This window comes from Brevibacillus nitrificans, assembly GCF_003710965.1.
GTDB lineage: Bacteria > Bacillota > Bacilli > Brevibacillales > Brevibacillaceae > Brevibacillus > Brevibacillus centrosporus.
In genome coordinates this window covers 113678-229020 of record NZ_RHHU01000012.1, presented here as the reverse complement: position 1 = coordinate 229020, position 115343 = coordinate 113678, and the positions used below count along the sequence as shown (strand labels likewise).

The following is a 115343-nucleotide window of genomic DNA, read 5'->3' as shown; positions in this document are numbered from 1 at the left end:
CGCCTGCTGACAGATTCACGTTTCAACGCAACTTGGGAAGCTGTCACTTGCTGCACGCAGGCGATTTCTTCCAGCTGGGCGACGATATCCCTATTTTTCTGGAAGTTCTCTCCTTGAAAACGCGTGAAGTGTCTTCTGATATCTTGCGCGGAAAAATCCTCGTACCGCTTGATAGACCCTGTTAAAAAGCCTTTTCCCAGTGGACTGTAGGCGACGATCCCTACCCCCAGCTCCCGCAAAGTGGGAAATGCTCGCTCGATCTCACGTCCCCACAAGGACACGATGCGTTCGTGTTCTGATAGAAAAGAAAACCGTCCATCAAGGTCTTTTTCATCCCTGATGGACGGTTTTTTTATGATTGCGTTGCCCGATAGGCGTCTCTTACACGCTCGATTTGAGCGAGGTGACCGCGAACATGCTGGACGCGGTATTCCAGCAGCTGTTTAAACGTAAATCGCAGTCCATCGGGATACACGCCTACCCGCTCGGCTTGCTCCTCAGTCAGATGATCCAAAATCGGCTGCATCGAGAGACGAAGCGATTCGAATAGCTGAAGATGCTGTTCGCGATCCAGCACGTCATACCTGAGCTCGTCTACCCATTGATCTTGATCAAAGGAATACAAGAGAGGTTCGTTTTCTGCCAATACCTTTCTCATCCGATGCGTAGACAAGATTTCCGAATCCGTCACATGGATGATGATCTGATGAATGCTCCAATGATCTGGCGCGGGCTTAAACCGGAGCTCTGCCTCGCTTATCCCCTCGATTGCCTCTCTAAGCATCTTGTGTCCGCGGCCGTATTCTTCCATCCATCCTTTCATGCATACCCCTCCTAGTTTTCGAGCTTTGCTGCTTCCCCTTCCCTAGCGGAACAAGCTCTCTCTTGTCCTCCATTTTACCAAAAGATGGTTTTTTCGAGCAGACCTTTTACACGCAAAAAAACTGCCAGCAGCAGGTGCACGGCAGTTTTTTTCATGAAAAGACATTTCACCCTTACAGGCTAGCGAAGGTGTCAGTCAGTACAGGTACGATTTGTTTTTTGCGGGAAACGACGCCTTTGAGAACGGCTTTGTTGTCCACCAGAGTCACATTGTACGCCTTCTCTACAGCATGTGCTGCTTTACCGATCGCAACGCCTACGGAATCGTTGTTCAAAATGTCGGTTACCGCGAACAGGAACAGGTCCAGACCTTTTTCCGCTACGATCGCAGAAATAGCTGCTTCCAGCTCAGCTTGACGTCCCAGTACATCGTTGACGTCTACCGCGTTCACCTGCGCGATTTCTACTTTTGCGCTGCCCATCTGGAATTCTTTTGCATCCAGAGACAACAGCTGTGCGATGGTTTTGTCGCTCAGGTCAGCACCAGCCTTGAGCATTTCCAGACCGTACTCCTCCAGGTTCACACCGGCGATTTCAGCCAGCTCGTGCGCTGCTGCCACGTCTTGCTCTGTGCAGGTCGGAGATTTCAGGAGCAGTGTGTCGGAGATGATCGCCGACAGCATCAGACCCGCGATGGCTTGCGGAATCTCTACGCCGTTTTCTTTGTACATTTTTTTCAGGATGGTGGTCGTGCAGCCAACTGGTTCTGCGCGGAAGTAGAGTGGATTGCTCGTCTCAAAGTTCGCAATACGATGGTGGTCAATGACTTCTACCACTTGCACCTGCTCAATATCGTTTGCGCTCTGTTGGCGCTCGTTGTGGTCGACCAGGATGACTTCGTTTACTTCATTCGCTACGGTTTCCACTTGGCGAGGAGCCGCTACTTTAAAATAGTCCAGTACGAACTGCGTTTCGCTGCTTACCACACCGAGGCGAACCGGCTCTACGTTTGCCCCCAGCTTTGTTTTCAAGTCTGCGTATACCAATGCAGAGCAGATGGAATCCGTGTCAGGATTTTTATGACCGAAAATGAGCTTTTTTTCCATGCTTCATACTCCCTTAGTCTTGTTTTGGCGTCAAAATTATACCATAGGCTTTAGGATATTCCCAAGTAACATTATAGGTTCAAACGCCTTGATTGGAAATAAAGAATAGCAGCCCAAACAAAGAATTTGTCCAGACTGCCTTTGTCTTCTTACTGTGACGCATTCAGCTTTTCGTATATTTTTAACAGCTGCTGTCGTTCTTCATCCGTCAGCTTTTCAAACAGATTTCTGCGCAGAGCCTGTCCTTCCTGATTGGCCCGATTCACCATTTCCACGCCTTTATCGGTAATTCCCAAATAAATAATGCGACGGTCGGACTCATCGATGATCCGGATTGCTAATTTTTTTCGTACAAGCTTCTCCGATAAATGAGTGAGCGTTGGAGGAGTCAATCCTAGCGCCCTCGCAATATCGGACGGGCGGCTTCTTCCGCTCTGCTTCAGATGCCCGAGAACAAGTATATGAGAGACACCGAGATCTTCATTGAACATTTTATTCCACTGGATGATCAGATTGTTCGTGACTTTGTCCATGTTATGGATGATCTCAAAAATCGTCTGTTCCTTCATAAGAGTCGATCCCCGCTTTCTACTAGAAAACCTCTCTCGCTGCCGACTCCCGGACAGCTTCCTATACGTTAGGAAAAAGCCCCTAATCAACATTAGGGGCTTTTCTATCATACATGCTATTGAGCGGAGAATCCACCGTCAATCACCAATTCAGCACCTGTGATGTACGCTGAGTCATCGGATGCGAGGAACAAAGCCGCTTTGGCAATATCCGCAGGCTGACCCAAACGCTGCAGCGGAGTCGCCTGAATCAAGCGTCCAAGAAGCTCCTTGGATGTACTCAGCGCTTGTGTCATCGGTGTTTCAATAATTCCGGGGAAAAGGGCATTTACGCGTATCCCGTCACGCCCAAACGCAGTTGCTGCTGCTTTCGATATCGCACGAACAGCGCCCTTGGATGCAGAGTAATGGTTAAAGCCTTGTCCGATCTGCGCCGTATAAGAGGAAATATTGATGATGGATCCTTGCTTTTGGGCTGCCATATAAGGCGCAACATGCTTCATGCCGGCAAATGGCCCAAAGCCGTTGATCGCAAGCATTTTCTGCCAATCATCCAGATTGATGTCCTGATACGGCTTCTCTGATGAGATCCCTGCATTGTTGACCAGAATATCAATCTTGCCAAAACGCTCGTTCACTTCTTTTGCCAGGGATGCCCAGTCTTCATCCGATGAGACATTTAGCTTCATCCCATAGACATTTTCCTTTTTGCTTGCCGCTTCCAGTGCGGTTTCATTGATATCTGCGGCAATGACGATGGCGCCTTCCTGACTGAATAGATCGACCATGCACTCCCCAATACCCGATGCTCCACCTGTGATGATGGCTACTTTATTCGCTACTCTTCCCATGTCCAATACCTCCTAGCGTAATTTAATGGAGCCGCCGTCCACCATAATCGTTTGACCGGTAATATAATCAGATTCACGGCTTGCCAAGAATACAGCGACTTGTCCAATATCCTGTTCCGGATCACCCAGTCGACGCAGCGGGATTTTCTGAATCATGGCATCATACAGCTGCGGTGCGCTCTCCCGCCACTGCTCTACACCCGGGGTCAGTGCAATGGGAGAAATGAGATTGACAGTAATGCCATCCGGCCCCCATTCGTTTGCTGCGACACGGGAGATCGCCCGAATCGCTTCCTTTGCGGCAGCATAGGAGGTTTGGGTCACTTGACCATCCAAGCCGGCACCCGATGCAAAGTTGATGACCTTGCCCTGCGTTTTCTTCAGCTCGGGATAGGCTGCCTGCATAAAGTGGAAGGTAGGATAGAAGCCCGTCCCAAACGACAGGTTAAACATCTCCTGCGTGGTTTCCATAAAAGGTGCTTGCCTGGAGACGTGTGCATTGTTCACCAGAATATCGAGCTTGCCAAATTTCTTGACGACAGCCGCCACAATCTCATCGACATTCTCCTTCACGGAGATATCTTTTATAAAAAGCATTCCTTCTGTATATGGATTTACCTGTGCAAGGGTGTCCTTCCCTTTTTCTTCATTCACATCGACGATGGCGATATGGGCGCCTTCTTTCGCCATGGCCAGAGCAATCCCTCGGCCAATTCCTGATGCGCTTCCAGTTACAATTCCAACTTTTCCTTGCAATCTCATAATTGTAACCTCTTTTCATTCCAATATATTTAGATATCTAATTGTTTTACATCTAAATAATAACAAAGCTTCTGTTTTCGTGCAACCCCAATCAAAAATGCACAGACAATCTGTTTGAAACAAATCATCCGTACATGTCCGTTGATGCTTTTTACTTCCACAATCCTTGCTGCTCCAGATTCTGCTTGCCTCTGAAGGCTGCGAATACACATACAATATTGATCAATAGCATGCCAACAATCGCATAAAGTACTAACGTATAGCTTCCCGTAAAGTCGAAAACATAACCGTAGGCGGGCAGGGCGACGACCGAGGAGATTGCCAGCCCCAAAGACGCATTGGAATAGATTTGACTATACTCTTTGTTTCCAAACAAGCTGGATGTAAGAGCCGGCCCCAAAGTCCCAATGGAGGAAGAGATAAAGCCAAACAGCCCAACCGCGAAAGAAATAACGAACGTGCTGGAGGCAGAGAATATCAGAAGGAGAATGGCCATCAATCCGGCAATCATGGTAAAAAGAGCGGTGTTTTTCGTACCGATTTTGTCACTCAAGTATCCGATCACCAAGGACCCGATTAATACCCCAACCATATAGGTTCCCATCACATTCCCTGCAAACGTTACGTCAAATCCTTTGTTCATCAAATAGGTCGGAATGTGCATGGAAAAGCTTGCAATCGAGGTTACCAAGAAGAAGAAGATCACCAGTGCGTAGAAAGCGGACGACTTCCTCGCTGCAGCCAGTGTGACCCCTTTGTTGTTCGCTTCCCCCAGAGACCGGCTCCCCTTCCCTTTCTCCTCTCCCATGCCATATGGAAGCAGCCCTTTATCCGCTGGCTTTTTTCTGATCAACAGCAGTACGATGGGAACCACAATCAGAATGACCGCGATCCCAACGCTCAAATAGGACGCTCTCCAGCCATCCGTCGCAATCATCTTTCCGACGACCGGCTGGGATATGGCGCCAAGCGCTCCCCCTGCTGCGCTCATGATTCCCAGTGCCAGTCCGTTGTTCTTCTGAAACCACTGGTTAATCAAAACCGGTCCCGCCATCACCGTAATAAACACCCCTCCGACTGCCAGCGGAATCGCAAGGACATACCAGCCCCAGACAGCATCCATCAACCCAAACAAGGCAAATGCGCCCGCTTGCAAAATGATGGCTGCGATCAGAAGCATCCGCGTATCGTATTTCGCCATCAGCTTGCCGCCTATCGGTAAAAAGATCATGGTAACGATGGCAGATACGCTAAAATACAAGGATAGACTGCCCATCCCGATCCCGAGGTCCTTCGTGATCGGCGTCAAAAACAGGCCCGCCGAATTGTTCAAGCCGCCTTTCCCCAAACCGACGATCAGGCAAAGTCCGACTAAAATCCACCAGGCGTAGTGAATCTTTTTACTATTTTGGCTCATGCAGTTTTCCTACTCCTTCTTCTTGTATGTCTGCCTCATCTTCTTTCCAAAAAGCTGCTCTTCCCACAATGGCGTTAGCCTTGTGCCTTTTTCATCCACTCGTTAAAATCCGCAATGCTCGGATTGGCGATATAATGTCCACCTTCTACCTGAATGGTCTGTCCTGTAATAAACTTGGATTCATCTGATGCCAGGAACACTACCGTATAGCCGATATCCTCCGGCTGTCCGTGATAAGGCAAAGCGTTGTATTTCGCGAAAATGTCCAATACTTCAGGCGCCATATTGTTTTTCGCTGCCGGTGTCAAAATCAGTCCAGGTGCAACCGCATTGCAGCGAATGTTGTCTTTTCCATACTGGGTGGCAATATACTTCGTCAAGTTGACTACGGCTGCTTTTGACGCGCCGTATGCTGCACGAATCGAATCGCCGGTAAATCCCGCCATGGACGCTGTATTAATGATGGAGCCGCCACCCGCCCGGATCATATGAGGAATGGCATACCGGCTGCCCAATAACACGCTCTTCAGATTCACGTTCATGAGCCGATCCCATTCATCCAGATCGATGTTCACGACATCCAAATCCTTTTTCAGATTTGTCAGTCCTACATTGTTGAACAGAACCGTGATTTTTCCATATTGCTCCACGGTGTTTTCAACGGCCGCACGGATCGAGTTGTCATCTCCCGCATCCAGGAAAATGCCGACAGCTTCTCCACCTTGGGCTTTGATGCTCTCAGCTGCCTGCTTTGCCCCATCCACATGAAAATCAGCAATGACTACTTTTGCACCCTCTTTTGCCAAAAGCGTCGCAGCGGATAAACCGATGCCTGAAGCGCCTCCTGTAATCAGCGCCACTTTATCCTGTACTCTTCCCATTGTTTCAAGTCCCCTTTCTGTTTCATCAAGCTTCCTGTCGCCACCGCTATGTAAACGCTTTCTCTTTTGATGGCAATCGCTGCCGAAATGTTCACATGATTGCCGGCATTTTCTAATAGCAATCGTGGCAGGACCACTCCTTTAATTATTAGATATCTAAATATTCGGCGTCTAAATAGTAGCATATACGAATTTCGTATGCAATCAGAACATTTGCAACCTAGGTGGCAAACGTAAAAAAACCTCTTTCGAGGACTTTTCAAAGAGGAGCGATCGCGTTTTAGCGGTAGGTTTTTATGCGCTCCGGAATTCATAAGCCTATCGCTTATAAATTCCTATACGTTTAGAAAGCTTGGCTCCGCCAAGCTTTGCGGTGGAGCCATAGCTGCATTTATACTGGCTAAAAATCTTATAAATTTTACTGTATGAAAAAAGCTTCCACCAGAAATAGGGTGAAAGCTTTGTATGCTTGGTCATCCTCAATGCTTCCAGGTCAAAACTTCATCTGGATTCGCTACTTCCCTGCCATAAAAACGGTGCGAACGGAAATTATGAATCTCTCGGCAAGCCTTGGCCATATTCTCCAGGATCTCCTTTTGCGGAACTCCATCCGGACTCCAGTAGTACACGATCATCTCATACGGCTCCCCGTTTTGATCCTCCCGCTCGTATTTGATCCGATCGGCCTCCACAAATCCGTTCTTATCGTAAAATCGTGCTCTGCGCACAGTGTCCTCATCCTGTTCATCGACCGGCTCCACTTCCAGGAGAATCGTTTTTCCTTTTTCCTTCAGCTTGTTTAAGACCTTTGTGCCCATCCCCTTGCCTCTCGTATTCGGATGAATCAGCAAGTAGTCGATAAAGAGAAAGTTCTCAAACTCCGCGTACAACAAGAGGTAGTCTTCCGTCTCTTCTTTATGGTACGCATCTTTATCCTCGATCAAAGCACGAAATTGGCCGGGATCCTTCATTTCATGCTCGGGAAAATACTCATTCAGGCGCTCATACCACTGCATGCCGCTCCCCCTTTTGGCAAACGCTTCAATCCAAGATTAGCATCTCCGAATGCCAGACGTTCCACTCATCGGTCATTCGTGGGCGACCTTCACCAAATTTGGAGCAGCGAATTCACAAGCAAAAGCAAAATACCCAAAATGAGATTGAACCACCCGAGGAACTGCGATGCCTTCTTTTCTTTTTGCATGCCAGGCATGGCATACCTTTTGACATCCACTTTTAAAATGAGCAAGCCTGAAAGCAATAGCATCGGGATCACATAAACAGAAAAACTGATGCTGCCCCCCGTAATCATTCGGCTGTTCCTCCAAACGGCAAAAGACTTCTTCCCTATCTCGCTTTCATGCCCACGCGTCGAATCTCGATATTCACCTGTATATCCACGGTAATGTCTTTATACATCTCTTGCCAGCGCTCTTTCGTTTTTATTTTCTGGTTCCAATACTGCGGCTCCATCGCCCGTACGTATTCACCGAACCCAAAGATATCGGCGTTTTTTGCTTGGGTTTGCTTGATGAGATCCTCATAAAACTTCACAGCCCCCTGCTCATCCTGACGCTCAATTTGTTCGAGCAGAGCGGAGGTGATCGCCAGGCCTTTTTCATTGCTTTTTTCTTCCAAATTGACTTCAATGAAGGTTTGGACCAGGAAATGAGGAAGACCATTCTTGATTTGTACACGAATCTTAGACTTTCGGTAGGTCGCGTAGAGATTGACGACATAAGGCGTATTTCCCACCCGCACAAAGCTTCGGTACCCGGCAGGATTCAATCCCTTAATCCCCATGTAGGCTGCGATTTCAAACGGCTTGGTCGTCCCCACCATTTTGTCATTTTGAAAGTAAGCCATTCCCAATAGCTCGACATTCTGTTCTTTCTTCAATTGCATGTAAGGGAGAAAGCCTTCCTTCCCTTTCTTGGAGGAATCGCTCCAAAACAAACCGATATAATCGGACGGAAACTTCCCCAGTCGAACAGCCTCATCCAGCGTGGACATGAGATACATCGTCGGCACTCGCTCCAGCTTGGGAGCTGCTTTCATTAATTCGGCTGCTCTTCCTTTGGAGATTACCAGCCACGCCATTCGCCGTACCTCCGAATTTCTGCGGAAGTAGTCGCTTAGGTTTTCCAGCCCTTTTTTCGCCACGGCCTCTGAGACAACTATGACACGCAGATGACCAAAGAAGAGCCTTCCTGAAATCTGCTGCTGGAGATTCATGAGGGCATCATCGATCGAGTGACCGACTACTTCTATGACCCAGACCGTATTTTGTCCGCCACCATCCGTTTGCCCGCCGCCTTCACCTGGTCCCAGCGGAATGCGCCCTGGCAGTCCGATTTGTGCCGCGACACGAATCAATTCCTTTTTCGGTGCAGGAAATTTCCCCCGTATGTGAGAAATTTCTTGCTCCTCTTTTTCTGCTTCTGGCTCTGCTGTATCCACCGAGATTCCCAGTACGACAGCCCGTTCCTCAATTTCCAAGCGATCCCAGCACCCCGCCAGGAAAGGAACCAGAAGCGAGATGACCACAATGAGCTTAGCTTGGTTTATCCATGGCTGTATCTTCATTGCGATCCTCTCTTTTCCCGCGAATGATGGCCACAATCAGCAGAACACTCGGGTACAGAATGGTGATCATGAGGCCACACCGGCTTACGAATTCAATAATGTCATACATCTGCATAATGTTTTGTGGGACCATCGCCAATACAAACACAAATGGCAAGAGAGAGAAAGAAAACATCCCGTGATCGCGCAGGCGCAACAGCTTGCTTACGGAATGGATGGTCAAATAATAGCTGGACAGCAGCGATGTGAAAACCGCCGTCACCCAAACTGCCAAAAAAGCTGCGTCCAAACGCTCCAAAATATTCGCAGGCAGAGATGTCGCCTTTGCCAATTCCAGCGTGGGCCAGAGCAGTTTCTTGATTTCCTCTGCGCCAAATAAACCGACTGTCGCCACGACGATCGTAATGTACAGCCCTCCCGAAATCACCATGGCCCAAACACTTGCCTTCATGACTCGATGAGGATTGCGCATCGCAGGAATGATCATGGTCAAAATAAAGGACCCCTGAAAGAGCGCCGCCACGGTCAAAACACCTTTCATCAGATCGTTCTGTTCATTTCCCCACAGTGGCAAAAGATTGATCATCTCTGCGTTTTTTAGGGAGAGCGATGCGATGACCAAGACGGGTACAAGCAGGAATGGAAAGTAAAACTGATGGATGTAGGTAAAGGTAAAGATATCGCTTCTCGTTGAAATGGCAGCGAGGAGCAGCATGACAATCACGGTGATTTCCACAGGCGTTGACTTTAATACGGAAGTGACGACGACCTCTCCAAACTCCCGTGCTGTAAGCGAGGTCAAAACCGCAAAAAAGCCGATCACCAGCAAACTGCCAATCCGTGCAAGCCACTTGCCGATAATATCTTCGCTGTAGATGATAATCGTCTTGCTGGGAAATCGCTTCCCTAAAATCGTAATAATGATCACTCCGAAGAAAGCGAGACAGGTACCGAGGAAAGTGACAAACGGCGCCCCCGAATCGGCTGTCCGCACGGCAAAAAGCGGCAGGGCAAGTACCCCTACGCCAATGATGGTGCTAACCAGTATTGTCACCACTTGAATCACTGTTATTTGTTGAGGAACCTTCACCGGTAATATCCTCCCTTCCCATTTGAGCGCGCGAGGAGGTATCCATGTGATCGCCAGGGGTTTTCAGTTTTTCTACGACGGATTCATCCAGCCTACGTAGATCCTTTGGCTGCAAAAAAGTGGGTCTGCTCTTCAATGACCACAATGGCCCACGCGTGAACAAATCTTTCATCCCCTGAAAACTGCCTGGTACGAGCGGACTCAAATACGGCACTCCAAACGATTTTAACGACAGCAGGTGATTCACAATCAAAATCAAACCGACTACAATCCCGTAAAGCCCGAAGACACCCGCCATCACGATCAAAGGAAAGCGGAGAAAGCGAAGCGCCAGTGCTGCATTGTAAGCAGGTGTGGCAAACGATCCGATAGTGGTCAGTGCGATGATTACCACGGTAATCGGGCTTGCAAACCCTGCGGCAACGGCTGCTTGACCGATGACGAGCACGCCTACAATCGACAAGGCTCCCCCCACTTGCTGCGGCAATCGGATCGTCGCCTCGCGCAAGACTTCCATGGAAATCTCGATGACGAGCACCTCGATCACCGCTGGAAAAGGAACTCCCGCCCGTCCACCTGCTACAGCCACCGCAAACTCGGTAGGGATGAGCTCGGGATTATACGAGATGATCCCGACGTAAAGAGAGGGAAAAACAAGTGAAAACATCAGCGCTACGAGCCGCGCCAAACGAATCGCACTCATCAGGAGAAAACGCTCCGTATAATCTTCCACCGTTTGATAGAACTGGTTGAAGGTCGTGGGCACGACAAGGGCCAGAGGCGAACCATCGACGAAGATGGCCACTCTGCCCTCCAGCAAATTGGCAGCTACTTTATCCGGGCGCTCCGTATACTGAACCTGGGGAAACGGAGACAGATGGTTGTCCTCGATGAACTGCTCCAAATAACCGGAATCCAGTATCGCATCAATATCGATTAGGGACAGCCGCTGCCTGACCTCTTCCACGAGTTCAGGATTGGCGATCCCTTGCATATGGCAGATCGCGACCTTTGATTTTGTCCTTTGCCCGATTTCGAGCGTGCGAACATGTAGATCCGGTGTCTGCAAACGATATCGAATCAAAGCAATGTTTGTCCCCAACAGTTCAATAAATCCTTCGCGAGGGCCGCGGATAACCTGCTCGGTGGCTGGCTGATCCACATTTCTTTTTTCAATATTGCGTGTCCCGATCAGAAACGCGTCATCCAATCCCTCGACAACGACCACCGTCTGACCGCGCAGAATACCCTCGACAAGCATGGAGAGCCGACATTCCAGCACGGCTTCGCTATGGTAGAGAGTTTCGTTAATCAGCATATCCTTCAACCGGTTGGGATCAACATTTCCCTTCTTCATACGAGGGTTGACCAGCATCAGCGGTTTTAAAATGTCGGTATTCAGGTTGCCCTGATCAATCATGTTGGAGTAATAGAACATAACTGCCGAAAATCGTCCAAACACATGAAAACGACGCATCGAAAAATCAGAGTTCTCTCCGAAAATATGTAGGATGTACGAAATGGTATCTTCCACATTTCCATTTATTCTTTCGTCGTTGGAATCGTTCTTGTTTTGATCGGACGTTGTGACCTGGGGCTGTTTCATCTTCTGGCTGAACCATTTGGAAAATGGCATTCTTCCACCGCCGATTCCTCTAGCAAATTGGCCCGAAACGCATCATCGCTCGGTTGTTTTTCATCATCATTGACATTTCAGCCCCAGTTTAAACGAAAGCCCACTGGGTTCAGCCGCTTTGGACGCTTACATGGACGCATCCTGAGTCTTCCCCCTGCTTCATCCCATCTTGCAATCTTTATAATTGGAATAATTATCTATTTACTCCTTTACTTAATTTACTATGATATGGTAATTTTTAATTATTTCTAAATATCTTTTCGCTCTTAACATACGGACGACTTGCCTTACCTTGTAAAGGAAGATAACCCCTTCCATACTTACACAGACAAAGATCAGGATAGGATCAGGAGGATACCAGGATGGAATACAAAGTATATACGTACGCACAACGTACAGATCTAGATGATCAAATCGGGGAGGTACTCGAAGCAAGCTGGTCTGCTTTTATGCTGAATGATGAGGTAGCCAACCAGCATTACGATCACCTGAATGAGTGGTTCGCTGCCTATCAATACGTCTTGACCAATGACAGCGACAGGGTTATGGCAGTAGGAAACGCAATCCCCTTTCATTGGGACGGCACAAAAGAGGATCTCCCCAAAGGCTGGGATGACGTATTCCTGCGAGGGATTGAGGGGTACCGCCAAGAGCAGAAGCCTAATACGCTGTCCGCTCTATCGATTTCAATCAATCCTGCCTACCGCGGACTTGGTCTCAGCAGGCAGATGGTAACCGCTATGAAAGAGATCGCCATCCAAAATGGCCTGACGTATATGCTCGCTCCTGTGCGCCCGTCCTTCAAGCACAAGTATCCCCTCACGCCGATGGACACGTACATTCGATGGCAAACACCAGAGGGAGCTCCGTTCGATCCATGGGTGCGCACGCATTGGAAGCTGGGGGCAAAGGTCATGCAAATCGCCCCTGAATCGATGTACATCAAAGGGAATGTCGCCCAGTGGGAAAGCTGGACAGGCATGAGGTTTCCCGAGTCGGGAACGTACATGATTCCGGATGCGTTGACTCCCGTGCAGATTGATGTGGAAAAAGACGAAGTGTTGTACATCGAACCGAATATCTGGATGCAGCACTTTTTGTGAGGTTCTTGTTCCTGCCTGTGCGCTCTTCGAGGACGGAAAAAGGGTGAATCGTGTCGATTATTCTGGAAATCATCCGCCTAGTATCGTATAATTTTCCTGTAATAGTCCTTTGGTCCCCGTACTATTTACCCTTTAAATTCAACAGGCAACGGAGAATAGAACGATGAAAAAAGCGGCAGGAATCACGATCATGGTAGCGTTGCTAGGTTTCAATGCATACCTGTGGCCAACGTTGATAAAAGAAGTGAAAGCCGATCAGAAAAACGAAAAAGGCGTCCAAACCGCCACGATTTTACCAGATTCGACTCCCGTCATGGATTTGTCCAATCAAGGGCCTCGTCCAGCCCATGTATCAGCCTATCCGGTCGAACAGCCGGCGGGTCAGCCGAGCTCATCTGCGGTAGCAGCAAGCAAACCCGGCACGGATTCGAAAAAGCAATCGTCAGCAAAGGCCGTACAGACGGCTTCCAGCAAACAGCCAAAGAAAACGGCTCAAAAGCCTTCTACCCCATCGAGACAGTCGGATGGTCCAGACGTTCAAATCACCTATACATACGAGCCATCCACGATTCATTATGAAGAGACGACCTATACAACGACGAGCAGCTACGGCGGCGGTTCGTTCAATATGCCGCTCGAATATAACCCGTATACGGGCAAAGTCCAGGAATCCGTCAAAATTTATCGGGGCATGGAAGTTCCTGCTACCCCGACGTTGAACAAACAAAACTTCGGCATCCCGCAGACCGTAAAACCATATGCCCCCCCTGAGAAACAGGATCAACAGCAACTCGCCCCGCAGTCTTACCCAGGCAGATAAGAGAATATGGATGGTCCGTTCATTTGTTCCTCCGTGCAGGAACATTTTTTTTGCAGAAAATAGGTAGAGCTTGAATCGGCATGTGGAACTGGAACATACCGCTATGCCTTTTTCTTTTCCTGATGAACCAAATACAAAAAATAAGGAACACCGATCATCGCCGTCAATATCCCGGCAGGTATCTCTGTCGGCGGACGCAGCCCTCTGCCCAATGCATCTGCCAAGACGAGGATGAGCCCTCCGAGTATCGCGGCTCCCGGTAACAAATATCGATGCTGGCTGCCAAAAATTTTGCGAGCGATATGCGGCGCGATCAAACCGATAAAGCCGATCGACCCGATCGCTGCCACGCAGGCCCCGGCCAAAGCGACCGCGAGCACCAGCAGAACGTAACGGGTGCGCTCTACATGCAGTCCAAGCCCTGTAGAGCTGACCTCGTCCAGATTGATAATATCCAGCTTGCGATGCAGGGACAGGCTCAGCGGCAGAAGCACACAGAGCCACGGCAGCAGCCCGTAAATTTCGTCCCAGCCTTTTCCCCACAGACTCCCCGCCAACCAGACGAGCGAATCGTTCGCTTGCAGCGGATATTTCACCAGGATGAATTCGGTCAGCGCCTGACAGATTGCACCTACTGCCAGCCCCACCAAGGCAAAAGTACCTGGCTGTGCCCCGCTTCTATTCGCGAACAGGATTAGGACAACGGCGACAGCGAGCGCCCCCAGAAACGCGACGACCGGGAGTACCAGCGGGGAGGCAGCCGGAAACAGAATGATGACCACTACCGCAAACAGACCGGCACCTTTGGTCACGCCGACGACATCGGGAGACGCCAACGGATTGCGGATCATCCCTTGCAGAATCACGCCCGAAACGGCAAAGCCTGCTCCTGACAAAATAGCCAACACGGTTCTCGGCAGCCGATAATTTTCGATGACAAATGCGTACGAGGACGACTCCCCCGCCAGTACCCCGATGATTTGCCCGGGCCAGATGTAGATTGACCCGATTCCCATGCAGAGGAACGCCGCAAGCAGCGTAACCGCGGATAGCACCAGCAACAGGAATTTGGCGTTCTTCCTCCTATTGTCTCGCACAGCTTCTCCACGCATCATCACACCATCTCCTTCCCCTTTTTGCTCGCCAAATACAGGAAAAACGGCGTACCGAGGAGCGCAGTCACGATCCCTACCGGCGACTCGAACGGATAGCTGATCAGCCGGGCGAGAACGTCTGAGAAGGTGACCAGCACGGCCCCGCACCATGCGGATACGGGCACCACCACACGGTAATCCGTGCCTACCAGCTTTCTTACGATGTGCGGTATCATCAGCCCAACGAATCCGATCGAGCCGGCGACAGAAACAGACGAGCCGCCGAGAATGACGATGGAAAGGCAGGTCAAAAACCGGACGACCTTGATGTTCTGACCGAGACCGATCGCGACCTCCTCGCCCAACCGAAAGACGGACAGCGGGCCGGACAAGCCAAGCGCCAGCAGCATGCCTCCGATCGACCAAGGCAGGATCATGCGTACATCCGTCCAAGCCGCTCCACTGATGGAGCCGGACATCCAGTACATGACGTCTGAAATTTGTTCATTAAAAATAATCGCTCCCTTCGTGATGGATGTCAGCAGCAGATGCACAGCCATCCCTACAAGGGCGATCTTGAGATTCGTCATTCCGCTCGAGGCAGCGAAGGCAAAGACCGTGAAGCCTCCCAGGATCGCTCCTGCGAACGCGAAATAGACCAGATTGGACTTCCCGATATCCGGCAAGCTCATGATCGCGAGTACGACGGCCAATGCCGCTCCAGCATTCACACCAAATACTTGCGGAGAAGCGAGCGGATTGCGCGTCACGGCTTGCATCAATGCCCCTGCAACGGCGAGATTAGCCCCAACGACCGCCCCCAGCACCGCGCGGGGAAAGCGGATCGTTTGGAAGATCAATAGCTCCTTGGACTTCTCCCCTAAAATCCATTGCTCCAAGACAGAGCGAATCTGCAGCGGCGCGACCCCGGTAAACAAACTCAGCAAGATTCCTGCGGCTAGCAAAACGACCAGCCAAATGCCGATACGCACGAGTCTCCAGCCAAGCGGTCTTGTCGTTGACAGTTGCACGCCAGACCACCTCCCTCCAAATTTGCGCACATAAACGAGAAAAGACCAGATCGCGGTCTGGTCTTTCCAGAGCATGGCTAGACGGTCTATTCCTGTTTCTTGCCGTACAGCACCTCGCTGGCCTCTTCAACGATTCGCTCAGCCGATTTCAATCCACGGTATCTCGTCCACAAATCGCGATTTACGTTGTACACCTGCTTGTTTTTGACCGCTTTGATGTTGTTCCACAACGGATTTTGTTTCCACTCGCTCAGGAGCGCATCGTCTGCCTCCACGAGGAAAATGACGTCCGGGTCCCACTGTACCATTTGCTCCAGGCTGATTTTGACCGTTGGCTCTGGCGCATCCTGAATCGCATTCTTGATTCCGACCATCTCGAGCAGCTCGCCGTCAAAGGACTTGGCACCATGAGCAGACAGTGAATCTGCCCGAAAAACGCCCAGCATGACTTTGCGGGAGTCTCCCGCTGGAATCTTCTTCTTCTGCTCGTCGATGAATTCTTTGTGTTTGGCGAGGCGCTGCTCCGCTTCCTTCGTCTTGTTCAGCGCTTCCCCGATCTTGGCAAAGGAGCTCAAATTCTCCTGATAGGTCGAGTTGCGGCTCTTCAAAATGATTGTCGGCGCGATCTTTTGCAAGTCTTGGTAGATGTCCTTGTGGCGGTTCAAATCCCCGATGATCAAATCCGGATGCAGAGAGCTGATCACTTCCAGATTCGGCTGCTGCCGCGTCCCGACGGGCGTGTACTCGATCTTTTGCCCGAGCAAACCCTCTACGTCTGTCTCCTTTTCCTGCGCGATGCCCACCGGTGTCACTCCCAGCTCCCATAGAGCATCTACAAAGGAAAACTCCAACGCCACAATACGCTTTGGCTCTCCCTTGATGACCGTTTCTCCCAGCTCGTGCTTGATCGTTCGGGTCTGTGTTTGTGCAGCCTGACTACTTTCCGGATTCGCAGTAGGCGCAGCCGTCTCGCTGCTGCCACATCCCGTCAGCATAACGGAGCACGCCAGCGCAAGTGCCCATCCTGCCTGTCCCAGACGTTTCCAGCCATTGTTTTTCTTCATGTTTGATTCCCTGCCCATCTTTAGTGATAATGATAATCGATATCGTTAAATTGCTTTTTTATTGTAGCAATCCCTATTTTCAAAATAAATATTGCGGCGATTAAATCCTTTATCTCGATTAAGACAATAATCGTCATTTTGTTCACAGAGACGGTCTACAAGAAAGGACGCATCCCGTGGTTTGCGGAGGATCTACAAAACGAGCTGATGAGACAAACGCACGCCTCTTCCTCTCCACCCCAAATGAAGTCCAAAACGAGCGATTTTGACCTTTGCTGCATACTGTCGGGACATCCTATAATTAGCTCATACGCACTCGAAAAGCAGGCGTAACAAATAGAAGGAGAAACGATTTTCGTTGGAATCAACGCTTTGGAGAAACGTCTTTTTTTGAATCTATTTTATGGTGACCATGCAAACCGTCATCACCTCGATGGTGACATTGGAGGTCCAAAACCCTACGCGTATCGTGACAGTGGCAGCTGCGGCTGCTGCAGCGCAATCAGCCACCAGTGAGGCAGCTGTGAAAAAGTAAACCGTGTAACCCTATGAAAAATATAGATACGTACACAAGCTAGGCTCTCTACCCAAAGGTAGAGAGCCTAGCCCAAAGTAGAGAGCTTTTTTTGACGATTGGAGTTAGAGCAGTTCCAGCATCGTAGCCATTCCTTGTCCGCCGCCTACACACAAGGTAGCGATTCCGTAGCGTTCGCCTCGTCTCCTCATCTCATACAGCAGCGTGACGAGAATACGCGCACCCGTCGCGCCCAGAGGATGTCCCAATGCGATGGCTCCCCCATTTACATTCACGCGGTCCAAATCCAATGACAGCTCACGGATGACTGCCAGAGCCTGCGCTGCAAAGGCTTCATTGCACTCGATCAGTCCAATGTCTGAAACCTTTATTCCTGTTCGTGCAAGCAGCTTCTGGACGGCACGCACAGGACCTATCCCCATCAGCTCAGGTGGTACCCCTGCCGTATCCCAGCCAACGATGCGTGCCATTGGAGTAAGACCGAGCGAGTGCGCCTTGTCCTCCTTCATCAAAACAAGTGCGGCGGCTCCATCATTTCTTCCGCAGGCGTTTCCCGCTGTCACGGTTCCGTCATTTTGAAAAGCAGGCTTGAGTCGGGCAAGATCTTCTCGGGTCGTATTCGGACGAGGAAACTCGTCTTCCGCAAATATAGTAGTGTTCTTACGCTGCTTCACTTCGACCGATACGATCTCCTCCTGAAAGCGGCCGCCCAAAAGCGCATCTCGCGCTTTTTGCTGGCTGGATAAGGCAAACGCATCCTGATCCTCGCGACGAATCCCATAGCGTGCGGCTACGTTTTCTGCCGTGACCCCCATTCCCATGTCTGCTCCGTACATCTCCATCGGCTGCTGCCCTGCCTCCAGATTGGAATCCACGACGACAGGATTGCCTTCCCCAAACCGCGCATTTCGCAGATAGAGCGGGGCACGACTCATATTTTCCGTGCCGCCTGCCACTACAATCTGCGCTTGACCAAAGGCGATCTGCTGCATCCCAGAAGCGACGGCCTGCATCCCGGAGGCGCATAGTCGATTCACGGTAAAGGCAGGAGATTCGACCGGAATGCCTGCACGCAAGGCAGCGATCCTCGCCACATTTGACGATTCCGAGGATTGGCGCACCTCTCCCAGGATGACTTCATCTATTTGCTCTGGCGCAAGGCCCGCCCTGCGAACTGCTTCTTCGATGACCCAAGCTCCCAAGTGCCCGGAGCTCACTTCTTTCAGGGTACCTCCAAAACGACCAATCGCGGTTCGTACCGCACTGACGATGACGTAGCTGTTTTCCATTTTGTCCACCTATCCTCAGCCTTTGCTCAGATCCATGAAAAATTTGGTTTCCCATCGGCTCAAGCCTTCCTGTGCGGTCCATACCTTTGGCTTTTGCGGCTGATCACCATGCCACGGACGCGGCTCGAAGTATCCCAGCTCGGGTACAAACACATCCATGTCGCAGAACAGCTCGATCATGAAATGCTCGGGATCGTAGTGATAGGAGGCAACATTGTGCCCAGCCGTATGACGAGTCGGTCCCCAAACGATATCGATTTTCTCTGCGGTCAGCAGATCGTGGGCGTTTTTCATATGGATCATGTCGCGGAGCTCGAAAGCAATGTGGTGCATGTACGTGCGATCGGAAACCTTGAAGTTCAGGACGTGGTGATCCTGATTGCAGGTCATAAAGGTCACGCGCTCTTCCATCCGGTCTGTGATCGCAAATTTCAAATATTGCGTATAAAAACCGACCGTCTTGTCTTTGTCTTTCGCAAAAATCGTAATGTGCCCCAGCTTGGTAGGCAGAATGCCCGCACGCTGAAAGCCAGGACCTGACAATGCCATGTCTGTGTAAAGCTCAACCGTTGTACCCGAAGGATCGACCACGTCGATTTGCTCGGAGACGCCTGGCTGCGCATCTGTCTTGTACTCGGCAGCAAAGCCTTCCCGACGCAGGTATTCTGCGATCTTGTCCAAAGAATCCTCTGCTTTCACTTGAAGACCGACGCTGTGCAAGGCACTGTCCTGCGCTGGTGTCAGTACGATATGATGGTGATCGATGTGGTTGGAAAGATACACACGCCCGTCCTCTCCACGCTCCACCACTGCATAGCCCATCACGTGCGTATAGTACTGGACCATGACGTCCACATTTTTTACAGAAAAGTTGGCGTATCCCAGTTTGAAAGCTTTCATCATTACTCATCCATCTCCTCGCTTGTATATCGATAAATCAGGAACTAGACTCTTTGCGGCTCACGCAATGCGCCCACAAGGCTAATCATCAGCTCATTCAATTCACCAGCACGGCAAGCCCCAAACACATATCGGTCTGGTCGAAGCAGTACGTAGTCCACTTCATGCTCCTGGCACCAAGCCGCAATCTTTCCTTCCCGGTCGACGATGACTCCTGTCTCTGGATGAGCTTTGAACTCACCAGATGCAGCCTCGTCCGACGCTACAACCATGATCGACTTCACAGACAGCCTCGCCAGTTCTGTACAATCAACTGACTCCGCTGCAGCCAATGGATCTCTTTTTATGCCGAGCAGGATAAAACGGGAACAAGCTACCTCGTCGAATAAAACCATTTCCCCATCTTTCTTCTCTACTTGCGGTTGAATGAACAGCATGCCCGTGGAAACAGAAGCTTTTGCGTCGTGCACGCCTTTTCCAATCGGAAAGGAAGAACGCTCGAGTCCGTGCAAGGCTTCACTGACATTCGGAAAATCATGGAGGTTGCGGAGGAGCTCATCACGTAAATCGGCAAGCTTTTGATCGCTGATCTGAATGATCTTCCCCAGCTTCACGGCTTTTTCGATGATTCCTGCTACATGTGGATAACGCTCCGTTTGATACGTATCCAATATTTTTTCATCTGCCTGCCCTTTCAGCACCATACTCAGCTTCCAGACTAGATTGTGGGCATCCCGCATTCCCGACGACAGCCCCTGGCCTAGAAATGGCGGCATTTGGTGAGCGGTATCTCCCAGCAAAAACACGCGTCCTTTGCGCCATTCTTTCGCCAGCAGCGCATGGAACTTGTACACCGCCGTTCGCTCAATTTCCACTTTCGCTGGATCAACCCACGGGGAGATGAGCTTCTTGATGACTTCTTCGCGATTGACTGTTTCTGCTGTCTCGCCCGGTTTCAGCATGATCTCCCAACGGTACTGTCCCTTCCCGTGATAGATGTAGGTGGTCGGTCTATCGGGATTGCAGTATTGCAGGTTCATCTCGGGCAAATCAAGCTCCTCTTTTGCCAGCACGTCCACGATGAGCCAGAGATGATCGTACTGGTAATCGTGCAGCTCGATACCCAGCTGCTTGCGGATGATACTGCGAGCCCCTTCTGCCGCCAGCAAATATTTGCCTTCGACTTCCTTCAGCGTGTTGCTTTGCACATCTCTTACCGTGACCGTGACCCCTTTCTCATCCTGTACGACACCTTCCACTTGATGCTCTGTATGCAGACTTACATGGGGAAAACGGTCCAGGCCTTGACGCAGGCTCGCCTCGATTTCGGGCTGGCGGATGGAAAGCGTGGCTGTATAGCCATTTTTGGTGCATCCTCCGCTGCGCTTGAATCCGAACATCGGATTGCCGGACTGATCCAAAAATTTATAGCCTTTTGAGGACGGCGACACGGCCAGCACTTTGTCGATCAGCCCAGCAGACTGGATGATCCGGGCAATATCGTCATCAATCACGACGGCACGGGGAAGTGGGAAGATGTCCTTTTCCCGGTCGAAAACGACAGTGGATATTCCCTGCATGCCCAGCAGATTCGCTGCAATGACACCTGCCGGGCCGCATCCGGAAATGATTACGTCTACCATATTGTTAGCCTCCACATTCTCTAAATATCGTTATTGACGTTGGTGAACAAGGAACTGGAATTTTTCTTTGGTCGTACTCCGAACCAGAACAAGAGCCCAAGGACGATCATGATGACAGAGCCGACATGAAATGCAGTATGAAAGCCTTCCGCAGGACTTGCCGCGTTCTGTACGATGAGACCTGTCACGAACGGCGCAATGATCCCTGCCAAGTAATAGATAGCCGTAAAGCTGCCTTGCGCTTTTCCATAGTGCTTGGGCGCAAATGTGTCCGTGAGAATAGCTGGACCGAGCACGAGAATGATGCTGCGAAATGCCGTAGCCAGACAAAGCAGTGCCACTGCAGCCGTATTCGAGCTAACGATTGTCGTCAAATAGTAGCTGATCGCCGCGATGACCACCATTGGTCCCACGATGAGCACACGAGATTTCACCACGTTTCTCGTCTTTTGATAAAGTCGGTCCGAAATATTCGAAAAGAACAGCTGTGAAATCGTCGTCGTAATCCAAGGCAGCATGATGGCGATCTTCAGCATGTTGCCGTCCATTCCCCTGACCTTCTCAAAGTAGTTCGGGAACCAAGACAGCTCGAGAGAAAAGAACCAGTACGATGCAAATGCACATAGCGAGATGAGCAAAAAGTTTTTGGAGAGAAGCAGCGGCAAAAACTCGGACCATGGTACCGATATAGCTTTTTCAGGCTTTGGAGCTGCTACTTCCGCTTCAGCCTCTGACGGTCGATCTTTGGCAAAAAAGATCCAAAGCAGTGTCCATACGACGCCGATCGCTCCCATGAAGATAAAGGCGACGTGCCAGCTGTACGAGGTGATAAAGAACAGCAGCACAGGAGCAGCCACCGCCGCACCTACGGTATTCCCTACTGACACCAGCGTCAGGCCCGTACCGATTTTGTCTTTTGGCAAGCATTTGGAAGCCATCGCCATCGACAAGCCGTACGTTGGTCCCTCACCAGCCCCCAGTATGATCCGGGTCACGAGCAGGAAGGGAAAGCTCGCGACAAATACGGTTGCAAACTGCACCACAGCCCAAATGGAGGAAATGACGGCGATCACTTTTTTGGTGCCTACATAGTCAGACAATGCTCCCACCAAAACCGCCGAGAGAGAGAAAAACCAGAAAAATGCGCTGCCTACCAACCCCCATTGCGCAGGAGTCAAACCCAGCTCTTTCATTATCGGTACGGAAGCAAGACCAATGATCGATTTATCCGCAACATTAATAATGGCGAGGAAAAACAAGAAACCAATCGTTGCCCATCCGGATTTCGTTATTTTTGATGAAGTATGCGCTTTCATTTCTTCCATGGTTATCATTCCTTTTTTGGAATAAGGTAACGGGCGCAACCAGCTGTCTACGAATGTATTCCCATGCCCAATTGAAACGGTGCCTCCGTCAAACGCTGTACTTCGGCAAGCGTCGTGCCTTCTGCTATTTCTTCCAGGACCAACCCCTCTTCCTGAACGGAAAAGACGGCGTATTCCGTTACGATCAAGTCTACTTTTCTCGTTCCCGACAAAGGGTACGTACAGTCGGAAACAATCTTCGGCTTTCCGTCCTTGGTCACATGAGTTGTAGCCACGACGATTTTTCTGGCTCCGACTAAAAGATCCATCGCGCCGCCTACGCCTAGAATGGTCTTGCCAGGTACCGCATAGTTCGCAATCCGTCCAAATCGATCGATCTGCAGGACTCCCAGCACCGCGATATCCACGTGACCGCCACGGATCATGGCAAAAGAATCCGCACTACTGAAATAAGATGCCCCTACCTCCTCCGTGACGGGAAACTTCCCTGCATTGACCAGATTCGGATCTACTTGACCCGGCTCAGGTGTTGGCCCCACTCCCAGCAAACCGTTTTCTGTCTGAAAGTACACCTGGATGCCTCGTGGGACGTGATCCGCTACCAAAGTCGGAATACCGATTCCCAAGTTCACCACATCACCTGTGCGCAGCTCCTGCGCTACCCGTTTTGCGATTTGATTGTTCACATCTACTTTGTTCACCACGCCACTACCCCCCGATTTTAACTTCTGCACGAACGATGTAATCGACAAACAGATGAGGCGTGATAATCTGCTCGGGATCGAGCTCTCCTGCTTCTACGATTTCATCTACCTCCGCAATGACGAGCTTGGCTGCCGTCGCCATCATCGGATTAAAGTTGCGTGCCGTTTTGTAGTAGGTGAGATTGCCTAGCGTATCAGCCTTATGCGCGCGAATAATCGCTACATCTGCGTGCAAGGCTTTCTGCAGCAAATACTCCTCTCCATCTATTTCGATGATGGGCTTGCCCTCGGCCAGCGCGGTACCGACAGCTGTCTTCGTCAAAAACCCTCCGATGCCGGCACCTCCTGCTCGGATCGCTTCAGATAAAGAGCCTTGCGGGATGAGTTCTACCTGTAAGCGCTGTGCATGATAGAAAGCGCCCACATCTGGATTACCCGTAAAGTAAGAGCCAATCGCTTTTTTGACTTTTCCATCCGCGAGCAGCTTGCCAAGCCCTTTATTCTGGTCGCCGAGGTTATTGCTAATAATCGTGAGGTCGTGTACATCTGTTGATTCCAACTCCTGGATCATGGTCAGGGGCGTCCCCACCAACCCGAATCCTCCCACCATTACCGTGTCGCCCGTACGAATCATGGATGCTGCTCGACTGGGCGAAATCCACTTTTCCATCGTGTGTCCTCCTCCTAGAAGCCAATCAAATCCAGCAGTCGGGAAAGCGATTGCAAATTGTCGTGCCATTTTTCTGACTGACTGAAAATTTATACTCCTAATTATTCGGCCATCACATCGAGTTGTCAACATAATTATCAAAATAAGATAATTTTAATTAAAATATCGCATTGACCAAGAGTTTTAGTTGTACTATTATCAAAATACGATAATAAAATAAAAAGCACATCTTTCAGGCTTACGCTTTCGTGCTCGTTAGAAAGGAGGACCCTACCTTTTCGCACCTTCATTCATCGCGCCTGTGAACGTTGAGATACGATCTTTCATGACACTCGACTGTTTGCGATAATAGAGAGAAATTACATTGGATAGGAAGAAGCCGACGAATGAGTAGTTTTGCGAAGATGCTATCAATTATCGACTTATTTTCTGAGGAAAAGCCCGTGTGGACGGCAGAAGAGATTGCGGAGAACTTAGGCGTCTCGATCCCTACTGCCTACCGGTATTTAAAAGAGCTTTGCCAGTCTGGACTTCTGGCACGCAGCACTGGCGGACTGTACTTTCTCGGCTCGAAAATTATCGAGCTGGATTATCAGATTCGCACTTCAGACCCGATCATGCTCGCAGGGAAACCGATCATGCAAGCCTTGCGCGACAAAGCTGGCAGCGAGATCATGCTGAGCCACATCTACAATGACCGCATCCTGATCATCCACGAAGAACGCACTTCTGAGAATCTCATGATCAGCTTTTCTCGTGGACGGATGCACCCGCTCTTTCAGAGTGCAACCTCGAAAATCATTTTGGCTTATTTGCCAAAGAACCAGCTGGATAAGTTCGCAGCCAAATACGAGGCTCTGTACGCCTCCAAAGCTGTCGAGAGCTGGGATGAATTTAAAGCCAAGCTGGGCATCCTGCGCCGCGAAGGGTTCAGTATCTCTCACGGCGAGATTGATACGAATCTCACTGCCATCGCAGCCCCGGTCTTTACGAATCAACAAATTCGGGGGAGCCTGTCGATGGTCATGCCAACCCGGCGATACGAGCTCTTTAACAAAGAGAAAATTACAGAAGCGGTCATAGAAGCAGCCCAACAACTATCCGATGCGCTATCTCGCAACGAAGTACCCGAGCCCGAATAGCGCATCGCTATGAGGAGAGATCGACGATGAAACTGGCAAGCTATTCCTATCAAAATAAACCGAGCTTTGGTCTCGTAACCGATCATGGGATCATCGACATCCCAAAACGTTTGGGAGACAGCTATTTGGATTTGCGTTCTTATCTAGCAAGCAGCAATTATGCTGAGGCGGACAAATGGCTTGCCCAAGGCACGGTCGATTACAGCCTCGAGGAGATTACCTTTTTGCCGGTCATCCCGAATCCGGACAAAATCTTCTGTATCGGTCTCAATTACGATGAACACCGGATTGAAGCAAACCGTGATAAGTCAGCCAACCCTACGGTCTTTTTCCGTGTAGCAAACTCCCAAATCGGGCATCTGGCCCCGATGCTTTTGCCAAAGGAATCTAAAAATCTGGATTTTGAAGGGGAAATCGCCGTCATCATCGGGCGAAAAGGACGGAGAATTGCAGAGGAAGATGCGTACAACTACGTAGCCGGATACGCCTGCTACAACGACGGCTCGATCCGCGACTGGCAAAATCATACCCATCAATGGGGGCCCGGCAAAAACTTCGAGGGAACCGGAGCATTCGGACCTTGGATGGTCACACGGGATGAAATCAGCGACGGAGAGATTTTGACTCTCGAAACGCGGTTGAATGGTGAGGTCATGCAGCACGCTACGACCGACATGCTGCTCTTCCCTATCCCTACCTTGATCAGCTACGTGTCCAGCTTCACTACACTCGAGCCAGGGGATATCATCGTGACGGGTACGCCAGGCGGGATTGGTATGAAACGGAACCCACCCGTTTACATGAAGGCAGGCGATGTGGTGGAAATCGAAGTAAGCCGCGTGGGAGTTTTGAGAAATACGATTGTAGCTGAATAGGTGAGAAATGAAAAAAGATAGCTTCGATTGGAGGCTATCTTTTTTCGTTCAGTGGCAGCAGGCATCAAACGAGCCAGAAGCCACACATATGCTTTTACTTCATTCGTTTCGAAATCGGATGATCTTCTTTAAGCTGCAGCAGATCCCAGAGGTTCCCGTACAAATCCTTGAACACGGCAACTGTTCCGTAGGGCCTCTCTTGCGGCTCCCTCACAAATTCGATCCCTCTTGCAACCATTTCCTCATAATCTCTCCAAAAATCATCTGTATTGAGGAAAAGAAAGACTCTGCCGCCGGTCTGATTGCCTATAAAGCTCTCTTGCTCAGGGTTAGATGCTCTCGCTAGCAAGATCGTAGTCCCCACTGAGCCCGGAGGAGACACGACCACCCAGCGTTTATCCTGTTCGGGCTGATAGGTGTCTTCTACCAGGTTGAAGTTCAGCTTTTTGGTATAAAACGCGATGGCCTCATCGTAATCTTTGACGACGAGAGCAATGTGTACGATGGACTGGATCCAAACCGATGACCGTGATCCGCAAACCCCAAACTCGCGTACAAATGTTGTGCCTCTAAGTTGTCAGGATGATAACCAACTTCGCTTTCAGGGACGCTAACGGCTATTGCTGCGTTCCCCCACATCTATAAGCTTTTTCATTCATTCTTTTATTTGTCATCATGAAGGCCCCCCCTTAATAGATGCTCCGATTGTACCATAAGTGGTAAAAAATAGTTTTGCTCAAACGAGGGTTCTCCCCAGCTGAACCCGTCTCCCTTAAATCGAGGGATGACATGCATATGATAATGCCCTAGATCGTTGAATATTCCCCCATTTTGACAAACACTTACCCCTTCTACACGAAATACTTTTTTCAGGGCAGTGGTAATTTTCTGAGAGGCTTTCATGATTTCCGTCGCCGTCCCGATATCCAAATCAACCAAATCGGTGAAATGCTTTTTTGGTAAGATCAATGCCGATATACTCTCTAAATTTCCGCTATATATCTTTCTCTTCCAGAAACAAAGCAACCTTTATCCGGCTGAATCCCGAACAAAGGTTGCTTTCGCTGCCTATCTATTCACGGTCTCCTTGGCAAGGAGGATCATTTCACTACGACTTCATTGGAATGATCATAGACGATCTTCCCATCGACAATCGTGACTTGCACTTTGACTTCAGGAATTTCTTCGGCTGGCACTTCAAAGAGATTTCGCTCCAAGACGACGATATCGGCCAGTTTGCCTACCTCCAATGTCCCGAGCTCTTGCTCCCGGAAGGAACCGTAAGCAGAGCCTGCCGTATACGCCTTCAAGGCATCGGCAAGCGAGATTCGCTCATGTGGATGCCAAACCTTTTCCCCGCTGCTGTCGATCCTGGTAACAGCTCGATAGATCTGAAGGAGCGGACTTAGGACATCGATCGGAAAATCAGTTCCGAAGGCAAGCTTCGCACCAGCTTTTTGCAAGGTATGGATCGGGAATACGAACTTTTCTCGCTCGGCACCGATCCGATCGGTGTACACTCCTCTCTCGGACATAGCGAAATGATCAGGCTGCATCGAGGCCGTGACACCCAGCTCGTTGAAACGAGGGATATCGGCTGGATGGATCACTTCCACATGTTCAATGGAGTGGCGAGAATCCCGCTTCCCGTTCGAACGCTGTGCTTCTTCATAGGCATCGAACGCAAGGCGAATCGCCCCGTCTCCAATCGCGTGGAAGCGTATGCTGAAGCCTTCCTTATCCGCATCTACGACCCATTTTTTGATCGTCTCAGGAGGGAATGTCGTTTCTCCGCGCGTATTAGGAGCATCTGCATAAGGCTCGAGCAAATAAGCAGTGCGCGCGGTAATGACCCCATCGATAAATTGCTTCAGCCCTGACATGCACAGCTTATCCGATTGATATTTCGCCCTCAGCCGCTTCGCACGCTCCAGATCGCCATCCAGAGCCGGCCACAGATGAATGCGCGTCGTTAGCTTTCCTTCGTCTTCAAACTCCTTGAATAGATCATAGTCCGTCAGAACAGCCAGCGATTCCGTTGCAAACAAATCGTGGACAGCCGTGATTCCAAGACTGGCTGCATGACCGAGGAAATTCGCAAAAAGCTCTCTCTTTTTTTCTCTCGTAAAACGATAGGCGTGCTCGATGACTGCACCCATAGCTTTTTCGTACAAGAGGCCGTCCGGCTCGCCGTTCTCGTCTTTTCCAATGCTGCCGAAATCAGGGTTTTCCGTATCGCGATGGATGCCCGCGATCTCTAAAGCTTTTGAATTCACCCACGCGTAATGACCTTCGGCGTGAAACATGAGTGCAGGACGATCGGGAAGAATGCGGTCCAATGAATGGCGATCGGGTAATTGCTGCGTATCCCAATAGCCGCAATCCCAAGCAGAGCCGATTACCCACGGTTCGTCAGGCTTGGATTCCGCAAATTCCCGAATGATATCCAGCGCTTCCTTTTCAGAACGAGCGGTGAACAAATAGGCACTATCCATCGTGACAGCCCCATCCATTACGTGAAGGTGAAAATCGTGAAAGCCGGGCATGATGAATTGATCCGCAAAGGAATATACCTTCGTTTGCTCTCCTGCAAAAATGCTCATCTCCTCTGCAGTGCCGACCCCAATGATCTTGCCCTCTGCGATCGCGATACTGGCAGGCTCCGGCCGATCGGACAGACCGGTAAATACGGCGTTACTGGAAATAATCATATCTGCGATTTGTTTTTGCTTGGTCACAACACATCTTCCTCTCATTTTGTAATGATGACTCCCCTCGTGATCAGGCTTCCTCTATCGCGAGCTCGGGAGGTGGTTGTCTAAACATTTTCGTTAGGTTCAACAGGTAGATAAAACCGAGAGCGAGCCACACGCTGCCTAAAATCAGCGAATGAATGTCCAGCTTTAGCCAAAATAACCCCGTGAGGCACGCCCCAATGAATGGAATCAACAAGTAGCGAATGGTCCCCACCCAGCTCCTCTGCTTCTCGCGGATAAAATAATGAGAGATCACGGAAAGATTCACAAACGTAAAGGCGAAAAAGGCGCCGAAGCTGATGAGGGATACAGCCATCGTCAGATCCAGAAACAGGGCGCAAAGGGCTATACACCCGATCAAAAGCAGGTTGAAGACAGGCGTCCGGTAAGCAGGCGAGAGATACCCAAAAACTTTGGAGGGAAGCACGCGCTCACGGCCCATCGCGTATAAAATACGGGAAGCGCTTGTCCCTGACGCTACAGCCGACGAAAAACTGGACATGAGTCCTTCAGCCAGAACATAGCTGGTCAGGAAATTGCCACCGATATGAAAGGCGATCTCCATGTAGGCAGCCTCCGGGTCTTGAAACGACTGGTAGTCTGGCCAAACAAGCTGTAAGAAATAGGAGCCAATCACATAGTAGACGCCACCGATGATCGTAATGAGATAAATAGCGCGAGGAAGGGCTTTCTGAGGGTTTTTCGTCTCCTCCGACAGCGTCGTCACTGCATCAAATCCCAAAAAGGAAAAGCATAAGATCGGGATGACAGTCATGAAGTCCGACATGTTTACATGCGAATCCACAAACGGCAGGCTCGAAAACAGCGTCCCTGCTCCTTTGCCATTAAGAAGTCCCTGAACCGAAAAGGCAACAAATAGAGCGAGTGTTCCGAATTGAAAGAACAATAAGCCCGTATTAAATTTCGCAGCGACTGAAATGCCGAGTATATTGACAGTCGTCACCGTCACGATAAAGCCGATGATCCAAATGTACATGGGGATGGAAGGAAAGTATGCGCCCATGGAAATTCCTAACAGCAGGGCACTGATCATAGGACTAAGCACATAATCCAGCAGAATGGTCCAACCGACGAGGAAGCCAATATGGGGACTCAACGATTTCTGCGTAAAGGTATAGGCAGCACCTGCATTTGGCAGAGCTTTAACCATTTGGGCATAGCTGTAGGCTGTAAATAACATGACGATCAAAGCAACGATATACGCGGTTGGTATCATTCCGTTGGTGCTGTGCACGGCTACTCCGTATGTGGAGAACATCGTGGTTGGAGCCATAAAAGCCAATCCGAAAAACACAACGTACTTCAGTGATAGCGAACGTTTTAGCTGCGGTGTGCCTGTCATATTCATCTACCCATCCCCCTCATTCGTCACGCAAGGATACGATCTTCAAAGACCACTTTCCCATCCACCATCGTCAGTTGGACCTTTGTCTCGGGTATCTCGCTGCTTGGCACAGCAAAGAGATTTCGTTCCAACACAACGAGATCAGCAAGCTTGCCAGCCTCCAACGTCCCTAGCTCGTGCTCCCGGAAGGCACCGTAAGCCGCTCCAGCTGTGTACGCCTTCAAGGCATCCGCAAGCGAAATTTGCTCATGTGGGTGCCATACGCTTTTTCCGCTGCTGTCTATTCGCGTGACTGCCCGATAAATCTGGAGGAGCGGATTGAGGACATCAATGGGAAAATCCGTTCCAAACGCCAGCTTCGCTCCTGCCCTCTGCAAACTACAAATCGGGAAAACAAGCTTTTCTCGTTCGGCGCCAATACGATCGGTGTACACCCCCCTTTCGGACAGGGCGAGATGGTCTGGCTGCATGGAGGCCGTGACGCCCAGCTCTTTGAATCGCTGGATATCTGCTGGATGAATCACTTCCACATGCTCAATGGAATGACGTGAATCTCGCTTACCATTTGACCTTTGCGCTGCTTCATAGGCGTCTAGCGCAAGGCGAATCGCTCCATCTCCAATCGCGTGAAAACGTATGCTGAAGCCCTCTTTGTCCGCCTCCTCCACCCATTTTTTGATTGTCTCCGCAGGGAAAGACGTGTCTCCGCGCGTCTCTGGAGCATCTGCGTAAGGGTCGAGCAAATAAGCAGTGCCTGCAGTAATGACCCCATCGATAAATTGCTTCAGCCCTGACACACGAAGCATGTCCGATCGATACTTCTCTCGCAATCGCTTGGCATGCGCCAGATTGCCATCTAAAGCGGGCCATAAATGAATGCGCGTGGTCAATTCTTGGCGGTCTTCAAAGCCTTTGTAAACATCGTAGGCATCAATCGTTTTCAATGCATGCAAATCATGGACAGCCGTTACCCCTAGCTCTCTTGCATGGGCTAGGAATGAAGAGAAGATTTCCTGCTTTTCGACAGAAGAAAAATCAAAAGCATGACGGGTTACCGGTCCCATCGCTTTTTCAAATAAAATGCCGTCCGGCTCTCCGCTTTTCTCTCTTCCAATCACTCCGTATTCGGGGTCCTGAGTCATTCTTGTAATGCCTGCGATCTCCAAGGCTTTTGAATTCACCCACGCATGGTGACCTTCGGCGTGGTACGCAATGACCGGACGATCAGGGAGAATACGATCCAAAGAATGACGTGTCGGCAGCTGCTGATTCTCCCAATAACTCGAATCCCACATAAAGCCGATGACCCACGGAATATCCGGCTTTGCTTCCGCATATTCGCGTATCATCTCTGCCGCTTCTTCTTCTGACCGAGCTGCGAACAGATTGGCACTCCCCAGTGCGACAGCGCCATGCATGATGTGAAGATGAAAATCATGAAAGCCTGGCAAGATCAATTGGTCTTGAAAGGAATAAAATTTTGTCTGCTCCCCTGCGTAGCAGCGGAGTTCTTCCTCCGAACCAACCGCGATGATCCGATTGCCTTTTATCGCGATACACGCCGCTATCGGGCTGTCAGAAAGCCCTGTAAAGACAGCATTGCTTGAAATCATGACATCAGCTGACTGGTCAATCATTTCTCCACCCTTCCCTTCCTTTTTCATGGCTTTTGCCGGCTGCTTAGAAAACGCTTTCAACAATAAAAAAACATTCCTGCTCCGTATTCCTCCAATCTTGCGCAGCATCCCTTGACCTGACACCCTTGAATAGGTATCACCAGTATAAAGTCTCGTCTAACTCCAGAGTAAAGGGGGAATTTGCGTACAAAAAAACAGCCCTGAAATGAGCGAACTGTCATTTCGAAGGCTGCTGTCAGTCGAATTTTTCTAGGATGGGAATCTGGATCTCATAGTAAGCTTCCTCATATTGATCCGTCAAAGAGATGTCAACCTGCATGATTCGGACAGCATCCCCCGTAATCACATAGCCATGCGCATCACAATACTCGAGGAGCTTTTTCAGCTGTGTCAGCATATTCTCCCGGGTCAGCCCTCCGTGATAGGAGCACACAAATGATCCCTTTTTGATCGTTTGCGTAGGCTGCTCCAATGCTTCATCCTGTACCAGCAGGAATAATTGCGCCTCCAACTCATCAAAACAGCACGAAGAATCTGTCGATTGACGAATCAGATCAAAATACTCTCTACGGACAAAATCTCCAAATTTATTGCTTGCCAGTACCGGGATCGTACCGCCGATCCTGTTTTCCAGCTCGAGGAAACCAAAATAGGCCTGCTCGGTATCCGACCATTTCACTGGCCTGGCTAGCTGAATGTATTCCCGTTCCTCAAAGTGCTTTATGACGATGTCTGACTCCTTGTAGCTTTCGAGGAACTTTTCAACATGGGCCAATCGGTTCATCATGGTGGTATGGATCACTTGCAGCTCCCTTATTTTTTCCTGGATCTTGTCCATCGATTGCTGGAGGAAGTGAACCGATTTTTTGACGTTGCGATTGGTTAGAAAATCCTTGATTTCCTCCAAGGAAAACCCGATTCTCCGCAGCTCCTTTATCGTTCCGAGAACCTCATACTGGGAGATAGAGTAATAGCGATAGCCGGTGACGGAATCAATCTCGTACGGCTTGAGCAATCCGATTTTGTCATAATGACGCAGCGTGTCCACACTGACACCCCGCAGCTTTGCCATTTCTCCAATTGTAAGCTTGTTTTGCATGTCTTTTCTCCTGCTTGCCAGAGTGGAAATGAAACAGAATCACGATGCTATTCTATAAAGTACGTGTACGTCCAGCAGTTCGTCAATGGATGATTTCTAGTTCTTGTACCTTGCAGCTTTTATGCCATTATCTGTTCCATAGCTGATCGGGCAGAGCCAAAGAACCGTATCCATTCTTGCATGATTATCTATTTTTGCATAAATAACGGTAAGCTGCGAGGGCTACATTCCCAAGAATCTCCCTATATTTTTTCAACATAGGAAACGAATGTTCTCTCACACTCTTCCATTTCCTTCCCAACTCAAGTATTATGTATTTTATATTGAATGAAAGGGTGTTACTCATGAACAAAACAGAACTGATTGCAAAAGTAGCAGAAGCTACCGAACTCACGAAAAAGGATTCTACCAAAGCTGTAGACGCGATTTTCGAAGCGATTGCTGGTGCACTCCAAAACGGAGAAAAAGTATCCCTCATCGGTTTCGGTAACTTCGAAGTGCGCGAACGTGCAGCTCGCAAAGGACGCAATCCTCAAACAGGTGAAGAAATCGAAATCGCTTCTGCAAAACTCCCTGCATTCAAGCCAGGAAAAGAACTGAAAGAAATCGTAAAATAGATTTCGGTTACATAAAAAGACGCCCGCTTTGGGCGTTTTTTTGTTTGGCAACGGTTTAGTCCCCGCTTACAACTGGTATTTTTTCATTTTCTGCAGGACAGCTGTATGGCTAATGCCTAAATAGGCCGCGGCTTGCCTGATGGAAGGATGCTCTTTTAACGCACGAATCAATATCGTTTTTTCATAGAAATCCATTTGTTCTTTGAGAAGCTTTGGAGCGGAGTGTGAAAAGTCTTGCTCGCTATCGGCGCGATCCTGCTGTGTATCAAAAAACAAATGCGCCGCCCCAATTTCCTGTCCAGGACAAAGGTATACGGTTCGCTCCATCACATTTTGCAGCTCACGTACGTTGCCCGGCCAATTGTGACCCTGCAAGGCGCGAATAGCTGAGTGAGCGAGCGGAATCATCGGCTGATTCGTTGCTCGGCATACCTTTTGAATAAAATACTGGGCCAGCATCGGGATATCACTTTTGCGCTCCCGAAGCGGCGGGATCACGATCGGGATGACGTGCAAGCGGTAATATAAATCTTCGCGAAACAATCCTTTGCTCGTCATGTCTGCAAGATTTCGATTCGTAGCTGCGATAATGCGGACATCGATGGGAAGCGATTGGCTCCCGCCGACTCTCCGTACTTTTCGCTCTTCCAAAACGCGCAGGAGCTTCGCTTGCAGATGCAACGGAATATCCCCGATTTCATCCAGAAAAAGTGTGCCACCCTGCGCAATCTCAAACAGCCCAAGCTTGCCTCCCTTGAGCGCCCCCGTAAACGCTCCTTGCTCGTACCCAAACAGCTCGCTTTCCAGCAAAGCATCTGGAATGGCGGCACAGTTAATGGGCACAAAAGGCCCGGCAGAACGATTGCTCTCAAAGTGAATCGCTTTGGCAAACAGCTCTTTTCCCGTACCGCTCTCCCCTTGTAGGAAGACAGTGGCTTCGCTTTTCGCCACGCGCTTTGCCGTCTCAATACACTGCCGCATATTCGCACTCTGCTGAACGATTTCGTCGAAGGAAAACCGTTCACTTCGTTGTACAGTGGACAGCAATTCTTGAATTTGTTTATTGTCGCGCAGTACAATCACGACACCTTGCCGCTCGCTCTTCTCGGCAGGAATAATGGGATGATAGCTGCAAATGTAAGTCATGCGCTTTTTTTGCCCGGTATGCAGGCTTACCTGAACGCTCGGCACCTCAATCGCTTCCTCCAGGCATCGCCTCACCTCGACCGCTGCTTCTCCCCACAGCTTTTCGATCGAGTCATGCAGCAGCTGTTCCGGCTCCATTTTCAGCATCGCTTGGGCCGCACGATTGATGGTAGTGATCCTCAGCTGATCATCCAGCAGGAGAATTCCTTCCGAAACCGTTGTAAGAATCGTATGAATGCGGTTTTCACGCTCTTCTGCAGGTAGGTAAGGGATCATTTTTACCTGCTCGATGCCTTTCACTTGCCTAATCCATTGCATGATCGTCTCGACCTTGCTCGGAGCCACGGAAGGAATTTTCAAATAAATATAGTGAGGCCGAACCTCCATCCCGATAATATCGATCTGGTTCGCTGCAAAGCAGGCAATGACCTCATGCGTGATGCCAACCCGGTTTACGCCATTGATTTGAAAGGTAATACCCATGAGCGCAATCCCACCTCACCCGTCAAACGGTCTAGTTCTCTTTTTCCATCATAATGAGAAAAAATGGCTACGCCAAGCTTTTTGGTGGAGCCCTAGCTGCACTTTTCCTGGCTTAGAATCTTATAAATTCTTACTGTACATAAAAAAGCCCGGTGCGATCTGCACACGGGCCATCGGGGATGTCAGGCAAAGGCAAGCGCTGCTTCCAAATCGTCGAGGATGTCCTCAATGTCCTCGATCCCTACGGACAAACGGATCAGTCCATCTGTAATTCCCATTTTTTCTCTTTCTTGCGGCGGAACGATCGAATGGGTCATCGAGGCGGGATGCTGAATAAGTGAATCCACATCGCCCAAACTGACGGCTCTTTTGCACAGCTGTACGTTGTTCATCATGCGGATCCCTGCTTCCATCCCGCCTTTCAGCTCAAAGGCGAGAAGACCGCCGAAGCCATCCATTTGCCTGCAGGCCAATTCATATTGAGGAAACTGCGCAAAGCCGGGGTAATGCACCTTCGCCACTTTCGGATGCTGATGTAAAAACTCCGCAACCCTTTGGCCATTTTCACAGTGGCGATCCATCCGCACGCCCAGCGTCTTTAGCCCTCGGATCAATAAGTAAGCATCAAACGGACCTATAATACCGCCTATATCCTTTAAAGAGGTCATGCGAATCGTATCCATAATCGATTGAGGACCTGCCGCAACCCCTGCAATGACATCGCCATGTCCGCCAATGAATTTCGTAGCGCTATGAATGACGATATCACAGCCATGCTCGATGGGCCGCTGCAAGTAAGGCGACATAAACGTATTATCCACGACGACGTAGGCACCTATCTCCTTGGCAATTTTTGCGACCAGCTTCAGATCGACCAGCTCCATCGTAGGGTTGATCGGTGTTTCGATGTATATCACGCGGGTAGCGGGCGACAGCTCTTGACGAATAGACGCCTCGTCTTTCATGTCACAGAGCGAATACGTGACTCCAAAACGGTCTTGCATCAAATTCAGTAAACCATACGTGCAGCCGTACAATCCTTTGGTGCCGAGGATATGGTCCCCGCTTTTCACGAGGGCCATGAGAACCGCCGAAACCGCGGCCATCCCGGATGCAAAGGCAAGACCAGCCTCCGCCTTCTCCAAAGCGGCAATCTTCTCTTCCAAGACAGTGACCGTCGGGTTGCCTAAACGAGAATAGACGTAGCCCGCTTCTTCCCCAGCAAAGCGCCGAGCCCCTTCCTCCGTTGAGGTAAAGACAAACGTCGAGGTTTGGTAAATGGGTGTCGCCAATGCGCCTGTCTGTGGATCAGCATGGTAACCAGCATGGATGGCAGTCGTAGATCTCCCTTGCTTTTTCTTTGCCTGAACGGTTTGGTTGTTGTTCATCCAGGAATCACCTCATCGATTCATTTTGAAAGCGTATACTTGCACGATGTATGCCAGCGTGAAAACCTGAAAGGGACTACGTTTTTCAGAAAGAAGCAGCAGATAATGGAAAGAATTCTTGCCATTCGGAAAGATAACTTACCATAATGAGAGACAAGTGCTGGAAGGAGGCATATGAAATGAAATTAACCAACATTCCCTTTACCGTAACAGACTGGAGTGCCATCGAGCCTACTGAGCATAAGGGCCTCGAAGGAGCCGCCTATTGGAGAACGCAGCATTTTCAAGACATGCGGGTTCGACTTGTCGAATACACCCCGGGTTACATTGCCGATCATTGGTGCAACAAAGGACATATTTTATTTGTGCTGGAAGGCGTTTTGGAAACGGAACTTATGGACGGCCGTTCATTTACTCTGACTCCAGGCATGAGCTATCAGGTAGCTGATGATACCTCTCCACATCGCTCTGCTACCCAGGTTGGAGCAAAATTGTTTATTGTCGATTAACAGGCAGCTTGAAACCATTTTCATCCTAAAACGTATCCTTTAGAAAATTTTAGGATGTGATCATGTATGAAATATTCGGCACTTGGCGTATCCAGCATTACCTGTCCCTGCTGTCAAAATGACACCTTTGATAAAGACTACCGCCAGTTAAACTCGCGAGGAGCTACATTCTTCGGCTTGGACTGGGCGAACAAGGAAGCGTCCATCTTAATTTGCAAGCGCTGTTCCTATATTTTATGGTTCATGGATGAGCCCGCTAAGAAATAGATTCAAAATTTTGGGTAGAAGGTGTGTGACGGCGTGGAGAATGGGTATGCGATCGGGTGGGGGACCTTAGCCCTCATAAATGCCGGATTAGCTCAAAGTAAAAATGAAAGTGGCCTACTTTTTTAATCGTCGTCTGGGTCAAGTTTCCGAAAGAGCAAAAGTAAGCTCCCGTCTCCCTATACTCCCTGCAGACGAATAACAGAGCAACATTCCAAACATCTCCTCATGGTATAACTAACATGAATTTCAAACAAGGAGATGAGAACATGAGCAAGCTGAAGGGCAAGATTGCGGTTGTGACGGGGGCAAGCCGAGGAATTGGTCGAGCGATTGCACGGCGTCTGGCACAGGATGGGGCGTTGGTAGCCGTACACTATGGGACGAGAAGAAAAGATGCCGAAGAGGTTGTCCAAGAGATTGAGAGAAACGGCGGTTCGGCCTTCTCGATCGGCACTGATTTGCGTGTCCAAACTGGAATTGGCGATTTCTATACGCAGCTGGACGAGGAGCTTCTGAAACGTACGGGAGAGACGCGGTTTGATATACTCGTAAACAACGCGGGGATCGGACAAATAGCAAGCTTCGAGGAGACTACGGAAGAATCTTTTGACGAGGTCATGAACATGAATGTCAAAGCGCCTTTTTTTATGATCCAGCAAGCTTTGCCTCGTATAAAGGAAGAAGGCCGGATGATTAACCTCTCCTCGTTCGTTACACGGGCAGCCTCTCCCAGTGTTTTCGCCTACAGCATGTCAAAGAGCACGATCAACACGCTAACCCTTATGTTGGCCAAACAGCTTGGGAGCCGCCAAATTACGGTGAACGCGATCCTCCCCGGTATCATCAACACGGATATGAATGCAGGCACCTTGCAAAGCCCTGACGGACAAAAGTATGCGGCTTCGCTTTCCACCTTCAACAGATGGGGAGAGCCCCAAGATGTAGCGGATATAGCCGCTTTTCTTGCCTCCTCAGACAGCCGCTGGATAACCGGTCAGTTGATCGATGCGAGCGGCGGGTCCCATTTGTAAGTGTGATCGTTCAGAAGTCTGGTACGAGTGCTAGGCTTCTGAACGTCTTCAAAACGTTTGAATCGTATGCGGGCTCAACAAAACAGCGGCTAGCCTCGTCAAAGGCAGCCGCTGTTTCTCTACGTATCAGGATATTCTGCTATTTACTTCACTACGGATTTCAAAACGTCATCGATCATCTGACTGTTGGCAATAGCTCCGGTGTACAGCCAGCTCGAGCTATCATCAAATACGTACACATGTCCGTTCTTTACAGCCGGCATTTGCGACCAGATCGGATCCTTTTTCATTTCATCCATGTTTACGCCTTTGCCCTGTACAACAAACAAATGATCAGCGTTTAACTCCGCCAGCTTTTCTGTCGAAAGGGGCTTCCAGTTGGCATCATTTTGCTTGGATGCTTCCTTCACGACTTCTGGGATCGTCAGCCCTAGGTCTTTGTAGAGCAAATCGCCGCTGGATAAATGCTCATCTACGACGAATACGGCTTTCCCTGTGACCCAGAGTGCTGCAGCTGATTGTGTGCCTATTGCTTTTTTCAATTGCTCTCGCGCGTCCTTTGCTTTTGCTTCGTAGTCAGCCAATACTTTTTCCGCTTCCTTTTTCTTGTTCAGGACGTCTCCGACTGTCAGCAGTTCTTGACGCCAGTCGTTGTTTTTCTCTGTCCCTACGGTAAAGGTGGGCGTGATTTTCGCATATTGGTTGTAACGGTCCCCTGCGACCATTTCAGCACTGTCGACGATAAGCAAATCCGGATTGTAGCTCATGACGACTTCCGGCGGCAGATCATGAGGAATCAAAGGTACTCCCGCCAGATCTTTTTGCAGGTACTGCTGCACGACGTTTCCTTTTACCGACCATTGCGCAACAGGCTTTACTCCCAGCGCGATGAGATGATCCTCCAGATACGACGCGATCACTCGCTGTGGCTGCGATGGCACCTTCAGTTCATGCCCCAATGCATCCGTGACTGTTCGCTCGGTTGTCACGGGTGTCTCTGCCTGTACATTGCCATTCGGTACAGCTGTACTTGGTGTACCCGCACAAGCGCTCACCAGCAAGCTAAGCGCTACGATCAGTGCAGAAGCCATCGACTGTGTTGTCTTTCTATCCACTTGCATAATCCCTCCGAAGACTTGTTGAGAATTGTTTTCATCAATATACCTTTGGATTTCCTGTGCGGCAATGGACAATTCGGTCTTGTCATAGGGACGATATGGACCTTTTCGCTGCGTGCTTGCCCGCTTCTGATATTGATTCGGAGTCATTCCCGTATGCTTTTTGAACAGTCTTGTGAAATAGAACGGATCGGCGTAGCCCACACTGGCCGCGATCTCCTGGAGTGTAGCGTCCGTGCTTTGCAGCCTTTCTGCTGCCTTTTGAATTCTCACCTTGATCAAGTAATCGATGGGACTATATCCGGTCTGCATTTTAAAGATGCGGGTCAAATAGCGCACACTGTAGTGAAACTGCTTGGCTAACGAGTCGAGAGTGATCTGCTCTGCGTGATGCTTATCCAAATAAGCCATGACTTGCTCCACCAAGCTTGGTTTTTCTGTTTCCGGCTGAGCCTCCTGCTGCTGCTTTTGGAGCAAATGAGCGTGCACAAATTGATAGAATAGCGCTTTGACATGCAGCCGTCCCAATGCTTCTGGCTGCTGCCATTTTTGCTCCATTTGGTTTGCCCACTCGAACAGCGGTACCGGCTCTTCCGGGGAAAAGCCGTATACTTCCTGAAACGGGGTTCCTGCTATGGCATCCGCTTTGGACAAGGGAATCGTCGCTTTATAGAAAATGAGGTAGAATTCAAATTCATCCTCTACCTCGGAGATAGCCAGAGCATTGCCCCTTCCGCCGTGTAAAAGGAAAAAGCGTTGAGCGACATACTCTCTGCCTGCCAGTGACAGACGTGCGTACCCTCTACACGCATAGAGAAAGCAGCTCGTCGGAAGTCGATAGGACTGCCACTCTTCCGTTTTCTGCAGGACATACCGGCGTACATCCTCTACATGGATCGTCGCCTCGTTCCACAGGCTTGTTGGATCTTTCGCTTGCATGACGCCTCCGTCTTATAATGAGAATGATTATCAAAACTCATTATATCGGATCGGAGCCATCCTGACAAACCTGCTACTTTTCTTGTGCGTGACCAATCTTTTCCTGCTGTTTCCGCGGAAGGATGATTGGCAAAAGCAACAGCGCACCGATGAGAAACAGGAACCCACTGAACGTGTAAACGGCCCCGAGGGAAAGCAGGTCCTTCACGATTCCTGCGGCAGACATACCGACGACCATCATCCCCATGAAAATCGGAGTCATGGCTCCTCCTACCCGCCCGATGAACTCGACCTGCGTATTTTGCATGATCATCGTATTAATCCCCACTTGAATGCATGGATAGATCAAGCCGCTCACAGCTTGCAAAAGCAGCGTAATCCACACGCTATGTGACAAGCCTACCCAGATAGTCGTCACGGTGCTCACTGCCAAACCGAGTGCGAGCAAGCTCTGCGGCTTCACTTTCTTCGCCACTCCCATAATGAGGGCGCCGCCAACCAACATCGCAGCCCCATTGATCATGAGGGGCCATCGTATAAACTCTTTATCCATCCCCAGATTCTCAATCGCTACGAAGATCATGAGCGGCTGAATAATGCCGACAGCCAACCCCGCTGCTGCAAACGTGCCTCCCAGCGTCCTCAACGTCCGATTGTTCCATACGTATTGCAAGCCTTCCAGCAGCTCTTGCTTGAAATTTGCCCGTTTCCCCGCTGCTTCCTGATCGGATGCGTCCTTCGGAAGAGAGATGAGGGTAATACCTGATGCGAAAAAAAGAAGCCCTGTCAAAATGAGCGAGACATGTATTCCGTATTTTTGATACAGGTACGTGCCTACAACCGGCCCAATCACCATGAAAATCGCCATCAAGGACTGAAACATAGCCATCACACTTTGAAGCTGCGCATGCGGGACATGCTGCTTGAATATTTTCATCGCAGACGGCTGGGAAAATTGCGACATGATCGATGAAAACAAGGTAGCGAGCAGCAAAGCGTGCCAAGAACCGTAAACGAGGGCAACCAATACAGCGAACAAGGAAAGACTCGACAACAGATCACAGAGAACCATGGTGCGCTTCGGCCTCCATCGATCGGCAAATGTCCCCCCGATTATGGCGAACAGAAAGATCGGGGCATACTCAACTACGGAAATCAGCGATACATACAGCGGGTCATTGTGTGTCAAATCGCTTACGTACAAAAGGATAGCGAAATTGCGAATCCATACGCCAAGCTGCAAAAACGTGCGGGAAAAAATAATGGTGCGGACGTAACGATTGTGTAACAAAAGAACAAGCTCCTCTCCATAAAGTAAACAACCAAACAAATCATCTGATTATTTATAGACAATTTAATTCATTGTCTATTCATTTGTCAACGAATTTTAATTTCATCTACGTCCTTTTGATGCTCCCGGAATGCAAAAAGCAAAAAAAGCCTTGCCGTTTTATCGGCAGGCTTTTCTCACGAGGACGCGTCCCCACACGCACGATTCGATTCTTCTACTGACCGCTATTTGGACGTCAAACCGCCATCCACAAGCACAGCACTTCCAGTCATCGCCGAGGATTCATCCGATGCTAAAAATACGGCCACATTGGCGATTTCAACCGGTTGGATGGTTCGACCGATGGGTTGGAACTCACTGATGCTTTTCAGTACGTTGTCACGGCCGCCAAACAAGTCGGCATGTGCATCGTTGAAAGTCGTATCTACCCACCCTGGGCAAATGCAGTTCACACGTACTTTTTCTGCCGCAAAATCCAGCGCCATCTGTTTCGTCAGCATATGGATGGCTCCTTTGGAGGTGACATACGCAGACAAGCGCGGTTCTGCTGCGAAACTATTCGCGGAGGCCATGTTCACTACAGAGCCGCCACCTGCCTCGATCATTTCAGGCACAATGTATTTGCCAGTCAAAAACATCGATTTTACATTGACCTCCATCGTACGGTCCCATACCTCTTCTTCCAGCTCGATCACAGACCCTGGCACGTTGATGGCGGCGTTGTTGCACAGGACAGTAGGAACACCATACGTTTCCTTGGCAAATGCGAGGAGTGCTTGCACGTCTGCTGCTTTGGACACGTCCGCCTGGAAAAACACAGCCTTTTGGCCTTTCGCGGTAATTTCTTCTACGACCTCTTCTCCTGCTGCAGCAATATCCGTCGCCACGACCCAGGCTCCCTCTTCAGCAAAACGCTGGGCAATAGCAGCACCGATTCCTCTGGCTGCTCCTGTGACGATGGCGACTTTGTTCTGTAAGCGCATATTTGTATCCTCCTTTGAATTTACATATCTTTGAGTACGGGGGCTACTTTTCGATAGCCATTGGACTTCACATAGCCGACTACGACGCCGATCAATACCCATCCAAAACCAACGGAAAAGGTCGTCCAGTCAAATCCAGACCAGACATAGCCTGTGATCAGAAGTCCAATGAACGGAGTGAGCGCGTAGGTAAGGAAGCCTTTGACTCCTCGCCTGCGTTGTTTTCCGTAAAAATAGACGATGATGGTGGCATTCAGCATCATGAAAGCCGTGATGGCACCGAACGTGACGAACTTGTAAAGCGTCTCGATCGACAGGGACAAAGTGACGACGACAGATAGCAGCGCGCAAAAGATCGTCGCGTTGACCGGCGTTTGATATTTCGGATGGATCTTGGATAAGGCCTGTGCAAAAGGCAGCAGGTTCTCCCGGCTCATCGAGTACAGCACGCGGGCAGTTGCCGACTGCACATTCAGCGTAACCGCTATCCCTACTGCGACGACGTTGATCAGAATCAAGATCGTATAAAAGATTGGTCCACCCGCTTCTCGCGCAATTTCAAAAAAGCCCATGTCCGGGTTGAGCGTCTCAAACTGCGGATGAATCAATGCCGCCATGTACACCTGAATGATAAACAGCAATCCGCTGAACAGGATAGACAGGACTGTTGCCTTCCCGACCGTTTTCACGGGGTCCTTTGCTTCTTCTGCCAAGGTACTGATGCCATCGAAGCCGAGAAATCCGAGCACGGCGATGGATGTCGCTGTCGCGATAAAACCAAAATCCACATGATCTGCCTGATACAATGGCGCCAGACTAAAGCCACCCAAGCCATGTCCGTCGATGAAGACAAACTTGAAAGCGATTCCTAAAAACACGACAAGCGTGATGATCTGCATCCAAAACATGATCAGATTCGCTCGAGCCGTCATCGTGATTCCACGGACGTTGATCAGTGTGTTGCAAATTACGAAAAAGAGCGTCCATACAAAGGCGGGAACCTCCGGCAGAATCCCTGCCATCCATACCCCTGCAAAGGCATATAACAAGGCCGGACATAGAATATAATCCGCCAAGATCAACCAGCCTGCGATGAAGCCCACATGTGGATTTGCTCCCCTGCTCACATACGAATAGACTGAGCCCGCGTAGGGAAACTCTTTGCTCATGTGGCTGTAGCTAAACGCTGTAAACATCAGAGCAATGACCCCGATACAGTAGACCAGCGGCACCATGCCAAAGCTTTGTTGGGCAACAGCGCCGTAGACTTGCATCGGTGCGAGCGGTGCCATAAAGACCATCCCGTAAATGACCAAATCCCGAAACGTAAGCGTCCTTCGCAGCTCTTGCTTGTATTGCGTACCCTCCATATCGAACTCCCCCTTTACCAATTAGTAAGAATAAGAAAATAGTCCTGCTTTCATCTTAGCTTTTTATCAAAAAATTCCGAAATACATTCCGTCCCAACAAAAGCGCTTTCGTCTGAACCGATTTTTTTTGACAGAAAAAAGCCATTCCTCCTGTGCACGTGAGGAATGGCCCGGTTATTTGCTTACAGCCATTTTTTCAAATTGTTCCAGAAGGAGGCGATCTCCTGTATTTTATCTTCCGCGATCAGCGCCTGCTTGCCTTCCCGTGCCTGATGAAAATAAATCGTACTCCCCTCGATGTGACTGATCTTTTTCATATTCACGAGAAAGGAGCGGTGTGTCAGGTAAAAATAGCTGTCCTGCAAATAGGACTCGTAGACCTTGATCGGGATTTTGCTTTCGTAGGCATCGCTGGCGGTATGGACGAGTATGGTTCGGTTGATCGATTCGATGTACAAAATGTCATCAGGTGTCTTTTGCAGGATTTCCTCCGCAAAGATCGGGACGTAGAGCCCCCCAGATTTCACGAATGATTGATAGTCGATATGGCTCTGCAGCTTTTCGATCGCCTGCCGGAGGCGCTTTGCCGTATACGGCTTTTCCACGATATCGACAATTCCCAGGTCGTACGTAACGCTCGCGTGTGGCGCCATTCCCGTGACGAGAATGGTAGGGAGATGAACCCCTCTCATCTTCAGAATTGAATAGCTTTCCAGCCCACTTCTTCCCTCCCCCAGATGGATATCGAGGATCATCGCCGACAAATCCGTCCGGAGTGTCGCCTGGGCAATCAACTCATCGCCGGTCTGCGCTCTTGCTGCAATTCGTATATGTTCGTGGGTGGCCAGATACCCCTCCAGCACCTCTAGCTGTAGCTCATCATCTTCGGCAATCAATACGTTGATTGGCTCCTTCCCCATGGTACTCCCGCTCCCTCCTCGAATCGTTTGCAAAATAACTAGCCTGCCACTCTTTTGTCCACGACTAACAAAATCGAGAAGCATGTCCTTCCACGAGCAGAAGTAACAGACAGCTCGCCCTCATACTTTTTCACGGTCTCCTGCACGATGCTAAGGCCGTAACCACGCGCCCCACCCGCTTCCGACATTTTGGTTGTGAACCCTTCCTGCGTCAGCCTTTTCACGTCTTCTGCCGGAATAGTCGCACCCGTATTTTCGACCGTAAACTGATAGGTGTTGCCCACTTTTTTCAAATGAAGCGAAATGCTTCTCTCCCCGGTTGGATCTGCCTCCGCTGCATCGATAGCGTTATCCAGCAGATTGGAGAGAATCTTGATCAAATCGGAAGAAAGGACACCCTCGAAGTTTTCCTCGGGAGAAACGTGAAAGTCCATCTCGATTTGAGAAGCACGCGCCTTTTCCACTTTGGAATGAAGCAGCACCAGCAAGGCGGGATTGGCAACTTGCTGCGTAAGGGTCACGACCTGCAGATCGGTTTGCAGTCCGCGCAAATACTCCTGGGCACGCTCTACCTTACGCAATTCCAGCAGCCCAAAGATCACCTGGAGATGATTGGCGAAGTCATGCTTGATCGACTGAATCGAGGTAAGGATGGAGCGAAATTCCTTTTGAAAGGTTTGCTCCGAATCCCCTACCACACGCAGCGTCTCTTTTTGATACCAACGGCGGATGAGCGTGTAGCTCACCACGATGAGTACGAGGACCACTAGATTTGCGAAAAAGTAGAAAAGACTATTTTTCAGAGCGTTGTTTTCGATCTGTTCCAACACTTCCACGCCGGTATCGATCCCCACAATCCCGACCAGCTTCCCTGATGCGTTGATCAAAGGCGCGCCAGTCGTGATGTAGACTCCGTATTTCGGATCGTGAATGATTCCGGTATGAAAGGTGTCACCATGATACGCTGGCTGGACCTCTTCCATCGTCAGCGTGCATAGCTCGCCGATATACGTGTGGGCGGTATCGCCTGGAGGAAGCCCGTTAATCATGACATGACTGTTTCCTTCTGCATCCATGACGACGATATACACATGCTTCGCCCCGATTTTTAGCCGATAGTCGTTGAGAAAACGGTTGAGCCTGATATAATCCGCACTATCCTCCGTAGGCTTTTGCAGAAATCGCTCGAAGCCCTCGACATCTACCTCGCGGGCAATATCCGCGGCTGTCTTCATGCTTTGCGTCGAAATCGAAATCTCCACCGTTCGAACCGTACTGTCATACGTGAGGAAAATATTCGCAAGCATGAAGCACAAGCTCAGAAAGATTGCGACCATGATGATCATTCCGACCTTTTTGTTGGTTCGCGCAGCGATTATTTTCATCGTTCTCTCCTGACCTTTCCGTCCAGACATGGCGTGTGCAACCATTTCCCCTCATTTTAACACGAATTTTGTCGGATGGGTTTGGGGAAGCGTTTTGGTTCACCTTTGACTACGATGTCAGAGCACATGTTAAAAAAGGCAAAACCCTGTCGCCGCATTCGGACGAGGGTCTTGCCCTACTCATCATAAGCACAATTTCAAACTCTAGTTACCCCCTGATAGCTCGTGCCGCCACAGGAAAAAGCTCCCCAACCGCCTTCGCTCTCATCCGCACGGCGTTCCCGCTGAGATACGCCAGCGGTACTTCTTCGATATCGACGATTTTTACCGTCTCAGGAAGGGCGCCTGCACGCACTGCCTCGGCAATCGCCAGCTGCTGGCAATCTTCCAGAATCTCTTCGCGCGTTCGCGTTTCATTGGCATAGATCCGATCGATTTGTCCGCTGACCTGTGCGATGGTCACACCGATGGCATTTGCGACCTCATAGTTTTCCGGTCGGATGACCTCGGAGACTCCTTGCAGCTGATCGGGGAGAAGGATGCTTCCTCCACCGACGAGAATGGCGGGAACCGGCTCTGCCGAAGTTTTCATCCGGTCGATTGCTTCTTCTACCATGACCGTCATTTTTTGATAGACACGCTGGACATCGTCCGCAGGCAGATGCGCGACTTTTTGTGCATCCCCGATCTGTGCTTGTCCCACTGCAACGGCGACATCTGATGCCGTCAGCACCTCACCGCCAAAGATCAAGCCTTCTTTGGATAGTCGATACCCGACGCTATCCGGGCCGACTTGCGGTTCTGCTCCCAGCCCGCGAATTCGCGTACCGCCGCCCAGTCCAAACGACAAGAGATCCGGCATCCGGAAATTCGTGCGAACACCGCCGATCTGAGCCACGAGGGAAGACTCGCGAGGAAAGCCTTTGGTCAGGACGCCAATATCGGTTGTGGTTCCGCCAACGTCTACGACGAGTGCATCTTCAATCCCGCACAAAAAGGAAGCGCCGCGCACACTGTTTGTTGGTCCTGATGCGATGGTCAGGACAGGGAACCTGCGTGCGTACTCAGCCGTCATTAACGTCCCATCGTTCTGACTCAAGTAAATGTGGGCATTTTCAATTCCATTCGCGCTCAGGGACTGTTGAAAGCCGCTTACCATTTGCTGGGCTGCTTCTGTCAGAGAAGCATTCAATATCGTCGCATTTTCCCGCTCCAAGAGGCCGATATTGCCAATTTCATGCGATAAAGAGATCGCCACCTCTGCGCCTAGCTCTTCCTGCAGCAGCTGCTTGGCACGCAGCTCGTCCGACGCATCCACCGGCGAGAAAACGGAGGTCACCGCTACGGCTTTCACTTTTCCGCGCCATTGTGCGCCCATGCGGCGAATTTCTTCTTCGTCCAGCCGGGACAAACGTTGGCCGGTATACTCGTGCCCACCGTGAACTATCGTCGATCCGGCAAAGACCGCTTCCAGCAAATCCTGTGGCCAATCCGCGTACGGAGGAATAGCGTCTGTAGCCGGTGCGCCAATGCGAATCACGCCAATTTTGGACAAGCGCGTCCGCTCCACGATCGCATTGGTGCAGTGTGTCGTTCCCAGCATAGCCGATGCAATCTGTGCGGGCTGGATGCCACTCTCCGCAAGCAAGACACGAATGGCTTCCTGAATCCCGCCGCCGACATCCTCGGTCGTTGCCACTTTTGTTTTCGCATGCAGCATGTTTTGCCCATCCAAAATGACAGCATCCGTATGGGTTCCACCTACGTCAATTCCAATGCGGTATGTCATGCCCCAGTCTCTCCCTTCAACGGACGATAATCCAAGTCATAGCCGAAGTAACGCGGCCCTACCGTCTCGATTCCTTTTTCGGTTCTCCACTTTTCATTGCAGGAAAGACCGATGACCGCGATCCGGTTCCCATAGCGCAAGCCTTCTGTCGTAATCGGGAGACCCGTTTCAAAATCCAGCACGGAAATGAGATCAGGTGTAGTCGCTACCACTTCCTCGCCCACCGTTGCGATCAGGAACTCATTTTTGAAGTCCAGCCTTGCAGTTTGACCGAGGTATTGATCGATGCCGTCCAGCTTCACTTCCCCTTTGGCAACCCCCTCTGTCGTGCGTCTCTCCAAATGCGTTACCTTGCCACTGAACAGATGCACGCCCCCGAGCTTCTTCACGAGTGCTTGGACGGGGTTTTCACCTACATGGCGTACTTCATGAATCGTCTTCCCGATATTTTCAGCCAATGTCAGTGTTCCATGGATGCCTGCCCGCTTCAGGTCACGCCCCTGCATCATGAAATCGCACACAGTCACGGAACCCCCCATGACATCCAACGCCTGTCTGCCAATCCTTTCGTTCCAGACGCTATCAATCCCATTGAGAATCAAGCTGTTTCCTTTGTCGTCGGACATCGCCATTGGAGCAGATTGCAGCCCGTCCAGGCAGAATGTAACCATTTGGACTTCCGGAAAAGCTCGTCCCATCCCATCCACGTCGACGACCGGAATTCCTTTTAATGCACCGAGTACGATTGGAATCAGTGAATTCAAGCCGCCTACTTCATAGGGATAGACCGCTGCAAAATCTTTCCCTGCGTATTTTTGAATCGCTTCAAAGGTGCCTGTTATTTCATTCGTACTCGGTACCTTTTCCACGGTCACAGACGGCGCACCCATTCCGGAGATGGAGACGACCCATGCGTCATCGTCTACTTCCTCAGGAGAAAGCAGGGTGACAGGACCATATTTTTCCACGGCCAGCTGTGCCATCAGCTTTCCAACGTACGGATCTCCACCGCCGCCCGTACCTAATACAGCGGCGCCCAATGCGATATTTTCGATTTCGTCTTTGCCAATTTTCCGCATCTCTATTTGACCCCTCTCCGAATCGCTCTAGCTATCCTTGCTACAGCTCTTTTTGCTCCACCAGAGCATCCCGCGACCTGTACACGCTTTTCCATAGAATGTAGATCAGAAAGGATACGACGATCCCGTTCAATGGTGGTATTCCTGCTTGTACGACCAGGGATATGGCAACTCCACTTGCCCAGGACACCATTCCTGCATAGTGCAAGCCTGCACGTGGCCGCCAGTTCTCCGGCTTGCCTTTGCCCATCACCCAGTAGTCGGCAATCATGACGCCAGCAACTGGCATAATCACAATCCCGAAATAGGTCACAATCGTCTGGAAGTACGAAACGATTTCAAAAGAGCCAATGAGCGTCCCGATGATTCCACACGCCATCGTCGCATGAATGCGTTTGGGGTCACTGAGCTTGAACATTTTGACCGTATCCAGACCAGCCGAGTAGGCATTCCCGGTATTCACCGGCCAACTGGAAAAAATCAGAGCCACCAAACCGAGAATCGGAATACCCAGACTGACGAAAATAGCAATCAAGTCATCTGTCCCCGCCACAATCGCAAGCACGGCACCCGCTGCCAAGAGAGCGATCCCTGCCGGCAGTACACCAATCACCGATGAAACCACGACATCCGGTCGATTTTTCTGGTATCTCGTGAAATCTGCCGCTGCGGCTGCACTGACCGCATAGCCACCCAGGAGCATCGAGATGCCTTCACTGATCGTCATGACAGAGCCTGGAACATAAGTGCCCAAAGCACTCAATCCGTGCTGGGAGATTCCTAAATAAATACCGTACGCACAGATCACACACATGAGCGGCAAGCCGATCATATTCAAGTATTTCAGACCGTTAAAGCCCCACACGGCAGTCGCTGACATGATCAGTCCCCATAACACGATCGATACCTTTACGGGCAATGCAATCCCAAACTGGCCATTCAACAGCTCGGCGAATGTACTTCCACATATGCTGGCCATGATGGCAAAATAGCCTATCGTCGTTGCGGCAAACAAACCGGACAAAAGCCACTGGCTTCCTTTGTCTCCAAAAGCGGACGTCGCCGCAACGACAGACGGAACGCCGAGATCGGCACCCTGCATGCCTTGTAAAACCATGAGCAATACAACAAGTAAAAATCCGATGATTCCCACGAGAATGCTTTGAGACAGAGGCATCCCGCTTACCATAAGACTTCCAATCAACAAGCTGTTCACCGACACCATGCCGCCTGCCAAGATAATGGTAACGGAACTCCAATGCTGTCTTTCCTCTTTTGGCACTTGACCTAGCGCGAGCATCTCTACGCCATACGACTTTTTCTCAGACATATGTCCCCCCCGTTCTCTTTTTCTACTTACGCATCAAAGTATAGCTCGATCCTTTCTCGTTTACTTTAGAGGGATCATCATATTTCCGCTGAATATTTTGTGATTTCTACAACCCTCTCGAGCGCAGGGAGATTGGACGCAGAGAAACGATGTATAGTACACTTCTTCTATGTAAAAATTGCATCATCGTGAGGGGAAAAGGCATGGCTGTTACCATCAACGATCTATTGAAACTGACTCCTTTTCGTGGTGCCAGAATTCTCGCTGGCGCTGATCATTTGCATAAAGTCATTAAAGGCGTTTCTACTGCGGACAATCCTGCCTCCGACGAAGACCAGTATTTTTCCAATACAAACTACTTTATTCTCTCGAGCTTCTACTTTGTTGGGAAAAGCGTTCCTGACATGCAGCAATACCTGCAGACCTACTTTGACACAGGGGTTGCCTGCCTGTGTCTCATCGATGAATACATCAGCGAGCTGCCGGACGAGATTGTGAATTTGTGCAATGAAAATCACTTTCCCGTCATCATGGTAGACAAGCATGTCCCTTATGCCGACATGATTTTTGGGATCATGCAAGCGATTATTTTCGACCAGCAAAACTACGTTCTGGAAAATAAGCTGTCCGCTCTGATCAGCGGTCATCTCGACGAGCTGCAGCGCTCCAAGATCTTGCACGAGATCAACCCTCAGTTGAAAAGTCACATTACGGCTATTTACTGTTTGCCCGATACACCGCCTCAAACGCATTCGGCGCTATTTGGCACCATCAATCGGGATATCACGATGTCCGCGCTCGAGTACAAAGAAGGGTTCCTGTTTCTGGTTAGCTACAAGGACGGTTCAGCGGGCGCTGTGCAAAAGAAAATCGACTATGTGATCGAGACGATTAATCGCTATATGCAAGATTGTGTGATTGGCGTCAGCAGCAGCAACAGCCTCCTCGACTGCGGCAATGCGATCAGCCAAGCCATTACGGCCGTCAACTCCCATAGCATCAAAAACTCCAGCGTCATATACTACAACAACCTTGGAATCGTCCGCTTGCTGAAGCTATTCAGCGGGCACAAGGAACTGGATCAGTTCTACAGCGATATCCTTGGCCCCATCTTGGAGTTTGACCAAAAAACAAACCAGTCCAACCTGTTTGAAACGATGGACTGCTTTATTCAAAATGGACGCGATTTCCGTAAAACAGCGAAAGCTCTGTTTCTTCACGAAAATACGATCCGCTATCGGGTAGCCAAAGTACAGGAGCTGGTTGCGCCGAAGTGCTCCAGTGATGATTTTCTGGAGGATCTCTCGATTGCGATCAAGATTTACAAGCTGCGGAAGGCGGAGAAAATGGTGTGATCGATCCATAGCCAACCAGCTATCAACTAACAATATTTGACAGTTACTAGGCATGGATCTTATAGTTAGGAGGAAAAAACACAGAGGATCGAGGGAAAATAAGTTGGGGAAATTTTTCTTGTTTTCGATTTTATGGTGGCTTACAGGGAGTCCTTTCGCCGCACTGATCATCATTTTGCTAGTGCTCTACTTTTTGGATCTTCGCTTTGTCCGCCTGCTTCCGGACATCACCAAGCCTTATCGGCGATGGAGACAGCTATCCGCTCTTACGAACCTGCTTCGTCTCAATCCGCATGATACCACCGCTAAACTCGAGGCTGCCCGATTGCTTATGGAAAAAAGGCAGTTCAGTGCGGCATTGTCTTATTTGGAAGAAGTCGCATCCGTCATGGAGGATTCTCCAGAATATTTGTGCGACAAGGGTGCCTGCCTTCTGAAGGTGGGGCGTGTAGAAGAGGGCTTGCGGCTCATCGAGCAGGCATTAAAGGTCAATCCGCGGGTCAAATATGGAGAACCCTATCTTCGCGCAGCCGAAGCGTATGCGAAGCTCGCACAGATGAAAAAAGCGCTAGCGAGTCTGGAAGAATTGGCGAAGATGAACATGTCATCGTGCGAGGTGTACTACAAACAAGGAGAGCTGTACGCCGAGTTAAACCAAAAGGAAAAAGCCAAGCAATCGTACCGGGAAGCCGTTGAGGTTTATCGCGTTTTGCCTCCCTACAAGCGCCGCTTGGAAAGGCGCTGGGCCTTGCTCGCATGGCTGAAAAAGTAACGCAGACCAAATAAGGCAGCAGCAGTCCAAGACGATCGTACTTGTCTTGATTCTGCTGCTGCCTTTTCTTGATTCACTGCCGATCAGCCTGTTACCATCCGATTGACTTGCCCTGTAAGCATCAGCATCGCTTGCAGAACAGGCATCATGCTGACCACATCAGCGGATTGGTAACGAACCGTACGTCCTTCCACCAGCTCGACTCCCGGCATCCAGCTAACCGCCGTGGCGAACTGCGATTTGGTGAATTCCACTTCGAGCGTATTTTCCGATTGCTGAGCGAGTGGCTGTACCGCGCTGCGGTTGATCAAAGCCTGTTTCGCCTGCTGACGGATCATCTCCCGTGCGCGGACAGGGTGAATCGCCTGGGAGGAAAGTCCGGTTATACCCGTTTTCACCGCTACCGTAAAGACCCCTGGTATATCCTGCTCCACTTCCTGTGCCGTTTGGGAGTCTCCAGTCACCAGTACGACAGGTACGCCAAAAGCGCCCGCTACCGCAGCGTTTAATCCGGCTTCGCCCACTTCTTTTCCGTTCAGCACGAGGCGGTGGATTGCCACACCGGATAGCGTATGATTGAGCACGGCATCGCCAACGCCCGCTTTTCCGTGATACCCGACAAAAAAGGCGGCATCGTACGTGCTGTCGATGCCTTGCATCATGCACAGCGGCTTGAAGAAACCACGGATGACGTCTGCCTGTGGATGCAAGTCCTCGAGAATCAGATTGTTCATCGGTCCATGCGACTCATTTACCACGATCTGTGTCGCTCCTGCTTCCAGAGCGCCCTCGATGGCGGCGTTTACATCCTGGGTCAGCAGCCGTCGCCCCGCCTCATAATGCCGCCGCCCCGGGATCGTATCTTCCCACTCCGTAATCCCAGAAATCCCTTCCATGTCCAAAGAAATAAATACCTTCATCCGTGGATTCCTCCCGCCCTAAAATTACGCGTTTACGACCTCTACTTTTGGCAGCTGTCGCGAAAACAAGGCAAAGCGTTTGACCTCTCCCGCCGTATTGCGCACGAAGTGAACCACCGTATCGATACCGCGGCGCGTAAACACAAACGCATCCTTTTCGATCGGACGAAGAGGCAGTTCCGTTTTATCGAGAATCAGCACAAGCTTCCCTTCGTTTTCATCGAAGCGAACTTTTACTTCATCGCCTTCGCCGGACTTGAATGTCCCTGTGCACGTCTGCAGTTCTGCGTGGGAAGCTGCATAGTTCGCAAACGTAGCGTACTGCGTATCGATGGGACGCTCAAATACACTGTTCAGCAGACCCAAAGTCAAATCGGTAATGGGAGCATCATCCATATTCGTCAGCAAGATCCCTGTTATTCCCTCTTCCGGGATAATGAACATCTGCGCCGTAATCCCTTTCAGGCCGCCGGTATGCTGCACAAGGGTACGGCCTTCGGAAAATGGCAGGATCCCAAGCCCGTAACCATAGCTGCGAAGTGGATCAATTTTGGCATGAGGGGTTACCATCTGTGCCGTGCTTTCCTCCGAGATAATGCGCGTCCCCTTGCCAAGCCCTCTGGTACGGAACAGCTCCGCATATTGCAGCATGTCGCGAGCAGATGCTTTCAGGAAGCCCGCAGCACGCATGGAAGGAGAATCCCACCAGAGCGGTGCCCGCAGCACTTCGCGAACCCCCTCCTGTACTTGCGGAGTGTACAGCATCGCGCAGTTGTCATCATCACCCAATTCCTCGACATGAAAGACAGAGCGCTCCATTCCGAGGGGCTGCAGGATATGATCCTTGACATATGCCTCGTATGATTTTCCTGTAACACGTTCAACAATGGCACCCAGCAAGCCGAACGCGTCGTTGGAATAGCTGAACTGTTCTCCCGGCTTCCCGATCAGTTCAAAGGACAGATCGCCAATGTAGGCCATCAGCTCTTCAAAGGTATCAATCGGCTTTTGGCATTCCGCTTCAAAAGCGTTCAGCAGGTCCGCCGCTGTCGGGTCCGCCTCCAGGCTTCGCTGCATGGCGGGAATCAAGGAAGGCAGCGGCGGAAAGCCAAGCGTATGCGTCATAAAATGATGAATCGTAATGGCTTTCGTCTGTTCTTCATCCGGCGTGCGGAATTCTGGCAAATAGGTCACTACCGGATCATGAACGGAGAGCTTCCCCTGCTCCTGCAGCTGCATGATGGCGACACACGAAAACGACTTGGTAATCGAGCCGATTCCAAACACCGTATCGAGATTCACAGGCCATTGCTCTTCCCGATCCCGGTACCCGAACGCTTTTTCATAAAAAAGCTCGCCATTCTTCGCTACGGCTACCATCGCCCCTGGAACCCGGAATTCATCGATCAGCTTTTGGGCATAGGCTTCAAACGGTACTTCCCATCCTTGTTTTCCCATGTTACGCCTCCTTGCTCTGCTTGATTAATTGACGGAAGTGAAACGCAACACGGCTCACTTGACCGGCTTCATCACGAACAAAGCGAATCCATTTTTCCAAGCCAGTAGGCATTTGGAAGCTGAAGGCATCCGCACCCACAGAGCGTAGCGGGTAGTCTGCTCCTGCAAACGTGACCACGAGCCCAGTCTCTCCGGAAGAAACCTGTACCATTTCCCCTTCGCCAGAGCGATACTCCCCGAGGAAGTCCTGCAGCGTGTCAGCTGCGACAGGATAGTCCGGGTAAATCGCAATCGGTTCGTCCACGGGCAGAGACTGCGCAGTATTGATGGTGGCTCCGAGAAGCTCGGCAGATGGCGCGCCATCCAGATTTGTCAGGACGATGCAGGTGATCTTATCCTCAGGCAAAATGCACAGCTGTGCCGCAATCCCTTTTAATGCTCCGCCATGCTCGATCAAGGTTCCGCCGCGAAACTCTGGCGTCACCATAAAGCCGAAGCCGTAATGACGAGCTGGCTCCAAGCCGGCGTAGTTGCCAATCATTTGCTGCACGCTCTTCTCCGAAAGAATTCGCGTCTCCCCAACCTTCCCGCCTGTACGGAAGATTTCCGCATACGCGAGCATGTCACGTCCTGTGGATTTTAAAAAACCGGCAGCCCGCATCGCAGGGGCATCCCACCAGAGCGGTGCCGCGAACACGACCTTGCCCTCTTCTGTCTTTTTGCTCGTGTAGAGGGTCGTAATGTTCTCGTAATCCCCCAAATCTTCCGTCAAAAATACTGTGTGCCCCATTCCCGCCGGATCGAGCAGATGCTCCTTGAGATAGCTCTCATACGTTTGTCCGCTGACGCGCTCGATAATAGCACCCAGCAGGGCATAGCCATCGTTGCTGTAGGAAAATTCAGCCCCAGGCTCTCCCAGCTGTTCTACATCCAGATCGGCGATAAAAGCCATCAGCTGCTCGTATGTATCAATCGGCTCGTGAGCAGTAAGATCAAAATTTATGTCCGATTCCTGCAGCGCGGGATCAATCTCCATGCTGCGTCGCATCGCAAAGTAAAGCGTGGGCATCGAAGGCATTCCGGATGTATGCGACATCAGATGGGCAATCGTGATGCGCTTGCTGCTCTCCGCATCTTTCGTCCGAAACTCCGGCAAATACTGGACCACGGGATCGTCCACAGACAGCTTTCCAGCTTCCTGCAGCTGCATGATGGCTACGCAGGTAAATGATTTTGTGATCGAGCCAATCCCAAAGACAGTATCCAGCGTCACCTCTGCCTGCTGCTCAGCATCGCGGTAACCGAAACCTTTTGTATAGACATGCTCCCCATCTTTGGCAATCCCGATAAACGCTCCAGGCAGCTTGGCCGTCTCCATCAATTTCCCTACGTAGGCTTCCAGTTGTTCCATGTCACTACTCCCCCTTTGGGCTTCGTTTTAGGACATACGCATGCACTGTCTGCTCACTCTTTAACAGACCAACTACTTCATATCCTTCTGAAAAGGCAGTCTGACAAGCTTTTCGCAATGCAAACCGCCACTCTTTTGCAAGCTGTAGGTGTTCTTGCTTCATAGCTTGAATGTTCGCAGGCACACTCAGCAAAATCCCTGCGGTGTCGGTCTGCGCTTGGCGAGCTACCGGACGCGGCTGTTCATGGAAAAGCTCCCAATCCAGCATTCGCGGATACTCGCTCCACTCGCTGCGTTCATTCGAGATGCCCTGCTCCCGATTTGCCACCCGCTTTGCTTGCAAATCCCATTCCAGCAGGAACCGATCCGTTGGCATCCCTGCGTTGATGCCATCGTTCATTTCACCGTAATAAGCTTCGATGTACGTTCTTACGGAACCGCCCAGCTTGTTCAGATTCAAATTCGCATTGCGCGTCTCGAGTGGATCATACGTCCAGGTCATTTTGTCATAACCGTACGCAATCGCCCATTTGCGCTGCTCCCATTTCAGCTTTTCACCAATTCCCCAGTCGCGGTACTCCGGAGCAATTCCGAGCATATGCGAGCAGAGATGGGCTTTGCCATCCTTGAAGCCGGCAAAGCCGTAGCAAAAGCCAACGGGCCGATCCTCGTGAAAAGCGGCGATGACGACTCCCCCATTGTGAACAGCCGCGATCAGCTGTGTGACCGGAGAAATGTTTTTGTCAGCCCATACGATCCTTTGAAGCTCTTCCACTTCAATCATTTCTGCAACTGTCGTCATGATGCGATAGTTCAATTCTGGCTTCATCTGCCACCCACCCCGTTACCCAATCGTTACGTTTTCTGGACGAAAACTTTTCTCTAGTACCTGCAAGGATTTCACGACTTCCCAGTTTATTGCATAGCCAATCCCTGGTCCTTCTGGAACCGCGAGTACACCTGGCTTTAGAAACTCGACTTCAGGCAGCACGATGTCCTGCTTCCAATAGCGACTGGAAGCGGCTGTATCCCCAGGGATCGTAAAGTTGGACAAAGAAGTAATCGCGATATTATGCGCACGGCCGACGCCACTTTCAAACATGCCGCCGCACCAGACCGGAATGTTGTTCTCCTGGCAAAGATCGTGAATCTTCTTGGATTCAGTCAATCCTCCTACCCGGCCCACTTTGATGTTAATAATCCTGCAGCTGGAAAGCTCGATCGCCCTTCTCGCATCTTCAACGGTATGGATGCTTTCATCGAGGCAGATCGGCGTTTTCAATTGACTCTGCAGACGAGCATGATCCACGATATCGTCGTGTGCCAAAGGCTGTTCGATCATGATCAGGTTGTAATCGTCGAGCTGTTTGATCAGATCGATTTGATCCAGGGTATAGGCTGAATTGGCATCTGCCATCAATGGCAGGTCGTCACCAAAACGTTTGCGCAAAGCATCAATCAGTGCGATATCAAAGCCCGGCTTGATTTTTACTTTGATTTTTTTGTAGCCCTCAGCAACGAATCCTTCTACTTTGGAGACGACTTCTTCGACAGTAGGTTCAATCCCGACGCTGACCCCTACATCGATCTCCTTGCGCTTGCCGCCCAGTGCCTGTGCCAAGGAAATCCCTTGCTGCTTCGCATACAGATCCCAAACGGCACCTTCCAAAGCTGATTTTGCCATATGATGACGGCGGATCGGCGCGAACAGTCTGGCTACATCCTCCGGTCGCTCGATCTTGTTTTTGAGCAGCATCGGGATCAGCAACGCTTCCATCATGTAAAGTACCGTTTCTGTCGTTTCTTCATTATAAAAAGGCAATGGCATCGCGACGCTCTCGCCGTAACCGGTTTCCCCCTCGCTATGGACGCTGATCAGCAAAAAGTCCCGCATCGTCTGCTGTCCGATACTGGCTTCAAAGGCTTGCTTGAGCGGTAAATGCAATCGTCTCATTTCAATTTTCTCGATTTTCATGCTTGCTGACTCCTTTCGTCATGCGAGTACAGATGACAAGCCACGATATGATCCGGCCCCATCACCGTCTCCGTCGGTCGCAGCGTCGTACATAGTTCTGTAGCGTGGCGGCACCGTGGATGAAAAGCGCAGCCCACTGGCGGATTTGCCGGGCTCGGCACATCTCCGCCCAGCACGATCCTCTCTTTTTTCTTTTCCGGATTGGGGACAGGTACCGCCGAGATCAAAGCTTGCGTATAAGGGTGGAGCGGATTTTCAAACAGGCTCTTTTTATCTCCGATTTCCACGATTCGCCCCAGGTACATGACCGCGATCCGATCACTAATATGGCGAATGACGCCCAGATCGTGGGAAATGAACAGATAGGTCAGCCCCATGTCCTCCTGCAATTCTTTCATGAGATTTAAAATTTGCGCCTGGATCGATACATCGAGGGCCGAGACCGGCTCGTCTGCTACGATCAGCTTCGGAGAAACAGCGATGGCACGCGCGATCCCGATGCGCTGCCGCTGCCCCCCGCTAAACTCATGCGGGTAACGATCCGCATGCTGCGGATTCAAACCGACCAGCCTAAGGAGCGCCATGACCCGCTCACGCATGGGGCGGGTATCCGATGGCGACACTCCCACTGATAATGCCTCCGCTAAAATGGTAGCCACGGTCAAACGCGGATTAAGCGACGAGTACGGATCCTGAAAAATGATCTGCATCTGGCTGCGCATATCACGCAGCTTCGCCTGTGGCATTTCGACGAGCTCTTCCCCGTGGAAACGCACAGAGCCCGCACTCGGTTTTATTAATTGCAAAATGCTGCGCCCTGTCGTCGATTTGCCGCAGCCGCTCTCCCCCACGATGCCCAGTGTTTCGCCTCTCTTCACTTTAAAGGAGACACCGTCGACCGCTTTGACATGCCCCGACGTTTGTCCGAAGAGCCCTTTTTTCAAAGGAAAGTAAGTTTTGAGGTTATCGACGACCAAGAGATCCTCGCTCATATCGCCACCTCCTTATCCTGATAGACCCAGCATCGGACAGAGTGCTTGCCTGTCAGCACGACAGGTGGTTTTTCGCTCTTGCATTTTTCCACCGCATGATCGCAGCGCGAATAGAAAGGGCAGCCTGCCTGGACTTCACCCAAGATCGGAACATTCCCCTCAATCGGTTTCAGCCTGCTCGTTTCCTCCTCGATGCTTGGAATGGACTGGAGAAGACCGATCGTATATGGATGCTTCGGATTGGCGAATATCGTCCGTACATCTGCTTCCTCCACGATCTGGCCGTAATACATCACCATGACGCGATCCGCCATCTCTGCTACGACACCCAGATCATGGGTAATCAGCAAAATGGCCGTCTGCGCCGTCTGTTTCAGGTCGTTCATCAAATCGAGAATCTGCGCCTGAATCGTCACGTCCAGCGCTGTCGTCGGCTCATCGGCGATCAACAGGTCCGGCTCGCAGGCCATTGCTATTGCGATCATGACCCGCTGCTTCATTCCCCCGGACAGCTGATGCGGAAACTCATTCACGATGCTCTCCGGCCGCGGGATGCCCACCTTGCGCAGCATCTCGATGGTTTTCGCACGCCGTTCCTGTTTGGTCAGGTTCGTATGCAGACGGTACACCTCATCGATCTGCTTGCCGATCGTATGAACGGGATTCAGGGAAGTCATCGGCTCCTGGAAAATCATCGAGATATCTCTGCCGCGAATCTCCCGCATCTCGCGTTCGCTCAGCCGATTCAGCACTTTTTCCTTGAAGCGGATACTGCCCCCAAGTTCCCCTGTTTTTTTGGAGATCAGGCCCATGATCGAGAGCGAGGTCACGCTTTTCCCGCAACCCGATTCACCGACCAGTGCCACCGTCTCTCCAGCCCCAATCTGAAAGCTGACCTGATTGACTGCCGTAAAGGTTCCCCGCTCTGTTTTCAGCTTTAGAGAGAGCTGATCGATATCCAACACGGTTTCGTTCTGCTTCATCGCCACGCCCCCCTCTCTTTCGCTCGTTTTACTCGCCGACGAAATGGTCATAGGCGGTTCGTGTCAACTGCGCAATGATGCGTTCTCCTGCTTTCATGGATTCATTCCCATGCGAAAACGCCGCGATGGCAAACGCACCTTTTCCTTCGGGCAGGTATACGATTCCCACATCATTTACGACACTGCCGATCGTCCCCGACTTGCAGGCAATGATCGTCTTGTCAGGCAGCAGATAAGGAATGCGATTGCGCAGCTGCTGCCGTTTCATGACGTCCAGAATGCCGTCGCAGGCTTCCTGGGACACCAGCTCGCCTGACGCGATCAGCGCAAGCAGCTTGCACATGTCATCCGGCGTCGACACATTGTTTTCGAGCGTCGGTTGGAAAATGGCGCTGTCCGCATCGATCCCGGTCGTTTGAAAGACTTCGTTGAGCTTGTCGAAGCCCTCTCGACCTTTTTTCTGTCCAGCCAATCCACCACCGATGCTCAGCAGATCCCAGCAGCTATTTTGAATGGAAATATGAGCGAGGCCCAGCTCCTTCATAAAAGCGTCTACCCGCTCAATTCCTACCAGCTCGAGCACTTTATCTGTCCCGAGGTTGTCACTGACGATAATCATCAAGGTCGCCAAGTCCTTCACGGCTACCTCGGCGCCAGGCAAAAACTCCTTGAGTACGCCAGATCCAGAGACCAGATCGTCTTCCGTCAGTCGAATCCGCGTCGCCAGGCTCAGCCTTCCTTCTACCACATCGCGAAAGAGCGTCGCCAGGATCGGAACCTTGAACGTACTCGCCATTTGGAAGTATTGATCGCTATTGATTCTCGCCTCTTCCTTTGTATCCAGATGCTCGACTGTTACTCCAAAAGTTGCGGAGGTTTCGGACAGGACTGACTCCAGCTTTTTCTGCAAGCTCATTTCGGACTACCCCTTTCACAGTAGAAAAGTCGTATTATTTCGGATCAAGCGCATCTCGCAAGCCATCCCCTAGCAAGTTGAAGCCGAGTACGACCAGCATGATCGCGAGGCCAGGGAAAATGGACATCCACCAAGCCTGCCCCAGAAACGCTTTTCCGACGTACACCATGGCTCCCCACTCTGGAATAGGCGGCTGGGCGCCGAGTCCGAGAAAGCTGAGTGCCGCTGCCGCCAAAATACTTCCCCCGAATTGCACCGTCATCAAGACGATGATCGGCGACAAAATATTCGGCAGGATATGCTTGGCTAAGATGACCCGATCCTTGATCCCCAAAGCCCGCACAGCTTCGATGTACTCTTTTTCCCGAATCGAGAGTACAGACGCCCGAACGATCCGGACGTACGAAGGAATAACCGCGATCACGATGGCAATCATGGCATTGGTCAAGCCGGGTCCCAGCACCGCGATGATCGCGATCGCCAAAAGCAAGGCAGGCAGCGCGAGCAAAATATCCATCACCTGCATGATGTAAATCTCCAAGCGCCGATAGTAGCCAGCGATGACACCCAGCGTCACTCCGATGGCGGATGCCACCGTGACGGTAATCAGCCCAGTCAAAAGCGAAATTCTGCCGCCGTACAGCAGCCTGGAAAAAATATCGCGCCCGAAATCGTCTGTGCCGAGCAAATGCTTGGTCCCCGGACCCATCATGCGGTCCTTGAAGTTCATTTGATCGATTGGATACGGTGCGATGATCGGTGCACAGACACAGCCGATGGTAAAGATCAACAGGATCAATGCCCCCGCCATCGCCGTTTTGTTGCGAAACAGCCGTTTGGCCACCTGCGACCAGTAGGATGGTGATGGAGTCACCGGAGGTTCGGCCGCGCGCAGCGGCGGGTGCGTTTCATGCCCCACTTCCAGTTGGCTCAAGTTTCCGCTCACATATCCTCACTCCTTCCTACTCGTATTTGATTCGTGGATCAAACCAGCTGTAGAGCAAATCGACGATCAGGTTGGTGATCGCGAACAGAAAAGCGACGAAAAAAACAAGTCCTTGGATCGTAGGCAAATCCCGCTTCCCGATGGATTCAATCGCGAGTGAGCCGAGGCCTTGCAAGGAGAAGACTGTCTCTGTGACAATCGCTCCAGCCAAAAGGGCTCCGAACTCCAGACCAATCAGGGTAATGACGGGGATCACGGCATTTTGCAAACCGTGCCGGAGTATCATCCACAGATGCGGGGCGCCTTTCGCCTGCGCAGTTCGCATGTAATCCTGCTTGATGACATCGAGCATGCTGGATCTCGTCATCCTGGCAATCAGCCCGGCTTCACCCATCGCCAGCGTGATCGACGGCAGGATCAGGGAAAAGAAGCCGTCGTATCCGGATATCGGGAAAATAGGCAGCTTGTAAGCAAAAATCCAGATGAGAAACAACGCAATCCAGAAGCCAGGTGCAGAAATACCGATCAAAGAGAAAAAGACCACGAGCCTGTCGACCCATGTGTTTTGCTTCACCGCGGAAATGACACCTACCACGATTCCGATGACCGTAGCCAGGATGACACTGTACAGCGCCAGTTGAAAGGTAATCGGGAAGCGCTCCACGATTTCCTGCCATACCGTATAGCCTGTGATGTACGACGTTCCCAAGTCTCCCTGCAAAAGCTTGCCGACAAAGCTGGCGTACTGGACGTACCAAGGCCGATCCAGACCCAGCTGCGCATTGAGTGCCGCGATCGCTTCATCCGTGGGGTGTTCCCCGAGCAAATATTGCACGGGGTCCCCTGGGATCAGATGAACTAACAGAAAGATGAGGATGGTGACGCCCAGGAGCGTCCCCAAGAGCGACAGCAGTCTGCGAATCAGGTATCGTTGCAAAACGCCCCACCTCCCTTTCGTTATTTGGTAATGCGAATGTCACCAAACGGAATGTCACCAGTGAACGGATTGAGCTTGTAGCCTTCGATATTGCGAGTTGCGGTTACAGACTCAGCCACATAGAGCGGTACCCATGGCGGATCTTTCACGAGGATTTCCTGTGCTTCCTCGTATACTTTCATGCGCTCTTCCTCGTTCATGGTCGTGCGTCCTTTTGCCAGAAGCTCATCCACTTTTGGATTCGAGTAGTGAACGCGCTTGGAGTTGTCGGTTTGCATCAACAGATAGAGAATATCCGGATCGTTCAGTCCGAAATAGAGCAGGAACAGCTCATGGTTTCCTTTGATGGCTTTATCTTTGAGCGTGGCGATATCATGCACAGCGATCTTGGCTTCGACCCCGATTTCTTTCAGCTGGCTTTGCACGATTTGTGCTACGCGCTGCAGTGCTGGATCTTCTGGAAGGAGCAATTCAAAGGAAAGCGGTTTGCCGTCTTTGTCTGCGATGCCATCGCCGTTGGTGTCGGTATAGCCTGCCTCTGCCAGCAGCTGCTTGCCTTTTTCCACGTTATGTCCGTACATATCCTTCGCCATGTTCTCGATCTTTTCGCTATAGCCAGGGATGGTTGGCGGAAGCGGTCCGAAAATCGGCTGTGCAAAGCCCGACAAGGCAACTTGCACAATCGGATCACGATCGATTGCCATCGCGATGGCTTGCTTGATCCGTACGTCTTTGAAGATTTCCTTCTGGTTGTTAAAGCCCAGATATTTCATGCCTTGTTCCATGGACTTCTCGATTTTTGCCCCCGGAATCGCTTGCAGCTCCTGTACATAGGTGCTCGGCACTTCCTGCAGGATGTTGATCGTTCCCTTTTTGAACTCGAGGATGCGCGTGTCATCGTCCTTCAGGAAACGGAAGGTGATTTTATCCACATAGGGAGCTCCTTGATTCTCTGCGAAAGGCAGTGCCCATTTGTAATCCGGGTTTTTGGCGTAGGTCACGGACGCTCCACGCTTCACTTCCGGATTCATAAAGGGTCCGGTCGCAAGCGGTGCTTCCCCGAACTTGTCTCCTTTTTCTTTCAGGCGCTCTGGATCAAACGGAGCGAGGAAGGTTCCTACCAGCATGTTTGCAAAGGGAGCAAACGGCTCCTTGAAATACACTTTTACGGTTTGGGCATCGACTGCTTCGATCTTGTCAATCGGCCCTGCCAAATCCTTGTTGGGGGAAACTGCCGCGAACCGCTCGATCGACGCTTTGACTGACTCTGCCGTCAGTGGCGCGCCGGACTGGAACTTGACGTCCTTGCGCATGACCAGTGTCCATACTTTTCCGTCCTCGGAGACCTGCCAGGACTCAGCCAGATGCGGCACGAGTTTTCCTTGCATATCCCGGCTCAGGATGGAATCGTAGGGCTGGTTGTTTGTATTGTCCAGCCAGGTCGATTTCTGCGGATCAAATGTATCGGGCTCAACAGGTGCCGCGACCACAAGTGTACCGCCTTCCGTCGCAGCTGGTTGTGCGGCTGCGGGCGCATTCGTTGTGGTGCCTGACGCGTTTGGTGCGCTGGTGTTCGTAGTCGAAGAGCATGCTGCGAGCAACAAGGACAGGCTAAGACCAATCGTTGTCAAGCTCGATAAACGCCTTTTCTTCATGGACAATCCTCCTCTTTTTGCTTCCCCTAGTTTTCTTGGACAAACGGGTAAAATTGCTCACTCGTCTTGTCATACTTCTGTATCCTTTTTTTCACCCGCTCCCGATCCAGCTGGGACACGCCGCTCACCACTGCATTCAGCAAGGTGAAAATCGAGGACATGCCGCGCAGCGTCGTCGGAGAAGGTGTCGTTACTTTGAGCAAAACGTCTGCCAGCGGCCCGATCGGGGATAGCTCATGATCCGTAATCGCCAGAACCTTGGCTCCTTTATCCTTTGCCGCCTTGGTGAAGTAATAGGTATCCTGCAAATAGCGGGGGAATACAAGGGCAATCATCAGCCAGTCTTCGTTTGCCTCCGAGATCAAATGGTTGGCATCGTCGATCTGGCCTCTGTACAGCAGCGTATCCCCTTTGACGATATTTAAGGCATACGATAGCCAATAAGCAGGGGCAAAGCTGGAGCGTCCGCCGACCACGACGATTTTCTTTGCCGAGACGATCGTCTGAATCGCAGAATCGAACAGGTAACGGTCCAGCGCATGCAAGGTTTTTTGAATAAAGGCGAGATCCTGTTCCAGCGTAAAGGAAATGACATCGTCGCTGTCGTTGAACTCGTAGGTGGTGTTGTGCAAGGTTTGCACCACGTTCTCTCGGATGACGGGAAATAACAGCATCTGACGCAGCTCGTTTTGCAGCTCGCTAAAGCCGGAATACCCCAATGAATAGCAGAGACGAATCACTGTCGTTTCACTCGTTCCGCTGTATGTCCCAATCACCTTCGCCGGATGGAGAGCAACTTGATTCGGTTCATCGAGGATGTATTTTGCTACCAACTTTTGCTGGTTCGTCAAGTGCTCATATGATTTACGAATTCTCTCGTGCACGCTCTCCGTCAAATCAACAGTCCTCCTTTGACTGGTGTAGCCGCTAGCTTCTGGCTGCCCCATTCATGAGCGATCTTTTAGGAACGCGCGATTTCATCCAAAGGATAAACCGGTCGATTCAAGCGTTTGTAGTCAAAGGCCTGGAAGCGCAGCGTCGTCAGTCCAGGGGAGTCCACGGTGATGATCTGTGCAGCAATTGGCTCGAAGCTCGCTCGGAAATGCTGGCTGGATTTCAAGGAAACAATTTTGAATTGCGTGACATCAATTCCGTGAAGAAGGTAGACCTGCTCATCCAGTACCTGTGTTTTGACCGAGCAAACGAGGATATCCACGCCATTTGCCTGTAGACGAGCAGATTTGCCGAGGTTTACCGGCTGCCCTTTTCCCATCGGAGAAGACGTAATGAACGCGCCATCTGTAAGCGATTTGACATAAGCCGTCAAAGCGATCGGCTCACCGTGCAAGTCATCCGTTTTTCCTCCCAGCTGCACCTCGATCGTCGCGCCTACTCCTTTTTCATGAGCGATTGCTGCCACTTCCGGGTCGTAAATAAATCCGAAGCAGGCACTGTCCAGCTCCGCTTCCAGCATGGCGCGCAGCAGATATGTTCCATCTCCCGGCGTCCCACCACCCGGGTTGTCAGACGTTTCATTGATCACGACCGGAAAGGCACTCGATGCTTTTGCCAACGCAAGTCCTTCTTGTGGCGTTACCACGTCTGGGGCAAACTCTTCACGCTTCTCCCAAATCAGATCGGCAATATCTTCCGCGGCCCTTTTGGCGAGCGCTTCATCGTTGTTTGCCACCGCGACTACCGTTACCCCTAATTCAGGAATGTCTGTATACGGAAAGCCGTGGAAGAACGCACAGTCTACCATTCCAGGCTCTTTCTCCCATTTGTAGCAGGCTTCATTGATATCTTTTGCCGGAGATAGATTTGTCGTAGAAGTAGGAACGATCAGTGGGAGCTTCGCGAGGTGCATTCGCGGGACCAGCTCGCCTTTCACCATTTTCTCCGCTAGCTCTACCGCTTCCAGGCCCCGCTCGTAGCAGTCCGTGTGCGGATAGAGATGAACTCCTAGCAAAATATCTGCTTCTTTGACCATTTCGTCTGTAATATTGCCATGCAAATCGAGGGTGACGATCACTGGAATCTCGTAACCTACCTGCTGGCGAACGGCTTTGATGAGGGCTCCCTCCAGATCGTCTACGCCTTCCGCGACACCTGCTCCGTGCAGAGACAGGCAAATTGCGTCCACTTCACCGGCTTCGGCGATCCCGGTTAGCAGTTCATCCTGCAAGGAAAGAAACGTTTCTCTCGTGATCGTACCTGCTGGATACGCATTGGCCGCGAAGGCACCGACGACTTCAATGCCCCGTTCCTTGGCACCATCGATCATTCCTCCGAGAAAATCCCGCACACCCGTATGATTGGTCAAAATCTCGTCTCCGCGTGCCCATTCCCACAATTCAAAAAGCTCGCGAGTTGTAGGGACATTCGAGAAGGTATTCGTTTCGTGCATGACTTCTGCAATTACGATTTTCATCACCGTTCCCCCTCCATTTTTCATGTTTACGTTACTTTGAAGTATATACTTTAAAATAGTCCAATGAATGAAGTCGTAACTCTAGTTGCATTATAAGATGCCAATCGGAAAAGCTCAATATCAAATTCAGAAAATTATATTTTTTGTTTATTTTCTCGGTAAAAGATTTTCGGTTGAATGCATGGGGAAAAGAGAGAAAACGCTCTGTTAATAGGGCCACTTGCTTTGGGGTCATCCCTGTACGGCTCCATTTCAAAAGCGGCACCCGCGTCCAAAGTGGTCCGCTCTCAGATGCCTGCTCAGAGGTGGACGCTCACGGCAGGTTCCGCTTTTTCCATTCCGCCTCGGCTGTGTCCCTAATGCCTTCGCTTTTTTCTCTCTTTTCCTGGGTCAACTCTTACTGGTAGCTCCGTTTCCAAATGATAAAAAACGCTGGGGCTCACCTGATCAGTCATTTGTTTTCGGCAGGTCGGCGGTGATTTTTTCAGTGGTATTTGGGGCGGAAGTGGAGGGGCGGAAAAGAGAGAAAACGCTCTGTTAATAGGGCCACTTGCTTCGGGGTCATCCCTGTACGGCTCCATTTCAAAAGCGGCACCCGCGTCCAAAGTAGTCGGCTCTGGATGCCTGCTCAGAGGTGGACGCTAACGGCAGGTTTCGCTTTTTCCATTCCGCCTCGGCTGTGTCCCTAATGCCTTCGCTTTTTTCTCTCTTTTCCTGGGTCAACCTTTTCCGTTCCTCGTTTGTTTTTTAGTGAAAAACGGTTGGGCTCATTGTACAGAGATCATAAAAATTTAGACTGTAGTTAAAAGAGTCAGAGACAGTCCAGGACACGAAAATAAAGTCCTAGACTGCCTCTGTTTCCTTGAGCCTACGAAGCCGTTAGTCAAGAAATGTATTTCGCGACTAACGCAACGATAGCTATTAGTAAAATTCCAAATCCAATCATCCACGAAAACACTGCCCATGCACGAAAGGTGAAAAAGATTGGTAGTTGAAAAGTTAATAAATCCCCTACTACATGAAGTAGAGCCTCCCAAAATTTCTCTTTCTGGTCTCCCTTTTTCCACAAAAACACGCCAAACAAAACGAAAAAAATGGCACAGGCAATGATTGCAAAACCACCATAAGAATTCTCCAAACAAATGACTCCTTACACAATGATTATTTAGCATTCAGCCGTCACCTTACGCTCGCTCCCAGTCTAATACTTTAATAATGGGTCTAAAGCTTTGTTTTCAACCAACATCTAGTAAAAGTGCTTTTTCTTTCGGCAGGTCGGCGATGATTTTTTCGGGGTATTTGGGGCGGAAGTGGAGGGGCGGAAAAGAGAGAAAACGCTCTGTTAGTAGGGCCACTTGCTTTGGGGTCATCCCTGTACGGCTCCATTCCCCCAAAGTAGTCGGCTCTGGATGCCTGTTCAGAGGTGGTCGCTCACGGCAGGTTTCGCTTTTTCCATTCCGCCTCGGCTGTGTCCCTAATGCCTTCGCTTTTTTCTCTCTTTTCCTGGGTCAACCTTATCCGTTCCTTGATTGTTTTTCGATAGGGCTCAATGAATGGTTCTTTTGGATGCTGAAGCTATGATCCTAGGTTGACGATAGCAAAACGAAACCGGAAAGATAGACATAAGAAAGCTGCAAGGAGCCTAATGTCCCTCTTGTTTGTGCAAAAAGAAAAGAACCGTCAGGCTGCCTAACGGTTCTTGGTTCTCATCTGGACCAGCTTTCAGCCTCGCTGTTATTCCTCATCAAACAAATCCTATTATACCGTTGCCTTGATCTGTCCTCCATCTACCTGCAAGGATGCACCCGTAATGAAAGACGCCTTTTCGGATGCTAGGAAGGTTACGGCTTGTGCGATTTCCTCGGCGGTTCCGTAGCGGCCCAGCGGAATTTCTTTTGCGATCTCTGCTTTGATGACTTCTACCGGAACGCCTCTCTGCTCTGCCAATCTGCTTGTGATTTCTTTGGAGCGATCTGTCCAGGTCGGGCCTGGCATGACCTGGTTGACAAGAATGTTGTCCGGTGCCAATTCGTTGGAGAGATGCTTGGAAAGACCGGAGATCGCACTGCGAGCCATGGTAGAAATGACACCGCTTTGGCGTGGCTGCTTGACCCAGGTAGAAGTCATATAAATAATGCGTCCCCATTTGTTTTCTTTCATTTTGGGGATGACGCGCTCCGTCATTTGCAGCACAGGATACAGCATCATATCCATGCCGTTCTGCCAATCGCGGAAGGTCGTATTGACGAAATCTGCCGTTTTCGGCCCTCCGGTGTTGCACACCAAAATATCGACACGACCAAAATGATCGAGGACCTGATCCATGAGTCGGCCCGTTTCTGCCGGGTTGGACAAATCCGCCTGCACATGAAAGACATCGTACTTGCCGCCTTGGGAGAGCTGTTCGGCTGCCTTTCTCGTACTCTCTTCATTTCGCGAGCTGATCGCTACACGAGCGCCTTCCGCGAGCATCGTTTCAGCCACTGCATACCCCAGTCCTTTACTCGCTGCTGTAACTAGAACCACTTTCCCTTTCAATCCTAAATCCACGCTGTATCACTCCTCTTGTTTGTGGGCCTGCTGCCAGTCGTAGACCTCTGGACGTCGTTGGGAGAGGGACGGTACTTTTCGGCGAACCTCCTCCACCAGATCCAAATCCAACTCAACCGTGATGACGCCATCTCGATCCGACGATTGGGCAATCACAATCCCCCACGGGTCTACTGCCATGCTTCTTCCGTAGCTCCAATCTCCATTTGGAGGAAATTTGCCATGTGTAGCGGGCGCCACCATGTAAAGCTGGTTCTCGATCGCTCTGGCACGCAGAAGCACCTCCCAATGGTCTTTGCCGGTATGGAGCATAAAAATGGCAGGGACCAGTATGACCTTGGCGCCCTTCAAAGCCAGAATCCGAAACATTTCCGGAAAGCGGATGTCAAAGCAAACACTCAAACCTACGGGAACTCCCTTGATTTTGGTGACAACGATGTCATTCCCAGCCGCTTCGACCTGACTTCCTGAAAATTGACGGTCCCCTACTTGTGCGTTAAAGGTATGAATCTTGTCGTACACATCCTGTATTTCCCCATCGGGATCCAGGACGCAGCACGTATTGCGCAGCTTCTCAGCGCCAGGGTCGCGCAGCTTCATGGTTCCCGCCACGATGTAGGTTCCGATTTCCCTCGCAAGCTCTCGCAATCTCGTAATCGTGGGTCCGTCGATCGTCTCTGCCTTTTCAAAAAACTGCTCTTTCGTTCCCATCAGGTGAAAATTTTCGGGAAGAACGATCACATCCGGATCGCTCTTCGCCGCTTCCCTGATTAACTCGATGGCTTTCGCTACGTTTACCTCCACTTGATCCGTTACCTGCATTTGGACCATGGATACTTTCAGCGTGTTTGGCTTCATATTTTTCCTTCCCTTACGAGAGCTTCAGCTCTGGCGCGACAATTTTCCCTTCTCTGATGATCTCTTTACCGTCCAGCTCAATCGTGCAGCCTCTCATCGGGATATCGTAATGGCATGGCGTAAAGCGTTTTTCGTACGCATTCGGACCTGTTGACCACATGAAGTTGCCTTCAAAGGAGCGCGCATCCATACCATAGGTCTCATTGCCGTAGAAGTTGAGTGCTTCCCACAGGGCCGTTTCATCCAAGCCCCAGCCGAAGTGAGACGTGCCATACACGTTGTTATCGTGATGGGATTCAAAATATTGCTTGAAGAGAAGCGTATCCAGCCCTTCGCCTTTGATGTCCGTGATGAAGCCTTTTTCGATCGTGATGTCGATTGGGGAAGCTACGTAGCGGTTGAGCGGCAGCAGTATATCTCCCGCATCCAGAACGACACGGCCATTGACGGTTGGGGTCGCTGGATAGAATGCGACGAATCCGCTGGCAAAATGGTCCCATCTGCCCGGCTGATCCGTATAGCCGTACTGGCCGATTAGCGGCGTTTCTTTGGTGAGCTGTACGGTAATATCTGTGCCTGCCGCTGTCGTCACTCGCATCGAGCTCGCCTGTCTGAGCATATCCATGCTGGTTTCTACCCGTTTTCTCAAGGATTGGCGCGGGAACATGCGCTCCAGAATCTCGGCTTTCTCCCAAACCATCAGCATTCTTGCCCCGCTGCCCAAGGTAACGGCTCTGGCTTTGGTATGAACCAGTCCTTCCGCCGTCACATCCACGACCATGTCTGCCTTTTTCAGCGTCTCCATCGCCTGCGGGACGGAATCAATATACATGTCGATATCTTGCGTCTTTCTGCCGATGTACGGCAAATGCGCGTGACGAATACCCGGGAATTGCAGGTTCACTCCGTAAGCGCCCAAAGATTCGATCGCACTGAGAAAAGCCTCTACGTAACCTTCGCGAGATTCCGGCTGACTGGCCACGACGACGAACTCTCCCTGGCGAACTCCACATAAAACGAGTTCATCGTAAAACAGCTTGGTTAATTGAGTCATGTTTACTGCCATGTAAATCCCTCCATATCCATTCGTTTAGATAGCTGGCTGCTTTGGTGCGCGCTGCCTATTGCCTTCCGAATGACACATCTCTTTGCATCTGGATTCGGAAGAACAGGTAGTTGAGGAGATCCATTGGTCCCCGTAGAACGGACACTTCACAAAGTCGCTCACATGCTCCGTCTCCCCGGAAACAAAGCAGGTCAACGTGTCGGAAACTCCTTCGGGGACATCCGGGATACGTATGAAATACTGCGCCCAGGTGCGTTGTTTTCCCAAAAGGATCGCCAAGATCACGGGCATCACCAATGCCAATGCAAGTGTGAAAAAGACGGAAAGCGCTCGCCATGCATCCCCCCACACACCCAAGGTTGCCGCCATTCCCGGTACCATCGGAATGATCAGCGAGAGGAACCCCACCCAGTTTATTCCTGGCAGATAGGCGCGTCGAAACTCAGACCAACGGGGGATTTGATAGAGTGGTCGAACCAGCATCAGCTCTCCAAATGTGGAACCGACCCACGCTGCAAAGAAAACTCCTGCAAACGTAGCAATCGTCGGAAAGTACTCGAGAAAGGGGCTGACGACCATAAAAAAGCCGAGAATGACGTACGGGATCAGCAACCAGGAACGCATGAAGCTCTTTTTGGAAATCTGTGCGATCACGTTGTCAAACGCGAGCGTCCCCAAGTACATGTTCATGACGTTCCCCCGAACCTGTGTAAGGAACACGAGCAGCAAGCCAATCGGCCCAAGCACTCTCACGAACGTAATACCCGGATCGGGATTTGTACCATTGGAAGCAGCCAGGAAGAAAATGCCCATCGCTCCGATAACAAACGAATTAATCACCGAGTTGATGATGACCTGAAGCACACTGCCCTTTTTCCGTTCGCTGCGCCGGGTCATCCGTGTAACATCTGTGACGGCAAAGATGTTCATGAATCCGAATGCGCCCATCCAAGCCCCGGTTGCCGCCATGATCGACATCCAGGAGGTGGGAGTCTGACTAGGATTGAGCGTCCACCATGCTGTGGCAAAAGCCGCGTTTGACAAATCTGACCAGCCTGCGTAAAGTCCGATGAAGACCAATGCGAGTCCGACCACGTAAAGGACTAATGTAAATGTTTGAATTTTCGAAATCCAGACCATGCCATAGATCCCAAGCGGTATAAAGATCGCGATAATGATCAAAACCAAAATCCAGAACGGAACCATCGGAATCATTTCATGCAGGGATCTGGCTATGACGGAGGTCTCCATCGAGAAGAGCAGCGTCAAATACAATCCGACGACCACAATCGTCAAGAGTGACCCGTAGTATCCGTAGCTGCCGCGGCCCATCAAGTCCTTTCCGATGCCTTCATTTGCTGATTTATTGACTGTGAAAGCTACACCTAGCCCCACCATTACGACCGAGATGGCAAATCCGATCAGGACCGAGGCTGCCCCGAAAGAAAGCGTGAGCAGGGCTCCCGTGAGAGGGTACGCTAATGCGGTAGAGAGTCCCATCCAGCTCCAGGCGCTGCTCCAGGCGCTGAATCTCCCATCTGCTGGGACTCGGCGCAGGCCGTAGTCGTCTTTATCGTGGGTCGAGTCTGCCTTTCGTTCCTTGTCTCTCGTATCGTAGAAGTAGGATTCTGGTAGATTCTTTATCTTTGTCACATCGTTACCAGACATCTGAACGCCCCCAACCATTTAGTGATCAATCGTTGATACGAGATGATGTTTACTCGCTTCTCCCTGAAGTTTTGGCAAGCCCGCGAATGCTGATCCCGTTGTCCGCCTGAATGATCGTGCCCGTCATGGTCTTCGCTCCCTCGGAAGCGAGCATGACGTAGAGATCCACATAATCCTCTGGGGCGGGAATAAAGGGAAGCGGTAATGATTGTTCCACTCCTGAAATGATCGAGGGAACCTCAGGACCCAATGTTTTCGGCATGCCCATCGTTGTTTGGATAACGCCTGGCGCGACTCCATTTACACGGATCGCCGGAGCCAGCTCATAGGCGAGCTGCTTGATCAAGCCCGCGACGGCATGCTTGGTCGCTGTGTAAAGTGGACCTCCCCCTGCGGGATAAAAGCTGGCGTGAGAAGCCGTAAAGATCATACACCCCTGTGACTTCACAAGCTCTGGCAGTACCGCTTTTGCCCCTAAAAAGCAACCCTTCACATTGATGTTGAAGATCTCTGCGAAGCCGTGATCGATACTGTCCAGCGTCAGCTCCGAAATGCTCTTGTTCCCATCGAAAATGCCTGCGTTCCCTACAAAAATATCGACCTTCCCAAAGGCTTCCACAGCCGCTGAAACCATCCGTTCATTGTCTATGGAAGAGCTGACATCTGCCTGAATTGTGATGATATCTTCCCCGAGAAGGGCCTTCATCTCCGTGAGGCCCCGCTCTGACCGGTCGACGACGCAGACCTTTGCGCCTTCTGCTACATAGCGCTGGGCAACTGCTCTGCCCAGACCTGCCGCTGCCCCTGTAATCACCGCTACTTTTCCATCTAGCCGTTTCATTCCGATTCCTCCCACTCCTACGTCCCTCTGATGAAGCTACTTGGAGGTCGCTTGAGCTTCGACCAGGACTCCAGCGTATCTTGCATGCTTCTCCATATTTTCGTAGGAGAGTCTGGGTCCAGATAGGCTTGCTCCGCTACGTACTCGAACCGATTGCCGCCCGGCTCCAGATAGTACGCGTAGAGATTTGGCCCGATCGGATGGCGTCCCGGTCCCAGCTCGACATCCACTTCAAATTGGGTGAGAACATCGCAAGCTACTTTAATATGCTCAATGTTGCTCATCGTCCACGACAGGTGGTGCAAGGTTTCCTGCGGGTTTTTCGTAATGGTAGTCGCAACGTCATGGTGATAGCCGCGAAAGCGCATGAAGGTCATCATATAATTTCCGTTCATTTCAGGATCCACGATGTCGGATACTTTAAAATCGAGAATCTCTCGGAAAAAGTCGGTCTCTTTTTTGACATCAACCGCCATCAGGTTGATATGATCGATGTTCAGTGGCGCCGATGCTACATTGCGCGGATAAGCGGGTCTCGCAGGATTGACATAGGAATTGTCTGCGACGAGGACAAATTCCATTGGGATTCCACTCGGCAGCTGAAAACGAATACCCTTTTCCTGACCGGGCTCTGTCCCGTTATGTCGCACTACCGATACACCTACTCCACTGATTTTTTTGAAGAAGTATTCCAGCTCATCCTCGTTATCCACCCGGACGGCGAAGTGTGTTACACCGGTTCCCCCCTCTGATACGGCCAAATCGTAGTTCTTGTCGTAGCCGCAGCCCAAGTAGACCACGCCGTTCTCTCGCGCAATTTCCACCAGCCCTAGACCGTTTTGGTAGAAATGCAGTGCTTTGGACAAATCCTGGACCTTCAGTTCAACGTGTTCGAACCTTTGCGCTTTGGAATGCATCCGGCTTCACCTCTTAGCTTCTTTTCGATTCTATTTTTTCGGGGAAAGGGACTCATCGATCCCAAAATGCAGCTCAAAAAATTTGGAAAAGTGCTCTGGCTTGAGTAACGCCAGACTTTCCAGCTGCATGGGGTCCAACAAGATCTTGTCATCACTCTTCTTGGACTCGATCTGCAGCAGCTCTCCATTTTTCGTCCTTACTTTTCGGACATGAACACAAGTGAATTCATTCGCGATTTGGATAAAGTCTTGGTCCTCTTGCATACTCCACACACCCGCTTTCTTTTGAAGTGTCATAGCTAGATAAATATCGCGAGGTTGCTCATGGGAACCGTCGTATGATCAAGCAGGATCAATCGCTTGGAAAGCTTCCACTCCCCATCCTCTTTGCGAATGGAATCGTGTCTCTCCCCGCTCAAAAACTGAAACGATGTCGAGTCAAATTTCCCACGGTACAAAAGAAAATTTGTCTTGTAGTGCAGCTCGTTTTCGTGCTGCTCATCCTGTCTGGCCCGAAAATTGGTCAGAAAGTGCCTTGTCCGCGAAGCCGGATCTTCTGCCCAGTTGTATTCGGAGAACGTCCGCATAATCCGGATCTCCATCGTGCTCTTTGTCTCGTTCATCAGACTGGAGTGCTGGCTGAATTCAGATGGCGCAGCCTTTTCCCGTGTCACGCGGATAGGTATTCTGTACGTAAAGTCCTCCGTCATCACATTCAGCCATTCCTTGAATTTTCGGTCATCAATCAACTCGGCTTCCTGCAGAAAAAACTCGACGCCCTCATGGTAGAGGTCAAAGGGAACTTTCATGTGACTTCCTCCTCTCTATTCGTCCTTGAGCATGTCCTCGACGTAATGCCGGTACATATGACGTTGGTTCCCTTCTTCAAATCGCGGATAATAGGCGATCCCCGGAAATGGCCAATCCATGACTTGCTTCGCCGTGCCCATTCCTTCCATACCCATTTGCAGATTCAGCTTCATGCTTTTTTTGGCAAAGGTTCCACCTGCATTTTTCGTGATGGACTCCCAAGGCACCGGATCATCCAGCTCAAACGTACCTGCGATTCCAAATGTCGACATCGCTGCTTGATAGGAAGCCTGCTTGAATTCATCCGAGGTATTTTTGTACATGAAAAACCAGTTCCATACCTCAATTTCATCTTTGCTGATCGGTTGCCATACCCGCCATGTGAACAAGGGCGTAGGAGGGACATTTTTCGGGTCCGGACTCAGCGGCAGCATCAGGAAAGAAGTGTTCGGGAAAATATTGCCTACACACACACGCGACCCACGCGCCAACTCCAGCTGCTTTTGGGACAGGTTCTGGAGGTTAAAGGTCTTCACGATTTCCTCTGGATAAAAGAAGAACAGAGGGGCATCGCTTTCCATGTCGATCGAAAAACTGACAGCATGGCCATTTCCTGCCTGGATATGATAGCCTTTCATATTTTCCTTGAGCGGAATCTGCATCACACCGATGTCATAGGTCGATGCATGCAGATACATCAGATGATAGTCATCTCCGGAAAAGTTCTCCGCGGCTGTCTTCCAGTTGGACTTGATGATGAAGCGCTGCGGCTCGCCGAGCACCTCCATCCCTTCGTCCTGGAGGGAGAAGATCATATCCAGGTACCAGCCTATTCCGGCAAGAGACTCTTTCAAATCAGTAGCGTCCTTATCCAAACTAGCAAAAATGAAGCCATGAAACACTTCTACTCGTGGTGCATGGGTAAGTCCCCATTCCTTGCGATTCAGCCCGCTGTACGCCTCTTTGTAAGCAGGAGTTCCAACCAGTTCGCCGTTATTCTTGAACGTCCAGCCGTGATAGGGACAGCGAAAATGAGAGGAATTTCCCTGAGAGGCCCGGCAAATGCTGGCTCCGCGATGCGGGCAAACGTCCAACATCACGTGAATTTCGTCTTTTTCTCCTCTGCTGACAATGAACGTGTCATTCCCGATGGAGCGCAGTACATAATCACCCTTGTTCGGAATTTCCGACATGTGGGCCAGGTAGTTCCAACGTTTATTGAAGATTTTTTCCAGCTCTACCTGGTACACTTCTTCATCGTTTAGGAGGGCGAGATCGGTAATCCCTAGTTCCAGATTGTCTCTGAATTTTTCCAGAAGCGCCCGTACTCGCGGAGACATCGTAGATACATTTGCTTCCTTCGTTGTGTTGTTCATGAGCTAACCTCCCCTTCTTAAATGCGTAGGCCCGTCATGTAGCCTTCGTGGATGGCGTCATAAATTTTCCCTGGCTGCTGCCCGTCTCCGATGTGGTAGATCTCTTTTTTCGCTTGTTCACTTTCCGCAGCGAGAAAAGCCGTATTGGATTGAAAGCCCGTAGCGTAAACGATCGTGTCAGCTGTGAGCTTCTCTTCCGTGCCATATCGATCCACGACGGTCAGTTCGTTGCCCTCTACTTTTCTCGCCTGTGTAGACGTTCGGACGTGAATCTTCTTTTGGGAGAGCAGCTCTGTGTAGGTCATCTTGAACGTGACCAAGTCGTCCTGCATGTATTGTTCCTGCTGCTCAATGATCGTGACGTGTCTACCCTGCTCCGCCAAAAAGAGCGCGGTTTCCACCCCAGTCCAACCTCCGCCCACGATGACCACATTCTCTCCGGTACTGACCTTCTCTGTAAGCACATCCGTTGCATAGATGGCTTCGGCTTCCTGCCAGCCTGTTATCTGCGGAGGCTTTGGTCGTTTTCCTACCGCGATCACCACGGCATCAAAGTCCCCGTTGTGTACATCATCCCTAGACGCTTCTGCTCGAACGATTTCAATATCCAGCTTTTGCATCTGTGCCCGATAGTACGTTAGCAAATGTTGAATGTCTGATTTATAGGGCGATGCAGCAGCGGGCAGCAAAGCACCTCCCAGCTCGCCTTTTTCAAAGAGTGTGACGCAATGGCCTCGCAGAGCGCTCACTCTCGCCGCTTCCATCCCAGCGGGTCCGCCGCCGACAATCAGCACTTTTTTGGGAACCTCTGCCCGCTGGATAGTCAGCTCTCCCTCTCTGCCTGTAGTCGGGTTCACTGAACAACGGATGGAACGGAAGCGAAAGAACGTCCTTTCCATACAACCGTCGTTGCACCGAATACAGGGAATGATGTCATCGGCTCTATCCTGCTGCGCTTTTGCAGGGAAATAAGGATCAGCGAGCAAAGGTCGGCCCAGCGATACAAAATCCGCATGATTTTCGGTCAAAATCTCTTCCGCGAAGGCAGGTGTCGTAATCGATCCGGATGCCATAATTGGTACGGAAACATGCGGCTTGATTGCCTCCGCTGCCCATACGTTCGGTCCTTTTGGGATGACCATCGGGCTCACCTGGTAGTTCATCATGTGGTGATCGCCGCCAGATACATGGAAGGCTGCAATGCCCAGCTTTTCTGCCTGCTTGCACACTTCGATCGTCTCGTCAATCGTGATGCCATCCGGCTCGTAATCGGTACCGTTAATTCGCATCGTAATCGGGAAATCCGCACTGACTTTCGATTTCACGTTCTTGATGACCTCCAGCAAAAAACGCATGCGATTTTCCAGCGTTCCGCCGTACAAATCATTTCGCTTGTTGGTGTGGGGAGACAAGAAGTTCGTTATGAGATAGCCGTGCGCTGCATGGATTTCGACCAGGTCAAACCCGGCTGTTTCCGCTCTTCGCGCTGCATCCCCGAAGTCTTCCACGATTTTTTTGATCTCTTCGATAGTGAGCTCGTCGGGAATCACACCTGTCTGCTCGTAAATCGTCGGCCACGGGATGCGCGATGGCGCTTTAATAGGAGGGGTTGCCAAAAACTTTTGTCTTCCGCAATGCTCGATTTGGATGCCTACCTTTGCCCCTTCATCATGGATCGCCGAGACCAGCCAAGAGAGACCGGCAATATGCTCGTTGCTGCTGATGCCCAATTGGCAGTACGCTGACTTGCTCGCTTCATCGTCTATGTACGTGTACTCGACAATAATCAGGCCGGTTCCCCCACGAGCCAGCTCCTTGTAGTGCCTGACCAATCTCTCAGAGACCGTCCCATCCATATTGCTCAGTCCAGTCGATTGAGGCGCTTTCACAATCCGGTTTTTCAAAGTAAGCTTTCCAATTTTCCCAGAAGCAAATAATTTGGAATACGTTGCCATGATCTACAACCCCCATCTATTTCCTTTTTTCGTGAAGCTCAGCATGCACCAGACAGCAGCTTCCCAGCACTCGGAACAGAAATTGGAATATTCAGTTCTTTTAAGATCTTATAAACCGTTGCTGTACCAGCAGAGAGTACGGGTAGCCCCAATCTATCCTCGACGATTTGAATGGCTGGTAGCGAAGGCATCTGCACGCATGCAGAAAGAACAACGGCATCTGCTTCCCTGATATCGAGCCCCTTTACGATATCTGGCAGCTGCAAGGGATCTAATCTTCCTACCTGGAGATTATCTGCGACTTCCAGGCTAATAGAGTCGGTAACGCGGATGCCGCTTTCCTCGATATAATCCACGACCATTTGGGTCAATGGCTTCATGTAAGGCGTGATGATCGCCACCTTTTTGGCTCCCAATGCTTCGATTCCTTCGATGAGTGCACCAGCGCTGCTGACGATGGAAGTAGGTGCACCATTTTCCTTTGTCGCTTGATGAAGGCGGGACTCAGACAAGCAGTGATAGCCCGAGCCTTGCGACATGATGGCAACCAGGCAAGCGTACGCGATGACGTCACATCTGGCGTCGGACAGCTCCAGCGCGCAACGGTCGCTGTCTTTGTCCATCTGCGCCAGCTCTTCCTTTGTCACATGCTTCATTCGCATGCGGCTGGAGTGGAAGGTAAAGGAATCGGCTCCATTCTCCATCGACCGCAGCATGGCGGGAATTTCTGTCTCCATCGTCGTATTGGAGCTCGGAACGATGAGACCTACTCGATAATTTTTACTCACAACTGACACCCCTCTATTTATTTGATGGTTGGGTTAACTCCTGGATTAGTTCTTCGGTGCTGATCACATCAGCGTATTTTTGCTGCATGTCAAACAGATTGATCGTATGGGAGGTAAGACTTCTGTCAAAGACGCATTCCTCTGGAACAATCACCTGGTAGTTATAGGAGAACGCATCTACAACGGTACTTCGGATGCACCCGCTCGTGGTACAGCCCACCACGATGAGGCTATCCACCTGATTCGCCATCAAGTGCGTAACCAGAGGAGTACCGAAGAAAGCACTCGGCTTTTTCTTGGAGAGCACCACTTCCTGTGGCAGCGGCTTGAGCTCTTCCACGATCCACGTCCCCTTTTCTCCTTCACGCATCGCCGGATGATCAAACAGGGTTCCTTTCACAGCAACACGCTCATTGGATGCGTGCTTGTGTCCCTCGATAATGGTGTAGTAAACGGGAAGCTGCTGCTGCCGGGCGACATCCAGCAGTTTCTGGATCTGCTTGATCGCCTCCCAGCTTGTCGCCCCGCAGCTTGCGGGATATTTTTGGATAGACTCCTCGATAGGCTCGACCTCTTCGCCTGTAAACCCATAAGTGACATCCACGATCACCAATGCAGGTCTTTCCCCCACGCCGTACTTCTTGCCAAAACCGCTGGTCGAATAGTTCTTCAAGTCTTGTTCATCGAGATACTTTTCCCAGATACGAGCCATGATCAGTCCCCTCTCTTCACGATGGACAGCTTCTTATTACCATTTTTCGCTTCAACTGTTAGAATTTAGAATTCTGAATACAGTCGACTAAAAATCCTAAAAAAAATTATGAAAATCCTCTATTTATAACCCTTCATCTATAAGCTTACTTTTCAGGAAGTCCATATCATTTTGGATGTGCACTTGCATTTTCTCTTGAGCCAAAGCGGAGTCTCTGCTCTTCAAGGCTTGGTAGATCTCCTGGTGCTCCTGCAGGAAGTCATCGTTTCCGTAGTAGAACTTGTTGAAAAACGTATTCCGGTACAGCAGCGTCAACGTGCCAATTTTATCGACCATATTTTGCAGGTATTGATTTTTGCTGGACTGGATGATCTGCGCATGAAAGAAGGTATTCAGCTTCACCACATCGGCGATTCTTTTCTCGCTCAGCGCTTGCTCGACTTGCACCAAGGATATTCTCAAATCCTCTAGCTGCTCATCGGTCATGAGCTGGGCTGCCAGAGAAGCAGCTACTCCATCCAAACCTACCCGAACCTGAAAGAGCTCCAGAACGTCCTGTGCGTTTGGAAAATAGACAGAGGTATTGCCGTCACGATTGACCAGTAGACCCTCTTGCTCCAGTTTTCGAAACGCTTCACGAACAGGACTTCTGCTCACCCCTAGTTCTTCTGCTACCCAATAATCCACTAACCGGTCACCCGGCTTGTACTCTCCGGTAATGATGGATTCTCGAATTTTCTCGAAGATCTGCTCATACAAGGGCATTCCCTTTTTTACTTCAAACATAAGTTATCTCCTTTTATCAACGAAATCAGCGTACGGTATACAGTCGACTAATGGGTTGTTTTTAGTATATAGGCTCGAAACGAAAAAGTAAATGTTATTTTCTGATTTTTTAAATTAATTAGAATTGAATATTTTTACGATTGGTTAAATCTTGTACAAATGAAAAACCCGCCAAACTCAATTAGCGGGTTCATAAAACCTTACTCCAAAGAATCAATCACCTTCTGAATATCCCGAAGGCTCGCAATTTCATGAGCAGGTACGATCTCTCCCTCGTGCGTTACTCCGTGGCGATTAATCCACATATTGCGCATGCCGACCTTATTTGAGCCGAGGATGTCTGTCGTCAGCTTGTCGCCGATCATGACGCCTTCCTCTGCCGTGATTCCGAGCAAGCTCATCGCATGTTCAAAAATGGATGCAGCAGGTTTGCCTTCCCCGAACTCGCCGGAAATGACGATATGATCGAAATAGGGAGCGAGACTCGGCACACCGGCCAGCTTTTCTTTTTGCAAATCAGGAGATCCGTTGGTGAGCAGCAGAAGCTTGTATTTTTCCTTCAGTTGATCCAAGACCTCGAAGGTTTCTTCATAAACAATCGGACGGTTTCTTCTCTCTGCCGGGAACATTTCTCCCAGCTTGGAGCCGAGTTCTTCGTTCTCGAAACCGAGTGCCCGCAATCCGCGTGTCCACGCTTCTTTTCGGTAGGTTGGGACGAACGATTGCAGCTTGCGGAACTCTTCCTGCTGCCCCTCGGCAAATTGTGCCCATAATCCTTCAAATGGATTGATTCCGATCATTTTCGTAAAAGGGAATGCTTCGAAAGATTCATACAATGCGCGCGCTTCACGCCGAACCGCCTCTTCCAAAAGCTGCGTGTCTACTTCGTGATGCTTGCTTGCCTCCGCGCAAGTCGCTTGGAACGCTTCCTTTACACTGCGCTCGTCCCACAGCAACGTATCATCCAAATCAAATAGTATCGCCTTGATCGCCATTTGCCGAAATCTCCTTTTTCTCTCGTATGGTTTCTCTGCTTCCCCTCCATCCTACCAGATTCACCGCTGCACCGAGAAGACTCCTACACAAAGAATTGTCTACCATTTGCTTGATAGAGCCTGAAATCAATTTGCCGCTGGGAGTGGATCTACCGGCAACCGCTTGCCCAGCTACAGAAAATAACCCGCCTTCCTTGCCTGGCGGGCATATGAACCGACTATTCCATTGAATATCTGGAAAGCCCGGCTACGGCCGAGCTGTACCGCACTTTCCACAAAATCGGACGCTTTGCCCAAGGGGCTCGTGACATTTCCAGCATGATATCGCGGCGCTTTCTGTCGCAGTTTGTGCAGCTACCACATCAATCGTGACCACTTGGATAAACTCGTTGCCGCACTCCGAGCAGTATTTGACCTCTGCTTGATTCAATCTGCCACATTTGTCGCAGTTTTTTTGGTTGTTCAGTTCAAGGATTTTTTTGTTTAATTCAACAATTTCCTGCTGCCTTGCCCGAATCTCCTGGCATAGCGTAAGCACCACGACTTTTTCCTTTTGATCGATTGCAGGTTCCGCCCCCAATTCATCTGATGTAGATTGGAAGACCGATTGACCAATCCTTTTATAGCGATCTTGAATTTCCGCCTCTAACGATTGAATATTCAATCGGAATTTATTGACTTCGACCAATGTCTTCGCTTTCGAGCCAGCATCGGTAACGCCCTTTTTCATCTTGTCAAAAAAGCTCATACAAGCAAGCCTCCTTTTCTCGGAAGTGATGACCTACCATACAGTACTCACATCTCTTTCCATGTATTCTGTTTTGTGCACAAGTACAATCATCATTTTCTAATAGTCTTTGTCCACTTGGGTATCCGGTTTGTCTCTTCACTCCGAAGGCTTGTCCATGGATGGAAACCTAGATTTCCAGGGAATGGCCATCCCTCTGGACTTCATCGATAGGCAAGCGTACAAGCAAATGTAGTCCGATTGACATATCGTATCCCAGTGTCTGTATTCTGGAGGAGCTAGGTTCCTTCTGCTCCTTTGGAAGAGCAGGGAAAGGAGGACGTCTTGAGAAAACAGCAGCCAATCGCGAGTCAGGATCGTCTCACACCGGAATTCATGCAATGGCTCAAACAAAACAACGTCACCAGAAGACAGCTGAAAAGAGAACCGGCAGCACTGGATCGGTATCACCAGGAATGGATGAAAACGAAGAAAAGAACCAGGGCGAGGAGACCTTCCTTGCTTCAGATGATTCCAAGCATAAGCGACATAGATTTGGGTACTGTGGTGAACAATGTGCAAATTGCAAAAGACCTCTTTAAAACGTATCGTGAATTGCAAGGATTAGGACTTTTTAAAAGGAATGGAGCTCCATGGCATTGAGGGAGAGAATCTGCTCTCCCTTTTTTCATGCATTTCGCCGTCAGGGTGAGGGATTTGGGTCTCTCTCCGCTTCTCGTGACTCTTCCAGAAACGCCTGTCTCGCTTCTTTTGCCAAGCACACAAGCAGGACCAAGACGAGAAGATAGACGATATCCATAATCCAGATGAGCATCATCGGATGAGCTAGCATCGCCCCGAGCATAGGGGACATCAGCCCGCCCATGATTCCAGCCATGACTCCCTCGATGGATGCTGTGAGAGATACGATTTTCCCTGTAAGGAACCCGACGCTCATTCCGATCAACACTGCGATGAGCGTTGCCAATCCCAAGTCGTTTACGAACGACACCTGGATGTTCAAGCCGAGAGAAATGCTAGACATGGCACCAAGCGCCATAGCGAATATCATCCCATCCATGCAAGCTAGCTCGGACCGATTTTTGTAGGTATAGCCTATGCTGCTTACCGTTAACAAAATGAGAAACAACATGTTCAGAAAGAGCATCCCGGCCTCCTGCGATTCCTTATTTTTTACCTAGCAAACACGGCAGATCTCCTTTTTCGCCGACAGCCACATCTGCAAAACACCGTGCACCTGCTCCCCCGACAAAGACATCGAAAGGCCATTTGGACCACCTCCTGCCATAACATATGAGTGCTGCAAAGAAAGTTGTCTGATTGCAGGGTTGGCATTTTCGCCAATTTTAGAAAAATGGTTTTTCTCCTACATAAACCACAAAAGCTCTCTACATGAAAAAGACGCCTGCACACACCAGCGTAGGAGTATACCGACGTCTTTCCTTTTTATGTATCCCTGTCTATTTTTCTGTTCTGATCTTGATTTTCCAGATATTGAATCAAGCGGTCCAGCTTTTCATTTCGATCTCGATCGTGTTGATTCTTCTGTCTCATAAACTTTAGAAGACTTACCAGCACATAAATGATAAAAGCATAGAAAGCTAGCGTAATTAGGATAGGGATTATCGCAGCCCCAAATTCAGGTCCTATATTCATCATTTAAAAAACACTCTCCCACAATAATATTGGAAATATATTACTTATTCTCATCATATCAGGTATCCCCATTTTCCTCCAGAGTATTTAGAATCCATGGCTCCGCGAAGCCTTGTGGGCAGCATTTTCACTGTATGAAAAATGCCAGTCAAAAGCCCTATCCTTAAGAGCTTTTTACTGGCATTTTTTGAAATTGTAACAATCAGGCGGCTCTCTTTTGCAGACTTTCTTTTCTTCCCTTGAGCGATAAACCAAAGCAGATTAAGAGAACCAGACAGGCGAGCGTATACGGGTAATTGATATCCAGATCGAACAAAAATCCAGCTACAATCGGTCCGACAATATTGCCCAGACTGGAGAAAGCCGAGTTTAGACCAGCTACATAGCCTTGTTGATCCTTGGCGAGCATGGACATTTGTGTACTGACGGCCGGACGCAAAATATCGATCGCCAGAAAGATAATGAAGGTAACCGCAAAAATCAACCAGAAGGTGTGGACGAAAAGGGTTAGCAAAATAAACACACCGGCAACCAGGAGACAGATCGAAATGACGCGCTTCTCTCCGAACTGCTGCAAAATCCAGCTAAAAATCGTAACCTGAACGACCGCTCCAGCAATGGAGCCGAACGTAATGATAAAGGCAATATCTTTCGGTTCGAACCCAAACTTGTGATCGACAAACAGTCCAAATACGGTTTCAAAGTTTGCCAATCCGAAAGTCATGACAAAAATAATGATCAGACTTAAGAAATACGGCTCTTTATAGGACTGCTTCAATTGTTGCAGAAGACTGCTCCGCTGTGCTGCTGGAGCTGGTGAATCATTGTCCTTTGCCGGATGAGATTCCGGAAGAATAAGCAAATTGATCAAAGCAGCGGCAACACCTGCGAGGGCAGCGGCATAAAATGGGGCGCGAATCCCAAATTCCGCAATATATCCCCCAATCCCTGGGCCGATAATAAACCCGGTGGTAATCGCTGCGTTGATATAGCCCATTCCGGTTGCTCGTTCCTCATTCGTCGTAACATCCGCCGCATAGGCCATTACCGCAGGCATGATCAGCGCGGCACTGATCCCGCCGAGAAGTCTGGAGAAAAACAGCAGCCATGTTGAGCTCGCAATCCCAAATATCCATTCTGAGAATGCAAAAATGAGCATCCCAATCACAATCATTTTCTTTCTGCCGAATTGATCGGACAGGCGCCCTGCAAGCGGAGAAAAGAGCAGCTGTGTCAACGAAAAGGCTGCTACCAACAGTCCGATAATCCCACCGGTAATACCCAGATTCTCCATAAACTTCGGCATAATCGGGATGACAAGACCGATGCCGGTAAAAACTAAGAGCAGGTTAAACATCAGGATCAGCATAGCTCCCCGATTTTTTAGTAACAGTGCCATTCTTTATTCCTCCAACTTCCAAACAAAATACTGAATGTTTATTCTAGATTCGTGTGTAAAAAAACGGCTAGCGGGACGTTTTGACAATACCATGCAGAAATACGTCCATAGCCATGCGGTAGGTCGCCAGTGCTTCCTCACCCTTCATTCCTCGGGTATGCTGTCCCAAGCCGTACAACAAACTATCCAGGATGATGGCAAGCCCGGTACCATTCAGCTCCTTAAATTCACCTTTATCGATTCCTTTTTGCAGCAGCTGGTGATTAAAGTCGATATACCCCTGAACCATTTCGTTGATGCGCTCCTCCACATCGGTAGCTTTCTCCGAATTGTTGAAGAACTCATCGATGGCCTTCGTCAGCGGATGGTTCAATTGATCGACCGCCAAATGCTCGGCCATGCCATACAATTTATCAGTCGTAGTCGGGTACGACGATTCCTTTGCAAGCCAGGTCTCTTCCCATTCCCGGTTCCAATCTTCAATAAGATGCAGGAATAGCCCTTCCTTGCTTTTGAAATGATAATAAATGTTTCCGGCGCTGCATCCTGTAGCTTTCACAATGTCTTCAATCGATGTTGCTTTATAGCCTTTTTGCACAAATAAGGCTCTTGCGGCTTCCGCGATTTTCTTCTTTGTCTGCTCGGTTTGTTGCTTTTTTTTATTCACTCTAGCTTCACCTCACTCTAGTGCGGACAGGCTTACCCCAACCAATCACCGAATAATACTGAACGTTCATTCAGTATTATATGCAAGCAAGGCCTCTTTACGCAAGGAATAATTACGTAAAGCCCCATCGTATGTTTGTGGTTCCGCTGGAAAATCTTGTGAAATTGCGCTCCATGCCCTCGGCCAGCAATCACGACTGGGCGATAAGAAAACCTCTATCGAGGCCTATTCATGGAGGAGCGGCCGCGTTTTAGCGGATAGTTTTACCGAAGGAATGCCAGAAGCGGACGCTGAGGCAGGCACTTCGTCATGCGCTCCAGAATTCATAAGCATTTCACTTATAAATTCTTATACGTTAAAAAAGTCCCTCAGGATGCCTCCCAAGGGACTCTTGCTTGCGCGCTTACACTACCTGGCTGTCAGTCAAACACCCCGACAGTACTGTCCTCAGTCCTCTTTCCAATCCCGTAAGTTCCCCCGGCATAACGCCCACAGCGCCGATGCCTTGGAGCTCATTCCCCGATTCCTTTTGTCCTCCTTCCTGATAAAAGGCAAAATCATCGCCAGCATCCGGAAAGAGCACCCATGCCGTTTGGGTCCCGAGGATCGCATCCTTGTACGTGTGCATCTTGTCGATATCTTCCTTTTTCACATATCGATGGACCTGATCTTTCTCCTGAACAGACATATACTTGAATTTCGCGTCAAAATGATGCCACTCCGACCGCCAATTCAGGCTGATATCGGGTCGATAGGGCTGCGTGTAGGAACCACGATTGCGGGAGAAGCACTTGTTGAAATAAACATCGAGACGCTCGGTGCCTTTCACGAGAAACGAGATCTTCAAGCCTTCTTTCAGCTGGGTAAATCCGTCATCGTTGGGTTCTTTGGCAAAGGAGTACGGCTTGGACTGCGTCAATCGCTCCACAGCGTCTACTACCTGGAAAAAACACCAGTATTCGTAGAGCTTGGCGATATCTTTTCCTTCGATCAGAGAGGTGATATCTTCCTCGGGCAAAGGATATTGGGATCCGAGTAGTATCCGCTGGTAAAAGGAGTACCACTGCCGATAGCCATTTTTCTTCTGCAAAACAGTGGAAGACGACGGAATGTGCTGCAGGCTGCCGACCTCTGCGAGCCACGGAGCAGACATCATGCTCTCCAATCGGTCCTGCATGAGCCAATTTGTCCGTTTCACTTCCAGATGATTGAAAAACCTCCGATTTGCCAGACGTTTCTCGATCTCCCGCGTGATTTCAAATGCTTCGGAAAGAATCCACTTGAGCATCCGGTTTTCGGGGGTATCATATTGGATTCGCTTTTGAATTTGTTCCAGCTCAGATGGGAGCGAACCGTTCAAGCGCTGTGCTAGCCGCGTAGATGCCAAGGTGTGGTTACGTTTTAGCGGCTGCCATAATTCTGGGCTTTTCAAAAGGGACGAAATGGTGCGCTCATCCATCTGGTGACTTTTCCACAAGGGCTTCACAATCGTTTCCCTCTCCAGACAGTGATGCGGCTGTCGTGCAACGCATTCCCACCACTCCTCCAGAGTAGCTCCCTCCCACTCCACGAGCAAGGCTTGCCGCAGATCGTTCCAGAGATGATACAGGATCGCTTTCCAGGCTGCATCACTTTTGACCCGCAGCTTGGTTGGCGAGACCGCCTGATAGGGGAGGGAAGCCATCCTGCTGGTGATGAACCGCAGCATGTCATCCATTTGCCCCGTGCTGATTTTTTTGCTATCCACTCTGTACGTTTGGCCGCAAAAAACGGTCTCGCCGACAAAATTCCCGAAGTTCATCAGGAACAGATTGTGGTGAAGAGGCTGCAGGATCATCCCATAGTTTTGCAGAAGCTCCTCTCTCTGTTGATCCGAGATCTCTTCGGCAAAACGAACGAGGTAGTCTGTATTTTCCTCCAAGGCAAGAAGAGGATCTTCACTTCCTTTTCTGTAAATCTCGTGTATCACGACTCCCCCTTCTCCCTTCTTGCCTATGAAATAAAGCTGCAGTAGCCCGTTTTCATCAGCTGTGTGTACATACTGTAAATCTTTTTCCCGCTTAACGGATATCGGTAAAAGGTCTCGTACTCTACGACGTCTTTTTCTTCCTCTGTCAAAAGCTCCGCTTGCACGTCGTCTCCCATCGCAAACCGCAAAAGCTTGGTCAATAACGTCTCCAGCTGTTTGCGATTTCCATGCAGCTTCGGCAGAACCTTTTGGACGATCTGCGCATCGAGCGCCCCGCGGACGCTGCTGTACTCATAGTAGGAGGAGAACAGCACATATGTCATGATCTCATCAATCACCCGGTAACCAAAGGCGTAGCCCTCTGCTTCCAGCAGCTTGTGCAATTCGGAGAGCTCCTGGTAGGCACCATTCAGGATCGGCCTCCACTCTGACTCGCGATATTCCTTTGCATACAGGAACAAATGATACTCGCCGCCTGACGTGAACCAGTCGTTCTTTTCTTCTACTGTGGAAGTGTGTACATAGTCGTGCTCTTCCGACTGTTCCATCCAATATTTCATCATCTCTACCCGATTGCACTCTAGGACATTGGCGCGATCCAGTACCTTCGGGCTGAACATGTAGGTCGTTTCATCAATATTGACCGTCCCGATGAAATACACATTGAGCGGAATTTCCATGCTGGGTGGGACTTCATATCGCTTGTGATTGCCGTCGACGATCGTTACCGCATTCTCCAGATCATGACAGTTATGCAGCTGTACGGCCTCTTGCAAGACTTCTCCACTCTCGGATATTCTTCTGCTTTCCAGACAGCTCAGGAAGTCAGAGAAGTAATACTCCACCTTGGCCAAATTCATTTCGTCCAAGATGACAAAGTACGGCTGCTCCGGATTTTCCTTTGCCCGCAGCATGATACGCAAAAGCGGCGTCGCTTCATATTGCTCCGTCAACGGGTTGTACATGCCTAGCAGCCCTCGGTGGTCCAGCCAATCCGGCCGAACAGAGAGGAACGCCAGATTGTCGGTATCCCGATTCTTACTGGCAGCTCCCCGCCCATTTTTGCCACGGATCATATACTCAGCAAACAGCTGGGCGATCTTCGTTTTTCCCGTCCCTGACATACCCGACAAAATCAGAAATGGCTTGCTTTGCAGGGACGCCACAAACCGGGCAACAAAGGACGGTGAAAACGTAAACTGCCTGCTTTTCATAAACCGGACGATATCGTCAATGTAGGTATCCTCTGGCTGGATCGACTCCGCGTAATCACCAAACAGCTGCTTCCATTTTTCCTCGCCATTGGTCACATTTTTCAGGACTTCATTCTGAATCACTGTCAGTCTGTCATGATGAACAGGCGTCAATGTCGGGGTCGTGAAAACATTGGTGTCAAAGCTGATCTTTTCCGTGATGATCCATTCTACCTTTCGACGATTCGGAAAGCGCTCTTCGTTCTCACGATATTCATAGTCTCCCGTTACCTTTCCGATCCCGACCAGCTGTCTCCAGCCGCGGTTGGCGATGACGATATCACCTGGCTGGATGTCATTGTAAAAGGACCAGAGCGTGAACACATTACGCACAGGCTCTTGTTCCGGCTGGTAGACCTTTTTGTACATGTTCATCAGCTCTTCGCGAGAGCCGTATTGCTGCAAGCTGCTCATTTCGTCCCAACCGACGAATATTTCTCCTTTGGTCAACGCTTCCTCCCAGTGGGACGCATTTTCGCCGGGGGCAATTTTCCATACGAGCGGCTCCCGAGTCGGCGCGGTTTCCTTATACGGAAGCGGCAAAGGCAGCTGAATCTCCTTTTTCAAGGCAGCCTTCAGAATCGCGATCAGCAAAGCACTGCGCAGCACGTCATCCTTGTCCTGCACAATCGTTTGGGAAAGGGTATCGTAGGTCAAAAACGCAAACTGCTGACTTTGGAGCAGCTGCCCTCCCCACGGCTTCCAAAGATCATCGTATTGTTCCAGCCAACTCAGCATTTGCGGAAGAAACGATTTATTCCCCGCTTTGGAATCCAGATCGCTATAGAGATGAACAGTGGCGTTTTCGGGATATGGATAGAGAGCCACCTGCATCGCCCGATAGACAAGCTCTGTCTTGGGCCCGCGAATCGCAAAGGCGTATCCCCATTCCCCGTCCTCCAGTGCGGGAATTTCTTTTCGCTGCACAAACTGCACGGTCAAGCGCGTTTCCTGCAAGAGGCTGTCCTTTTCGATGATCTTCACCAGTACGGGAATCGTCCCTAGATACGATTTGTCTGAATCCTCCTGAGGGTATTCCGGGATGACCTCACAGCGCAGATCATCGGAAAAGGGAATGGTGAAGGCGGTATAGGTGTGATTCAGCAAAGCTTTAAATAGCTGACGGGTGATTTCGTATTTTTTCATGGTTCGCTCCTCTCATGTACGCTCTTTTCTTATTCCCATGACAAAACCTATCTGAGAACGAACCTTCCATTCTGCTTACAGGTTTTGAGAGAAGTATTATGAAGGAAAGGATTAGTTAACCGTAGCACCTTTAAGAGCAAGCTCTTCCTCAAGGATCTTCATGGCGAGCTCGTGGCAATCATTTAAATAGGCTTCACCCGCATATTTCGTCAGTGCAAATCCAATCGTGGCGGCAATAGCCTGTCCAACAAACGGAATGTACTTGGAAATCTGCTTGGATGCCTGTTGACCAGCAAATCGTTTCAGCAGGAGTAAAATTCCTTCCTTCGTGGCAATATCGAGCACCTTCTTGCCTATTGGAAGCAAGGTAGGGGTCAGGTTGTTTATCTTGTTCTCCGACAACCCGTAACTATCCCGAAGCTTATTAAACAACACGAGCATGACTCCTAAATCCACACTGATATCGACACCTGGAACCGGGTTAAGCCCATTTGCTGCTGCCAACCCTGCATATTTGTATATCAGCCGTTTAGCAGACTCTTTTTTCGCTTCTAAATGCTTGAGGGTATACGCCTTCGCTGACCGAATGTATTTTTCTCTTCTACTGGGTTCCAAGGCATGCTGGATCGATTCGCTCAGCTGATCCAGGCCTGTCCCCCTTCTGCAGCTAACAAAATGAACAGCTTCTCGAGAGCCTACTTGCTTTTGCACATCGGCAACGATTTCTGCTTCCAGCTGTTCAAGTGTTTTCCCGTCTTCCCAGATGTCATCATGCTTGTTGCGAACGAATAAACATACTTTTCCTCTATTCTTTAACTGCTTAAATAATTCCGTATCAGCGGAGTGAAATTTACCGGAGAAAACGCAAAGAAACAAGTCATACTGCTCCGGTTGAAATTCTTGTTCCCAGCGATCCTTGGGAAATTTGGACGTACCATAGCCAGGAAGATCAACCAACACCAAATCCTCATGCTCGTATTCTAATGCCTCGACGGTAACATCCGTTGATTGTCCTGTCTGCGCCTTGTTCTCACCAATGATTTTATTAATTAGCGAAGATTTCCCTGCTCCTGGCTGACCAAATAAAGCCACCTTCACTTTATCCTTTTGGTCCTTTTCTAGCTCTTCTCTCAGATTTTCTACGTCTTTATAAATAGACATTTGCTATCACCTCTATGAATTTTAATAAGGGTTTACTAGACGAGCGAAGACCGGTATGACTCCAGCTTCTCCAGCAAGCCGTTCAGTTCTGCCAGATCGTTCTGCCGCTCCTTCCGCTCACTGTCTGCCTGTTTCATGTTCGCGTGCAGGTTATGCTCGATCGGTCCGAAAAGACTCTCGATCCCATCGTGCACCATTTGCATGACTTGCTCCTCTGTCTTATACAAGCCGATGCGAATCTGGGTGTTCAGCTCCTGCAAAGCAATCATCTGCTTTTGCAGCACTTCCTGCTGCCGTCGATTGGCTTCTTCTACTTGCAGCCGCAGGCGTTCGTTTTCTGCCTCCAAGCGCTTATTTTTCGCATACGCATTGATGATTTCCTCAATAATCGTCACGACAATGGGCAGAATGATTTTCACGGGAGGCGGAGCTACCACTACAGGCAACACCTTGGCGATTCCTGCTATGCCTGAGATGTCGAATTCATCGTCCTGTCGTTTTTCAGCGTCCCCTACAGACCCTTCCTGGAACGATTGCTTGTCTCTCACGGGTGAAGGCACCGATTCCAGCGAAATTTGCTCCAGACGACTTCTCAGCACATCGTTCACAGAAAGATCCGACTGGATGGACGTTTTGATCGCTTCAAATTGGTCTGTCAAAAGCTTCTCCAAATCACCTCGCAGAGCATCCAGTCTTGTACGGGGGTCTTGCCCACCGAGAGCCAGCTGGTACGCCGCGTCTCCAGCAAGCTGCAGCTGCCTGCGAACCTTGCTATGCAGCGATTGCGTAAACGAATTCTTTTTGCCAGAAAGCTCGGCCAGATACGTCATCACTTCCCGCTCGGCATCATCGGCTGCATGCGCGGATACCCAAGCGACCAAGCTTTTCACTGCGGCGATCAGTTGATCTGTCGGAGCTGCCAGCATCCGCAACCCGTCCATTTCCTTCAATTTTTGCAGCAGCTCAATTTCCAGATCGCGGATCGCACTATTCTCTATCAGGACAGGTTCATTCATCATCCGACCTTTAAACGCCTTTGCTGCGTTTACGGTAACAAAGGAATACAGCTTTTCCACGCCATGAATCCCGTTCTTCTCCGCTTCTCTGCGCAGATTTTCATGGAATTTTTCCCGGACTGCAAAATCCAGCTGCCTGTCCTCTTCATCGGAGAAAGTCTCCATTTTACGATTGATCACAGTAATCAGCGGCTTTTTCTTGATGAGGATTTTGACTGCTTCCTCTGCCACTCGCTTGCTGTCGTGAGACTCACTGTTATCAATCACGAAGCAAATGATATCGTGCTTGTCCAGCTCTTGAAGTGAGATCTGATAGTCCTGTTCCGGTCCGTTAATACCGGGAGTATCTGCCAGGCGGTACCCATTCCACTCGTATTCCGTTACTTTATGCGTTACCGGGACGTCACCGGTTTCGGCCCGTTTCTCGCCAAACAAGGCATTCATGAGCGTGCTTTTCCCCGCGTTGTAGACTCCATAAAACATGAGTGATGGTCTGAATACGTCCAGCTTCTCCTGGATGTCTCCAGCTATCCCTGCAAATTCGGCGGCTTTTTCCTGCTTGGCAAAAAGCTGAGAGGCTTCCTGCACATAGCGCATCAGCTCTTTTTTATAATCAATGAGAATGTATGAGTTGTTCATCCCTAACCTCTCCTTTTTGATACATCAGCGTCTGCAGTTTATCGGCAAACTGTTTCAAGGCCTGCTGCACCTCGTTCAACGCGTCTCTCTGCTCGTAAAAATACGCTTCAATCAGCTCTTCGATGATGGCTTTTACAAATGGCTCTAGCTGCTGCTCTACCTGGTCGAATACCTGCTCCATCACTGCCGAAAGATTGTTGCCGGTTCTCATTTGTTTGGTTTTCTTCATTTCCCTCACTTTTAGCTCCGTAAACTTCTTATCCAAAAAGAAGGATTGGAAGCGCTCGATGATCCCCCGCGGATCTCTTGTCGTCTCGCTCGTTGTATATTCGGTATAAGCAAACTCGCGGTATGTGCCTGCAAACGACGCATCGATAAACAAGGGGAGGCTGCTCAGCTGCACATGCTCAAAATCAGCAAGTACTTTTCCGAGCTTGATCGGGATCAACCGGTTCAGCTCCTCGAGCAATTCCTTTTCCATCACTTTCGTAATCTGTTCGCTGCCAATCGCTTCCCCGCCGTCAAAACGATACCCGAGTGACGTTAATTCCGACTCGATCCGCGCTTCTTTGTTCATCCTGACTTCCAGGAACAGATCTGTGTGCATCCTGCGCAAGAGCTCCACTTTTTGTTGAATCTCTTCGGATATGCCCTGAAAGGACTTCCCAATGTCGCGGATGCCGTCAATGCGCTTGCCGTTCCATTCGTACCCATCCATCATTTCATGGATCAGCGCATTCATTTCCCTGCGGGGTCGATCCGTCTTCAGCTCTAGCGCATGCTCGGTTAAGACGCCGCCGATTTGCTCGTACAAAGCGGGGTAGCCGCTCTGCCGAAAGCGTTCCTCATCTTGCTCCATGAGAGCGAGCTTGGCCAGGCGGGAAGAGAGGCTAATGAACTTCCGGTCTTTCAAATTGCGATCGATGCCTTTGCTGCGAATCAGGCCGTCCACATACTGCTCCTGTGCCTGCCGATCATGGATGCTTTTCGGCACTACCCGCTTGACTTCTTTCCCATCCACCACGTCGCTTTCTATCAAATCAGACTTGGTAATCGCGACTAGCAGCTGCTTTTCCTTTTGCGTCAGCCGCTCCAGCTCAGCGATCTCGTCCGCTTTACCTGGGGAAGAGGAGGAGACGACAAACAATATCAAATCTGCGTAGTTCACGTACTTTTTCGCCAAGTCCTCGTATTCCTGATCGAGGGAGTGAATGCCCGGAGTATCGACCCAGGTCAGTCCGTTTTCCAGGGTAAAATATTGAATCGTACTCGTCTCCTGAACGATGTTCTCTTTGAAACGATTTTCTGCTAACGGACGCTCTCCTCGATCCTTGCCACTCTCGCTGAAATCGTAAGCGTAAAAGGCAGGTAACGGAGCAGGAGCCTGTACCGGACTCTCTGCAAATGGGACACCTGCGATGAAATTGCCCATCGTGCTTTTTCCTGCATTCACCGTACCAAACACGGCCAGAATAACTGATTTTTCAAATTGATTGATGAATTCCTTGCCTTCTACTCGTTCTTCGACCAGTCTGGCCCAAGCCTGTAGCAGGTTTTGGTAATGAGAGAGACTGTCGCCAAGCAGCTTTTTCATCGAGCCGCTCTCTTCCTTCGCCAAATGAGCATGCTTGTCCAGCAGACCGGAAAGCTGCTTCACGCCTTGTAGAATCTCCGACTCACGCTCTGTAACGGAGCGGGAAAAGTCAGCAAGCCGCTTCCCAGCTGTTTGTACTTTCCCTACGAAATCAGATACTTGTTGTTCGATTAGCCCCACTGCCTGCCACTCCATTCGTCTGTCATATCTGTTCCATTCGCCCGATTAAATCTCTCAGCTGTTCGACTGCTGCTTTTCCCTCATCCGCCTTGGCTCGCAAAGCTCCCAACTGCTGTTTCGCTTCGCTTTGCAGCTGTTCAAGCTCTTCCCGCATTTGTGCAAGCCTACGTTTCACACAAGCATCGAGCTGTCTGATAAAGTCAGCGCAGACATCGATGTAAGCGGACCGGATATACCATTCTGCATTTTTGATATTCTCGTCCATCTGATCCTGGAGCTCTCTTCTCGCATCGTAGATATCGTATTTGTACAAGGTTTTGTATTTCGGATTGCCAAACCAGCTCTCCCCGACGTATGTTTCCGTGTCGTCAATATTGACATTGGCTTTCAAATACCAGTCGAAGCCGTGATGGTAGTAAAGCTCTCGAGAGAAATCGGATTCATAGCTTTTGTCTACTTTTTTGATGCAGAGGTCGGGAGGATCAGCACGATTATCGGATATTTGCGAATTTATCCCCCCGGCGATCGAAAAGAACAGGCTGCTTGCCTTTTCCTTCTCTACCGTAAACAAGGTTGCTGCTTTTGGCAGTCTGCGAACTCCTGGTCCCTGCAATAAGGCCGCCACTTCTTCATTCAGTTGCGTCAACACCAGCGTAGCGAACTGCACCGAATCGTAGTAAAACAGCCCTTTCTGCGCTATATACTGGTCGTACTGCCCGTAGTACTCCTGCATGCTCCTTTTTGCTCTGTCCAAGTTCGGGTGAAATTTGCTCCAGAACTGTTTTTCATACTGTTGTCGAGCTGCCTGCTCTGCGGAATATTCAGAAGAAAACTCATAAGACGAGCTGTAGTGGAAGCCTAGTGAGTCATAGTCCGGGTAAAAGCGTTCCAGCGGAGCATTTTCCCGCTTGGCTAAAGCACTTTTCAGTTCCTGTTTTTTCATTTCCAGCAATCCGCTGCAGATGTTCAATGCCTCCGAACGTTTCAACCATTGCGCTTCCTCTTCTCGTTTCGGTTCCTGCTGGTGCGTGAGCATGAGCATGTCTAAGTATTCGGCAGCGCAAGCGTAAAAATCACGCTTTTTCTGCGCCAGCTTTTTCTCAAAAAGCGCTTGTTTCCGCTCCTTTATCGCTTCGACCTGTCGCAAAACCTCCTCTTTTACCCGTTCGATCCCACTGTTTCCAACGAGAATAGCTTCGTTCTTTTCCAGACCTCTGAAGTAGGTATGAGAATCTACACAAAAAATGACAGGCAAACGGTAGTTCCAGCGTTTGTATATTTGCTCTTTCATGATCCTTGTGATCGTTTCGAGTTCTTCCTCATCTTTTTGATCTGCATTGGTGAGGACGAAAACGAATCGCTCCCAGAAAGTTCCAGGATCACTGTTCTTTTCGATAAGCTGCTGCAGAGCCCGCACTTCTTGCTTGATAAGCTCCCCATCCACGGCATTGTGGACAAACAGGACGATGTCCGATTGCTCGTAGGCAGCCAGTGCTTTTTCCGTATCTTCTTCCTTTGCGTGAATCCCTGGGGTATCGCATAGCCAAAAGTCCCCTGCTTCTGCTCTTTCCGCTTCGACCGTAGTCCTCACGACTCCGGTCGCAAAAAACTCCTTCCTCCCTAGAAGCGCATTGCACAGCGTGCTCTTCCCTGCCTTGACCATGCCGAAATTCGAGACAATGACGCGTGAATCGTAATCCTTGATCATCCGGACGACTGCTTCGGCTGCTTGTACGAGGCGTTCGTCAACCGCAGAGTTTCTCAGCTCCAAAAGAAAGGGCTGTGCCAGACTCCATCTTTGTTTCAGCATAAGCTCCTCTGCCACAGCCACCTGTTTTTCATCATTTCTTTCCATATATGTCCCTCATTTGTTCGATCGTTTGCATCATTTCTTGGCGGAATTCTTCCGGTTTTACCACTTCCACGTACTGAGCCTGGCTGAGCAGCCACATCTTGATGCCACGGCCAAACACTTCCGCCTTTACTACGTAAGAACCGTCTTGCTCAACAATGCTCGCGTTCGGCAGCCTGTCTGCTACTGCCTCGATGGAGGCGCCCCAATACTTGAATTCGACCTTCATCAGCTTCCCCATCTGCATGAATTGCACCTTTTGACGAAATTCGCCCGCTTGAAATCGTTTGGTTTCCTCCACCCGGAAGTGTTCATTCGTGACGACGTAATCACGGATGCGGTCGAGCCTGTATACGGCAGGATATTCCTTTCCTCCGTTGTGAAGATGCGCGATCAGGTAAAAGTAATACTCCGAAAACATGATCCCCAGCGGCTCCACTCTCCGGTTGATTTCATCCATGACCCCTATCTTCCTGTATTGCAGGTCGACAAGCCTTCGCTCCCTGACAGCAAAAGTCAGCTCCCATAAAGTCTGGAATAACGGGCGATTATGATTGACCGGCCGATAAAGAAAGCGCTCATTATTAACCGCTTCCTTGATGTGCTTCCGATCTTCCGGTCTACATAATATGGAAAGCTTCTCCAACAAGCGATCCAGCTCATCCTTGGGAAAAGCCCTGCTCTCCAAAAGAATTTTTGTAATGCCCATAATTTCATCCGCAGCGAGCCATTCGCTGGCTTCCCGCTGTAGAATATAGCCTCTTTGTGCGCGATCGTACGCTAACAGGAAGCTTGCGCCTTGTCTGTACTCTGCAAAATAATCGCGCAGATCTTCGATATCCCGTTGCACCGTTTTAGCGCTAACCCCAAATTCCTGGGCTACTGCCCCCTTTTGAAGGGGCGTCCCTTCCAGCAAGCGTTCAAACAGTCTAAGCATTCGAGCCACTTTTTGCACACTGTATTCCTGATCAACATTCATTGAGCTGTCCTTTCTCTTCCAGCAGTCGTTCCAATTCCTCGTTCAACCGGGTGAGCTGCGCGATTTCCTCGTCAAGCTTGACGCTTGCTTCATGTATACGTTTTGCTTCTTTCTTCTCTAGCTGTTCAAACGTCTTGAGCTTTTCGCAAATCGCATAGCACTCGCTTTCACAGATGCTCTGCAGCTGACTCGCATAATTTTGGTAGGCCTTTTCAAAAATATTTTTTCCGAATTCGTTCCGGAAGCTGTTATATGACCCGAAATTGCCTAAAAACGTAGATTGCAGGGAGCTCATTGCTGCCAAATCCAGCTCATCAACCTCTACAGACAAGGGAGCTTGTATTTTAGGAAAACGCTGCATGGAATCGTTGCTTTTGCACGCTTCGGCAACCAGCATGTTGATTTCGGTAAAAAGGCGAGTCAATTCCTGGCAACGGTCATAGAAAAAATTGCCGTGATTCGCTTCATACCACGGGGAGCTTTCCTCATAGTCCTGATAGCAAGTCATTTTTGCCTGCTCCTGCTGTTTAAGAAATTGCTCCTTCTTCTCCGAAATTTTGCGTACGCACGCTTCGAGAGAGCTCACCTTTTGAGCTGCAGATTCCTTTTGCTCGGCCAGCTCCGCTTGTTTTCTCCTGAGCTCGCTGCCTCGTTGTGCTTCGATCGCATCCTGAATGTTGCGGACGATGAACTGCTTTCTCGACCGCAGCAGTCTGCTTCTGGTCTCCACCAACGAAACGAGCTCCTCTAAAATACGTGTACGGACTTCTGGTACCCCGCTGTCACGGATAAAGCTCTCTATTCCTTTATGCCTCCCGGTGAAATAAAGGTGGGCATCTGTCAAATAGATCTGTGGATCTATGACGCCAAATTCCTTCCTAAGCTGCTGAACAATGATCTGGCCTATGTATGCTGCTTCCTCTTTTTCTTTGGAGGAAGCATTCGTGCAGACGAACAAAACTCGGCTCCAAAACGTGGATTCCTCAGGAAACGCAGCGAGTGCATCGCGAAGTCCCGCCACTTCTGTTTTGCTCAGCTCACCGTCGTTTACGTTATGGAAGAAAAGAAGCAGATCTGCCTGCTTATAAGCATCGAGCGCGATTCTCGTATCGTCAGCATCTGCTCCCAATCCAGGTGTATCGATCAATGTATGGTGCTCCGCGGCAAAAGCCTGGTTCTGTACGGTTTTACGCACGGCGCCAACTGCGAATTCGTGCTCCCGATCAATCAAGGCATTGAAAAAGGTACTTTTTCCCGCTTTCACCAAGCCCGCGTTCACAATCGTCACAGGTGCCAATTTCTGCTTTTGCAAAAGCTCGAGCTGTTTCCAAAGTGCCAACGCTTCCTGACAATCCAAACAGTCCAAAGCCTGACCAAGCTGGGCTTGATTCATCTTGCATCCCCCAATTGTGTTGATATATGATCTCTTGTCGGTAGAATAGCATTCGGAGATGGACAGATCCTGTCCATGTCAGATTTACTAGGACATTTCTACCAATAATCGTATCACAGGTTATTTGTCTATACATGTTGAATCGTGTCGAATTATTAATTAAGTTGAATTTTTATATGTATTTGTGTAAAAAAAAGAGGCTATTCAGCAGCCATGTTCATGGCGTCTGGATAGCCTCTCCTTCCCGGCTTTCAAGCTGCACAATCCTCTTACTCCTCCATCGTAGACAAATCGCCTGTCGGCAGTCCGAGCTCCCAAGCCTTCAGCACGCGGCGCATGATTTTGCCTGAGTTGGTTTTGGGCAGCGTCTGTCTCACTTCGATCAGGCGCGGCGCTGCATGAGCGGCGAGGCGCGTCTTCACGAACTGCTTGATCTCTTCTTTCAACGCATCGCTTTCCTCATAGCCTGCCCGTAAAGAGATAAACGCTTTGATCACCTCTCCGCGCAGCGGATCGGGAACGCCGATGACCCCCGCTTCCGCAACGGCCGGATGCTCGACCAGCTTGCTTTCTACCTCAAACGGCCCCACCCGCTCCCCGGAAGTATTAATGACGTCGTCCACGCGCGCCTCGAACCAGAAGTAGCCGTCTGCATCCTTGTAGGCGGAATCTCCTGTCACGAACCAGCCATTCAGGAAGTACTTCTCATATTTTTGCGGCTGGTTCCAAATCGCGCGAACCATGGCGGGCCACTTCGGCTTGATGGCCAGATTGCCGAGTCGATTGGGCGGCAGCTCGTTCCCTTCATCATCTACGATCGCCAGCGTAATGCCAGGCAACGGCTTTCCCATCGAGCCTGGACGCAGCGGGTTGCAGCGGAAGTTGGCGCAAATGGAGGAGCCGGTTTCGGTCATCCACCAGTTGTCGTGGATACGCACCTGCAGCGTCTCCATCCCCCAGCGGATTACCTCCGGGTTCAGCGGTTCTCCAGCGGACAACACATGACGCAGCTTGGAAAGGTTGTACGTTTGTAAAGGCTGCCGCTCGCCCTTGGCCATCAGCAAGCGAAATGCCGTTGGGGCGCTGAACCAGACTGTAACCCCGTACTTTTCCAGTGTCGCGTACCATTCGTTCGCATCAAAACGACCTCCACGGACTACGACGGTGACTCCATTCAACCACGGAGAAAGCACGCCGCCGGATGTTCCCGTTATCCACCCCGGATCAGCCGTGCACCAGTAAATGTCCCCTTCTTGCAAGTCATACACCCACTGACCTGCCAGCTTTTGATGGATCATCGCGTCATGCACGTGGAGAACGCCTTTTGGTTTTCCCGTAGAGCCCGATGTGTAGTTCAGAATCATCCCGTCTTCGCGGTCCACCCATTCGATGGTGTAGGCATCGCTTGTCGTCATCAGCTCTCGGTAGAGGATTTGATTCGCCTCGTTTTTTTCCACCGCATCCGCGAGAATCACATGCTGCAATTGCGGCAGCTCCCGCGAGCGAATACGCGAGACCAGAGCAGCCGTTGTGACAACGACTGTGGCACCGCTGTCTTCCAGACGGTCCTTCACCGCTTCTTCCATGAACGCTTCAAATAACGGACCCGCGATGGCCCCCATGCGCAAAATACCGATCAGGGCGATATAGAGCTCTGGACTTCGCGGCATAAAAAGAAAGACACGGTCTCCTTTTTGCACACCCAGCGAGCGCAAACCGTTTGCAAAACGCGAGCTCAGCTGCATCATTTCCGTAAAAGTGTAGCTCTCTTCCCTGCTACCATCCGTGTAATGCAGCGCGACTCGATCGCCCCTGCCTTCAACGACGTGACGGTCGATCGCTTCATACACAATGTTCACATTGCCCGTTTTCGACCAGGTAAATTGCCGCTCGACATTCTGCCAATCCATCGTTTGCAGCGCTTCCTCATAGTTTTTGAGATTCGCTCTTTCATCCAGCATCATCATTGGTTCCGTTGCCACTTTTTCCACCCCTAGATACACGTATATGAGAGTTTTTATCTGTTGTATAACAATGTGTTCATCATACAACAACAACCTGTTTTATAACAGATTATTTTCTCATCATTCAAAATCCTCTTGCGGGGGATGGAAGCAGATAGATCGGAGACATGTTAACAAATAGACATGATCCCGATCAGGCATAGTCGAACCAATGCCATCTGCGAAGGTGCATACAGTTTCCTTACGCCCATCGTTCTATTCTTGTAATGAACCTACTTACTAGTAGGCGGTCAATTGTTTGTGCTAAAAGAATTTCAAAAAATCACCTATAAAACAGGCCCTTTGACAAAGGAATGATCCGTTCTCTTTCGTGTCTTTCTGCTTCCACTTTTTTTCGGAATTCGGCCAATCTCTCTGCGTACAGCTGATTTTGCCTCTCTCCTTCCTGCACAAAAAAGGTCATCAGCCGCGCGTCATACGGAAAGGTCTGCTCCAAGGCTTCCAGCACCCGGCGATTCCAGTCTACGGATTTTGACATCTGTTCTTTCACTCCCAACTACCGCTATGTATTTTGTGGTACGCAAGCAAAACCGGCTTCTCCCTTGTCTGCGGCAGCTGCTCATGTTGGGTGCTCCTTTGAGGAACCATCCTCCCTAAAAAAATGAAGCCAGTCAAATTCGAGGGCCTCGGCGATTTTTTTGGCTACCTTGACAGTCGGCGTCTTTACCTGGTTCTCGATATGGGTGTAATAGCTTCTCGATATCCCGCACAGTTCCGCGGCTTGCTCCTGCGTCAACCCTTTCTGCTCGCGCCGGGACTTCAGCCATTCGCGCATGGGCATCACCTCCTCAAGAACTAGAACTATGTTCGCTGCTCTTCTAGTCTTATTATATGTTCCTTTGGGTAACATGTTAATACCATTTTAACACTAATAGGAACGATAGTTTGTTGTTTCTGGGAGTAACATTATAATTGAAGTATTCCTTAACCGATCGGTGGGTTTTTATGAAAGAGTTTGATATGAAAGAGTTTGCCAAACGACTGAAACAGGAACGCGAGAAAAAGAAGCACGAGGATCCCAAATGGACACAAGGGTACGTCGCCGGCATGCTGGGAGTCGCCCGCCCTACGTATACCTCCTACGAGAATGGAACCAAGCAGCCTCCCATGGAAACTGTCCACAAAATCGCTGACCTCTTTGCCATCTCTACCGATTACTTGCACGGGATAACCAGTGACCCCACCCCTTCTGCCCAAAAAGACGACTTGCTGGATTTGGCTGTCAGTATAAGCCGTGCCTTCCATGACTTCGATGCCTTGTCCGAGGATGAAAAGCGCTTTTTGGTTAACGAGCTGCCGGGAACCGTCAAATGGAAGCTGGAAGAATTCAGAAGGCACAAAGCGCGGATCTTGGAGCAGGAGAAGAAAAACAATACCTGACGGATATCGCGAGTGCAGGAGCAAAAAAGAACATACGTTCCCAACAAAACCTATGCTATACTTTCTCTAACAATAATGACGAGAGAGTGCGCGATGCGAGCGTCTCTTCTCCTGAGCGGGTGAAATCGGGTATGCTCCATCTCTACGAAAGAACCTATCTGGAAGAATGGGTCGAGGGCCTCTACAAACAGATCGGCATCACTAGCCCGTCAGACCTCACCATTGAAAACGTCTCCGCCCGCCTCCGTATCGGCGTGACTTTCGCACCGGGAGTGGCCGACGAAGTCATCTTTGATGCGGACTACGCGCATATCTTCATCAATTCGCTGCACTGCCCCAAGCGCCAGTGGGAAGTGTTCTGCCATGAGCTGTGCCATCCGCTACGCCACCTGGGCAACCAGCTCCTGCTCCCGGATGAATTTCGGAAATGGCAGGAGCGGGATGCCCAGGCCTTTCAGTTTTACGCCGCCGTCCCGTTTTTCCTGCTGCAAGAGCTGGAGCTGCCTGATCACGAAAAAGAGCTTATCGACCTGTTGTCCGTAGAGTTTGGAGTCACACATGGATTCGCTAAGCGCCGCTGGGAGCAAGTTCTCCGCCGAATCGCCCGTGGCCGCCTGCACCGTGAACTCGTCCAGACCCTTTCCGTGCGAAAGAAAAAAGCTGCCCCTCGCCTATTGCGGGAACAGCTTGTCTCTTATATGGTCGCAAAGGAGGAGGTACGGCCCAAAGCAGCTTTCTTTTCCCGCTACGACAGCCTGATATACAGCGAAAGCGTGAAGAGAGGGGCCAGACAGTTGGAATATCTAGCTTTGTAGGCCAGCTATGATCCCCTCCTGGTAGACAGAAAAAAGTAAGCAACGTACCCTGTCTATCATAGGGGGATTATCCTATTGGAAAAATGTCATACCAAGGGATTTCGTGCACAATTCCGCTTGATACTATCTCCCAATCTCCGAGGACTTTTTAGGCACGTATGATCAGTCAGCAACCAATTTTTAAAACAATTTAATTTACTGTTTTTACGCCAGATACTTATACTTCCTTTTGTAGCATCTCCACAAACTTTATATCGGCAGGAGCAAACAGAAATTCTTGCAGCTGGCCACGCTCGACCCATCGGTACTCATCGTGGTCGACCAGCAATATTTCACCACAAATAAACTTTGCCATGTGAGCGAATAAACGAATGTGAGTAGACCCATAGAAATGGTCGTTAACTCCAAACGACTCATATGGAGCGATGGAGATGTTCATCTCTTCCCGCAATTCTTTCTACCACCATTTCATCGTCTGGAAAAGTGATAAGTTCACTTGATAGGAAAGTTGTGTCGCAATTCTTCCTTCAAGCTGACCAACATCGTCGTATCCCGTAAAACTCCAGGGTCTATCAACCATCCTTTTTCGGTTCTAGAAATCTTCTCTTTCGCTAGGTTCATCCATCGGCTTATATAAACCATCGCATTGATCGGAGCCCCCAGAGTAAAATTAAAAAGGAAGATAGATTCCATCGATTCACCCCCTTAATTTGTTAGAGACCATACGTTTAGACAAGGCGCTGCTGCTTCTCTCAACAGAAACCATCTCTTGGAGTAACGCAGAATAGTCACTCCTCCCCTCCTTTTCGAGAGCGTTTTTCTTCCTGTATGTCTCTTGTCTCTTTCATCAACCTCATTGTTTGAAAGTTAATGTAAGCAGTAAAGCATGAGAGTCCCATGACAGCGATTAAGCATACAAAGACAAACGTGTTCATCCAGTCCATTTGTTTTCTCCTCCTACGATCGTTTTTCATCCACATGCTGTTTTTTATCTGTACAGCTCTACTTTACCTTCCAAACTGACACAACCTGTCAGGAAACAAACGTTCTACTTGTTGCTCCAACATGCCTAAGGCAGTCAAAATCAGATTGGTAGTTTCCCTCACCCAGCGCAGATCCTCTCTCTCCTGCTCCGTGTGCTCATCGAGATACCCCGCCGACAGATTGACGCTGTTGATTCCATAGGAAGCGAACGTACACGCATCGCTGATCCCCCCTGGCACCATCCTCCAGTCAGGCATGCCTGCTGCGGCACCTGCGTGCTCGAAAAAAGCTCCCACAGCTGGATCACAAAAGGGCTGGATCTGGCCGCGGGATGTCACGATATCCCGGTTCCCTCGGCGGTCAACCACAATAGCCAGGTCGACATCGTTCAGCCACTCCCTGTCCATCGCCTTCGAGCCGTATCTTCCTACCTCTTCTTCGCGTGTAAAAGCAACTTTCAACCGTCCTGAGAATTCAGTCGATCTAACATTCCGGACAACGGCCATCACGATGGCCATTCCTGCTCGGTCATCTGCCCCAAGGACTCCCGCAGATGAGGTGAAAACATCGCCTTCTCTAATCACCTCTCGTCCGGGAACGATCCAATCCACCGTATCCATATGGGCGCACAGTAAAACAGTCGGTCCTGCTCCCGAACCGCAAACGGTCTCGCCCAAAAGGTTGCCGTAAACGTCCAGATGCACATGCTCCAGAACTTTTTCCATTCTCGGCTGGATGTAGCGGATCACTTCCTCTTCTTCTCCGCTCGGTCCGATGATCTGCAGCAATTCGCACAATTCGCTCTCAATTTTTTTCATTTCGGATCACTCCTCTATCGGGATTGGTTTGACATCGCTTTTTTCATGGCGCGGACCACATCACCAAGGAGGTCTTGATGATCGTGCAGGGCTTCCGCCACATCCAGCAGCCATGCTTGCTCGTATGCCCGTTCTCTCCCAGGTACACTTCCCTGCTCTCTTCTCTCCCTTTGGCGCTCTCTCATCTCCTGTTGAGACGGCTTCATCAGGATGTGCCCGGCTGCGCTCTGGTACAGAAATGTAAATTGCCATTTGCCGCTGGACAAGAGCCCAAGGCAGGCATCTAGCATGACCGGATACGGCGAGTCTCCTTTACGGAAATACAAGGATGCATGCCGTCTCCCGTGACCGTCGCAGCTCATGGCTGTAGGGAGTCCAATGGCAGTGCACCAGCGCACAATACCCGCGATGTGCGGATCAAGCGAATGCAACAGGATGGCATCCACCTCGCCCGGGAAGTCTTCGCGGCTTCGTCTGTTCGCGTGAAAAGCTTGCAAAAAGGCTTCCTCATCTACTTCCGGTACACGCGGCACGAAACGCATCATTTGCCAGCCATCGGCAGCTCCGAGGTCTTTCAGCATTCTTTCCAGCAGCTGCAGATTTTGATGATTTTCATACTGAAATAGCAAGGAGTCTCCTTCCTTTTCAAAATGAAATCCCGTCCGTACCAATGCACGCTCCCACGTTACTTGCCTTGTCATCATTGATCATCCTCTCTCGTCTGTTCTTTACATGAGTGATTGTACGATTTACGCTGTTACATCGTGTAACGGGGAGGGCTTGACAGCGTTTTTGGGCAAAAGAAAAACCACGGGTTGTCTGCCCGTGGCTGTCGTGTCTTCAGTTATCCAATATGTCGGTCAGGAACAAATCGTCGTTGCGGTAAAAAATCTGAAAATCTGCCGGCCAGTGGAATGAATAGCCGGTCGGGGTGGTATGGATGAGATCGTCCATCCTGCAAGAATAACGAATGGTTTCGCGAAGCCGCGAAATGGTTCTTCTCACAATCGATTCGCTTTTGGAGTCCGGGAACACCGCTTCGCGAATCATTTGACTCGTGACCGGCTTGCCCTGCTCCATCAAGTACCGCAGCAATCTGGCCAGCTGTTCGGTCAGCTCGATTCGCTCGTCAGACGGGAGCACAAGCAAAAACTTCTCTCCCAGAAGGTCCAAACGGATATCGGATGGCCCCCGTTCAGCCTGCTTCTCGATCACCTCGTCCTTGTTCAAATGCAGGACTTGGTTTCGCGACACCATGATATAGGGCTTAACTTCCTCGTAGGAAAACAGCTCTCGCTCGGTTTGGAGCAGAAAGGAATCGATCGCATCCGCTGTTGCTGGATCTCTTGTCTCATTCCCGACCTGCTTTGCTTTTTCGAAAAGGGCAAGACTGATTTTTTGGTACCCTTTGGCCTGATAGCCGTACGCTTTCGCCCTTTGCTCCTCACTTAGCTGGTGGGCCCGATTTGCTGGCTTTGCCGTTAAGGCGCTGCTGAAATAAGTAATGGAGCGTCTCCAGTCTTGTTCGTACAAAGCCAAAAAACCGAGGCGGTAATATGCCAAAGCATGATCCGGGATCTGCCTCACCAGCTGGCGGAACAACCTTGTTGCTTCCCGGAAGTTGTGCTGCCTCATTTTGAGATCGCCGCCTGCTTTTAGCAGAAGATTAGCCAGCTGCACTCGGTAGCGTTCGTTCTGGTCGTCAAGGCGAAGCAGGTTCTTGTAAAGCTGAATACCGTCCATCCACCAACGGACGAGATCGCTGGCATCCTCCTGGCGTTCCCAGAGCAGTTCTTTTTCTAGCAGGTGTTCTAGGGTTGGTAGGGGCATGAGTTGTCATCTCCTCTTTCATGACAGAATGGAAAAGAGAGCTACAAGGAGAAATAGTAGTTGCGTATTTTGTTTGCCATGAGTTTGCTGCGCTCCTGCAAGAAATCTTCAAAGTGATCCGCATTCATTGTAAAGATGCCAGATGGAATGCAGCTCGCTTCCAGATTGTCCAGCACTTCCTTTGTGTCCTGAATCTCCCCGTACTTGGTTGTTTTCTGTTGACATTGTGGTGAATGTCGATCTTTGCCTGTTCTAACTCCCTGGTCACTTAAGAGCAAGTACAGAATGTACCCAAAGTTCAGCACATTCTGGGAGCGAATCAAGCTGTCATGGATCATCCCCGTCGATTTGACGATCATCAGATAACGCTTGAAGTTGGTTTCATTCACAAAAGCCAGCACGCCGGCCTCTAGTTTTTGGAAAGAGCCCTCCGCTATTTCTTCCTTGTACTCCCTCGTTTCAAACTCCCGACCGGACAACAAGCTGACAAATTCGCCAGCTTCCCCCGCAAAAACTTGAAGGTAAACGCAACCCGCAGCAGATCGGAGTAAGTGGGGACATACAGGGAATCCGTGTGGTCATTCACCCACATGATCTTTTGAGAATAAGGGGTGCCGGAAAAGGAAGTGTCGTTCTCCTTGATCGCATGGTAATCCGCCGGGTTAATAGCCAAATGACAAAAATAATCGATCATTTTCCGAATGTGGACGCCATTGTACTCTTCATTGACGGCAATCTTGGACATGGCGAAGTCCGCCTGGCTAAGTACGACCCTTTGGGAATTAATTCGGATGAAAATCTCGGTAACCGTTTCGATGTCCAGGTCATGGGATAGCTCGATCATACCCAGGCTGCTGAAGCGAATATGGATTAAATGGTTCACGGTATTCCCGATCCGGCTCGTATCCGCGCCCTCATTTCGTACAATATTGATGCACAAACTCGAATAAATTGAATTGTTTTTGGAAGAATGCCGAAATATCCGGAATTCACGCCGCATCCTTCTCGAGGGCCGGGTTGGCCACCTCAAATCGCTCTTCCAGTGGATTGAATGCGATGCGGATGCGCTTCTTTTTGTAATCAGCCCCGACGACTTCTTTTCCAATAACGCAGCGGTCATGGCCGTGATTCGCTGTTGGCCGTCGTTCAGGATTTTCTTTCCTATCGCTTGCGTGCCATCCTTGAGCTTCGTATCTGGATTGCGCCACGTAATGATGTAGCCGCAGGGAAAGCCCTGGTACAGGGAGTCCATCAGATCGCGTACTTTTGAGGCAGCCCATACAAACGGACGCTGGATTTCCGGGATGGCGAATTCTCCTCCGTGAATCCAGCCGAGTATTGTTTCGATTGTGCTGTTGTTGACGACGTATATGGATATGCTTCATAAAAATAGCTAGACCGAAGAGATGATTTGTTCATTCTCTTCGGTCTGTTGTAATCTGTTTCAACCTTTGAGTTGCTTCGTGCCCCTTCTTTACGAAAACAGACTCAACTGCTCATGTTCACTCAGCCGCAGCAACGAGTTCGGAGCATGATCACGGAAATATGCTTGCTTAATCTCACGCTCCTTGGTCAAGATCAAGGCATCGCCGCTGGCGGATTCGCGCAATCGACAGCTGTAGACGACGGGGAAGTAATCCCGAATAAACTTCCCTTCTGCATGTGCGGTCAGCGCAATGATCTGGAAGCCCAGCTCGTCCGCAATGAAAAAGACAGGGTCCAAAACGTGCTCACTGGAAGCCTTCCCGAACGGATTGTCGACGATGACTGTCCGATACCGCTTGCCGCTTTGCGCGATCGGCTGCCGCTTCTCCGCCAAGTAGTTGAGAATGCCCAGGAAGAGGGTCATGTTCTTGCTCCACTTTTCCCCGCCAGACCACTTGTTAGATTCCTCCCAGGAGGACAGCGCTCCACTGACTTGCCCGTCTTTACTTACTTTACGACACTTTACCCGGATGCTGTCATTCCCCATGACGATTCCCAAGAGCGATTTGGACTGGAGCTGTGTGTAAATAAATTTCTTCATTTTCCCTAGATCTTCTTTTCCTTCCGGGTCCTTGAATTCATCTCCGTCCAGACGGCTCAACATCCAGTCAACTTGCTGCCGCAACAGTTGTTTGCCCATTTCCTCCTTCCACTCCGGCACGTGGAAGTGATAGACCTCACGCCGTCCACCCTCCACCTTGACGCTCGTCTTTTTTGGGATGGTCTTCAGCTCTGCGGCTATTCGCTGCAAATGTGTATGCACGATAGTGATGAAATCCTGCAGCTCCTTATCCCGCCCTTGCAAGTTGTCCTCAAGCACCCGAATGCTGTTCGCAATCGTCTTGCTCAAGCTGTCTGCCCATTCCCGCACTTCGGAATAGTTCTGCTTGTTTTGGATCCCGGCTTTTGCAGTGTCCCGCAATTTGATATTACGGATGTTATCCTCGCAAAAACGCTTGAAACGTTCCTGTTCTGCCGTTACTTTCTTGAGTTCCTTGACTTCCATGTCTTGTTTTTGGGCAAGTGAGTGCAGCCGCTTTCTCACGGTATCGGTCCGCTGATACGGAAATGTCAAAATTTCATCTTCCCGCACTGCAACATCAGCTACGTTAGATTCGGCAAATCCGTAGGTCCCGTTCTTGATTTCCAGCTCGCGAATGACATCATCTAGCTCCTTGATCGTTTTACGCCTTGTACCCTCCTGTTCCTGAAGGAAACTCCTTCTCCCCTCGATTTCTGTTTCTTCCTGTTCTAGCATTTGCAGGGCTTCTGTTAAATCACCCACGAAAGAATCCAGCTGCTCATCCTGATACTCTTTCTGAAAATGCTCGTTCATCGCGGCAAGACGCTCCGTTTGCCTTGCAAGTCGATTGTAAAGTTCCTCTGCATTACTTCGTTGAGCATTTGTTGCTTTTTTCAAATCCACCACTTTGTTGACTAGACGTTCCAGCTGTGCATCTCCATCTACTGGGAACACATACGTCACATCGAGTGGGTGGCTGATCTTCGCTAGAACTAAGGCCATCTGTCTTTCGCTCGATTCGCTTTCCTTGCGAAGACGCTGGGCCTCTTCTTCCAGTTGAGCCCTACTTGCCTGCTGTTGGCGCAATGATTTTTCAAGCTCATTACGCTGCGCCCGCAACCTCTCGATAGAATACTGTGGAGACAGCGGTTGATAATCCCTGACCTGCTCATAGAGCCATTCTCCTCGTAGAGAGACTAGGCCATATTCTTTTTCTTTTCTCTCCGCCTCGAGCTCCAGCTCATGGCTTTCGACCGTTTGCAGGGCTCGCTCCAGCGCTCGCAGTCTTTGCTGGATAACGGTTGATTCGCGCAGAAGCTCGCCTTCTTTTTTCTTGGCTTCCTCCCAACCTTTTTTCTCCAGCATATAATCTTGGGCTTGTTGCAAACGGAAGCTCAAATACTGCTCCCGTCCCATTTCTTCCGATAATTTTTCTTGGTAATGTCTCCAGTCTTTCTCCTCTTTTTGGATTTGCTCGGCGTAGCGCGCAATCTCGCTCTGGAGCTGACTTGCCTGCTCCCGATACTCGTCGCGCTGCCTTTTCCATTCCGCATAAAGATCTTGCGGATAATCGGCGTAAAACTGAAGCAGCTGGTTCTTTTGCTGAAGCAGCTGCTGATACTCCGCCTCCTTGTTTTTGCGCAGCGAAGTGACTTGAGCCGCTTTTTCTTCCAGCTCTTGCTTCCATTTTGCAAACCGGTCCTGAACTAGATTCTCTTGCCAGTGACTCGGGATGATCTCCCGACAAGCAAATGGGTACGCCTCTGTAGTCTCCAGCCATGCTCTTGCTTCCTGGATGGTCAGGATGAATACCGGATTGCGCAGGATATCGGCATGTTTCTGCAGCCGGTTTTCCACTGACTCGACTTCCTGTTCGGTCGTAATCAACGAAGCTGCCCAATAGGGAAAACGCGCATGTAGAATTTCCAGCGAAAATTCCTTCTGCTGCTGAAGATCTTGAAGGAATTGGGTTCCCGTTTCGAGATAGTGAAACGCTCCTTTCCATTTTTCTACGAGCTTGAACAACTCCGGGTCTGCCATGTAAAAGGGGGTGTCATAATATTCATCACTCAACCTGGTAGCCATTCGTTCCTGCAGAAGTACCTCTTCTTTCTCCCGATCCAGCTGCAAGACCTTGTCCAACACCGTTTGGGTAAGCGTCTCCTGTCTGGCGTACAGCGATTCAAGATAGCCGTAACGAGGAAAGCTTGAGAGGATGCCATTCAGTACGGTTTGGTGCTGTTTTTCTGCTTCGCTGCATCTCAGGTTCCAAAGGTTCGCTTGATCCTGAGCCGTCTGGAGGGACTGGCGCGTTTCCCCCAGCTTTTCCTCCAGCTTTCGCTTGTGCTCCTGGCACTCGCTGAGGTACTGCTGGTAGAGCCGTTGGTTTTGCTGGTTTTTGCTCATCTCCTCTTGCCATACGTGGATAAGCTCCTCTACCTCTTCCCGCGGGTTGTCCAATATGTTACCGGCGATCCTTTCCATGTTTCTTGATGCCTGCTCACCCCGCTCTTGATATACCGCTTGTTCCCGCTCGTTTCCTTCCAGACTTTTTCGCTCGGTCTGGATTTCCGCCAGTTTTGCTTTCTTCTGTTGTTGAATGCTGTCCAGCTGGCTGCGGATGACGCGCTCCTCCTGCTGCAGGCTTTTTTCCGCATTCGCGTAATAGCCGCGGATTTCCCGGTTTGTCCGCTCGAAATCGTCTTTCATCTCCGCTATATCCTGCTCTTGGTCTAGCTTGGCGATACGGTCCAGTGCGAGCTCCTGCTTTTCTTCTGCCTCTTGCTTTTGCGCCTTGTATTTGGCGTATTCCAACGTGTACTGGGAGTGTTCTGCCCGTTCATGTTGCTGCTCGAGTTCTTCCAGACGCTCCTTTTCCATCCGCCAATCTTCAGCACACTGGCTAACTACCGCCTCCTGTGCGGAGATGTCCCTGGATTTCTTCTTCCGCTGGATGACATGCAGCTGTCGCTCGTTTTCAGTGAGCTGCTTCCCGAGATTGTCCACTTCGAGCTGTGTTTGGACACGTTCGTCCCTCACGTGCTGAAAGAGCGCTCGTGTCCACTCCTTCTCGCGTTCAAGTTCTGACTTGGCTTCGTGGTAATTCGCATAGACCTGCGTGTATTGCTGGACTTGCGTCTCCAGCAGCTTGCTTTCCTGAATCTGCATGCGGAGCTGTTTGCTTTGCTTGAATTGCTCTCGCTGCTTATCAAATATTTCTGCGAAGGCGTCCCCGTTGTTCCCGTTGATCGCTTCTTCCACCGTCGGAATCAGGAGCTGCGAGACGAGCTGATCTGTGGTTTTGCAGTCGTCAAAATAGATTTCCACGCCGCCTTCCGCTCCGTTGATTGTGGCGATTTTGTTCCACTCGGTCGGAATCAGCTGAAAAGACTCTTCCAAATACGCATGGTATCCCTTAATCGTGTCAAACGTGTGCGCATTCAAATGCCGGGCACTCATCTGCGCATAATATTCCTGCATTTCCCCCTTATCTGCCGGCCGCTTCTTTCCCTGTACTCCCTCCTTTGCAAAAGGAAGCTCCTCAATGGCGTACGGGCTCCCTTCTTCGTATTCGTAGACATAGCGAAAGGAATCGAGCTCATTGTTGTGCATGAAAAGCGTGACAGCCGTCAGCGCATAGCGGCGGGGAGAATCGCGGAGAATCCATTCGATTGCGATATGAGCGGGAGTACCTGAAAGAGACAACGTCTCCTTGATTCTGCGCCCCGCCAAGTCCTTGTGCGGCAACACCGCTTGCAGCGCCGTCTGGATAAAAACCGTCTTGCCCCCTCCGTTTTCCAGCAGGATCGCCCCGTTATGTCCGTCAAAAACGAACAACTCGTCGTTATAGCGTTTGTTCCCGCCTTCATAGATCACATTCGTAAATCGAATTTTGGATATGACTGGCATCATACTTCCTCCTTTTTCTTTTCGAGAGTTGAAATGAAGTCCAGTATTCCACGATTATATTCGGCATCCATATAGTAGCGCTGGACAATCGTTTTTGCCTTTTCGGTGAGGGTCAGTTCCTGGTTCCCCAGATCCGTTATTAGACCTTGCTCCTGCAAAAAGCTTTGCACGAGCGACAAAAACCCTAACCGGCTGTTTGTCCGACCGTCCTGCTGCTTTGAAGATTCTCGCAGATCATCAATTGCATCCCATTTTTCCACCAGTTGGCTCCAGTTGTATTCGTACTCTGCATCCAGCGCAGTTAATCGATCCGGGTCGTGTTCCTTCAATGCCTGCATGCGTGAGTCGATGCCCTCCAGCCAGCTTTCCAGCGTAATAAAATCGCGTGTCACCTCCTGAGAGTGGTAGCTGTCGTAAAATTCCCCAAACAAGATGAGGATGGTCACATACATCATGTACAGATCGATGTTTTTGGCTTTGGTGGGGAGGTATTCTTTTTTCAGGGTTGCATTGCTCACATGAAAGGGGGAGGTCACTGCCACAGGTACCAGGTACAGCTTGTCCCCTGCCGGGATGACGGTGCAATCCACTTCGCGGGAAAACTGATCCACTAAACCTCTGACGACATCGTTGCCGATATACTGCCTCATGCTTTCCGTATCGGCCTCCCCCTCCTTGCTCAGTTGGGAATAGATGCGAAACGCGATCAGCACTTGTTCATTTTCATACATCGCTCTGGTCCTCCCTGGTTAGTTTCATATTTTGAATCTCATAACGGTTTGTCAGTTCTAAGCGAGCGGGAAGTTCGGCGACATGGATGGACTGTCCTGGCTCTAGCATAGCGACGACTTCCCGCAGCAAGTGGTTATCCTCTTCCCCCGACGATTTGTAGAGAGGAGATCGCTGGTGCAAGATGAGCCAGAAATCATAAAAGGAGCGATGATCCAGCCAATGTTCCTTTCCATTATTCCGTAAATGATTGGCGACTTTTTCGATCGTAACCTCTGTGCCGTCATCCATCAAAGAAAGGACAAACCCCATTAATTTCCCGAGGTTCAATTGCTGGATAATCGCATGTCCCTGCCCCTCTTCCCCGGTGACATCCTCAAAATCGTCCTGCCCCTCCTCCTCTACCGCTATTCCTACACGTTGCTTCTCAAACACGGCCAACGGAGACCAGCTTGCCTGTTTCTCCAAGGACAGAAACGGAGCGATCAGGACTCTCGTTGCGGACATGGGCAGAGGGGAAGAGATGAGACGCGCCACAATTTCCTGGTCAAAATTAAAGGATTGCATCGCAACATGGTAAAGGGTTTCCTGCGCGGACTGGAGAGCTGTCGTTTTGAGTGCAATGCTGTCTTTCAAGAGCTGGGTATGGGCAAAATGGACCTCTCCCAGCTCACGATCGATGCGCAAAATGTACTCGTATGCT

Annotated in this window: 104 protein-coding genes (2 of these 104 running past the window's edge); 13 read left to right on the top strand and 91 right to left on the bottom strand. The window is 50.2% G+C overall.

Going from position 1 to position 115343, the window contains the following annotated elements; translation table 11 throughout:
- From EDM59_RS20960 to EDM59_RS20900, 13 genes are all read right to left on the bottom strand, one after another.
- Positions 1–281, bottom strand: the 5' portion of a protein-coding gene (locus tag EDM59_RS20960) for an aldo/keto reductase (RefSeq protein ID WP_246011148.1). The gene continues 49 nt to the left of window position 1, outside the view; the window shows 281 of its 330 coding nt (coding positions 1–281); it begins with the start codon at positions 279–281; its stop codon lies beyond the left edge, outside the window.
- A 71-nt stretch (positions 282–352) separates the two neighbouring features.
- Positions 353–823, bottom strand: coding sequence for a DinB family protein (locus EDM59_RS20955; protein WP_122925397.1), 471 nt, complete (start codon positions 821–823; stop codon positions 353–355).
- A 172-nt stretch (positions 824–995) separates the two neighbouring features.
- Entirely contained in the window at positions 996–1928 is a 933-nt protein-coding gene (locus tag EDM59_RS20950) for a manganese-dependent inorganic pyrophosphatase (protein WP_122925396.1), read from the bottom strand.
- A gap of 149 nt (positions 1929–2077) precedes the next feature.
- Positions 2078–2497, bottom strand: coding sequence for a MarR family winged helix-turn-helix transcriptional regulator (locus tag EDM59_RS20945; protein ID WP_092267651.1), 420 nt, complete (start codon positions 2495–2497; stop codon positions 2078–2080).
- A 116-nt stretch (positions 2498–2613) separates the two neighbouring features.
- Entirely contained in the window at positions 2614–3348 is a 735-nt protein-coding gene (locus EDM59_RS20940) for an SDR family NAD(P)-dependent oxidoreductase (RefSeq protein ID WP_122925395.1), read from the bottom strand.
- A 12-nt stretch (positions 3349–3360) separates the two neighbouring features.
- Complete coding sequence (locus EDM59_RS20935; RefSeq protein WP_122925394.1) at positions 3361–4110, bottom strand: SDR family NAD(P)-dependent oxidoreductase; 750 nt, start codon at positions 4108–4110, stop codon at positions 3361–3363.
- 151 nt (positions 4111–4261) lie between these two features.
- Complete coding sequence (locus tag EDM59_RS20930; RefSeq protein WP_122925393.1) at positions 4262–5527, bottom strand: MFS transporter; 1266 nt, start codon at positions 5525–5527, stop codon at positions 4262–4264.
- 74 nt (positions 5528–5601) lie between these two features.
- Entirely contained in the window at positions 5602–6408 is an 807-nt protein-coding gene (locus tag EDM59_RS20925; protein WP_122925392.1) for an SDR family NAD(P)-dependent oxidoreductase, read from the bottom strand.
- A 479-nt stretch (positions 6409–6887) separates the two neighbouring features.
- Complete coding sequence (locus EDM59_RS20920; RefSeq protein WP_092267649.1) at positions 6888–7424, bottom strand: GNAT family N-acetyltransferase; 537 nt, start codon at positions 7422–7424, stop codon at positions 6888–6890.
- An 89-nt stretch (positions 7425–7513) separates the two neighbouring features.
- Complete coding sequence (locus tag EDM59_RS20915) at positions 7514–7720, bottom strand: CLC_0170 family protein (RefSeq protein ID WP_122925391.1); 207 nt, start codon at positions 7718–7720, stop codon at positions 7514–7516.
- Positions 7721–7755: 35 nt separating this feature from the next.
- A complete protein-coding gene (locus EDM59_RS20910) occupies positions 7756–8994 on the bottom strand; it encodes a Ger(x)C family spore germination protein (RefSeq protein WP_122925390.1) in 1239 nt (412 codons plus the stop codon).
- Positions 8963–10084 carry a GerAB/ArcD/ProY family transporter gene (locus EDM59_RS20905; RefSeq protein ID WP_122925389.1) on the bottom strand — a complete coding sequence of 374 codons (1122 nt, stop codon included), beginning with the start codon at positions 10082–10084 and terminating at the stop codon, positions 8963–8965. The genes EDM59_RS20910 and EDM59_RS20905 overlap by 32 nt, the downstream gene beginning before the upstream one ends.
- Positions 10032–11720, bottom strand: coding sequence for a spore germination protein (locus tag EDM59_RS20900; RefSeq protein ID WP_122925388.1), 1689 nt, complete (start codon positions 11718–11720; stop codon positions 10032–10034). The genes EDM59_RS20905 and EDM59_RS20900 overlap by 53 nt, the downstream gene beginning before the upstream one ends.
- A gap of 362 nt (positions 11721–12082) precedes the next feature.
- On the opposite strand from EDM59_RS20900, the gene EDM59_RS20895 reads away from it, so the two are divergent.
- Both EDM59_RS20895 and EDM59_RS20890 read left to right on the top strand, forming a co-directional pair.
- Positions 12083–12823 carry a GNAT family N-acetyltransferase gene (locus EDM59_RS20895; protein ID WP_122925387.1) on the top strand — a complete coding sequence of 247 codons (741 nt, stop codon included), beginning with the start codon at positions 12083–12085 and terminating at the stop codon, positions 12821–12823.
- 163 nt (positions 12824–12986) lie between these two features.
- A complete protein-coding gene (locus EDM59_RS20890) occupies positions 12987–13643 on the top strand; it encodes a hypothetical protein (RefSeq protein ID WP_122925386.1) in 657 nt (218 codons plus the stop codon).
- A 101-nt stretch (positions 13644–13744) separates the two neighbouring features.
- On the opposite strand, the gene EDM59_RS20885 is transcribed toward EDM59_RS20890, so the two are convergent.
- From EDM59_RS20885 to EDM59_RS20875, 3 genes are all read right to left on the bottom strand, one after another.
- Positions 13745–14758 carry a FecCD family ABC transporter permease gene (locus EDM59_RS20885; RefSeq protein ID WP_281274585.1) on the bottom strand — a complete coding sequence of 338 codons (1014 nt, stop codon included), beginning with the start codon at positions 14756–14758 and terminating at the stop codon, positions 13745–13747.
- Entirely contained in the window at positions 14758–15768 is a 1011-nt protein-coding gene (locus EDM59_RS20880) for a FecCD family ABC transporter permease (RefSeq protein ID WP_246011146.1), read from the bottom strand. Before EDM59_RS20880 ends, EDM59_RS20885 begins: the two co-directional genes overlap by 1 nt.
- An 86-nt stretch (positions 15769–15854) precedes the next feature.
- Complete coding sequence (locus tag EDM59_RS20875; protein WP_122925384.1) at positions 15855–16832, bottom strand: ABC transporter substrate-binding protein; 978 nt, start codon at positions 16830–16832, stop codon at positions 15855–15857.
- A 403-nt stretch (positions 16833–17235) separates the two neighbouring features.
- Between EDM59_RS20875 and EDM59_RS31630 the strand changes: the two genes are divergently transcribed.
- Positions 17236–17367 carry a hypothetical protein gene (locus EDM59_RS31630; protein WP_281274584.1) on the top strand — a complete coding sequence of 44 codons (132 nt, stop codon included), beginning with the start codon at positions 17236–17238 and terminating at the stop codon, positions 17365–17367.
- A gap of 104 nt (positions 17368–17471) precedes the next feature.
- On the opposite strand, the gene EDM59_RS20870 is transcribed toward EDM59_RS31630, so the two are convergent.
- From EDM59_RS20870 to EDM59_RS20845, 6 genes are read right to left on the bottom strand one after another with little or no spacing between them, the layout of a single operon-like run.
- Positions 17472–18656: a thiolase family protein gene (locus tag EDM59_RS20870; RefSeq protein WP_122925383.1), complete on the bottom strand. Its 1185-nt coding sequence runs from the start codon at positions 18654–18656 to the stop codon at positions 17472–17474.
- A gap of 15 nt (positions 18657–18671) precedes the next feature.
- Complete coding sequence (locus EDM59_RS20865; protein WP_122925382.1) at positions 18672–19559, bottom strand: VOC family protein; 888 nt, start codon at positions 19557–19559, stop codon at positions 18672–18674.
- Positions 19560–19600: 41 nt separating this feature from the next.
- Positions 19601–21199, bottom strand: a complete 1599-nt coding sequence (mhpA, locus tag EDM59_RS20860) for a bifunctional 3-(3-hydroxy-phenyl)propionate/3-hydroxycinnamic acid hydroxylase MhpA (protein ID WP_122925381.1) — start codon at positions 21197–21199, stop codon at positions 19601–19603.
- A 20-nt stretch (positions 21200–21219) separates the two neighbouring features.
- On the bottom strand, positions 21220–22524 hold the full coding sequence (locus EDM59_RS20855; RefSeq protein WP_183192983.1) for an MFS transporter: 1305 nt from the start codon (positions 22522–22524) through the stop codon (positions 21220–21222).
- 47 nt (positions 22525–22571) lie between these two features.
- A complete protein-coding gene (locus EDM59_RS20850; protein WP_246011144.1) occupies positions 22572–23228 on the bottom strand; it encodes a 3-oxoacid CoA-transferase subunit B in 657 nt (218 codons plus the stop codon).
- A gap of 4 nt (positions 23229–23232) precedes the next feature.
- Complete coding sequence (locus EDM59_RS20845) at positions 23233–23898, bottom strand: CoA transferase subunit A (protein WP_122925379.1); 666 nt, start codon at positions 23896–23898, stop codon at positions 23233–23235.
- A gap of 386 nt (positions 23899–24284) precedes the next feature.
- On the opposite strand from EDM59_RS20845, the gene EDM59_RS20840 reads away from it, so the two are divergent.
- Complete coding sequence (locus tag EDM59_RS20840) at positions 24285–25040, top strand: IclR family transcriptional regulator (protein ID WP_122925378.1); 756 nt, start codon at positions 24285–24287, stop codon at positions 25038–25040.
- A gap of 26 nt (positions 25041–25066) precedes the next feature.
- Positions 25067–25915, top strand: coding sequence for a fumarylacetoacetate hydrolase family protein (locus EDM59_RS20835; RefSeq protein ID WP_122925377.1), 849 nt, complete (start codon positions 25067–25069; stop codon positions 25913–25915).
- Positions 25916–26009: 94 nt separating this feature from the next.
- Here the strand turns inward: EDM59_RS20835 and EDM59_RS20830 are convergent, their stop codons facing one another.
- The 6 genes from EDM59_RS20830 to EDM59_RS20800 all read right to left on the bottom strand — a co-directional run bounded on the left by EDM59_RS20830 (position 26010) and on the right by EDM59_RS20800 (position 32773).
- Complete coding sequence (locus EDM59_RS20830; protein WP_122925376.1) at positions 26010–26429, bottom strand: VOC family protein; 420 nt, start codon at positions 26427–26429, stop codon at positions 26010–26012.
- Between the two features lie 149 nt (positions 26430–26578).
- Positions 26579–26884 carry an HIT family protein gene (locus EDM59_RS20820; RefSeq protein WP_281274583.1) on the bottom strand — a complete coding sequence of 102 codons (306 nt, stop codon included), beginning with the start codon at positions 26882–26884 and terminating at the stop codon, positions 26579–26581.
- Between the two features lie 131 nt (positions 26885–27015).
- Positions 27016–28626 (bottom strand): amidohydrolase, encoded by a 1611-nt coding sequence (locus EDM59_RS20815; RefSeq protein WP_246011151.1) that lies wholly within the window; start codon positions 28624–28626, stop codon positions 27016–27018.
- A gap of 70 nt (positions 28627–28696) precedes the next feature.
- Positions 28697–30040, bottom strand: coding sequence for an APC family permease (locus EDM59_RS20810; protein WP_122925373.1), 1344 nt, complete (start codon positions 30038–30040; stop codon positions 28697–28699).
- 20 nt (positions 30041–30060) lie between these two features.
- On the bottom strand, positions 30061–31674 hold the full coding sequence (locus EDM59_RS20805; RefSeq protein WP_122925416.1) for an amidohydrolase: 1614 nt from the start codon (positions 31672–31674) through the stop codon (positions 30061–30063).
- 235 nt (positions 31675–31909) lie between these two features.
- On the bottom strand, positions 31910–32773 hold the full coding sequence (locus EDM59_RS20800) for a MerR family transcriptional regulator (protein WP_122925372.1): 864 nt from the start codon (positions 32771–32773) through the stop codon (positions 31910–31912).
- 344 nt (positions 32774–33117) lie between these two features.
- Between EDM59_RS20800 and EDM59_RS20795 the strand changes: the two genes are divergently transcribed.
- On the top strand, positions 33118–33390 hold the full coding sequence (locus tag EDM59_RS20795; RefSeq protein WP_092267910.1) for an HU family DNA-binding protein: 273 nt from the start codon (positions 33118–33120) through the stop codon (positions 33388–33390).
- Between the two features lie 66 nt (positions 33391–33456).
- On the opposite strand, the gene EDM59_RS20790 is transcribed toward EDM59_RS20795, so the two are convergent.
- Both EDM59_RS20790 and megL read right to left on the bottom strand, forming a co-directional pair.
- Positions 33457–35019, bottom strand: coding sequence for a sigma 54-interacting transcriptional regulator (locus EDM59_RS20790; protein ID WP_122925371.1), 1563 nt, complete (start codon positions 35017–35019; stop codon positions 33457–33459).
- A gap of 182 nt (positions 35020–35201) precedes the next feature.
- Positions 35202–36407: a methionine gamma-lyase gene (gene megL / locus EDM59_RS20785; protein ID WP_122925370.1), complete on the bottom strand. Its 1206-nt coding sequence runs from the start codon at positions 36405–36407 to the stop codon at positions 35202–35204.
- 179 nt (positions 36408–36586) lie between these two features.
- Here megL and EDM59_RS20780 point away from each other — a divergent pair, with 179 nt between their 5' ends.
- Together EDM59_RS20780 and EDM59_RS20770 are read left to right on the top strand one after the other, a co-directional pair.
- Positions 36587–36916 (top strand): DHCW motif cupin fold protein, encoded by a 330-nt coding sequence (locus EDM59_RS20780; protein WP_122925369.1) that lies wholly within the window; start codon positions 36587–36589, stop codon positions 36914–36916.
- A 533-nt stretch (positions 36917–37449) separates the two neighbouring features.
- Positions 37450–38214 (top strand): SDR family oxidoreductase, encoded by a 765-nt coding sequence (locus EDM59_RS20770; protein WP_122925367.1) that lies wholly within the window; start codon positions 37450–37452, stop codon positions 38212–38214.
- A 143-nt stretch (positions 38215–38357) separates the two neighbouring features.
- Here EDM59_RS20770 and EDM59_RS20765 read toward each other — a convergent pair whose 3' ends face one another.
- From EDM59_RS20765 to EDM59_RS20725, 9 genes are all read right to left on the bottom strand, one after another.
- On the bottom strand, positions 38358–40271 hold the full coding sequence (locus EDM59_RS20765; RefSeq protein WP_122925366.1) for an AraC family transcriptional regulator: 1914 nt from the start codon (positions 40269–40271) through the stop codon (positions 38358–38360).
- A gap of 73 nt (positions 40272–40344) precedes the next feature.
- A complete protein-coding gene (locus tag EDM59_RS20760) occupies positions 40345–41562 on the bottom strand; it encodes an MFS transporter (RefSeq protein ID WP_122925365.1) in 1218 nt (405 codons plus the stop codon).
- Positions 41563–41786: 224 nt separating this feature from the next.
- Positions 41787–42545, bottom strand: a complete 759-nt coding sequence (locus EDM59_RS20755; RefSeq protein WP_122925364.1) for an SDR family NAD(P)-dependent oxidoreductase — start codon at positions 42543–42545, stop codon at positions 41787–41789.
- A gap of 20 nt (positions 42546–42565) precedes the next feature.
- The gene (locus EDM59_RS20750) at positions 42566–43915 is read right to left on the bottom strand and encodes an APC family permease (protein ID WP_246011142.1); all 1350 of its coding nucleotides are present in this window, start codon (positions 43913–43915) and stop codon (positions 42566–42568) included.
- Between the two features lie 182 nt (positions 43916–44097).
- Complete coding sequence (locus EDM59_RS20745) at positions 44098–44835, bottom strand: LytR/AlgR family response regulator transcription factor (protein WP_183192982.1); 738 nt, start codon at positions 44833–44835, stop codon at positions 44098–44100.
- A gap of 38 nt (positions 44836–44873) precedes the next feature.
- On the bottom strand, positions 44874–46220 hold the full coding sequence (locus tag EDM59_RS20740) for a sensor histidine kinase (protein ID WP_183192981.1): 1347 nt from the start codon (positions 46218–46220) through the stop codon (positions 44874–44876).
- Between the two features lie 208 nt (positions 46221–46428).
- The gene (locus tag EDM59_RS20735) at positions 46429–48009 is read right to left on the bottom strand and encodes a hydantoinase/oxoprolinase N-terminal domain-containing protein (RefSeq protein WP_122925361.1); all 1581 of its coding nucleotides are present in this window, start codon (positions 48007–48009) and stop codon (positions 46429–46431) included.
- Complete coding sequence (locus EDM59_RS20730; protein ID WP_122925360.1) at positions 48006–49088, bottom strand: S-methyl thiohydantoin desulfurase family protein; 1083 nt, start codon at positions 49086–49088, stop codon at positions 48006–48008. Before EDM59_RS20730 ends, EDM59_RS20735 begins: the two co-directional genes overlap by 4 nt.
- Before the next feature lie 40 nt (positions 49089–49128).
- Positions 49129–50418 (bottom strand): cytosine permease, encoded by a 1290-nt coding sequence (locus EDM59_RS20725; protein ID WP_122925359.1) that lies wholly within the window; start codon positions 50416–50418, stop codon positions 49129–49131.
- 203 nt (positions 50419–50621) lie between these two features.
- Here EDM59_RS20725 and EDM59_RS20720 point away from each other — a divergent pair, with 203 nt between their 5' ends.
- Positions 50622–51773 (top strand): PucR family transcriptional regulator, encoded by a 1152-nt coding sequence (locus EDM59_RS20720; protein WP_183192980.1) that lies wholly within the window; start codon positions 50622–50624, stop codon positions 51771–51773.
- A gap of 118 nt (positions 51774–51891) precedes the next feature.
- A complete protein-coding gene (locus tag EDM59_RS20715) occupies positions 51892–52545 on the top strand; it encodes a tetratricopeptide repeat protein (protein WP_342769226.1) in 654 nt (217 codons plus the stop codon).
- 83 nt (positions 52546–52628) lie between these two features.
- Here the strand turns inward: EDM59_RS20715 and EDM59_RS20710 are convergent, their stop codons facing one another.
- From EDM59_RS20710 to EDM59_RS20570, 29 genes are all read right to left on the bottom strand, one after another.
- The gene (locus tag EDM59_RS20710; protein ID WP_092267632.1) at positions 52629–53465 is read right to left on the bottom strand and encodes a M55 family metallopeptidase; all 837 of its coding nucleotides are present in this window, start codon (positions 53463–53465) and stop codon (positions 52629–52631) included.
- A 24-nt stretch (positions 53466–53489) separates the two neighbouring features.
- On the bottom strand, positions 53490–54923 hold the full coding sequence (locus EDM59_RS20705) for a serine hydrolase domain-containing protein (RefSeq protein WP_122925356.1): 1434 nt from the start codon (positions 54921–54923) through the stop codon (positions 53490–53492).
- Between the two features lies 1 nt (position 54924).
- Positions 54925–56334 (bottom strand): serine hydrolase domain-containing protein, encoded by a 1410-nt coding sequence (locus tag EDM59_RS20700; protein ID WP_122925355.1) that lies wholly within the window; start codon positions 56332–56334, stop codon positions 54925–54927.
- Between the two features lie 4 nt (positions 56335–56338).
- Positions 56339–57163, bottom strand: coding sequence for a GNAT family N-acetyltransferase (locus EDM59_RS20695; protein ID WP_122925354.1), 825 nt, complete (start codon positions 57161–57163; stop codon positions 56339–56341).
- Between the two features lie 15 nt (positions 57164–57178).
- Positions 57179–58309, bottom strand: coding sequence for an o-succinylbenzoate synthase (menC, locus tag EDM59_RS20690; RefSeq protein ID WP_122925353.1), 1131 nt, complete (start codon positions 58307–58309; stop codon positions 57179–57181).
- Complete coding sequence (locus EDM59_RS20685) at positions 58306–59301, bottom strand: ABC transporter ATP-binding protein (protein WP_122925352.1); 996 nt, start codon at positions 59299–59301, stop codon at positions 58306–58308. Before EDM59_RS20685 ends, menC begins: the two co-directional genes overlap by 4 nt.
- Positions 59298–60284 carry an ABC transporter ATP-binding protein gene (locus tag EDM59_RS20680; protein ID WP_092267626.1) on the bottom strand — a complete coding sequence of 329 codons (987 nt, stop codon included), beginning with the start codon at positions 60282–60284 and terminating at the stop codon, positions 59298–59300. The genes EDM59_RS20685 and EDM59_RS20680 overlap by 4 nt, the downstream gene beginning before the upstream one ends.
- Before the next feature lie 28 nt (positions 60285–60312).
- Positions 60313–61200, bottom strand: coding sequence for a serine hydrolase (locus EDM59_RS20675; RefSeq protein WP_122925351.1), 888 nt, complete (start codon positions 61198–61200; stop codon positions 60313–60315).
- Between the two features lie 34 nt (positions 61201–61234).
- Positions 61235–62095 carry an ABC transporter permease gene (locus EDM59_RS20670; protein ID WP_425456012.1) on the bottom strand — a complete coding sequence of 287 codons (861 nt, stop codon included), beginning with the start codon at positions 62093–62095 and terminating at the stop codon, positions 61235–61237.
- A 67-nt stretch (positions 62096–62162) separates the two neighbouring features.
- Positions 62163–63083 carry an ABC transporter permease gene (locus EDM59_RS20665; protein ID WP_092267624.1) on the bottom strand — a complete coding sequence of 307 codons (921 nt, stop codon included), beginning with the start codon at positions 63081–63083 and terminating at the stop codon, positions 62163–62165.
- A gap of 20 nt (positions 63084–63103) precedes the next feature.
- Positions 63104–64738, bottom strand: coding sequence for an ABC transporter substrate-binding protein (locus tag EDM59_RS20660; RefSeq protein WP_122925350.1), 1635 nt, complete (start codon positions 64736–64738; stop codon positions 63104–63106).
- 26 nt (positions 64739–64764) lie between these two features.
- Positions 64765–65634, bottom strand: coding sequence for a MurR/RpiR family transcriptional regulator (locus EDM59_RS20655; protein ID WP_246011140.1), 870 nt, complete (start codon positions 65632–65634; stop codon positions 64765–64767).
- A 65-nt stretch (positions 65635–65699) separates the two neighbouring features.
- Positions 65700–67169, bottom strand: a complete 1470-nt coding sequence (locus EDM59_RS20650; protein ID WP_122925348.1) for a M81 family metallopeptidase — start codon at positions 67167–67169, stop codon at positions 65700–65702.
- An 883-nt stretch (positions 67170–68052) separates the two neighbouring features.
- The gene (locus EDM59_RS20645; RefSeq protein WP_122925347.1) at positions 68053–68307 is read right to left on the bottom strand and encodes a hypothetical protein; all 255 of its coding nucleotides are present in this window, start codon (positions 68305–68307) and stop codon (positions 68053–68055) included.
- Between the two features lie 620 nt (positions 68308–68927).
- Entirely contained in the window at positions 68928–69719 is a 792-nt protein-coding gene (locus EDM59_RS20640; protein ID WP_122925346.1) for an SDR family oxidoreductase, read from the bottom strand.
- A 6-nt stretch (positions 69720–69725) separates the two neighbouring features.
- The gene (locus tag EDM59_RS20635; RefSeq protein ID WP_122925345.1) at positions 69726–70577 is read right to left on the bottom strand and encodes a carbon-nitrogen hydrolase family protein; all 852 of its coding nucleotides are present in this window, start codon (positions 70575–70577) and stop codon (positions 69726–69728) included.
- Positions 70578–70590: 13 nt separating this feature from the next.
- Positions 70591–71643 (bottom strand): 2,5-dihydroxypyridine 5,6-dioxygenase NicX family protein, encoded by a 1053-nt coding sequence (locus tag EDM59_RS20630; RefSeq protein WP_122925344.1) that lies wholly within the window; start codon positions 71641–71643, stop codon positions 70591–70593.
- A 24-nt stretch (positions 71644–71667) separates the two neighbouring features.
- Entirely contained in the window at positions 71668–73311 is a 1644-nt protein-coding gene (locus EDM59_RS20625) for a purine-cytosine permease family protein (protein ID WP_122925343.1), read from the bottom strand.
- A 49-nt stretch (positions 73312–73360) separates the two neighbouring features.
- Positions 73361–74152 carry an SDR family NAD(P)-dependent oxidoreductase gene (locus EDM59_RS20620; protein WP_122925342.1) on the bottom strand — a complete coding sequence of 264 codons (792 nt, stop codon included), beginning with the start codon at positions 74150–74152 and terminating at the stop codon, positions 73361–73363.
- 17 nt (positions 74153–74169) lie between these two features.
- Positions 74170–75069: a VOC family protein gene (locus EDM59_RS20615; RefSeq protein ID WP_122925341.1), complete on the bottom strand. Its 900-nt coding sequence runs from the start codon at positions 75067–75069 to the stop codon at positions 74170–74172.
- 30 nt (positions 75070–75099) lie between these two features.
- Complete coding sequence (locus tag EDM59_RS20610) at positions 75100–75333, bottom strand: dihydrodiol dehydrogenase (protein ID WP_183192979.1); 234 nt, start codon at positions 75331–75333, stop codon at positions 75100–75102.
- A gap of 35 nt (positions 75334–75368) precedes the next feature.
- Positions 75369–75878, bottom strand: coding sequence for an aromatic-ring-hydroxylating dioxygenase subunit beta (locus tag EDM59_RS20605; RefSeq protein ID WP_122925340.1), 510 nt, complete (start codon positions 75876–75878; stop codon positions 75369–75371).
- 15 nt (positions 75879–75893) lie between these two features.
- Positions 75894–77255, bottom strand: coding sequence for an aromatic ring-hydroxylating oxygenase subunit alpha (locus tag EDM59_RS20600; RefSeq protein ID WP_122925339.1), 1362 nt, complete (start codon positions 77253–77255; stop codon positions 75894–75896).
- Between the two features lie 17 nt (positions 77256–77272).
- A complete protein-coding gene (locus EDM59_RS20595) occupies positions 77273–79210 on the bottom strand; it encodes an NAD(P)/FAD-dependent oxidoreductase (RefSeq protein WP_183192978.1) in 1938 nt (645 codons plus the stop codon).
- 38 nt (positions 79211–79248) lie between these two features.
- The gene (locus tag EDM59_RS20590; protein ID WP_122925337.1) at positions 79249–79998 is read right to left on the bottom strand and encodes a maleate cis-trans isomerase family protein; all 750 of its coding nucleotides are present in this window, start codon (positions 79996–79998) and stop codon (positions 79249–79251) included.
- A gap of 13 nt (positions 79999–80011) precedes the next feature.
- Entirely contained in the window at positions 80012–80710 is a 699-nt protein-coding gene (locus tag EDM59_RS20585; protein WP_122925336.1) for an isochorismatase family protein, read from the bottom strand.
- Between the two features lie 123 nt (positions 80711–80833).
- Complete coding sequence (locus tag EDM59_RS20580) at positions 80834–81496, bottom strand: GntR family transcriptional regulator (RefSeq protein ID WP_122925335.1); 663 nt, start codon at positions 81494–81496, stop codon at positions 80834–80836.
- Between the two features lie 200 nt (positions 81497–81696).
- Positions 81697–82491, bottom strand: coding sequence for an HAD family hydrolase (locus EDM59_RS20575; RefSeq protein ID WP_122925334.1), 795 nt, complete (start codon positions 82489–82491; stop codon positions 81697–81699).
- A gap of 247 nt (positions 82492–82738) precedes the next feature.
- Positions 82739–83239: a zinc ribbon domain-containing protein gene (locus tag EDM59_RS20570; protein ID WP_122925333.1), complete on the bottom strand. Its 501-nt coding sequence runs from the start codon at positions 83237–83239 to the stop codon at positions 82739–82741.
- A gap of 324 nt (positions 83240–83563) precedes the next feature.
- Between EDM59_RS20570 and EDM59_RS20565 the strand changes: the two genes are divergently transcribed.
- The gene (locus EDM59_RS20565; protein ID WP_139228069.1) at positions 83564–83881 is read left to right on the top strand and encodes a hypothetical protein; all 318 of its coding nucleotides are present in this window, start codon (positions 83564–83566) and stop codon (positions 83879–83881) included.
- 40 nt (positions 83882–83921) lie between these two features.
- Here EDM59_RS20565 and EDM59_RS20560 read toward each other — a convergent pair whose 3' ends face one another.
- The 14 genes from EDM59_RS20560 to EDM59_RS20490 all read right to left on the bottom strand — a co-directional run bounded on the left by EDM59_RS20560 (position 83922) and on the right by EDM59_RS20490 (position 102942).
- On the bottom strand, positions 83922–84386 hold the full coding sequence (locus EDM59_RS20560; RefSeq protein ID WP_122925331.1) for a hypothetical protein: 465 nt from the start codon (positions 84384–84386) through the stop codon (positions 83922–83924).
- Positions 84387–85097: 711 nt separating this feature from the next.
- Positions 85098–86294, bottom strand: a complete 1197-nt coding sequence (locus EDM59_RS20550; protein WP_122925329.1) for an MFS transporter — start codon at positions 86292–86294, stop codon at positions 85098–85100.
- 67 nt (positions 86295–86361) lie between these two features.
- Positions 86362–86961, bottom strand: coding sequence for a TetR/AcrR family transcriptional regulator (locus EDM59_RS20545; protein WP_122925328.1), 600 nt, complete (start codon positions 86959–86961; stop codon positions 86362–86364).
- Between the two features lie 403 nt (positions 86962–87364).
- Positions 87365–88930: a DUF2357 domain-containing protein gene (locus tag EDM59_RS20540; protein WP_122925327.1), complete on the bottom strand. Its 1566-nt coding sequence runs from the start codon at positions 88928–88930 to the stop codon at positions 87365–87367.
- 23 nt (positions 88931–88953) lie between these two features.
- Positions 88954–91329 carry an McrB family protein gene (locus tag EDM59_RS20535; RefSeq protein WP_122925326.1) on the bottom strand — a complete coding sequence of 792 codons (2376 nt, stop codon included), beginning with the start codon at positions 91327–91329 and terminating at the stop codon, positions 88954–88956.
- A 111-nt stretch (positions 91330–91440) separates the two neighbouring features.
- Complete coding sequence (locus EDM59_RS20530; protein WP_122925325.1) at positions 91441–92490, bottom strand: GTPase; 1050 nt, start codon at positions 92488–92490, stop codon at positions 91441–91443.
- A 35-nt stretch (positions 92491–92525) separates the two neighbouring features.
- Positions 92526–94145 carry a GTPase domain-containing protein gene (locus EDM59_RS20525; protein WP_122925324.1) on the bottom strand — a complete coding sequence of 540 codons (1620 nt, stop codon included), beginning with the start codon at positions 94143–94145 and terminating at the stop codon, positions 92526–92528.
- Positions 94120–95919, bottom strand: a complete 1800-nt coding sequence (locus EDM59_RS20520; protein WP_183192977.1) for a dynamin family protein — start codon at positions 95917–95919, stop codon at positions 94120–94122. Before EDM59_RS20520 ends, EDM59_RS20525 begins: the two co-directional genes overlap by 26 nt.
- Before the next feature lie 22 nt (positions 95920–95941).
- Entirely contained in the window at positions 95942–97774 is a 1833-nt protein-coding gene (locus tag EDM59_RS20515; RefSeq protein ID WP_122925322.1) for a GTPase, read from the bottom strand.
- A complete protein-coding gene (locus EDM59_RS20510; RefSeq protein ID WP_122925321.1) occupies positions 97761–98750 on the bottom strand; it encodes a helix-turn-helix transcriptional regulator in 990 nt (329 codons plus the stop codon). The genes EDM59_RS20515 and EDM59_RS20510 overlap by 14 nt, the downstream gene beginning before the upstream one ends.
- Positions 98740–100143, bottom strand: a complete 1404-nt coding sequence (locus EDM59_RS20505) for a GTPase (protein ID WP_122925320.1) — start codon at positions 100141–100143, stop codon at positions 98740–98742. Before EDM59_RS20505 ends, EDM59_RS20510 begins: the two co-directional genes overlap by 11 nt.
- Before the next feature lie 269 nt (positions 100144–100412).
- Complete coding sequence (gene acsA, locus EDM59_RS20500) at positions 100413–102110, bottom strand: acetate--CoA ligase (protein WP_122925414.1); 1698 nt, start codon at positions 102108–102110, stop codon at positions 100413–100415.
- Positions 102111–102429: 319 nt separating this feature from the next.
- On the bottom strand, positions 102430–102645 hold the full coding sequence (locus tag EDM59_RS20495; RefSeq protein ID WP_122925319.1) for a hypothetical protein: 216 nt from the start codon (positions 102643–102645) through the stop codon (positions 102430–102432).
- Between the two features lie 81 nt (positions 102646–102726).
- On the bottom strand, positions 102727–102942 hold the full coding sequence (locus EDM59_RS20490) for a helix-turn-helix transcriptional regulator (RefSeq protein ID WP_122925318.1): 216 nt from the start codon (positions 102940–102942) through the stop codon (positions 102727–102729).
- Between the two features lie 185 nt (positions 102943–103127).
- Between EDM59_RS20490 and EDM59_RS20485 the strand changes: the two genes are divergently transcribed.
- Positions 103128–103547: a helix-turn-helix domain-containing protein gene (locus EDM59_RS20485; protein WP_122925413.1), complete on the top strand. Its 420-nt coding sequence runs from the start codon at positions 103128–103130 to the stop codon at positions 103545–103547.
- A gap of 131 nt (positions 103548–103678) precedes the next feature.
- Positions 103679–104362 (top strand): ImmA/IrrE family metallo-endopeptidase, encoded by a 684-nt coding sequence (locus EDM59_RS20480; protein WP_183192976.1) that lies wholly within the window; start codon positions 103679–103681, stop codon positions 104360–104362.
- A 217-nt stretch (positions 104363–104579) separates the two neighbouring features.
- On the opposite strand, the gene EDM59_RS20475 is transcribed toward EDM59_RS20480, so the two are convergent.
- The 9 genes from EDM59_RS20475 to EDM59_RS20430 all read right to left on the bottom strand — a co-directional run.
- Complete coding sequence (locus EDM59_RS20475; protein ID WP_122925316.1) at positions 104580–104813, bottom strand: NUDIX hydrolase; 234 nt, start codon at positions 104811–104813, stop codon at positions 104580–104582.
- A 556-nt stretch (positions 104814–105369) separates the two neighbouring features.
- The gene (locus EDM59_RS20465) at positions 105370–106164 is read right to left on the bottom strand and encodes a M20/M25/M40 family metallo-hydrolase (RefSeq protein ID WP_246011138.1); all 795 of its coding nucleotides are present in this window, start codon (positions 106162–106164) and stop codon (positions 105370–105372) included.
- Positions 106165–106178: 14 nt separating this feature from the next.
- Complete coding sequence (locus EDM59_RS20460) at positions 106179–106868, bottom strand: hypothetical protein (protein ID WP_122925314.1); 690 nt, start codon at positions 106866–106868, stop codon at positions 106179–106181.
- Positions 106869–107004: 136 nt separating this feature from the next.
- On the bottom strand, positions 107005–107994 hold the full coding sequence (locus EDM59_RS20455) for a winged helix-turn-helix domain-containing protein (RefSeq protein WP_122925313.1): 990 nt from the start codon (positions 107992–107994) through the stop codon (positions 107005–107007).
- Between the two features lie 41 nt (positions 107995–108035).
- Entirely contained in the window at positions 108036–108395 is a 360-nt protein-coding gene (locus EDM59_RS20450; RefSeq protein ID WP_122925312.1) for a hypothetical protein, read from the bottom strand.
- A gap of 32 nt (positions 108396–108427) precedes the next feature.
- Positions 108428–109291: a DUF262 domain-containing protein gene (locus EDM59_RS20445; protein ID WP_246011149.1), complete on the bottom strand. Its 864-nt coding sequence runs from the start codon at positions 109289–109291 to the stop codon at positions 108428–108430.
- A 177-nt stretch (positions 109292–109468) separates the two neighbouring features.
- Positions 109469–113914 (bottom strand): coiled-coil domain-containing protein, encoded by a 4446-nt coding sequence (locus EDM59_RS20440; protein WP_246011137.1) that lies wholly within the window; start codon positions 113912–113914, stop codon positions 109469–109471.
- Positions 113911–114642, bottom strand: coding sequence for a DUF6063 family protein (locus EDM59_RS20435; protein WP_122925309.1), 732 nt, complete (start codon positions 114640–114642; stop codon positions 113911–113913). Before EDM59_RS20435 ends, EDM59_RS20440 begins: the two co-directional genes overlap by 4 nt.
- Positions 114635–115343, bottom strand: partial view of a replicative DNA helicase gene (locus EDM59_RS20430; protein ID WP_246011136.1) — the 3' portion only. It continues 800 nt past the right edge of the window; only the last 709 of its 1509 coding nucleotides appear in the window; the start codon falls outside the window, past its right edge; it ends in the stop codon at positions 114635–114637. Before EDM59_RS20430 ends, EDM59_RS20435 begins: the two co-directional genes overlap by 8 nt.

Coding starts and splice junctions, on each gene's coding strand:
- EDM59_RS20955 (WP_122925397.1), bottom strand. CDS start 823: ATGAAAGGATGGATGGAAGAATACGGCCGCGGACACAAGATGCTTAGA.
- EDM59_RS20950 (WP_122925396.1), bottom strand. CDS start 1,928: ATGGAAAAAAAGCTCATTTTCGGTCATAAAAATCCTGACACGGATTCC.
- EDM59_RS20945 (WP_092267651.1), bottom strand. CDS start 2,497: ATGAAGGAACAGACGATTTTTGAGATCATCCATAACATGGACAAAGTC.
- EDM59_RS20940 (WP_122925395.1), bottom strand. CDS start 3,348: ATGGGAAGAGTAGCGAATAAAGTAGCCATCATCACAGGTGGAGCATCG.
- EDM59_RS20935 (WP_122925394.1), bottom strand. CDS start 4,110: ATGAGATTGCAAGGAAAAGTTGGAATTGTAACTGGAAGCGCATCAGGA.
- EDM59_RS20930 (WP_122925393.1), bottom strand. CDS start 5,527: ATGAGCCAAAATAGTAAAAAGATTCACTACGCCTGGTGGATTTTAGTC.
- EDM59_RS20925 (WP_122925392.1), bottom strand. CDS start 6,408: ATGGGAAGAGTACAGGATAAAGTGGCGCTGATTACAGGAGGCGCTTCA.
- EDM59_RS20920 (WP_092267649.1), bottom strand. CDS start 7,424: ATGCAGTGGTATGAGCGCCTGAATGAGTATTTTCCCGAGCATGAAATG.
- EDM59_RS20915 (WP_122925391.1), bottom strand. CDS start 7,720: ATGATTACGGGGGGCAGCATCAGTTTTTCTGTTTATGTGATCCCGATG.
- EDM59_RS20910 (WP_122925390.1), bottom strand. CDS start 8,994: ATGAAGATACAGCCATGGATAAACCAAGCTAAGCTCATTGTGGTCATC.
- EDM59_RS20900 (WP_122925388.1), bottom strand. CDS start 11,720: ATGCCATTTTCCAAATGGTTCAGCCAGAAGATGAAACAGCCCCAGGTC.
- EDM59_RS20895 (WP_122925387.1), top strand. CDS start 12,083: ATGGAATACAAAGTATATACGTACGCACAACGTACAGATCTAGATGAT.
- EDM59_RS20890 (WP_122925386.1), top strand. CDS start 12,987: ATGAAAAAAGCGGCAGGAATCACGATCATGGTAGCGTTGCTAGGTTTC.
- EDM59_RS20885 (WP_281274585.1), bottom strand. CDS start 14,758: ATGATGCGTGGAGAAGCTGTGCGAGACAATAGGAGGAAGAACGCCAAA.
- EDM59_RS20875 (WP_122925384.1), bottom strand. CDS start 16,832: ATGAAGAAAAACAATGGCTGGAAACGTCTGGGACAGGCAGGATGGGCA.
- EDM59_RS31630 (WP_281274584.1), top strand. CDS start 17,236: ATGGTGACCATGCAAACCGTCATCACCTCGATGGTGACATTGGAGGTC.
- EDM59_RS20870 (WP_122925383.1), bottom strand. CDS start 18,656: ATGGAAAACAGCTACGTCATCGTCAGTGCGGTACGAACCGCGATTGGT.
- EDM59_RS20865 (WP_122925382.1), bottom strand. CDS start 19,559: ATGATGAAAGCTTTCAAACTGGGATACGCCAACTTTTCTGTAAAAAAT.
- mhpA (WP_122925381.1), bottom strand. CDS start 21,199: ATGGTAGACGTAATCATTTCCGGATGCGGCCCGGCAGGTGTCATTGCA.
- EDM59_RS20855 (WP_183192983.1), bottom strand. CDS start 22,524: ATGGAAGAAATGAAAGCGCATACTTCATCAAAAATAACGAAATCCGGA.
- EDM59_RS20845 (WP_122925379.1), bottom strand. CDS start 23,898: ATGGAAAAGTGGATTTCGCCCAGTCGAGCAGCATCCATGATTCGTACG.
- EDM59_RS20840 (WP_122925378.1), top strand. CDS start 24,285: ATGAGTAGTTTTGCGAAGATGCTATCAATTATCGACTTATTTTCTGAG.
- EDM59_RS20835 (WP_122925377.1), top strand. CDS start 25,067: ATGAAACTGGCAAGCTATTCCTATCAAAATAAACCGAGCTTTGGTCTC.
- EDM59_RS20815 (WP_246011151.1), bottom strand. CDS start 28,626: ATGATTATTTCCAGTAACGCCGTATTTACCGGTCTGTCCGATCGGCCG.
- EDM59_RS20810 (WP_122925373.1), bottom strand. CDS start 30,040: ATGAATATGACAGGCACACCGCAGCTAAAACGTTCGCTATCACTGAAG.
- EDM59_RS20805 (WP_122925416.1), bottom strand. CDS start 31,674: ATGATTGACCAGTCAGCTGATGTCATGATTTCAAGCAATGCTGTCTTT.
- EDM59_RS20800 (WP_122925372.1), bottom strand. CDS start 32,773: ATGCAAAACAAGCTTACAATTGGAGAAATGGCAAAGCTGCGGGGTGTC.
- EDM59_RS20795 (WP_092267910.1), top strand. CDS start 33,118: ATGAACAAAACAGAACTGATTGCAAAAGTAGCAGAAGCTACCGAACTC.
- EDM59_RS20790 (WP_122925371.1), bottom strand. CDS start 35,019: ATGGGTATTACCTTTCAAATCAATGGCGTAAACCGGGTTGGCATCACG.
- megL (WP_122925370.1), bottom strand. CDS start 36,407: ATGAACAACAACCAAACCGTTCAGGCAAAGAAAAAGCAAGGGAGATCT.
- EDM59_RS20780 (WP_122925369.1), top strand. CDS start 36,587: ATGAAATTAACCAACATTCCCTTTACCGTAACAGACTGGAGTGCCATC.
- EDM59_RS20770 (WP_122925367.1), top strand. CDS start 37,450: ATGAGCAAGCTGAAGGGCAAGATTGCGGTTGTGACGGGGGCAAGCCGA.
- EDM59_RS20765 (WP_122925366.1), bottom strand. CDS start 40,271: ATGCAAGCGAAAGATCCAACAAGCCTGTGGAACGAGGCGACGATCCAT.
- EDM59_RS20755 (WP_122925364.1), bottom strand. CDS start 42,545: ATGCGCTTACAGAACAAAGTCGCCATCGTCACAGGAGCAGCCAGAGGA.
- EDM59_RS20750 (WP_246011142.1), bottom strand. CDS start 43,915: ATGGAGGGTACGCAATACAAGCAAGAGCTGCGAAGGACGCTTACGTTT.
- EDM59_RS20745 (WP_183192982.1), bottom strand. CDS start 44,835: ATGGGGAAGGAGCCAATCAACGTATTGATTGCCGAAGATGATGAGCTA.
- EDM59_RS20740 (WP_183192981.1), bottom strand. CDS start 46,220: ATGAAAATAATCGCTGCGCGAACCAACAAAAAGGTCGGAATGATCATC.
- EDM59_RS20735 (WP_122925361.1), bottom strand. CDS start 48,009: ATGACATACCGCATTGGAATTGACGTAGGTGGAACCCATACGGATGCT.
- EDM59_RS20730 (WP_122925360.1), bottom strand. CDS start 49,088: ATGCGGAAAATTGGCAAAGACGAAATCGAAAATATCGCATTGGGCGCC.
- EDM59_RS20725 (WP_122925359.1), bottom strand. CDS start 50,418: ATGTCTGAGAAAAAGTCGTATGGCGTAGAGATGCTCGCGCTAGGTCAA.
- EDM59_RS20720 (WP_183192980.1), top strand. CDS start 50,622: ATGGCTGTTACCATCAACGATCTATTGAAACTGACTCCTTTTCGTGGT.
- EDM59_RS20710 (WP_092267632.1), bottom strand. CDS start 53,465: ATGAAGGTATTTATTTCTTTGGACATGGAAGGGATTTCTGGGATTACG.
- EDM59_RS20705 (WP_122925356.1), bottom strand. CDS start 54,923: ATGGGAAAACAAGGATGGGAAGTACCGTTTGAAGCCTATGCCCAAAAG.
- EDM59_RS20700 (WP_122925355.1), bottom strand. CDS start 56,334: ATGGAACAACTGGAAGCCTACGTAGGGAAATTGATGGAGACGGCCAAG.
- EDM59_RS20695 (WP_122925354.1), bottom strand. CDS start 57,163: ATGAAGCCAGAATTGAACTATCGCATCATGACGACAGTTGCAGAAATG.
- menC (WP_122925353.1), bottom strand. CDS start 58,309: ATGAAAATCGAGAAAATTGAAATGAGACGATTGCATTTACCGCTCAAG.
- EDM59_RS20685 (WP_122925352.1), bottom strand. CDS start 59,301: ATGAGCGAGGATCTCTTGGTCGTCGATAACCTCAAAACTTACTTTCCT.
- EDM59_RS20680 (WP_092267626.1), bottom strand. CDS start 60,284: ATGAAGCAGAACGAAACCGTGTTGGATATCGATCAGCTCTCTCTAAAG.
- EDM59_RS20675 (WP_122925351.1), bottom strand. CDS start 61,200: ATGAGCTTGCAGAAAAAGCTGGAGTCAGTCCTGTCCGAAACCTCCGCA.
- EDM59_RS20660 (WP_122925350.1), bottom strand. CDS start 64,738: ATGAAGAAAAGGCGTTTATCGAGCTTGACAACGATTGGTCTTAGCCTG.
- EDM59_RS20650 (WP_122925348.1), bottom strand. CDS start 67,169: ATGAAAATCGTAATTGCAGAAGTCATGCACGAAACGAATACCTTCTCG.
- EDM59_RS20635 (WP_122925345.1), bottom strand. CDS start 70,577: ATGAAGCCAAACACGCTGAAAGTATCCATGGTCCAAATGCAGGTAACG.
- EDM59_RS20630 (WP_122925344.1), bottom strand. CDS start 71,643: ATGGCAGTAAACATGACTCAATTAACCAAGCTGTTTTACGATGAACTC.
- EDM59_RS20625 (WP_122925343.1), bottom strand. CDS start 73,311: ATGTCTGGTAACGATGTGACAAAGATAAAGAATCTACCAGAATCCTAC.
- EDM59_RS20620 (WP_122925342.1), bottom strand. CDS start 74,152: ATGAAACGGCTAGATGGAAAAGTAGCGGTGATTACAGGGGCAGCGGCA.
- EDM59_RS20615 (WP_122925341.1), bottom strand. CDS start 75,069: ATGCATTCCAAAGCGCAAAGGTTCGAACACGTTGAACTGAAGGTCCAG.
- EDM59_RS20610 (WP_183192979.1), bottom strand. CDS start 75,333: ATGCAAGAGGACCAAGACTTTATCCAAATCGCGAATGAATTCACTTGT.
- EDM59_RS20605 (WP_122925340.1), bottom strand. CDS start 75,878: ATGAAAGTTCCCTTTGACCTCTACCATGAGGGCGTCGAGTTTTTTCTG.
- EDM59_RS20600 (WP_122925339.1), bottom strand. CDS start 77,255: ATGAACAACACAACGAAGGAAGCAAATGTATCTACGATGTCTCCGCGA.
- EDM59_RS20595 (WP_183192978.1), bottom strand. CDS start 79,210: ATGGCAACGTATTCCAAATTATTTGCTTCTGGGAAAATTGGAAAGCTT.
- EDM59_RS20585 (WP_122925336.1), bottom strand. CDS start 80,710: ATGGCTCGTATCTGGGAAAAGTATCTCGATGAACAAGACTTGAAGAAC.
- EDM59_RS20580 (WP_122925335.1), bottom strand. CDS start 81,496: ATGTTTGAAGTAAAAAAGGGAATGCCCTTGTATGAGCAGATCTTCGAG.
- EDM59_RS20575 (WP_122925334.1), bottom strand. CDS start 82,491: ATGGCGATCAAGGCGATACTATTTGATTTGGATGATACGTTGCTGTGG.
- EDM59_RS20570 (WP_122925333.1), bottom strand. CDS start 83,239: ATGAGCTTTTTTGACAAGATGAAAAAGGGCGTTACCGATGCTGGCTCG.
- EDM59_RS20560 (WP_122925331.1), bottom strand. CDS start 84,386: ATGCTCTTTCTGAACATGTTGTTTCTCATTTTGTTAACGGTAAGCAGC.
- EDM59_RS20550 (WP_122925329.1), bottom strand. CDS start 86,294: ATGGCACTGTTACTAAAAAATCGGGGAGCTATGCTGATCCTGATGTTT.
- EDM59_RS20535 (WP_122925326.1), bottom strand. CDS start 91,329: ATGAAAAAATACGAAATCACCCGTCAGCTATTTAAAGCTTTGCTGAAT.
- EDM59_RS20530 (WP_122925325.1), bottom strand. CDS start 92,490: ATGTCTATTTATAAAGACGTAGAAAATCTGAGAGAAGAGCTAGAAAAG.
- EDM59_RS20525 (WP_122925324.1), bottom strand. CDS start 94,145: ATGAACAACTCATACATTCTCATTGATTATAAAAAAGAGCTGATGCGC.
- EDM59_RS20515 (WP_122925322.1), bottom strand. CDS start 97,774: ATGGAAAGAAATGATGAAAAACAGGTGGCTGTGGCAGAGGAGCTTATG.
- EDM59_RS20510 (WP_122925321.1), bottom strand. CDS start 98,750: ATGAATGTTGATCAGGAATACAGTGTGCAAAAAGTGGCTCGAATGCTT.
- EDM59_RS20505 (WP_122925320.1), bottom strand. CDS start 100,143: ATGAATCAAGCCCAGCTTGGTCAGGCTTTGGACTGTTTGGATTGTCAG.
- acsA (WP_122925414.1), bottom strand. CDS start 102,110: ATGATGATGCTGGATGAAAGAGCGAATCTCAAAAACTATGAGGAAGCG.
- EDM59_RS20495 (WP_122925319.1), bottom strand. CDS start 102,645: ATGTCAAAATCCGTAGACTGGAATCGCCGGGTGCTGGAAGCCTTGGAG.
- EDM59_RS20490 (WP_122925318.1), bottom strand. CDS start 102,942: ATGCGCGAATGGCTGAAGTCCCGGCGCGAGCAGAAAGGGTTGACGCAG.
- EDM59_RS20485 (WP_122925413.1), top strand. CDS start 103,128: ATGAAAGAGTTTGCCAAACGACTGAAACAGGAACGCGAGAAAAAGAAG.
- EDM59_RS20480 (WP_183192976.1), top strand. CDS start 103,679: ATGCTCCATCTCTACGAAAGAACCTATCTGGAAGAATGGGTCGAGGGC.
- EDM59_RS20465 (WP_246011138.1), bottom strand. CDS start 106,164: ATGAAAAAAATTGAGAGCGAATTGTGCGAATTGCTGCAGATCATCGGA.
- EDM59_RS20460 (WP_122925314.1), bottom strand. CDS start 106,868: ATGATGACAAGGCAAGTAACGTGGGAGCGTGCATTGGTACGGACGGGA.
- EDM59_RS20455 (WP_122925313.1), bottom strand. CDS start 107,994: ATGCCCCTACCAACCCTAGAACACCTGCTAGAAAAAGAACTGCTCTGG.
- EDM59_RS20440 (WP_246011137.1), bottom strand. CDS start 113,914: ATGATGCCAGTCATATCCAAAATTCGATTTACGAATGTGATCTATGAA.
- EDM59_RS20435 (WP_122925309.1), bottom strand. CDS start 114,642: ATGTATGAAAATGAACAAGTGCTGATCGCGTTTCGCATCTATTCCCAA.